Genomic DNA, 115,343 nt, shown 5'->3' with positions numbered 1-115,343 from the left:
CCGCCGTAATCTTCCAATTCTTCCGGCTGCACACCGATCAGCAACAAACGCTCGGGATATTGGCCTAGCATCTGCGCCATCGCCAAGACTTCTTGAAAGCCGGTTTGGTGCAGGCTCATTTTTTTGGCGCCTAAAAAGTTGGGCACGTCATCATTCTCGACGCGTTTCAGCGTGGCCGGCGCCAAGCCGTAATCTACAGCGTCAAACACCACCAGTACGTCGGCATTTTGCACGTGCTCGATCAAATAAACACCCTGGGTTCCGCCATCCAACACTCGAACGTTATCCGGAAAACAGTAGTGTTTTTGCAGATGCTCGATGACCCGCACGCCGAAGCCTTCGTCCGCCCACAGCAGGTTGCCGATGCCGAGCAGCAGAATGTTGACCGCTTCCTTCATACGGGTAGGCCTGCGTGGCGGTTTAGGATATAGTGGGGCGGATGCACCGAACTTATCGTCCCCGGAATTTGCCAGCCCGAGGTTGGGACGGTAAGGGAAAGCGCATCCACCGCAAACTGCTTAGTGGGCATCGTCTATCGGTTCGTCGTTGCGAAAGCTGCGCCAGCCGGTAGCAATAGTAGCCAGCATGCTTTGTCCTGATAATTTTTCTTCGCGTATCGCCACGTAGATATGGATTAACACGAAGCAAACGATGAACCACATCACCAGATGATGCCAGGTATGCACGGTCTGGCTGTCGCCGAACAGCGGTAACAGCCAGCTGCTGAACAGGGCAAATTGCCAGCTACCTTGACCTTCGCCTTCGCCGTACAGGGCAAAGCCGGTGAAAATCATGAATAGCACGCCCCAGACGAACACGAAATGCATGGCCAAAATAGCTAGCGGATTGTGGCCGATGTAATGCCGTGGTTGTTTTTCCAGAAAGCAATACCAGCGGACTTCGCACCACACGCCTTCCCAGAAGTGTGGGCTGAGCAAGGGCGGCAGGAAAATTTGTTTGGCGTGTTCGTTACCGACCGCTGCCCAGTACAAGCGCCCCACTAAACCGATTGCCAGCAGGTAACCGGCGGCGAAATGCGCAAAGCGAATGTAGCCCATCAGAAAATTGGCTGAAGCTTCGCCGGCCGGCGACGATAACGGCGACGCAATCAAGTAGCCGGAGACAGCCAGCACGACGATGGCCAGCGCATTGACCGCGTGCCACAGCCTGACCGGCAGTTCGTAAACGTAAACCGGAGCGTCCGGCGCTTTCATTGCGGTCTCCGCAGCTGCCAAGCCAACAATAAAGCGGCTAACACGGTGGGAATGATCCAGTGAGCGTCGCTCCAACCGGCCGGTTGGCTTAAGGCAAAATGTTCCAGCGCGTGGCTGAAGCTATCGATGCCAGGATGGCTGTGGGCGTGGACCGTACCGGCAGCCAGTAGCAAGCCAGTGGCGAAAAGTAATTTGTTCATAGTGACTCCGCTAGGTAGTACCGCAGGGTAGGCTGTGCCTACCCGTTGTCGAGTTTTCGGGATTAACGCACTTTAACCTGGGTCAGTTCGCTGCCGTCCGGGCTGATAACGTGGGTCGAACAGGCCAGGCAAGGGTCGAAACTGTGCAAGGTACGCAAAATCTCAACCGGTTCTTCCGGTCGTTTAACCTTAGTGTTCATCAACGAGGCTTCGAAGGCGCCGATGTTGCCTTGTTCGTCGCGCGGCGATCCGTTCCAGGTCGTGGGTACCACGCATTGATAGTTGGCGATCTTGGTGTCTTCGATTTTCAGCCAGTGGCCTAACGCGCCGCGCGGCGCTTCGGTAAAACCGACGCCTTTGACGCTGCTCGGCCAGGTATCCGGATCCCAGCGCTCGACGTTGGCGGTCGCCAAATCGCCGGCCTTGATGTTCGTCATCAATTTGTCCATGAAGTAGCGCATTTTGCCGGCGGCCCATTGCGCTTCCAGACCGCGCGCGGCGGTACGGCCCAAGGTGGAGAACAAAGCGCTGACCGGGACGTCCAGGGTTTTCAGCACGAAATTGATCTGCTCGGTGATTTCCTCGTGGCCTTGGGCATAGCCGACTACGTAGCGGGCCAGCGGGCCGACTTCCATCGCGTGGCCTTTCCAGCGTGGCGCTTTGATCCACGAGTATTTGGCCGATTCGTCCAACTCTTGAATGTGGGTGCGGTCGCCTTTGGTTTTAGCGCCTAATTTGTAATTCGGTTCGGTCACGCCGTCCCACGGATGCAAACCTGCCGATTCGTCGGCGTATTTGTACCAGGAGTGCGGAATGTACTCTTTGATCTGCTCGGGATCGCGCACGTCGACTTCGTGCACCTTGCTTAAATCGCCGTTGATGATCGCGCCTTGCGGCATCAACAGATTGGCGGCCGAATAGTCGTTGGCTTTGTCCGGAATGTCGCCGTACGCCAGCACGCTGGAACCCGATAAGCCGCCGCCGTACAGCCAGCCTTTATAAAATTGGGCGATGGCCAACAGGTCCGGAATGTAGATCTGGTCGATGAAGGTGATGGTGCGGTCGATGATGGACGACACCAGATTCAAACGCTCCATGTTGACCCCGCCGACCGCGCCGACGCCGTCGATATTGATCGCGCAAGGCACGCCGCCGACCAGCCAGTTCGGATGCGGATCCTTGCCGCCGAACACGGTACGGATTTTCATGATGTCTTTTTGAAAATCCAAGGCTTCCAGGTAGTGGGTTACCGCCAGCAAATCGGCTTCCGGCGGCAGCAAATAGGCCGGATTACTCCAATAGCCGTTTTTGAACGGACCAAGCTGGCCGGATTCGACGAATTTTTTCAGCCGGTTTTGCGTATCGCGGAAATAGCCGGGCGATGACTTGGGGTTGCTCGGCGAAATCTGTTGCTGCAATGCCGACACCGCATTCGGATCGGCTTTCAAGGCGTTGACCGGATTGACCCAATCCAAGGCGTGCAAATGATAGAAATGCACCAAGTGGTCGTGCGCCTGCAAGCTCAACTGCATGATGTTGCGGATTGAGTTGGCGTTTTCCGGGATCTTGATTTTCAGCGCGTCTTCGACCGCGCGCACCGAAGTCAAGGCGTGGGTGCCGGTGCAGACGCCGCAGATGCGTTGCACGAAGGCCCAGGCGTCGCGCGGATCGCGGCCTTTCAAAATCACTTCCAGGCCGCGCCACATGGTGCCGCTGGATACCGCGTTGCGGATCATGTTGTCGGCGTCGATGTTGACTTCGCAACGCATGTGGCCTTCGATGCGGGTAACCGGATCGACCACTACGCGGCGGCCGGCGTCGTCCAGATGAAAGCCGTTGGGGGTATTGGTGACGGTCATGGTTATTCAGCTCCGGGATGGTTGTCGGCTTGTTTGGCGTTTTTCAGGGCGGTCAGACCGGCGTGCGCGGCAATGCCCGCACCGACCAAGCCGGCCGCGCTGCCGCCGACCACGTCGGCGTTGGCTTCGATGCCGAACTGGTTGATGCCGGTCAGGCGATCGTAGAAACTGCCTTTATCCCAGAAGCCGTCTTCGGAACAGCCGATACAACCGTGGCCGGATTGAATCGGAAACGACACGCCCTCGTTCCATTTCACGGTCGAGCAAGCGTTATAGGTGGTCGGGCCTTTGCAACCCATTTTGTACAGGCATTGGCCTTGACGCGCGGCTTCGTCGTCCCATTGCTCGACAAACTGGCCGGCGTCGAAATGCGGACGGCGGTAGCACTTGTCATGGATGCGCTGGCTGTAGAACATTTGCGGCCGGCCTTGTTTATCCAGGGTCGGCAATTTGTCGAAGGTCAGAATGTAAGCCACCACCGCCGTCATCACTTCGGCAATTGGCGGGCAGCCCGGCACTTTGATGATCGGCTTGTTGGCTAAGCCCGGTACTTTGTGAACTGGCGTGGCGCGAGTCGGATTCGGCTTGGCAGCCTGTACGCAACCCCAGGAGGCGCACGAGCCCCAGGAAATGATGGCTTTGCAGCTTTCCGCCGCGTATTTCAACTGGTCGACAAAGGGTTTGCCGCCGATGATGCAGTACATGCCGTCTTCGGCCAGCGGCGGATTGCCTTCCACCGCCAGGATGTAATTGCCTTTGTATTTTTCGACGATCTCGTCGACGATGGCCTCGGCGTTATGGCCGGCCGCAGCCATGATGGTGTCGTCGTAATCCAATGACAGCATCGACAAAATCACGTCTTTGGCCAAAGGATGGCCGGAACGGATGAAAGACTCCGAACAGCAGGTGCATTCCAGACCGTGCAACCACAATACCGGAATGCGCGGTTTGGTTTCCATCGCCTCGGCTATTTTCGGGGCGAAGGCCGGGGACAAGCCCAGCGAGGCAGCGGTCAGGCTGCAGAACTTCAAGAAGCTGCGGCGGGTGATGCCCTGCCTACGCATCACGTCGTAAAAGGTTTCGATCATGTAAGCTCCTGCATGGCTTGTTTGCGCCGCTAGCCTGGCCGATACCGTTCAGCTCCCGCTGTTGTGCTGATGGCGTGCAACGCTGTCGTTATTGTTATGGATCGAGTTGCGGCCAGCCCGCAGCCCGATCAGACCGCGACAAATACCGCAACATTTGTGCCTAAATGGCGAGGCGGATAATACCATGAAATTTGTAGGATAAAAGCGGGCGAGTGGTGCTCGCCGTTGGTGATTTATCCGACATTTGTTACATGCCGTTTGTCTGTTTGAGCGATAAACGACATATCCGGAGCGGCGTTTGCTGCCTTTACTCGGTCTGATTGAAGGGCGTCTCAAACTGCTGGAGTAGGTGGGTGGCGAGAATGGGTTTCGATTCGCCATGGCCGAGAGCGTGGCAGGCGATTTTCGCTGTCGCAAATCCGCGCAGTTAAGCTACACTGCCGGCCATTGGAGTTTTAAGACGAGTGCGGCGGCAGTAAATTCGCTTCCATTTCCTATCGCTAACCGCGTCGATAGCCTAGCCTGTATTCGCCTTTTCAGACCCGGAGATTTTGTTATGAAGCAAGCATCCGCATCCCTAAGTCGCAACCGTTGCCGCGCATTTTTGACCTACTTGTTGCGCACGCTGGGGCTGGTTTGTTTAGCGAGTCCGCTCAATCCCGCTAATGCCGGCCACCGGCAACAACAAGCCTTGGAAACCCGTGTACAGGCTGTGCGGCAAAATTTGCTCGAACAGGCTGAGCCGCCGTCCGCTTGCGAATCCGCGGAAACGGATACGGCCGTAAATAAAGCCCGCTCGATGTTGGCTCAATGGGCCAACTGGCCCAACTGGCCGAACTGGAACAACTGGGGCAACTGGAATAATTGGCCGAATTGGTATAACCAGTAAATCCGTGACTGTCGCCGCCTCGATTGTAACGCTGCATAGGCCGGGTTGCTCCCGGCGAATGCCAGCCTGCGGCAGCGGTTTGTTGAAGGGTTTACTATGAAAATTTTTCAACGACCGTCCTCCCGCGAATTGGCTTTCGAATAGCCAAGGAGCGCCCTTTCACCATCGAAGCTTATCTATAACCGGCACGAGCGCGATTGATGGTAGCGCATGCCGCGCCAGATCCGATTGCCGGTATGTCGGTAGTCGTTCAAGCTCCTCCTGACTGACTACCCTAAAAGTTAAAATCGACGTATTATTTCCGTTAGAGCCAATGAGGTATTCCAACCGGCAAAATGCCTCAGGCAACTGTCACGTCGTACGTTTATAAGGAGCTTGCATGAAAACCACCGCCGAACAACGCGCACGCCTGGAGGCCCTGATCCGACGCGCCGAACAGGAAGCGCAAGAGAGGCCCGGTACTTACCGCGCCAAGGTAGGCTTACTAGCCTTGTTGGGTTATGCGGTGATATTCGGCGTATTGTTTATTCTGTTGGCCCTCAGTGCAGGCATCGGTTGGGCCGCGCTGGTCAGTACCACCTTCGTGATTTTTTTGCTGAAGAAAAAACTGATCATCGTGATCGTGGGGATGATTTACGTGTTGCTGCGAGCCTTGTGGGTGCGGTTCGAAGCGCCGGAAGGCTACCGGCTGACAGCCAAAGCGTATCCGCAACTGTTCGAACGCTTGAAAAGCTTGAGCCGCCGGCTCGACGCGCCGCGTATCCACCAGGTAATTTTGACGCCGGAAGCCAATGCGGCGATTGTGCAAACCCCGCGCCTCGGCGTATTCGGCTGGCCGAAAAACACCTTGATCCTCGGCTTGGAACTGCTGTTTAGCCTGACGCCGGCCCAGGCCGATGCGGTAATCGCGCACGAACTGGGGCATTTATCGGCCGCGCACAGCCGCTTCGGTGGCTGGATTTACCGGGTTCGGCTAGGATGGCAACGCATTATGGAAGGTTTGGCGCACCAGCAAAACATCGGTGCCTCGCTGATGCGGCGCTTTTTCGATTGGTATGCGCCAACTTTCGCCGCTTATTCGTTCGCGTTAGCGCGCAGCAACGAATTTGCCGCCGACGCCGTCTCGGCGCAGTTGACCAGCAGCGCGGACGCCGCCCAAGCATTAGTCAACAGTCACGTTGTCGCCGGTTTGGTCAACGAGCGCTATTGGACGCCGTTTTTTCAACAGGCCGAGCGCAACGAACAACCGGTGGCGCCGTTTGGTTCCCTGCGCGACTTTCTGCGGGAAACACCGTTCTCGATCGACGAATTGCGCGGAAAGGTCGTCGAAGCGTTGGCGGTGCAAACCGGTCATTACGATACCCATCCCGCTTTGTACGACCGGCTGCAGGCCCTGCAAATCGATGCGCCCCTGCCGAAAATGCCTGCCCTGTCGGCTGCCGAGGTTTGGCTGGGGCAACAATTGCCCGGAGTATTGGCCGATTTCGACCGGCTGTGGTTACAACACCACGGCGAGCGATGGCGCGAACGATTTCAGTATTGCCGGCAAGGTCGGCAGCAACTGGCCGAGCTGGCACAAATCCCCGCCGACGCTATGACGGCGGAACAGCTGTGGCGGCTGGCGACGCTGACCGAAGAATTTGAATCGGATAAAGATCCGCTCCCGCTGTACCAGCGTTACCGCGCCATGCAGGCCGACCCGGACGCCGATTTCGTGATCGGTCGGCTGTTGTTGAAGCGCAATAATCCGATAGGCGTCGCCGCCATGCAGGTCGCAATAGAAGCCAAGCCGGAACTGGCGCTGGACGGCTACCGCTGGCTGGAACATTTCCACCGCAGCCGAGGCGAGCAGGCGGAGGCCGAACAATGGCAGCACCGGGCCGACCGGCAAATGGACGTCAACCGGGCCGCCGACCTGGAGCGCCAACACTTGAGCCACAAAGATAGTTTGATAGAACCGCAAGTCGACGCCGCAACCCTGGCCGCACTGCGTCAGGCTGCCGCTGCGGTCACCGGCATTAAACGCCTGTGGTTGGCCGAAAAACCGATGCAACACTATCCGGATGCAAAAACCTACGTTTTGGTGTTTGCTAAAGATGTTTTCGCCAAAGAACAAAAACTGACTCAACAACTGTTGGCCCGGCTGTCGTTGCCGCACAGCCTGTTCATACTCGGTAAATCCGGTCCGCACAAGGCCCTCGCCAAACGTGCCCTCAAGGTAGGCAGCGAAATTTACCGGCGTTAGGCATGCTTTGAAAGTCATTAGGGAGCGCCGCCTTCGCCGCAGCGGTGTTGCAGCTCCCACTTAGCTTTGCATTTTTCGGGGCTGCGGCGGTGGATTAAGAGCGGTTAATTTCTGTTTTAAAGCATCCCGGCTAGCTTTGTATATAAAGGTTTTTTACCCGGCTATCCGAGGTGGATCTAAACTTGTAGTAGCAATTCGCTCTCCTGTTACCCTTTGTTAAAATTGTGAGAGGATGATTAAGGTAAGGGGAACTTTCCGGCAAGCACCGAAATGAATGTATCGCCGGTTAATGTCTTGTGCTTAGTTCCGTACTGTGTTTTTTAAAAAATAGTTATAACTTGATTGTAAGTGTATGAAAAAAATTGGGATTCTTTTCGTTTGTATGGGTAATATTTGCCGCTCGCCAACTGCTGAGGGGGTGTTTAGAGCCTTGCTCACGCAACGGCGCTTGTCGGATTTGTTCGAGGTTGATTCCGCCGGAACTCATGCCTATCACGTGGGCGACGCTCCGGATCTGAGGGCACGAAAAGCGGCACGCGATCGTGGAATCGAGTTAAAGCATCTAAGGGCGCGCAAGGTAGCGGCGGCGGATTTTGAAAAATTCGATGTCATTTTGGCAATGGATAGCGATAACTTCTCGATATTGCAGGATATTTGTCCGGAAACGCATAAAGATAAGATTAAATATCTGTTGGACTTCGCCCCCCAGCTCAATCAACGTGAAGTACCGGATCCGTACTACGGCGGAGCTTACGGTTTCGAACGGGTACTGGACATGGCCGAAGCGGCAGCGGAAGGATTATTAGAATTTTTAACACGCGAGGGCGTGTTATCCAAGCAAGCGGGGTAGAACTATGGCGGTCGTTGCCAATACCATCGATTATTTAGACGGCGATGCGGTGCTGGAAGGTTTTTTTGCTTACGACGATGCGTTGACCGGCATGCGACCTTTGGTGTTGATACATCACGCATGGTTGGGGCGAGATCAATTCGTGGCCGACAAAGCCCGGGCTTTGGCTGAACTCGGTTATTTAGGGTTTGCGGTCGATACTTACGGGAAAGGCGTTTTAGGCCGCTCCGCTGAGGAAAACGCCAAGTTGATGGCGCCGTTCATGCACGATAGGGCTATGTTGCAACGCCGCTTAACCGCCGGCTTAACCGCGGCAAAAATGTTGCCGTGGGCGGATAATCGCAAAATTGCCGCAATAGGCTTTTGTTTTGGCGGTTTGTGTGCACTTGACTTGGCGCGTACCGGCGCCGATCTCATGGGAGCGGTATCGTTTCACGGTTTGTTGATACCGCCGGCCAACATTCCTGAGCCGCGTGTAAAAGCTAAGGTTCTGGCTTTGCATGGGCACGACGATCCCATGGTGACTCCTGAGCAAGTACAAGCTTTCGAAGCGGAAATGACCCGGGCCGGTACCGACTGGCAAGTGCATGTTTACGGTTCGACCATGCACGCGTTTACCAATCCGCTGGCGAACGATCCCGGATTCGGAACCGTCTATCAGCCTTCAGCCGACAAGCGATCATGGCTGACGATGCGCAATTTTTTCGAAGAGATTTTTGCCTAACTAGAAGCTGTCTCCTTTGCTATAATCCCGCCCTTTTGTAGGGTACTGCGGCGAGGAATGGAGTCTTACCGGAGATGCCTGGCTCGAGCCATTGCGCTTGACTGAATTACCAACAAGGACCCATGTCAGACTTCGCCAAAGAAATCATTACTGTTAATCTCGAAGACGAGATGAAACAGTCTTACTTGGATTACGCCATGAGCGTGATCGTGGGTAGAGCGCTTCCGGATGTCCGAGATGGCTTAAAGCCTGTCCACAGACGCGTACTTTTCGCAATGAGCGAACTTGGCAACGATTGGAACAAGCCTTACAAAAAGTCGGCCCGTGTGGTCGGTGACGTGATCGGTAAATACCATCCGCACGGCGATACCGCGGTTTACGACACTATCGTTCGTATGGCACAGCCGTTTTCTTTGCGTTATATGCTGGTAGACGGTCAAGGCAATTTCGGTTCCGTAGACGGCGATTCGCCTGCGGCCATGCGTTATACCGAAGTGCGCATGTCTAAAATCGCTCACGAGTTGTTGGCGGACTTAGATAAGGAGACGGTCAATTTCGTCCCTAACTATGACGAGTCGGAATCGGAGCCGACCGTCATGCCGACTAAGGTGCCTACGCTATTGATCAACGGTTCTTCCGGGATCGCGGTAGGCATGGCTACCAATATTCCACCGCACAATCTGGGCGAAATCGTCAGCGCCTGTTTAGCGTTAATCAAGGACACTACACTGTCGATCGTGGATTTGATGCAATGGGTGCCCGGTCCGGATTTTCCGACCGCCGGCATCATCAACGGCGCAGATGGTATTCACGAAGCTTATAGCACTGGGCGCGGGCGGATTTATTTACGGGCGCGTTGTCATTTCGAAGACATAGGCGACGGTGGCAGGCAACAAATTGTGGCTACCGAATTACCGTATCAGGTCAACAAGGCCACGTTGCAGATCAAAATTGCGGATTTGGTGAAAGAAGGGAAAATCGACGGTATTTCGGCGATTAGAGACGAATCGGACAAGGACGGCATGCGTTTGGTGATCGAATTGAAGCGCGGCGAAGTGCCGGACGTCGTGTTGAACAATCTGTATAAACAAACGCAAATGCAAACGGTGTTCGGCATCAACATGGTGGCTTTGTACGACGGCCGGCCGCATTGCATGAATTTGAAAGACATTCTGCTGGCGTTCATAGACCATAGGCGTGAAATCGTCACTCGCCGAACCATATACAGCTTGCGCAAAGCCAGGGAAAAAGCGCACATCCAAGAAGGTTTGGGAGTCGCACTGGCTAATATCGACGAAATGATTGAGCTGATTAAGCATTCGCCGAACCCGCAAGAAGCGAAAGCGGGGTTATTAGCCAGAACCTGGAACGCGGGGTTGGTAGCGGCTTTATTGGATAGAGCGGATGCCGATCGCTCTCGTCCGGAAGACTTATCGGCGGAGTTCGGGTTGGTGGCCGGGCTATACCGTTTATCGGAAGCTCAGGCTCAAGCTATTTTGGATTTGCGCCTGCACCGCTTAACCGGCTTGGAACAGGAAAAAATCATCAACGAATACCAAGAATTGTTGAAACTGATCGACGAGTTTTTGCATATTTTGGGAAGCGACGAACGATTGATGGAAGTCATCACCGAAGAGCTGGAACAAATCAAAGCCGAATATGCGGACGCGCGGCGTACTGAAATTATCCAAGACTATTCGAATCTTTCCGCGGAGGATTTGATTACCGAAGAGGACATGGTGGTCACCATGTCGCACGAAGGCTACATCAAAACCCAACCGTTAACCGATTACAAAGCCCAACGCCGCGGCGGCAGGGGGAAATCGGCCGCGGCGACCAAAGATAACGATTTTATCGACAAACTGATTATCGCCAATACCCACGATACTATCTTGTGTTTTTCGTCGCGCGGCAAAGTGTATTGGCTCAAAGTTTACGAGTTGCCGGTCGCCAGCCGAGCCTCGCGCGGCAAGCCGTTCGTCAATTTATTGCCTCTGGAAGAAGGCGAAAAAATCAATGCCATGCTCCCGGTGCGCGAATATGCGGACGATAAATTCGTTTTTATGGCGACTGCCAGCGGAACGGTCAAGAAAACGCCGTTGACCGACTTCGCCTTCCAATTGGCCAAAGGCAAGATTGCCATCGATTTACGCGATAACGATACTTTGGTTGGCGTGGCTTTAACCGACGGTCAGCAAAACGTGTTGTTGTTCAGCAGCGACGGCAAAGCGGTTTGCTTTAACGAAACCGACGTGCGCTCTATGGGCCGGACGGCAGCCGGGGTGCGGGGCATCCGCCTGCAAGACGGCAGCAAAGTGATTTCGCTGATTATTTCGGCTGAAGGTACGGTGTTGAATATTACCGAAAACGGCTACGGCAAAAGAACCCGGATAGAGGAGTTCACTCAGCATAAACGCGGCGGACAAGGTTTAATCGCCATTCAAACCTCGGAGCGAAACGGTTCGGTCGTGGCCGCGGTATTGGTGAGCGATTGCGATGAAATCATGCTAATCACCGATGCCGGCACTTTGGTACGAACCAGAGTTAACGAGATTTCGATAGTCGGACGCAACACCCAGGGGGTGACCGTGATTCGTTTGGATAAAGGCGAAAAAGTCGTCGGGGTGGATAAGATCGAGGGTCTGGAAGACGAGGAGGCCGATAAGGACGGCGAAACGTTGGACTGTGCACATGGAAATGATGGGGAAGAGGAATAATGACCAGGATTTATAACTTCAGCGCGGGGCCGTCGATGCTGCCGGAGTCGGTATTGCTGAAAGCCCGGCAAGAAATGCTGGATTGGCAAGACAGTGGCATGTCGGTGATGGAAATGAGCCATCGCGGCCCGCATTTCATGGCTATTGCCGAACGAATGAAGCAAGACTTAATCGATTTGCTTGGGGTGCCGAACAACTACAAAGTGTTGTTCCTGCAAGGCGGCGCAACTGCGCAATTTGCGATGATTCCGCAAAACATTTTGCGCGGCAATAGCGTGGCTTGTTACGTCAATACCGGCGCTTGGTCGAGCGCCGCCATTAAGGAAGCCGGCAAATATTGCACGGTTAAAATCGCGGCCAGTTCGGAAGCGACCGGCTTTACCGATGTTACGCCTTTCGAGCAATGGGATGTCGATTCCGGCGCTGCGTATCTGCACTATACCTCCAACGAGACCATACACGGGGTCGAGTTTAACCAAGTGCCCGCCGTTTTCGACCTTCCTTTGATCTGCGATATGTCGTCCAATATTTTGTCCAGGCCTGTCGATGTCAGCCGATTCGGCATCATCTACGCGGGAGCGCAAAAGAATATGGGGCCGTCCGGCGTCACTGTGGTTATCGTCCGCGAAGACCTAGCCGATTTGGCGCCGGCAACGGTACCCGCAGTATTTAATTTTGCCCAACAAGCAAAAAGCGACTCCATGCTGAATACCCCGGCGACTTACAACTGGTATTTGCTGGGCTTGGTTCTGCAGTGGTTGAAAGAGCAGGGCGGAGTCGAAGAAATAGAACGGCGCAATATACGCAAAGCCGAGAAACTGTACCAAGCCATAGACGGTTCCGGCATGTACCGCAATCCGGTAGCCAAACATTGCCGCTCGCGTATGAACATTCCTTTCGTCTTAGCCGACGCCGGATTGGACAAGGAGTTTCTGGCACTGGCGGAACAAAACGGCTTGAGCACTTTAGCCGGGCATCGCTCGGTAGGCGGTATGCGGGCCAGCATTTACAACGCCATGCCGGAATCCGGTGTCGATGCTTTGATCGATTTCATGGCGGAGTTCGAGCGTACCCATTAATCGAGTATGAGCGATATTATTCCGTTAACAGAACTGCGGCAGCGCATAGATGCCATCGATCAGCAAATTTTGCAGTTGATCAACCAGCGGGCGAATTGTGCTCTGGAAGTTGCCCGTACCAAGCAAGCGCAGGGCGAAACCGTTAGCTTTTACCGGCCGGATCGCGAGTCGCAAGTACTGCGGCGCGTCAAAGAACTCAATCCAGGCCCGTTAAATCCCGATTCGGTGGCCCATTTATTTAGGGAAGTCATGTCCGCCTGTCTGGCACTGGAAAAACCCTTGGAAGTGGCTTATTTGGGGCCGGAAGGGACGTTTACCCAACAAGCGACCTTTAAACATTTCGGACACGCTGTCAGAGACATTCCGGTTTCGACCATACACGAAATTTTCCAAGTGGTCGAAACCGGACACTGCCAATTCGGCGTGGTTCCGGTGGAAAATTCTACCGAGGGTGTCATCGCGCATACCTTGGATCGCTTTATCGAAAGCCCTTTGCAAATATGCGGAGAAGTCGAAATTCGCGTGCACCAGAATCTGCTGGGCAAGTTCGATGACCTAAGCCAAGTCAAGGAAGTTTTTTCGCATCAACAATCGTTAGCTCAGTGCCGGCAGTGGTTGAACACCTATTTGCCGGGGGTAAGCTGTACCGCGGTCAGCAGCAATGCCGAAGCGGCCCGCATGGCCTCGTTGGATCCCAGCAAAGCGGCAATCGCCGGCTTACGCGCGGCGGAAATGTATGATTTGAACGTCGTCGAAAAAAATATCGAAGACGAGGCCAACAATACCACACGTTTTATCGTCATAGGCGCACTGCAACCGGTTTCGACCGGACACGATAAAACCTCGATATTGGTGTCGACCTCCAATCACGCCGGTGCTCTCTACCGAATTCTCGGACCTTTTGCCGATTACAATATCAGCATGGTTCACATCGAATCCAGGCCCTCCCGGCAAGGCCTGTGGGATTATGTGTTCTTTATCGATATTGAAGGCCATAGAGACGATCCCAACGTAGCCAAGGCGCTGCATGCCTTGCAAAGCAACGTCAATATCTTGAAAATTCTGGGCTCTTACCCCAAAGCGGTGATCTAAGCTTACATGAATCGATTTTTAGAATTTGCCTTGCCCGGCGTGCAACAATTGGTGCCCTATGTGCCGGGCAAACCGGTTGAAGAATTGCAAAGGGAGCTGGGTTTAACCGAAATCGTCAAATTAGCCTCCAATGAAAATCCGTTGGGCGTAAGCCCTAAGGTGGCCGAGGCTATCAACGCGGCCGTGCCGGAGTTGACCCGCTATCCCGACGGCAGCGGTTTTTCGCTGAAATCCGCGTTGTCGGTCAAGTTTGGCGTGCAAGCGGAGCAGATTACCTTGGGTAATGGTTCCAGCGAAATCCTGGAGCTGGCGATGCGAACCTTCGTCGGTATCGAGCATGAAGTGATTTTTTCCCAACACGCCTTTGCACTTTACCCGATTTTATCCCAAGCAGCAGGGGCCAAGGTTAGGGAAATTCCCGCCAAGAATTACGGCCACGATTTAACTGCCATGGCGGCCGCGGTTAACGACAAGACTCGGCTGGTTTTCATCGCTAACCCGAACAATCCAACCGGTACTTTGCTGTCGGTTCAGGACGTTGAGCGGTTTATTGCCGGTTTGCCAAGCACTGTCATTTGCGTGCTGGACGAAGCGTATTACGAATTCGTATTACCGACTTTGCGTTCGGACGCCTTGGCCTGGCCGCTTCGCTATCCGAACTTGATCGTGACGCGCACGTTTTCTAAAGCTTACGGTTTGGCGGGATTGAGAGTCGGTTACGGGATTTCGTCGTTGGAAGTGGCCGATTTGTTGAATCGGGTCAGGCAGCCTTTCAATAGTAATCTATTGGCTTTAGTCGCCGCAGAGGCTGCGTTGGCGGACGACGATTATTTGGCTCGCTCAGTGGATTGCAATAATCAAGGCATGTTGCAACTGATTGCTGCCTTTGAAAATTTGGGATTAACCTGGATCCCCTCGTCTGGGAATTTCGTAGCCGTCGATTTGAAAAGGGATGCCGGCCCCGTATACCAAGCCCTGCTTGGAAAAGGCGTGATCGTCAGGCCCATCGCCAATTACCAAATGCCCAATCATTTGCGTATTAGCATAGGCACCGAGCGTGAGAACCAAGTGTTCATTTCCGCTCTAGGCGAGGTCCTGCAAGGTGTTTAAGCGCTTGTGCTTAATCGGTACCGGCTTGATAGGCGGATCTTTAGCCCGAGCTGTGCGTAGTCTGGGATTGGCTCATGAAATCGTTGCATTCGGCCGCGACAGCGATGTGGCGAATTTGCAGACTGCGTTGAAATTGGGGGTCATAGATGCCTATTTCAGCCAAATTTCGCAGGCGCTAGAGCACGCCGATTTGGTTATAGTGGCCACGCCGGTCGGCGCCATGGCAAGCGTGTTTGCGGCAATTCGGCCGTATTGGCAGGCGGAAACGGTGTATAGCGACGTCGGCAGCACCAAGGGTAGCGTTATCGCCGCGTTGGAATCGGTATTCGGTGAGGTTCCGGCTAACTTTGTTCCGGCTCATCCGATAGCCGGCGCCGAACGAAGCGGTGTGGAGGCTTCCAACCGAGAGCTATTTCAAAATCGGCGCGTTATCGTGACCCCGCTGCAGAACACCGATGCCGCTGCTTTACATGCCATAAGCGAATTGTGGCGGCGGGTGGGGGCCAGCGTTTCTACCATGAGCGTGCAACACCACGATACCGTGCTGGCTGCTACCAGCCATTTGCCGCACATCCTGGCATTCGCCTTAGTGGGCCTGCTGGGTAAAAAAGATGAGCAACGCGAAATTTTTAAATATGCGGCGGGCGGTTTTAAAGATTTCAGCCGCATTGCGTCCAGCGATCCCACGATGTGGCTGGACATTTGTCTGGCCAACAAGCAAGAAATCATCCCGTTGATCCAAAATCTGAAAGGCGAACTTGATCGTATCGAACAAATGATAGAAGCCGGTCAAGAACAAGAACTTTATGCTGCTTTTAGTTACGCCAATCGCGCGCGGCAACGTTTTCTCGATACGTTTGATGAATAATCACTAAGCAATATGTCTCAATCCATTACATTTCAAGTTCAACCCGGCGGAAGTTTAAACGGCGAAATTCGCGTACCGGGCGATAAATCCATGTCGCACCGCTCGATCATGCTAGGCTCCATTGCCGAAGGCGTTACCCATGTGCGCGGATTTTTAAACGCCGAAGACGCGATGTCTACGTTAGAGGCTTTCCGCGCGATGGGGGTTAACATCGAAGGTCCGGTCAACGGCGAAGTGACTATCCACGGCGTGGGTAAACACGGGTTGAAGGCCCCCGATAAACCTTTGGACCTAGGCAACTCGGGAACTTCTATGCGCCTATTGAGCGGCTTGTTGGCCGGGCAAGCCTTCGATTGTACCTTGGTTGGCGACAAGTCTTTGCAGTCTCGGCCGATGCGCAGAGTAACGGCGCCATTGGCGCAAATGGGGGCCGTGATTGAAACCCAAGCGGACGGCACCGCGCCTTTGCACATTAAAGGTCAAGCCGGCAAACTCAAGAGCATGCATTACACGATGCCGATTGCCAGTGCACAAGTGAAATCGTGCCTGTTGTTGGCAGGCATGTATGCCCAGGGGGAAACCAGTGTCACGGAACCGGCACCTACACGGGATCATACCGAAAGAATGCTGGCCGGTTTCGGTTATCCGGTACGGCGCGAGGGCAGCACCGCCAGTATCACCAATCAAGGCAAGTTGACTGCAACCGAAATCGACGTGCCTAGCGACATTTCCTCGGCTGCGTTCTTTTTGGTAGGGGCCAGCATTGCGCCGAATTCCGACGTGACGTTAAAACACGTCGGCATCAATCCTACCCGTACCGGCGTAATTGACATTCTGCGCTTAATGGGGGCCGATATTCAGGTGATGAACCAGCGGGAAGTCGGCGGCGAACCGGTAGCCGATTTGCGGGTGCGCAGCGCACAATTGCGCGGTATAGATATTCCTGAGGAATTGGTGCCTCTGGCGATCGACGAATTTCCGGTGTTGTTTGTGGCTGCGTCTTGCGCGCAAGGAAAAACGGTTTTAACCGGGGCGAAAGAATTGCGGGTTAAGGAGTCGGACCGGATCCAAGTCATGGCGGACGGTTTGCAAATTCTCGGGGTGGATGCGCAACCGACCGAAGACGGCATGATCATCAACGGCGGAGCGATGGGCGGCGGCGAAGTGGATTCTCACGGAGACCATAGAATCGCGATGGCGTTTTCGATTGCCGGGTTGCGGGCTGGTGCCGCTATTACCATCAAGGACTGTGCGAACGTTAATACCTCGTTTAAAGAGTTTCCCGCCTTAGCCACGCAATTGGGTTTGAAGTTGAGTACGCTTTAATGGTTCAGGCGCCCGTATTGACCATAGACGGTCCCAGCGGAGCCGGTAAAGGCACTGTCAGTCGCACGGTCGCAAATCTGTTGGGTTGGCATTACCTGGATAGCGGCTCGATTTATCGTTCTTTAGCGATTGCCGCGCTGCAGTCCGGTGTAGCGTTGGAAAATGTCGACGCCGTGTTGCAAGTGGCGGATGAGATGCGCTTGGAATTTGATTGCGTAGATGAATTGAACGTTAGGCTGAACGGCAACGATATTACCGCACAGCTTGCCGGCGAAACGACCGGTAAAGCGGCCTCGGTGGTTGCGGCATATCCGCAAGTGCGCGCAGTCTTGCTACAAAAACAAAAGGATTTTCAACGACTTCCCGGGTTGGTGGCCGACGGTAGGGATATGGGCAGCGTGGTGTTCCCGGATGCGCAATTTAAGGTTTATTTAACCGCTAGCGCCGAAGAGCGCGCTGTTAGACGTTATAAGCAGTTGATTGAAAAAGGAGTTAATGCTAACCTTTCGCAAATAACTCAAGAGATTCAAGAGCGCGATCGCCGCGATAGCGATCGTGCCGTTGCGCCTTTGGTGATTCCGGAAGGCGCTACTTTTATCGATTCGTCGGATATGCCCATCCGGCAGGTGATAGAAGCGGTAATGAATTTGGTCCGACAGGACTAATATGGCGACTGCTTGTCAGAGCAGTTATTTTTTAATTTTTTATTTTGAATGAAAGCTTGTTTGGGTTTAGACAAGTTTGGGAACGTTAAAATGAGCGAAAGCTTTGCACAGTTGTTAGAAGAAAGTTTTGCCAAGACCGAAATGCGTCCTGGCGCCATGTTAATCGGTACTGTTGTCGATATCGAAAACGAATTCGTCATTGTCAGCACGCATGCGAAATCGGAAGGCGTGATTCCGAAATGGCAGTTTTTAAATGCTGACGGCGATTTGGAAGTCAACGTCGGCGACGAAATCGAAGTGGCGCTCGACATGTTCGAAGACGGCTTGGGTTCCACTCTGTTGTCCCGCGATAAAGCGAAGAAAAGCAAAGCGTGGGCGGAGCTGGAAAAGGCTTTCGAAACCCAAGAAACTGTGGTTGGCCGTATCACAGGCAAAGTTCGCGGCGGTTTCACCGTAGCCGTGGGCGCCCTGCGCGCATTCTTGCCGGGCTCTTTGGTTGACGTTCGCCCTATCCGCGATACCACATTTTTGGAAAATCGCGATTTAGAATTCAAAGTTATCAAGATCGATCAAAAACGCAACAATGTGGTGCTGTCTCGCCGCGCCGTCGTCGAAAGCGAATACAGCGCCGAGCGTGAAGAATTGGTTAAAACCCTGCAGGAAGGCGCTGTTGTTACCGGTATCGTCAAAAACCTCACCGATTACGGTGCGTTTATCGACTTGGGTGGCGTCGACGGTTTGTTGCATATCACCGATATGGCGTGGCGCCGCGTTCGTCATCCTTCCGAGTGTGTAGAGATCGGTCAGGAGGTTAACGTTAAGGTTTTGAAATTCGACAAAGACAAAACCCGCGTGTCTTTGGGCATGAAGCAAATGGAAGAAGATCCATGGCAAAACATTGCCCGCCGTTACCCGGCCGGCACTCGCGTATTCGGAAAAGTCAACAACCTGACCGATTACGGCTGCTTTGTGGAAATCGAAGAAGGTGTCGAAGGTTTGGTGCACGTTTCGGAAATGGACTGGACCAACAAAAACGTCAATCCATCCAAAGTGGTGCAATTGGGTGACGAAGTCGAAGTCATGGTACTGGAAATCGACGAAGAACGCCGCCGTATTTCGCTGGGCATGAAACAATGCCGCTCCAACCCATGGGACGAATTTGCCGCCACTCACAACAAAGGCGACAAAATCAGCGGCAAAATCAAATCGATCACCGACTTCGGTATCTTCATCGGCTTGGAAGGCGGCATAGACGGTTTGGTGCATATGTCGGATATTTCCTGGAACGAAAACGACGAAGAAGCCATTCGCGCCTATAAAAAAGGCGATGAAGTCGAAACCGTTATTTTGGCGGTCGATCCGGAGCGCGAGCGTATTTCTCTCGGCATCAAGCAATTGGAACAAGATCCCTTCCAAAACTACATCGCCCTGAATGAAAAAGGCAGTATCGTTAAAGGCGTGATCAAAGAAGTCGATGCGAAAGGCGCGCTGGTTACTTTGGCCGACAATGTAGAAGGTTATTTGAAAGCCTCTGAAATTCAGCGTGATCGGGTAGAAGATGCCCGTACTCTTTTGAAAGAAGGCGACGAAGTCGAAGCCAAATTCATCGGCGTCGATAAAAAAACCAAGTCAATTTCTTTGTCTATCAAAGCCAAAGACGTAGAAGAAGAGGCGAATGCTATAAAAGATTATTCACAGCAGCCTGCCGGTACCGCTACTTTAGGCGATATCTTCAAACAAATAGACAAATAACGTCTGTCTAGGAGCGCTACGGTTGTAACCGCGCGCTCCATTTCTCGAGTACTTAGGGTTGAATGTGACAAAATCAGAGCTGATAGAAGCGTTGGCGCGCAAACAGCCGCATCTTCCGCTTAAAGACGTCGAATTGGCTGTCAGATGCGTTGTAGATCATTTGAGCGAGACATTGGCGAGCGGAGAAAGAATAGAAATTCGAGGATTCGGAAGCTTTTCCTTACATCATAGAGCGGCTCGCTTAGGTCGTAACCCTAAAACCGGCGAATCGGTAGCGCTGACGGAAAAGCACGTGCCGCATTTTAAACCCGGTAAGGAATTGCGCGATATGGTCGATGCTTCTCGCGAAAAATTCAAAATTGTCGATTGAATCGATGAGTCGGCTCAGTAAGCGTGGCCGCCTATGCTTTAGGGGCAACGTTTGCTGTCTACGCTATTACAATCATCTTCATTAGTCGCTGTCTGTAGTCCTTTGCAACACAGTTTTAATTTCGATCCTAGTCACGGATACGATTTAAATCGCTTGTTATCCGTGGAAGCGCCGTGTCCTCCGGATGATTTCGTCGATTTCTGGAGTCGGCGTTACTGCAGAGCGTTGCAGGCAACCGTAGACTCCGAATTGGTCGCTCAAGGCGAATCCTGCGGGTTTGCTATGTTCGATATACGGTTTCGCTCAACCGATAATTTTGTCATCGGCGGATGGTTGTTGCAGCCGGTACAACAAGCCGTGAAACAATGTATTGTCGTCGGACATGGGTATGGCGGTCGCGATCGACCGGATTTTCATTTTAACATTCCGCATACCGCCTATTTATTTCCGTGTTTTCGAGGCTTGTCGCGTAGCCGATGCGATAGGGTTGCCGAGCAACCTCAGTATCACGTTTTGCACGATATAGACAACAAGGATAGCTACATTATTGGCGGTTGCGTTGACGACTTATGGTTGGCCGTTACGTTGATGCAGAAGCGTTATCCCGAAGCCGCCGAATCGATTGGTTATATGGGCATTAGCTTTGGTGGCGGAATCGGCGCCTTAGCGGCCCCATGGGATAAGCGCATCAAGCGTTTGCACTTAAACGTACCTACTTTCGGCAACCAGCCTCTGCGTCTGAATTTGCCCTGCATCGGCAGTGCTGCCTCGGTAGCGGCGTATGCTCGGCGTAACGGTCATTTTCCTGACGCTTTACGCTACTATGATGCGGCTACCGCAGCGCTGTTCGCATCCCAGCCTGTACACGTCGCTGCGGCTTTATTCGACCCTATGGTGGCGCCCGCCGGACAGTTTGCGGTCTACAATGCTTGGGCCGGGCCTAAAAGCTTGTTTGTATTGAAAGCCGGTCATTTCGAATATGCCAATCAACCGGAACAAGAAAGACTATTGTTGCAAGAGCTTCGCGAGTTTTTTGCAGGGCTGTCGCATTGATTCATGAATCGAGAATATCATCATTGGTATAGCGCCCGTTTACGGCGCGATATGGAATTTTTAGTCTTCGGCCATGCGGGGGCCAAGGTTTTGATTTTTCCTACCCGTGACGGCAGGTTTTACGAATACGAGAACCTCAGAATCGTCGATACCTTACGCGACAAAATAAATGCCGGGTATTTGCAGCTGTTTTGCATCGATAGCATTGACCATGAAACGTTTTATTGCTTTTGGTGCCGACCTGAAGATAGGATCAAGCGGCATATGCTGTTCGAAGATTATGTGATACATGAAGTCATCCCGTACATGAACGCCAAAAATCCGCACCCTTGTACTATCGCACATGGCTGTAGTCTGGGAGCTTATCATGCGGCCAACATTGCGTTTCGCCACCCGCATTTGTTTCAAAAATTGGTAGCCTTTTCCGGCCGCTTCGATTTGACCTTGAATGTCGAACACTTTAAAGATTTATTCGACGGCTATTACGACGATAACGTATATTTCCATAATCCCAGTCATTTTTTGCCTAATTTGCATTGCGAAGATCAGCTCAAATATCTGCGACAAATGGATATCACTTTGATTATCGGCAAAGAAGATCCGTTTTTACAAAATAACCGGGAATTGAGCCATATTCTGCACGGCAAAGGTATTCAGCACGCGTTTTACGAATGGAACGGCCGTGCGCATCAAGGTTATTTCTGGCGGCAAATGGCGCCGTTATATCTCTAAATCCGCGGAAAAGTAGAGAGCGGACAAGTTCCTCCGGTCTGATCAAAAAATCATCTTAATAGTGTGTATATCACCTGTTTGCCCATTGGCCGGATAGATTTTCTGTTTGATCTTCTTGCCAAGAACCGCATATTACTTGTGGGGTTTGCCAATTCAATTCGGATCAAAAATCAATAAAACCGGTTGCAAGCCGTAATTCAAGCCGCCACAATTCACTTGCGGCCGATTTTGATGACTACGGTCTCGATGATTGCGGCTATGATTTCGTGGTTGCTGGCGTTCGGGCCGAGGCAACGAGTTGTTTTGCTATTGCTAGTGGTATGAGCGCATTGTTCGCACCCTTAATCGTTCCTGCGTTTTGTCTGCTATGGCCCGCAATCATTAAATTCATTCCGCACAAAAATAATTCTTTACTTTTAGCGCATACATTTTGGGTATAACAAAAATGTCAACCATCGATACAGTAGTTGAACTATTGCAAACGGTTTTTCAAAGCCCTCTGCAAGCATCTAAAGACACGCCTTTACTCGGAGCGATCCCCGAGTTCGATTCCATGGCGGTGGTAAGCATCATTACCGCTTTGGAAGACAGGTTCGGTTTTGTGGTGGACGACGATGAAATCAATGCTTCTGTGTTCGAAACGCTGGGTACTTTGGTCGACTTTGTCGATACCAAGTTACAAGCCTGATAGGCCTTGAGAATTTTTCTTTAGGCGTATGCGAGTTTTTTTTCTGGAAAGCCGCTCCGGCCCGTTGTTCGCGACGTATCGGCCGGCGTCCAACCCTGGCAGTAGACGCGCTATTTTGCACGTGCCGGCCTTCGCGGAAGAAATGAATAAGTCCAGGCGAATGGTGGCGTTGCAAGCCGATGCGCTCGCAGGGCAAGGTTATGCAGTGTTGTCAATCGATTTATTCGGAACCGGCGATAGTGCCGGCGATTTTGTCGATGCTTCTTGGCGGATTTGGCAAGATAACCTGTTGGAGGCGTTGGACTGGTTGGTCGGGCAAGGTGCCGAGCGGATAACGCTTTGGAGTCTAAGGGCCGGAACCTTGCTCGCGCTCGATTTGATTAAGAGCGGCGGGTGCAAGGCACTCGACAGTTTAATCGCATGGCAACCCGTGTTGAACGGCGAGGTGTTTCTTACCCAGTTTTTACGTTTGCGGGTGGCGGCAGCGATGATGAATCCGGAACTGCCGCAGGAAACGACTGGCGAGCTAAAAAAGCAATTGCAACGCGGCGAAGTTATTGAAGTGGCGGGTTATTCGCTGAATCCGGAGTTGGTGCTTCCGTTGCTTGCGGCGAAGGCCGATTTGAATGGGGTTGCATCGATTCAATCGGTTGCGTTGATCGAAGTGCTTCCGTCCGGCGTAAACGAGCTCAGTGCGCAGGTGCAGCAGTTTGTTCGCAAGTTGCAGGATGTAGCGATTAATACCGCTGGGAACAGCGTCGCGGGCGACAGTTTCTGGAGCAGTCAAGATATTGTGACGGTGCCGGATCTGATTCCATTGACCATCAGCGTTTTAGTTGACCTCGGTTGATATCGCAGCATTGTGCTACGTAGAGAAATACGGAAAAATCGTTTGGAAAACTTAAATTAATAACGAGCGTCAGTAGCATGCGAGTGAATGAAATTCCGATAGTTTTCAACTGCGAACAGGCGGATTTGATTGGCATTTTGCATTGTCCGGTTTCGGTCGAATCCGACACGGTAGGGGTGTTGATTGTCGTTGGCGGGCCGCAATACCGAGTCGGCAGTCATCGGCAATTCGTGTTGTTGGCCAGGTATTTGGCTGAAAACGGCATCCCGGTCATGCGTTTCGACGTGCGCGGCATGGGCGATTCGACCGGTCTTTCGGCCGGATTCGAGCACATAGACGCCGATATTCGTAGCGGCATCGACGCTTTTTATCAACATCAGCCGGGGTTGGCGCGAGTCGTATTGTGGGGGTTGTGCGACGCGGCCTCGGCTTCGGCGTTTTACGCCTATCAGGATCATAGAGTAAGCGGTATGGTGCTTCTGAATCCTTGGGTTTACACCCAGCAAGGCGCGGCTAAGAGTTATTTGAAGCATTATTATCTAAAGCGTTTAACTAATCCGGATTTGTGGCGGAAAGTGTTTGGTTTGCGCTTCGATTATTTGCAATCTCTGCGCAGTTTGTTTGATTTTACGCGTAAGGCGTTAAACGGCGGCAATAAACTCATCGCGCAGGTTTCGGCAGGTACTGTCGATCAGCGATTACCGTTACCGGAGCGCGTCCGTGAATGTCTACGTAGAAGCAGTTGTAATATTCTGATTATTTTGAGTGGACGCGATTTGACCGCAGACGAATTTCGCGACGCAGTCAGGCAAGACTTTATTTGGCAGGAATTATTGGCCGATCCAAGGATAACGCGGCGGGATTTGCCCGAAGCCGATCATACCTTTTCTACCCGAGTCTGGCGGGATCAAGTAGCGGAGCTGACTTTGGATTGGTTAAGGAAAGTTTGAAATGCGCCTTTAGGCATTCAATTTGTCGAGCGCTGGGTGTAAAAGCTCTTTCCAAGCGTTCCGGCTGTCAATATAATAAGCGGTTTTTTGGGGATCGCTCCCCGCTTCCTTGCTTCACCGTTAATAACGGGAAGCTTATTTAACCCGTAAGGAGAAATCATGCGTCATTACGAAATCGTGTTCTTGGTGCATCCTGATCAAAGCGCTCAGGTCCCAGCCATGATAGAACGTTATAAATCCATTATCGAAGAAGCTTCCGGTAAAATCCACCGCTTGGAGGACTGGGGGCGTAGGCATTTAGCTTTCCCTATCAAAAAAATCCATAAAGCACACTACGTGTTGATGAACATTGAATGCGGTAGAGAAACGTTGGAAGAATTGGAAGCCGGCTTCCGTTTTAACGATGCTATCTTGCGTAGTCTGACCTTGTTGCAAAAAGAAGCGATAACCGAACCATCAATAATCGCAACCAGCGGTAACGATGGGCACAAATCCGCTGCGCGCGTTAAAGATGATAACGACAGCGACGCAGAGCAGGAAGAAAGTACTTCCGACGCAGGCGAAGTCGTTGCGGAATCTACCGCTGAAACCGAATAAACATTTAACTCGAGACTATCAAGATGGCACGTAACAACGTAAGACGTAGAAAAGGCTGCCGCTTTAGCGGTGAAGACGCAATCAAGATTGATTATAAAAATCTGGATTTGCTGAGTGAGTACATCACCGAAACCGGCAAAATCATACCTAGCCGGATCACCGGAACCAGTGCGAAATATCAACGCCAGTTGACCGACGCCATCAAACAAGCCCGGTTTTTGGCGTTGTTGCCGTTTTGCGACGCGCATCAGTAAGCTTACGTTGACCGGCTAGAGGAAAGTCGTGCGTTTTCTAGCGACCTACATTATGAAAGGTCGGCTGCAGGCAATGACCGTTGCAGCAGTAACCGCGTTGCTGTCTATGCCTTTCCCGGCGGTAAGTATCGTAACAAGCATTGTAAGTTCAGCCTCGGTCGCATTGGTTACTTTGCGTAGAGGGGGTAAAGAAGGTTGGTATGTACTGTTGTGTGCCTGTTTGGCTGCTGCAGTACTGAGTACGATTTTACAGATCGGTTACCAATTCGCGTTGATATACGGCATCGTACTATGGACGCCGGTTTGGTTAATTTCCATTGTGTTGCGTGAAGGTCGGCACATGGGAGTGGCCATTGAATTGGCAGTGTTGCTTGGTGTAGTTGCAGTTATCGGCTTTTATCTGATACAGCAGCACCCGGCGCAACTGTGGAGTAGCGTGTTGGCAGCAATGGCTCAGCCTATGTTGCAAGCTAGACCGGAAGTATCGATTGAAGACATTAAGAAGTCTGTACAGGTGTTCGCGCATTTTATGACCGGAGCGATAGCTGCGGGTAGCGTGTTCGGATTGTTGTTCGGTTTGTTTTTAGCACGTTGGTGGCAGGCCTTGCTTTATAACCCGGGCGGATTCAGGTCCGAGTTTTTGGGTATCAAAGGCCACGCCAAGTTAGCCCTTGCAACGGCTTTGACGATCGCTATTGCGGTTTTAGCCAACGGCAGGTTGGCGGAAATGTGCTGGAATGTCCTCTTGGTCATGTTGGTGCTTTATACCTGCATTGGAACTGCGGTTTTGCATGCCTGCTTTGCGAAGATGAAGGGTAATCGTTTTATGGTGCCGTTTTTATACCTAACGCTGACGATGATCCCGCATGTAATGATCATCGTAGCCCTGTGCGGGTTAACCGATAATTGGCTGAATTTACGAGATAAAATTTCAAATTCAACGGCCGTTTGACACGGCCATTTTTCGACACATGTCGATGAGGTAATTAACGATGGAAGTTATACTTCTGGAAAAAATCGCCAATTTGGGTAGTTTGGGCGACAAAGTCACAATCAAATCGGGTTACGGTAGAAATTATTTAATTCCGCAAGGCAAAGCTACCGTAGCGACACCGGCAAAAATCCAAGAATTCGAAGCGCGCCGCGCTGAATTGGAAAAACAAGCGGCTGAAAAATTAGCTGCAGCTACCGCAAGGGGCGAAGCTTTGAGCAAACTGGCCGTTACAATCGCGCATAAAACCGGGGACGAAGGTCGGTTGTACGGTTCGGTCGGCACCCAAGCCATAGCCGAAGCGGTTACCGCGGCGGGCGTAAAAGTGGAAAAAAGCGAGGTTCGTTTACCTAACGGCGTCATTCGTCAAATCGGCGACTACGAAATTTCGTTCCATTTACACACCGATGTCGACGTGGCCTTGACCGTCAAAATCGTTGCCGAGTAATTATTAGGCAACTATGATCATCGTAACCGGCGGTGCCGGCTTTATCGGCAGCAATTTAGTGCTTGGCTTGAATGCCCGCGGTTACGATGACATTTTGGTGGTGGACCATTTAACTAACGGGATCAAATACAAAAACTTGGTCGACTGTCGAATTGCCGACTATCTCGACCGCACCACTTTTTTGGAAAAGCTCCGGCAAGGCGAATTTCGTGCGGAGATTATACAAGCGATTTTTCATCAAGGCGCCTGTTCCACCACCACCGAGTGGGATGGTCGTTACATGATGGAAAACAATTACGAATACAGCAAAGCGCTGTTTCATTATTGCCAAAGCCATAAAATCCCCTTTATCTACGCGTCCAGCGCTGCAGTTTACGGCGCGGATTTAAGCTTTCGCGAAGAACCGGCGTTCGAAGGCCCGCTAAACGTATACGGCTATTCAAAGTTTCAGTTCGATCAATATTTACGCCGACAATCCGGTTTGACCGCGCCGGTGGTTGGGTTGCGGTATTTCAACGTTTACGGTCCGCGCGAGGCTCATAAAGGCAGCATGGCCAGCGTTGCTTTTCATTTGAACAATCAAATCAAACAATCCGATGAAGTGCGTTTGTTCCAAGGCTGCGATGGTTACGGAGACGGCGAACAGCGTAGGGACTTTGTCTATGTGGACGATGTAGTAGACATTAATTTGTGGTTTTTAGACAACCCGCAAGTTTCCGGCATTTTCAATTGCGGTACCGGCCGTAGTCAGACTTTTAATGATGTGGCTAATGCCGTGCTTAAATTTCACCGGCGCGGCCGCATTCAATACATCCCGTTTCCGGATCATCTGAAGGGCTGTTATCAGAGTTACACTCAAGCCAACCTAGACAAGCTAAGGGCGGCGGGATGCCTTCATAGCTTCAAAACGGTGGAACAAGGCGTTCAGCTGTACATGGAATGGCTAAACGCGTAGCCCTAAGTATCAGGCCGCCGATTTAGCCGGTTATTCGGATTCCAGTCGGTTGACAGAATACGGATGCTATAGCTTTCTTAGCTAACGCTAAATTTTCCAACCATGCTTTGGATACTGGCCGCATTATTGTTCGCTTGCTTGACTGTTCGAGAAATCATCGGCGCTAAAATCCCACGGCGCGGGTACAATAAGCCCAGACCCATCTATAAGCCGTATCTGGCGGTTTGCCTCGCATTAACGTTGGTTTGCGCTTGGCAGCCGTTCGAAATTTGGCGTTTCGAGCGCTTACTATCACAAGTCGCTAGTCAATTAGCGGACAACCGTCCGGCCGATGTGCATTGCAATTCGATCGCCGATACGATGCTGGACAACGAATCGTTATCGGTAGGCCATGCAAACTTGGAGTCCGGCGCTGTTGTGTTTCAGTACGGTTGGTGTCAAAGATTAATGGATTATGTTTCGCACCCGCAACGGGCTAGCCGCGAGGAGATCTTCAGCCTGCACTTGTTGGTTCACGAAAGCATGCATGTACGTGGGGAAGGAAACGAGGCGCTTGCCGAATGCCAAGCCATTCAGCGCGATTACCGAGCCGCTAAATTGTTGGGTATAGCGAATGAGTTAGCAGCCAAGCACGCGTTGGATTATTACTTGACTAGCTATATGAGTCGCCAGTATCAAGGCCCTTTTAGTGCTCGGTATTTTTCGCATCGTTGCGCGCCGGGAAATGAGATGGACGAGAAATTACCCGATTCGACTTGGTTACCGCTGTACGATGCCGAACGTTAACAATGCTGGGCGAAACAGCCGTTAAATCAAAATCGAAGCTAAGCCAAGCGGAAGCGTCGGCAGATATGGCAACGATTGAGTCGGGCTGTTAAATCGGTCGGAATTTGCACTGGAAATATCACTTTATGGCTTTGTCATTTATGCACAAGCAACCGCTCTACTTGCAAGTACTTGTCGGAGTATTTTTGGGCGCCGGTTTAGGCATTGCATTCGGTACCCAACGTTACTGCTTCGGTTGGCTGGATAATGCCAGTTTAGGCCAACTGGGTCAGTTGGTCATACGGTTGTTAAAAGCGCTGGCAACCCCGTTGATATTCTTTGCTATTCTGGAGGCGATGCTTAATACGGATATTTCCTTGCGTCACGGCCGGCGTTTATTGTCGGTGTGTGCGCTTAACCTCAGCGTTGCGATGTTGATTGGTTTAAGTTTGATGAACAGCTTAAGCCCAGGCCGCTCTTGGAACGGTCGTCTGCCGGAATTGAACGTTCGAATGACCGAACCGCTAAGTCAGGCTAGCGCGAATGGCTTGTCCTTAAGTCCTGTGAAAAACATCGCCGGTTACATACCGGAAAGCTTGCTGGATCCCTTCATTAAAAACAACGTCATCGCGATTATTTTATTCGCATTGCTGACAGGCGCTACGTTACGTCAATTAAAACGACAAGCCACCGACGAACACGTGTCCGGGATTGCGCAACTGGAAAAATTAATCGGCCTTTGTTATCAGACTTTGATTTTGATGCTGATGTGGGTCGTTAAAGCCATTCCGTTCGCGGTGTTCGGCGTCGTGGCTCAAGTGGTCGGCAAAGCCGGCTTGGCGGTATTCGAATTGGTTGCAGTATTTCTGGTCACGCTGCTGGGCGGTTTGGCCTTGCATGCCTTGGTTTATTATCCCTGCATGGCCAAATGGGGAGGTGGGATGCCGATCAGGCAGTATTTCGGCAAAGGTGCCGATGCGATCGTGACCGGACTGTCGACTAATAGCAGTTTGGCGACCATGCCGGTCACTTTACGCTGTTTAACCGAGCACATGCACATTTCTCAGCGGTCCGCGCGTTTGTCGGTCTGCATCGGCACTAATTTGAATAACGACGGCATCATTTTATACGAGGCGATGGCGGCTTTGTTTTTAGCGCAAGCCGTCGGTTTCGACCTGAATTTAGGCCAGCAATTGGTTATCGTGGCCTCGGCAATCATGGTCGGGGTTGGCATTGCCGGCATTCCGGAAGCCGGGTTGATTGCCTTGCCGTTGGTACTCGGCAGCGCCGGTTTGCCGGAAACGTTAGTGGTTACCGCGGTCCCTTTGATAACCACCATCGATTGGATCATTGCCCGTTGTCGTTCCGGCGTCAATGTGATGAACGACATGTTGATTGCGATTCTGTTGGAACGTTTGGAAAAACGCTCGCTTCAGGCCGATAAATGCGCGTAAGCCGGAAAGGTTTGCAAGCGGTTATCGACAAAAGGTTCGCCTATCGTGAAGTGATACAGACTTTGCCAAGTATTGTCTTTCAAGCCCAACACGCCGTGAACCGCGTCGTCGAAAAAACAACCGATGCCGGTTCCGCGGATGCCGGCGGCTTCGGCTTCCAGATATAAAATTTGTCCTAGTAGACCGCATTCCCAAAACAAGCGGCGATACAGCCAAGTCTGGTCGTTTACGTTGTCCGAAAACCGGGCCAACATCCCCAAACTAAATGCGCTATCGCTGGCGATGGGCTGGTGGCATGACAAGGTTTTAGCCGCCTGGCGCACGTTACCGGCAACCAACAAATACAATGCGAAAGGTGCCTCAACCGCTTGCCAGGCAAATTCGGCCGAAAATGCCGACTTGATTTCATCCAAGCAGTCTGCGGTACGCGGTAAAAAATACAGGCCCGGCTGCAAGCCGTCCACGCGGTGCACGAATATGAATAAGTGTACTTGCGGCGGCCAATTCCAAGCGCTGAACGGCGGTTTGTCGTTGGGTAGCAGCGCTAACATGATGCGCTGAAAATCCGCCAGAGCAATGGCTGCTGCCTTGCCGTTGAAATGTTGCGCGCTACGGCGTTGCCGGATTAATTGAGCGGCCGGCAGGTCGTGGCTGGGTTTAGGCATGGGCAATAGAGGGAGTGGGAAGCGTTCGGCCGACGTTTTGGGTTTGACGGCCTGTGCGGCGACTTCGTCGATGATTGGCCACTTATAGAAATGCCTGCCGCTCAGGGCGACGGCTGTACCGAACCAAATAGCAGTTTGTAATGTTTGCAACAAAGTCTGAACGTCGCCGGGTGTATCGGCACTGTGACTTACATGTAGACGGCATAACAAATCCGGCGCTTCGGATTCGTGTTCCACGAAATCGGTTGTTCTGTCGAGTCCAAGCCAGCCGGCCAGTTCGGCGTCCCCCACTTCGCTACACAATTCGATTGTCCAACCTAAGCAAGCGGCGGCGTAACTCAAGCAAGCCAACGCATGGCCGGTGTCGTGCTGGCAATAGCGAAAGGCCCGTTCGCCGTATTTCCAGGCCTCGCGCCAATGTACCGAAGACAAACCTATCCATAACGTTGGTTCTGCACCCGGATGAGCAAAGCGAGCCCGGCGTTCCAGATGGTGGTCGTGGCTGACGTAATGGTAAACTCCGGGTTCCAGTAAAGCGGCGTCGGTGCAGATTAGATAAGCCTCGGTCGGATGCAGATTGCCGCTGGAAGGGTTGCAGCGTAAGGCCCACCGGTCCGGCCCCAGTTGTTTCCAAGCCGATAAGCCGAAGGACAGTTCCAGCAACAAGCCCAGGTTATCCGCCGTTAAAAGCTGCGGAGCGATGGCGTTTGGCCGGTCTAAATCGCCGAATGAACAATTCAAATCTCTCCCCGGCGTCGGCAATCGGACGATTTCGCAGCCATGAAATCGGCGAAACGGGTTGGGTTGATCGTCCCAATCCAGGGATGCCGGACCTTTGGCGTAGGCATTGAGTTGGTGTTTGCTGCGTTGGTGGTAGGCTAGAACGGCGTCTGATTCTGTGCTCATGGCGCAATAGTGTAGGTTGGGTTACAGGGTTTATGAAATTGCTGATACATTTAAGCACGCGGCATGCCGTTTTATTTGAAGGCAACGATAAATGTAGAAAAGTGCTTCATATGCTGGTCCGTGTATTCAATGTCTGTGCTTTAGCGTTCTTCTGCGTAGCATCTCGCGTGTTTGCGGCAGGGTGACGATGCGCCGGCTTACATCCGTTCGAAATTCTCGACTTCTTCACGGAATAGGGGCGTAAAGAAAGAATTCATTATGGAAAATATTGTGATCGATTGTGATGCTAAACGCCTGATGCGGTGGTTCTCCGGCATCGCCTTGGGTTTGCTGGCGTTTGTTTACGCCGGTGCTACTTGCGCGACAGACTCCGGCCGCATACGTCTACAAGGCCATGTTCCGGCCCAAGCCGTCAAACAATCCCGGACTTTAGCGCGAAATCCGGAACAGCAAACGCTGAATCTCAGCGTTTCGTTGCCGTTAAGGAATACCGCCGAATTGCTCGACTTTATCGCCCGCGTCAATAACCCGGCCGATCCGATATACGGGCAATTTCTTACTTCGGAACAATTTGCCGAACGTTTCGGCCCGACGAAAACCGATTACGACGCAGTGGTCCGGGAATTCTCCGCCAAAGGCTTTCGAGTAAGCAATACAAACAAGCCTAGCCAATTGCTAAGCCTGCAAGCCGAAACCTGGCAGGTGGAACGCGAATTTAAGGTGAGAATGCAACGGTACAGGAGCACGACCGGCCGCGAGTTTTTTGCGCCGGATCAAGAGCCGGAATTTTCCGCCGAGTTGGCGGCTCGCGTGGTACACCTAGCCGGTTTAACTGATTGGTCGGTGCGAAAGCCGAAGTTTAAGCAGGTTCATGCGAAACCTGCAAACTTGACGGCTAAGGACATAGGCAGCGGGCCGCAAGGCGGTTTGTCGCCTAGCGATATTGCAAACGCATATGACATCGAGGTGCAAAGGACGGCGTCCGATTTTCCGCAAACCCTGGCCGTCGTGGCTTTAGCGGATTATTTCAATAGCGATATCGACTTTTATCGGAATTACTTTTCGTTAACCGATATTAGCGTCAGCCGCGTAGAAGTCGACGGCGGGGCGTTCAAGCCCGGATGGGCTGACGACGACAGTTCCGAAACTACCTTGGATATTCAACTGCAAATGGCGTTGGCACCCTACGGCAGTAAGATTTTGGTTTACGAAGGCCCCAATACCGATAGCGGATTTCTGCATCTGTTAGCTCGGATTGCTGACGACAACACGGCGAAACAGATTAGTTGTTCCTGGGGCTCTGACGAAGGCAGTAATACATCCGGTTTTTTGCAATCGGAACATCAGATTTTTCAGCAGATGGCGGCGCAAGGTCAATCGTTTTATGCGGCGTCCGGAGATTCGGGAGCCTACGATGACGGTAGTAGCCTGAGTGTTGACGATCCCGCCTCTCAACCTTATGTTACCGGCGTGGGTGGAACGCAGCTTAGCCTTTCGCTCGACGGTAGCTATGCCGGCGAAACTACCTGGAATGCCGGTTCGGCAGCCGATGGTGCGGGCGGCGGCGGGGTAAGCCGGATTTGGTCTTTGCCGACTTACCAACAAGGGATGTCCGGTTTAGCTTCCAAGCAAAAACGCAATGTGCCGGATGTCGCATTGAATTCCGATCCGGATACCGGCTATGCGATTTACTACCAGGGGTTTTGGTCTGTTTACGGTGGCACCAGCAGTGCGGCACCGTTGTGGGCGGCGTACACCGCCAACATCAATCGGCTACGGCAACAAGCAAGCCTTAGCCAAATAGGTTTTATGAACCATCGTTTGTATGCCATAGGCAAAAGTGACGCATACGGGCTTGCGTTTCACGATGTCGCGGACAACAGCGATAATCTCAAGTACAAAGCCGCCGTCGGCTACGATAATGCCACCGGTTGGGGAAGCATGAACGGCGGCAAGCTTTCCGAATTATTGGTATCGGATCAATATGCTCAGAGCGACCACCCTAGCGTGAGTTTGCTTACGCCGAATGGTGGTGAAATTGTTGCTTTCGGGAATGAGCTGGAAATTGGTTGGAGCTCGGATAACTTAACCGAAAAACAACGCTTAAAACTCTATTTTTCTAAAAATAACGGTAAGAAATGGAGTCTGTTGCGAACAAGGTTAGCTATCAACGGCAGCTTGTCCTGGAAGCCTAAAAAAAGTAAGCGTACGACGGCAGGCTTGTTGAAAATCTGTTTGCCGAAATCGAAAAAATCGGCGGCTGTTTGCGACCAGAGCGATACGATTTTCAGTATCCGCTGACATAAGGGAACGCTCCGGTTTTTTTAGTTGTAGGGCTAAACCATTATTTTTGATGTTCGGAAATTTTTGTCCGGAATTGCATCATCGGTTATCGCGTCCACACTATAAATTTGATAGCGGGTACGCTCCGGGAAACAGCGGCGCAGAGGCTATCCGGACATATTCACAGATTCTACATAAGCACACTGCTACCAAACGTTAAAGTAGAAGAATCTAGCGCTCTAACGTTAGCTATAGACGGTGCTTCCACCAATAAACAGCATAAATGCCCGAAATAAAAGCGTAAATGCTAAATTCGGTAAGAAGACTGATCGTGGGTTCGTTGTTAAAAACGTTGCCTGCTGTATTTGCTTGGTCTGACAAGACTTCATCAGCATGGCTAAGCTGGTTATAAAAGGCTGCCGCTGTAATCATTAGGCTGATTATTATTTTTTTCATGGGTGGCTCCTAACTAGGATTAAGCCTTTATAATATCGATACGATATTGCATGGGCAAGGAAATTTTTCTAACCCCTGACAACGTCGATAATTGTGTGCAAGTAAGGGGATTTTTACCGAGTGCTTTTCAAATTATGTGTTTGCGCAACGCATTTTCGTGGCAATGTTGGGTGGTAATCCGAAAACTCTCGGTATACTGGTAACGGCGTTTCGGGCATGGAAACGATATAAGTCGATGCATTGCTGTCCGATTTTACGCCTGTCTTTCGCTGGTTAGCTACATCAGCGCGCTTTACTTAAATAGATGTTGCAACTATGAGTTTCGCTGTTTCTCGATATTTCACCTTGATTTTAATGATGTTAATGCCGGCTTGCACTCCGGTAGCGCCGGTTACCGGCGCTTCCGCCATTCACGGCGGACGCTTGCTAGAGGATTTGTTCGTGACCGCCGACGGTATAGGATTGAAACTGAGTCGTTGGAAAGCAAATCATCCTAAGGCGATTGTGGTCGCGTTGCACGGATTCAACGATTACAGACGGTTTTTTAGCCCTGCGGCCGAATATCTGCAACAACAAGGTATTTATTGTTACGCCTACGATCAGCGAGGTTTCGGAGAAAGTCCTAGGACGGGAATGTGGGCGGGTAGCGAGGTCTATGCGGCGGACGTGGCTAATTTTTCCGCACTAGTGAAAGAGGAGCACCCGGGCGTACCGGTTTATTTATTGGGCGAAAGTATGGGGGGCGCCGTCATCATTGCGGCGATGACGGTCAATCCAAAGCCTAGTGTGGATGGGGTTATCCTGTCGGCGCCTGCCGTATGGGGACGAAAAACCATGCCTTGGTACCAGACCTCGTTATTATGGGCTTTGTCGCACACTTTGCCGTGGGTCACGTTGACGGGTAGAGGATTGGACATTATGCCTTCCGACAACATCGAAATGTTGCGCGCTTTGGGGAGAGATCCTCTGGTGATAAAAGAGACGCGCGTAGACGCAATTTCCGGGTTGGCCGACCTCATGGACACCGCGTTGGCATCGGCAAACAAATTGAATGTCAACACCTTGCTGCTATACGGAAAAAAAGACCAAATAGTGCCGGCCGAACCAACCGAATTATTCATCCGATCGCTGCTGTCGGCCGGGATGCAAAACAAAACGGTCAGCTATTACGAAAATGGCTATCACATGCTGTTGCGCGATTTGCAAGCCCCGGTCATCTGGCATGACATTGCCGAATGGATAGGTAAAACGCACGGCTGATCTCTAAACCAATACTTCCACGGCATCGGGTTGACTCAGGAATTTTCCCGGACTGGCAGTGTATCCGTAAGCGCCGGATTGATAGATCACCACTAGATCGCCGATTTCGGCTTTAGGCAACCACATTCTGTCGGCAAGCAAATCCAGTGGAGTACAGAGCGGCCCGACTACACTCACCGTTTCGTAATCTTGCTCAGTCATTTTGTTACCGATAGCCGCCGGGTAGTTTTTGCGGATGACTTGACCGAAATTTCCGGATGCGGCTAGGTGATGGTGTAAGCCGCCATCCACGACTAGATAGATTTGTCCGCGGGATATTTTCTTGTCGATAATTCGGCTTACGTAAATACCGGCTTCGCCTACCAAATATCGGCCTAATTCGATGATGATTTCCGCATTCGGCAGGCTGGGTTTGGCGACTTGCATTGCTTCGCCCAAGGCGTTGCCGACTTGATCGATGGCCAACGGCGTATCGCCCGGAAAATACGGAATGCCGAAGCCGCCGCCTATATTCAGTTTCTTGATGGCGGAAGGGCAGTGTTCGGCGAGTTGAGCCGCTAGATTCAGGCTTTTTTGTTGGGCTTCGATAATCGCTTCGGCCTTCAGATTTTGCGAACCGCTGTAAATGTGGAAACCTTGAAAGTCCAGGCCCATTTCTTTAATGCGTTGTAGCATTTGCGGCACTTGTTCTTCGTCTACGCCGAATTGTTTGGGGCCGCCTCCCATTTTCATGCCCGACGCCTTAAGCTCGAATGCGGGATTGATGCGCACCGCCACTTTCGCGTTAAAGCCGGTTTGCCGGCACAGCCCGCAGATGCGTTCGAGTTCCTGCGACGACTCGATATTGATGGTTACCCCGGCGGCAATGGCCTGATGTAACTCGGATTCGCGCTTTCCCGGGCCGGCAAAACTGATCTGCTCCGCCGGCATGCAGGTATCCAACGCCACTTTCATTTCCAGCGCGGAGGCCAAATCGAAACCGTCTACCAAGCCGGCCATGTGTTGCACGACGGCCGGCATGGGATTGGCTTTGAGTGCGTAATGAATTTTTAGATCGGCCGGCATGGCTTGGCGTAATTGAGCCACCCGGTTGCTGAGTGCGCCACGGTCGTAAGCGTAAAACGGAGTCTGGCCGATACGTTGGCTTAAGCGGGACAATGGCAGGTTGCCGACCGTTAGTTCGCCGTTAATGACTGGAAAAGTCGTCATCGCGGCGTGCTTAGGGGAGGTGGGAGTCATAGGCGGTTACTGTTGAAATAAGTCTGCGTATTGCTGAGTTAGGCTTTTACGATCGATTTTGCCGTTGGGATTGCGTGGAAGATTGGCTTGCATTTCGATTTTGGCCGGCACCATAAAGTTGGGTAGTTGCGCTTTGCAACATGCGGATAAGGCTTCCGAGTCGAATGCGGTTGGGTCTTGCGGGCTGACCACGACCACCACCGCTTGCCCTAATGTGGCGTGTTCGATTCCGATAGCCGCCGCTTCTTTGACCATACCGGAAGCGTAGATCACTTCTTCGATTTCGCTTGGACTGACTCGATAGCCGGAAGTTTTTATCATATCGTCTTTGCGGCCGACGAAATAAAGGTAGCCTTCTTCATCCATGGTGACCGTGTCGCCGGACCATACGGCGATTTCGGTCAACGGCAAACCGGACAACTGTCCCGGTGCTGGTTTAAACCGTTCCGCGGTTTTGTCCTTATCGTTCCAGTAACCGAGGCTGACTAAGGAGCCGCGGTGCACCAATTCGCCGGGCTCGTGAGCTGCACACGAACTGCCGTCTTCGCGCACCACCATAATCTCTGCATTCGGAATCGCTTTGCCCATGGAATCCGGGCGGATGTCGATTTGGTCGGGAGGCAGATAGGTCGAGCGAAAGGCTTCGGTTAAGCCGTACATCAGGAAAAATTGTGCGCTAGGCGCTTTGCTGCGTAACTTTTGCAATACGGCTTTAGGCATTTTGCCGCCGGAATTGGTCATGTAGCGTAAATGACTATCGATTTGTGCAGGCCATTCCAGCTCGGATAATTGCGCCCAAAGCGGCGGTACCGCAGCCAGTCCGGTGATTTGGTATTTTGCCAAGGCGGTTACCACATCGCGCGGCAACAAATAATCCATCAGGACGCAACATGCACCCTTGAGCAAACAGGTGGTAAGCTGATTTAAACCGTAATCGAAACTGAACGGCAATACCGCGAGTAATTTATCGCTAGCCTCGATTTTTAGATATTCGGCGACGCTGTACGCGCCGGCTACAATGTTTCGATGCGACAATACCACGCCTTTGGGTTTGCCCGTGCTGCCGGAGGTATACAGGATGGCCGCCATATCGGTATCGATTTGAATCTGCGGTTGTAACGAGCGATTCGCCGCGCCAGCCAAATAGCTTGCCCAGTCAAGCAGCCGATAATGGCTTTCGGAGGTTTGTTGAACGTTAGCGTCGATCAGGACGACGGTATGTAAATCCGTGCAACCGTTTAGAGCCTCTGCCAGAGATGCCAAGCGGCTTTTCGAAGTAATTAGGATTTTGACGTTACAATCGTTCAGAATATGCGCGACTTGAGATGCTTTTAATACCGGGTTCACCGGCACAAATACGCCGCCGGCCAAGGAAGTGGCAAGAAAGCCGGTAACCGTCTCCAACTGTTTAGGTAAATAAATGGCAACCCGTTGTTGGCGGGCCAAATCCAAGTTCTGTAAGGCGCCGGCTTGGACCGCCACTTGTTCCGCCAATTGTCCGAAACTAATACGGCTGTCCTTTTGCACAATGGCGTCGGCATGGGGAGAACGGGTCAAATTGTCGAAAAGTAAATGGTGAAACAAGGTAGCCATGGGCGACTTAATAATTCCGTTACTGAAAAATTGAAAATATCCTAGCAGAATATAGTGGTTTTACCGAAATGCAGCTTAATCATACTACCCATGAAACTGGAGACGGCAGAATGCTGAATGTAGCGGCGGTACCGGACTATTGGCGGTCGCCGGCACTGGCCTTGTCGGCCCTATTGTTGACTTTTGTTTGCGTATATTGGCCTAGTTGGCAGTCGGTTGTCAGTATCTGGTATCGCTCCGATACGTTCGCCCATGGTTTTTTAGTCATCCCGGCCAGCCTTTGGCTGATTTGGTCGCGCAAAGATCAATATCGACCACTCGTTCCGACACCCAATTTATCGGCTTGGCTGGCGATATCGGGTTGCGGCTTTTTATGGCTGTGTGCAAATTTGGCCAATGTGTTGGTTGTCGAACAATTTGCTTTGGTCGGTTTATTGCTATCGATGATATGGACTATTTTGGGGACGGAGTTTGTTTCGGCAAGCTTGTTTCCGCTGATGTTCTTGTTTTTTATGGTGCCGTTCGGCGAGGATTTCGTGCCGTATCTGATGGAGTTTACCGCCACATTTGTGGTGGAAATGCTGAAGTTAACCCGCATTACCGTGGTGAGAGAAGGTTTGCATTTCACGCTGGCTTCCGGGCAATGGTCGGTGGTAGAGGCTTGTAGCGGCATACGCTACCTTATCGCCTCAATGACATTAGGCATGATTTACGCTTATCTGAATTACACCAGCTATTTAAAACGTAGCGTTTTCATCGCCTTGTCCATTTTAATGCCTATTGTTGCCAATGGCTTCAGAGCTTATATGATCGTCATGATAGGCCATTTGAGCAGCATGAAACTGGCGACGGGGGTGGACCACGTGATATACGGCTGGTTGTTTTTCGGTTTGGTCATGTTGTTGCTGTTTTACGGCGGCTCGTTTTGGCACGACGAACCTAAGCCAAACCTCGCAAAAGGCCCGTCTGCAGCGGTGATCGGCAATAATTCCTCGTCTCAACGATGGGTAGCCGTTAGCGCTCTGAGCATGGCGATCGTCGGCGTTTGGCCGTTAACGGCCGTCGCCCTGAAAGATTTGCAATCGATACAGCCGTCAATTCCCGAGCAGTTGCTGCAGCGGGTTCCCGGGATAGACGTCAGTGAACCGCAATGGGGATGGTCCCCAAGTTTTCCCGGCGTCATGGCTGAAGCCAAGCGTTTCGTGGCTGTAGACGCTAGCGTTAACGGAGTGTATGTCGCGAATTTCGGCGACGAATCGGCCGGCGGAGAATTGATTAATTCGCAAAACGTATTGGTTAACCAAGAAGAATCGGGGTGGCGCATTACCCGGCAGGACATTGTTGAATGGCAGGCCGCGAATCAGAGCGTCAGTGCCCAAGCGTCGGTGATTAAACGCGGCAACCAAGATTTATTGGTATTTCGCTGGTACCGCGTAGGCGAGGTCAATACCGCAAACCGCTATTACGCAAAATGGCTACAATTGCTCAAACGGCTCAAGGCCGATTCCGCGCCGGAGCTGATGGTCGTGCTGTACACCGAAACTTCCGCCTTAAACATGCCGGCATCCCGGTCTCGCCTGGAGCGCATCGCTGCGGCTTGTTGCAGCTGACCCGGTCGGTACGGTTTTTATTTCAAGAAAGAGGGAATAGTTGCAATGATACCTGTGATACTTTCCGGAGGATCCGGAACACGCCTTTGGCCTTTGTCGCGCGGTCAATACCCCAAACAGTTTTTACCTCTGGTATCCGGCAAAACCATGATACAGGAGACCATGCTGCGTTTGCAGGGGGTGCCCGGATTGCAAGCTCCGATTGCCGTTTGCAACGAAGACCACCGTTTCATGATGGCCGAACAACTTTGGGAAATCGGCAGCAAACCCGCGGCAATCATATTGGAACCCATTGGCAAAAATACCGCGCCGGCGGTCGCCATGGCGGCATTGAGCGCGGCTTCGGCCGACGATGTGTTGCTGATTCTGCCTGCCGATCATGTTATCGCCGACCCGGCTGCCTTTCATTGGGCAATCGCACAAGCTGAAATATTGGCCAAGCAAGGCTATTTGGTGACTTTCGGCATAGTGCCAACCCATCCGGAAACCGGTTACGGTTATATCAAAACCGCCAAGCCTGTGTCCGAACATGCGTTTAACGTCGCCGCATTCGTGGAAAAACCGAATCTGGAGACCGCACAGAGCTACATCGCTAGCGGAGATTACTATTGGAACAGCGGTATGTTTGCATTTACCGCCGGTAATTTTCTGCAAGAACTGGCGAAATTTAATCCGCAAATGTTGGAGATTTGCAAGCAGGCCTTGGCCGCCGCCAAAACCGACTTGGATTTTACCCGCCTGGATAAAGAGATTTTCAGTACTTGCCCTGCCGATTCGATCGACTATGCCGTGATGGAAAAGACCGACAAAGCGGCCGTGATTCCGTTGGATGCCGGCTGGAACGATGTCGGTTCATGGTCCGCGCTATGGGACGTAACCGGCAAAGACCATGCCGGTAACGCCATCAAAGGCGACGTTTTAGCGTTGGATACCCACAATTCGTATATTCATTCCAGCGGTAAATTGGTTGCCGTGGTCGGGGTCGATGATTTAGTCGTTGTCGAAACGGACGATGCGGTCATGGTGGCGTCCAAGGACAAGGTTCAAGACGTCAAGGCTATCGTCGACCAATTGAAAGCCTTGAAGCGTAGCGAAGCCCATATGCATCGCAAAGTTTATCGGCCCTGGGGACATTATGACTTGGTAGATACCGGGGACAGGCACCAGACCAAGCGCATTGTGGTCAAGCCGGGAGCCAAATTGTCGGTGCAAAAACACCATCACCGCGCCGAACATTGGGTGGTAGTAAAAGGTACCGCTTGGGTTCATCGAGACGGCGAAGACATTATGGTGACCGAAAACGAATCGATATATATTCCGGTCGGCGCTATCCACAGTTTGGAAAATCCCGGCGTGATTCCTTTGGAGATGGTGGAAGTGCAATCCGGCAGTTATTTGGGCGAGGACGATATAGTCCGTTTTCAGGATAACTACGGTAGAGTGTAACTACCTTCTCGCAGGGACGCGTTAATGCCCATAGGCGCGGTCATTCGTACAAAAACCGCTGTTTAGCGCGTTATGGTACGAATAAATTCGGCCTACTAAACGGTTTCGCAGACTTTTCCAAGTCTTTTTTAAAAAGGCGTTCTCAAAAATATCTGTCCGGTTTCAGGACAGGACGCTTGCCTGGATTTGGTGAGCGTCAGGTTTTGATCCGCCAACGCCCATATAGCAAACGTAAAACCAAAACGACCTGCAATGCCCCGCATAAGCCGGCCCAGGCTGCCGAATTCGCCTTTAACGGCAAGAATAAAGCGGCTAATGTGACTTGACCCAGGGCGCTAAAGAGACCTGGCAATATCACGTACAACAGCACAGCCGTTAACATCGTCAAACCCAATGCGCGTTCCGGGTTGCTCCCGTAACAAAAATATAAATACAAGCCGCAGTCGCGCACCAACATAGTCAACATGGCGAACGGATAAATATGCAAATAGCTACCGAAGGTTTGCAGCGGGTGCTCGGAAATACTTAACGCCAATGCGGAGACTAGGGCGAACAGTAGGCTGATCCACCAAATAGGTACTTCTTCGAGCGCCCGTCGCCAAGCCCGTTGCACGATAAAGCCAAATAGTCTTTTGAAGCGTAATGCCTGATTGTTCTCAACGATCACTCCCAGGTAGGTCAACGCGCTGCATACGCTAAAGCTCGCTAATGCGAAGGTGTAAGCGGAACTGGGGATGAAGCCGCCTAAATAAGCGCTCATAAACAGACAGAAAACTCCCCAGATCCAAGGTATGGCGCGGAGGCCCAGCTCTTGCGCCATTAACCGGTAATTGCCGACCGCGCACCAAAACAAGGCTAACAGCAGGCTGGTTCTGTGAAAGATGTGGCTGTCTATCACTTGCCCATGCCAAATCGACACGCGGTGTTCGCTAAGCAACGAAAGATCTCCGAAGTTGTCGACGATCAGAAAAATGCCGACGATCACGCCGATGAAGACGGCACTGCTTTTTAATTGCCCGCGTCTAGCCGCCAGTATTCCCAGCAATAAACCTAAACCTTGTATCAGTAAACCGCTGGTGACGTCGAAAAATAAACGGCTCAATAGGTCGTGTGTAGCAGCAGAGCTCAATGCATACACCAGCCAGCAGACGGTGCCGACGTACCACACCATGACGGTGCTTCCCAGCCATTTCCCCCAGGTTAACTCCCAAGGGCCGAGCGCGGATAGGCGCTGCGTATCCCAGGTGCGTTCGCGAAACTCTTCAATGACGGCGTCTACGGTTTGTTTGCAGCCCCACAGCAACGTAGACAAGGTAAAGATAAACGTTGCCATACGCGCGCTGGCTTGGCCTAGTTGATGGCCGTCGACGATATAGGAGAAGGTAAATAAAACCGCTAGGACCAGAGGAATGCCGATTAAGCGCGCTTGCGAGCACTCCAAAAAAAGTTGGCGTTGAAACTCCGGATTCAGATTCATGAGGATTGCCTAATCGATGCGAGATAAGCGTCTTGCATAGTGGGTGATTCCGCGGAAAATTCGCAAACCGGCAAGCCTTGCGCCAACAACGTTTGCAGAACGAGGTGTTGCTGTTGTTTGTCATCGGGCATCAGCAACCAAGCGGTTTGGTTATTTTCGACATCGACCGCTTGTATGGCGTCAATCCGTGCAAGTTTCTCGGTTAACTCCGCTATGGCTACCGCCAACTGCAAGCGTATCGTAATCTGTTGCTTACGGGGTCTAAGTACCGTTTGCTCTACGATGCGTCCTTGACGCAAAATCAGCATGTCGCTGCAATAGCTCTCCAATTCGGCCAAAATATGCGACGAAACCAGTAAAGTCATACCTTGCCGCTGTAAGTCCAAAAACAATCCGGCCAATTCGTGGCGCGCTTCCGGATCCAAACCGGAAGCCGGCTCGTCCAGCAACACGAATTTCGGTTTATGGATGATGGCTTGGGCGATGGCAACCCGCTGGCGTAGCCCGCGCGACAATTCGCCCGGACGCATCTCCAAGCGTTCGCTTAGCGATAACCATTGACAGACTTGAGCAATGGCCGTTTCGCAATCGTTATCCGGCAGGCCTTGAGCGCGTGCGACGAAATACAAACATTGTTTGACCGTTAAACGTTGATATAAACCGTAAAAATCGGATAGGTAGCCGATGATGCGGTGGCAAGCCCTGGGCTGCTCCAAAACGTCGATACCGGCGATGTGGATCGATCCGGCGCATGGCTGCTCCAGGGCCGCTATACAACGCATCAAGGTGGTTTTACCCGCGCCGTTCGGGCCTACCAAGGCGGTCACGTTGCCTTGCGGCATGCGAAACGACACCTCGTCCAGCGCGCGCAGGCCCGGATAATCGAAACAGAGGTCTTTGACTTCAATCATAGTGGTGCCAGTGGTTGTATAGCGACATTGTAACCAAGCGGAACGGAAATACCGGAAGCGTTTATCGGTAAACGGCGAAATGACATTCGGATTATTACCTGTACCTCGCTGTGCGCCAAAGTGGATCAAAACCAACTGTTTTTGTCGTTATTGGTGCGTTAAACAGAGCGGTTGATGGCGGAGCGCGTCGATTTCGGCTTTCTCGCAAAAGGTATGTATCTTGCTTTTCCGATAAAAATCGCTTGCTGTCCAGAGTCCGGCCGTCTTTACGGCTGTGGCGCTAACGCTAAGCTGGTATGATTTCCCATTTAAAACTCAGGAGAGTATGAATGCACAACGTCACGTTGATCAAAGGTGATGGTATCGGTCCTTCGATTATGGAAGCCGCGGTTTCCGTCATTGACGCATCCGGCGCGAAAATTCATTGGCACGAGGCGGAAGCCGGAATGTCGGCTTACGAAAAAACCGGTACGCCGCTGCCGGACGCAACCATGGAATCGATAGATCAAACCCGCGTTGCATTCAAAGGTCCGTTAACGACCATGGTCGGCGAGGGGTTTCGCAGCATCAACGTCGAATTGCGAAAAAAATACGATTTGTACGCCAACGTGCGCCCCGCCAAAAATTGGGCCGGCGTTAAAACGCGCTTCGATAACGTCGATATCGTCGTCGTCAGGGAAAATACCCAAGGTTTGTATGTCGGATTGGAGCATTATCTGACCCCGCAAAAAGATATTGCGGAAAGTCTGGCCGTGGTGACTAAAGCGAGTTCCGAACGTATCGTCGAATATGCGTTCAAATACGCAATCGATAACGGCCGCAACAAAGTTACGGTATGCCACAAAGCCAACATATTGAAATTTACCCAAGGGTTGTTTTTGAATACCGCCCGCGAGGTCGCTAAAAAATATCCCGACATCCAATTCGATGAAAAGATCATCGACGCAGCTTGCATGCACATGGTCATGAAGCCGGAACAATTCGACGTGGTTGTTACTACCAATATGTTCGGCGATATTTTGTCCGATCTTACCGCCGGATTGGTCGGCGGATTAGGTTTGATACCCGGCGCCAACATCGGCGAGGATGCCGCACTGTTCGAAGCCGTGCACGGCAGCGCACCGGATATCGTCGGCAAAAACATCGCCAACCCAACCGCGGTGATGATGGCCGGCGTGATGATGTTGAACCATTTGGGCGAGCATGCCGCGGCAAACCGGATGCAAACGGCCATCGAAAAAGTGGTCAACGAAGGTGTTTACGTTACTCCGGATTTGAATCCGGCCAGCCAATACGGCACCAAGGAAATGGGCCAAGCCATCGTCGATGCGATGGGGTGATTATATCCGCGGCGGAAGCGGTTATGAGCGCGCAACCTGAATTCGGCAAACCTTGGGTGTCCATTGAGGATGATCCGGCGGTGGAATTGCTCAGCGATACCAAGCGCGAGTATGACGACGGCGAGTTGGTGGCAATGTCTGGGGCCGGCAGGAATCACGAACGCATCAAAGGCAATATCGCGGCGGCTTTGCACGTGCACTTGCGCGGTAAATCTTGCGAACCGTTTTCCTCCGATTTGAAAATCAAAATGGGTCAATATCTGTTCTATCCCGACGGGATGGTGGTTTGCCAAGATACCTCGACCCACGAGTATTACACCCAAGCGCCGCTACTGGTCGTCGAGGTATTGTCAAAATCCACCCGGCGTCGCGAGGGTTGGATATCCAATCACTATTTTCTTGGTGACGACGTGCCGTTGGAAGCGGTGGGCTTGACCTTCGGCGCCGCCGAGATTTATGCTCGGGTTGAAAACGAGGACATGCTGAGCTTTCTGTTGGAGCAGCAGATTATGGCGAATAGCAACAATGCCTTGAGCGATGGCGAGCCAACATGACCGATATTCGCTGGCAACAGCGCTTCAGCAATTTCATCAAAGCCTTGACGCTATTGATTGACGCCGCCGAACTGGCGCGGCAGCGTCCGTTGTCGAAACTGGAAAAGCAAGGCGTGATTCAGGCGTTCGAGTTTACCCATGAGCTGGCCTGGAACGTACTGAAAGACTTTTTGTACGACCAGGGCGATTTTTCGCTCAAAGGCTCCAAAGATGCTACCCGTGCGGCGTTCAAGGCGGGTTTGATCGAAGACGGCGAGGGCTGGATGGCAATGATAGGCAGTCGCAACTTGTCCTCTCACACCTACGACGAGCAAACGGCGGAATCGCTGGTAGTCGCTATCTTTGCCGATTACCTGCCACTATTCGTTGCTTTGCGGACGGATATGCAGCGCTATTGCGATGAATGAACCACTCGCCGAACGCCTGGGTTTGCCGTCGGTCACGCTACAGAAACTGGTAAGCGTATTTGCCCGCCATCCGGCGATTCGACAAGTGCTGGTGTACGGTTCTCGTGCCAAAGGTAACTATCGGCGCGGTTCCGACATCGATTTGACGTTGCAAGGCCCGCTCCTGAGTTTCGCCGAATTGATGCAGATCGAAGATCAAATCGACGATTTGCTACTGCCCTATACGGTCGATTTGAACCAATATCAACAGTTATCGAATCGGGATTTGCTCGATCACATTGATCGGGTGGGACTGGTTATTTATCAACGGCAAACCTGCTTGGCATCCGTGGCTGATGGTGTTTAAGCAATTTTGCCTTTAACCTAACGATCATGAAGGTCTGGCAATCGCCCCGGCAAATGAAAGGTAGTTTGGTAGGAGCGACGCATAGTCGCGATGATGGCCTTGCGAATCGTGGCTATGTGTCGATCCCACCATGTCTTTCATAGTAAAGAAAACATTACACGTGCATCGTTCTATCATCGCTAAACGCAGCGTCGTAACGATGAGTCAATTAATCTATCTACATAAAACCAATATATGTCCATGTTAGAACAATACCGCAAACACGTTGCCGAACGAGCCGCCGATGGCATCGTTCCCAAACCGCTGGATGCCGAGCAAGTGGCGGCGCTGGTTGAATTGTTGAAACAGCCGCCCGCCGGAGAGGAGGCGTTTCTGTTGGATTTGCTGGCTTACCGGATTCCGGCCGGGGTGGACGAAGCCGCTTACGTCAAAGCCGGCTTCCTAACCGCAGTTGCCAAAGGCGAGGCTGCGTCCCCTCTGATTACGCCGGAAAAAGCCACCGAATTGCTGGGAACCATGCTCGGCGGATACAACGTCGCCCCGTTGATCGAATTGCTGGATCGCGCCCCCTTGGCGCCGATCGCCGCCAAAGCGCTGGCGCAAATTTTGCTGATTTTCGACGCTTTCCACGACGTGCAGGAAAAGGCCCAAGCGGGCAATGTTTACGCCCAACAGGTGTTGCAATCCTGGGCCGACGCCGATTGGTTCACCAGCCGGCCGGAAGTGCCGGAGAAACTAACGGTCACCGTGTTCAAGGTCAGCGGCGAAACCAATACCGACGACCTATCGCCGGCACCGGATGCCTGGTCGCGGCCGGATATTCCGTTGCACGCCAAAGCCATGCTGAAAATGCCGCGCGACGGCATCAGCAACGCCGAACAACAGATCAACGACCTAAAAGCCAAAGGATTTCCGGTGGCCTACGTCGGCGACGTAGTCGGCACCGGCTCGTCGCGTAAATCGGCGACCAACTCGGTGCTCTGGTACATGGGCGAGGATATTCCGTACATACCCAACAAGCGGGCCGGCGGGGTGTGCATAGGCGGCAAAATCGCTCCGATCTTTTTCAATACCATGGAAGATTCCGGTGCGTTGCCGATCGAATGCGACGTGAGTGCTATGGCCATGGGCGATGTGATCGACATTTATCCTTACCAAGGCGTGGTCAAGCGCCACGCCTGCCCTGAGTCTATCGAACCGGGCAGCGACGAAATAATCTGCGAATTCCAGCTGAAAACGGAAGTGATTCTGGACGAAGTCCGCGCCGGCGGCAGAATCCCGCTGATCATCGGCCGCGGCCTGACCGACCGGGCACGCAAAGCCTTGGGGCTTGGTCCGTCCAGCGTGTTCAAGCGTTTGGCCGCCGTTGCCGACACCGGCAAAGGTTACACCTTGGCGCAAAAAATTGTCGGACAAGCCTGCGGTTTACCCGGGGTGCGGCCCGGCAGCTATTGCGAACCGCGCATGACGACGGTGGGCTCGCAAGACACCACCGGTCCCATGACCCGCGACGAATTGAAGGACCTAGCCTGCCTGGGTTTTTCCGCCGACCTGGTGTTGCAATCGTTTTGTCATACCGCCGCTTATCCGAAACCGGTAGACATCACCATGCAACATACGTTGCCGGATTTCATCATGACCCGCGGCGGAGTCTCGTTGCGGCCGGGCGACGGCATTATTCACTCGTGGTTGAACCGGATGCTGCTGCCGGATACGGTCGGTACCGGCGGCGATTCGCATACTCGCTTCCCGATCGGGATTTCGTTTCCGGCCGGTTCCGGTTTGGTTGCGTTTGCGGCCGCCACAGGCGTGATGCCGTTGGATATGCCGGAATCCGTGTTGGTGCGTTTCACCGGCAAAATGCAGCCCGGCATCACTTTGCGCGATTTGGTCAATGCGATTCCGTATGCGGCCCTCCGGCGCGGTTTGTTGACGGTTGCCAAGCAGGGCAAAAAGAACGTGTTCTCGGGGCGGATTTTGGAAATAGAAGGTCTACCCGATTTAAAAGTGGAACAAGCATTTGAGTTGTCCGACGCTTCGGCCGAACGTTCGGCCGGCGGCTGCACCATCAAACTCAACGAAGCGCCAATCCGCGAATACCTAAACTCCAACATCACGTTGTTGAAATGGATGATTGCGCAGGGTTACGGCGATACGAGAACCATTCAGCGCCGGATAAAAGCCATGCAAGCTTGGCTGGAAAATCCGCTGTTGATGTCGGCCGATCCGGATGCCGAATATGCCGAGGTCATCGAAATCGACATGAATCAAATTACCGAGCCGCTGCTGGCTTGCCCGAATGATCCCGACGACATCAAGCCGTTGTCGGAAGTCGCCGGTACCAAAATCGACGAGGTGTTCATCGGTTCTTGCATGACCAACGTCGGTCATTTCCGCGCGGCCGGGAAATTGTTGGAAAAAGCCAATGCGCTGCCGACCCGACTGTGGGTGGCTCCGCCGACCAAAATGGACCAAAATCAATTGGTGGAAGAAGGCTATTACGGAACCTTCGGCAAAGTCGGTGCCCGTACCGAAATGCCGGGTTGTTCGCTATGCATGGGCAACCAAGCCAGGGTGGCGGAGGGCGCTACGGTGGTTTCCACCTCCACCCGCAACTTCCCTAACCGCTTGGGGAACGGGGCAAACGTTTTCCTGTCCTCGGCGGAATTAGCCGCGGTTTGCTCGTTACTGGGAAAAATACCTAGCGTGGAAGAATACATGCAATACGCGGCGTTGATTGATCAAACCAGTGCCGATACATATCGCTACATGAATTTCGATCAAATCGGCAGTTATAAGTCCATAGCCGAACAAGTGGCTTAAACGTTAACGCTCTGTTCCCGAAAGGGGATAGAGCGTTTTTTTAGATTGCTGCTAGTCTTTACCGGCAGCAATTTAATCAGATCAAAGACTTTGAACGATATTACCTACGATTTACGCGTACTGCAAAGTCACCTGGACAGCATCTTACAGCGCGTAGAACACAACAGCCTGACGCTCAAACGTTTGCAATCGTTTGAAATGCATCTATTGGGTTTAAACTCGCTGGCGGAAATCTTGGAGTTCATCCTGGACGAGTGCAAATCTCTGTTCGATTTGGAAGTCGTCAGCTTATATTTGTTCGATCCCAATGGCGAAATCGCCGAGTGTCTTAGCCAAAACAATTACGAGTCGCATGCCAGAAGCGGATTGCTGCTGGTCGATAACGATGGCTTGTTTAAACGTTTCTTCGATTTCAGGCTGCAGCCGGTGCTAGGCTTGTATCATCCTGAAAAATATGCGCCGTTTTTTCACGGATTTTCCGAACCGCCGTCGTCGGTGATTTTGGTTCCCTTGGTCAGGCGTGGCAGGTATTTGGGTTCTTTGAATTTGGGCAGCCGAAAAAAAGACCGTTTCGTTAAAACCATGGCGACCGATTTTATTGCCCATTTAGGCTCCGTTATTAGTGTTTGCCTGGAAAACACGCTGAATTTCGAGACCTTGCGCCGCACCAGTTTTTTGGATCCGTTAACCGGCGTGAACAATCGCCGCTTCATGGAACAACGCTTGGTAGAAGAATTGGAACGTAGCCTGCGCAGTCAACAACCGCTGTCTTGCTTGTTTTTGGACATCGATTTCTTTAAACGCATTAACGACAGCTACGGCCACCAAACCGGCGATTACGTATTAAGTTCGGTAGCCTGTGCCATTAAAAAGCATTTGCGTAATAGCGACGTTTTATCGCGGTACGGCGGGGAAGAGTTTGTGGTTTTGCTGCCGGAGGCTGACGCTAGGATTGCCGGCGAAATCGGCGAGAGAATTCGCGATTGTATTGCCTCGTTAATGCTCGATTATGCTGAAAGCAAGATTTCGGTGACCTTGTCGGTGGGAGCCGCAACATTCGATGCTAGCCGAACTCAACAAACCTCGATTTCCGCGCTGGCCGCCCAGTTGCTGCATGCCGCCGACACCGCGCTTTACCGTGCCAAGCGCGACGGCCGCAATCGGGTGGTCAATGCCGGCGATATTCCCAGCGAGCAGGCTTGCACTGTCTGACATTCCCGGTATCGGCCGTCGCCGAGAGTTCATCTCAGTGACGGCCGCATACGATTAGCCTGCCAAGGCAAAACGCTTAGGTGTCATCAATCGGCTAATTCCAAGCAAGCCGCTCAGCATCATCCAAACCGCTCCCGGTAAGGGAACGTTGTAATTCCCGCTGATATCGTAAATATATAAAGGCGCGTCGCTGAAGCTGCCGAATAGTAAATCGTCGTAAGTTTTAGACCAATTGCCGGGTTCCGTACTTACAGTGGCATTGGGTCCGCAACAATATATTCCTTGGCCAATATCGATATAGGCAATCTCAGTGCTGCTTTTGAAGCTCATGGTAGAAAAATACTGAGATCCGTATGAGTAAGCGGACCAATTGGACCCTATACGGTCGCCATTAACATCGTAAGCTTCAATATTAAAATATTCATAGTAGTTACTTGTTTGTCCATTGCTGTAGCTGATGCCGAAATAACCGATGGGATCATCGAAACTAATGCGCCAAAAGTTAGTATTTGATTCACTTTGTTTATTAAATGCCAAAAAATTATCCCCGCTTTTGGCATTGTGACCGAAATTGGCGTTTTCGTTTAATATGGATCCCATCCCGCTATTCGCAACCTGCATTACGTTGCTTGTTTCGGTAACTTCAATACCATCTTTTATTATTACCGTAGATTGCGCCACTCGATTCAACGAACTGAAGTGTACACCTAGGTCGGCGTACAGTTCGGTCAACGAGGCGGCATTATTAAATAAATTAGGCGCGTCTATCGGGTTTCCGCCGGCATCGGTATCGAAATTGATCGTTTGAATGGCTGCTTGAGAGTTTGCAATCGTTAGCACGGAAACGGTCAGCAACAGTTTCACCAAGAGTTTTTTACTCATGTCGAATCTCCATTATTTGAGGGGGTACAAGGCAAATGTTGAATTGCGTTTCGCCTTAACGGCTAACTTAGCAACTAAGCGAATGAGCTTGGCGACTAATGTCAATTCAGCCGAAAAAAGTGTTAAGCATTCCCGGTTCATCCTACTAGGTCAGTGTGCAGACTTAAGCGGGATCACGATTGTAGAACCGACAAAAGCAGCGGTCTTAAGGCCCGGTATACAAATGATGTCGCTGCAAGGTTTGATTTTCCAGGTAACGGTCTCTTGTTCAGGTCCGGTGCAAAGGCGGGTAGCGCTTTAGCAATGAATAGGTGTGAAGCGGCCCCTGCAGTAGGAGCAACAGCAATGGTTGTCATAGGTATCAACCGATCATTACTCTGAAAATCACGCGGCTGCCGTCCAAAACACTAGCGACAGAGCAGCGTCGACTTTCATTTGCCGGGGCGATGCCGTGCTTTCATGAACGTTAGACTGAAAGTCTAAAGTTTTTATTCAGTTGCCATGATGCAATATATTGATTTCTTTGTAGGATAATAATCGCCATCGTGTTAATTAATGGATTGATATAATTTTTCAAGATCGTATATTTCTAAATTTTTCTTTTTTGCGGATATAAGGCCCTTGCGTGCGAAGCTTGATATTGTTCTGCTGATTGTCTCGGGTGCAAGGCCTAGATAGTTGGCGATTTCGTCACGGGACATTGTGAATTTTATATTGGCAGCGTTGTTGTGCGCCAAGTGTTGCCTATCGATTAATTCAAATAAAAACATTAGCAGCCGCTTGTGGGCGACATTTTGGCCTACGGATAACAGAGTTTCATGTTGATGTTTCAATTCCGACTGAAATACTGCATGAAAATCCTTGGCAATTCGATCTAGTTTATCGGGATTTGTAAAAAAAGATTGCAGCTGGAATAGACATACAATCGATCTTTCCAAGCATACGGCGGAACACGAATGGTAAGCTTCCAGCCAGCAATATATAGGGTCTATAATCTCGCCCGAGAAATAAAAGTTCACTATTTGTTGGTCGCCGTCCGGATTGGTATAAAATTTTTTTACCGAACCGGATTTCAAGTAAAAAAGATGTTTAACTCTCTCGCCTTGATGAAATAAGGGCTTGCCGTGAGGATAAATTTGCTGGGATACGTTTTCTCTGCGAAGCGAGGATTCGGAATAATAATATTGCTTCGGGCAATGTTGCTGCTTGACGCAAGCAGCACATGAATGAGCGGTAGGCGTGATGGTGTGCTCCATACTATGGTTCCCTCCAAGTCATTATTGAGTTGACCTATGATAATCGTTAGCTCGGCTGGTTTGTGCTTTGTGACGATTTTGCACGGAAGTCGGTTTATGATTTACGCTCCATGCCAGCCGGCGCTTGAATCAATAGCGATAAGCGCGGCTCAGCCAATAATAGGCTTGGGAGTGTTCATCCGTTCCGGTTATGTGCGTTGAATTACCGTTGGGTTTATCGAGGTGTTAACTATTACGCTATGTCGACCGAACATACTGCTCAGTTCCGTTTTTACGCACAACTGAACGATTTCTTGCCGCTTGCCAAGCGGCAGCGGAGTTTGGACTATCGATTCAACGGCTTTCCAGGGGTAAAAGATCCTATCGAAGTGCTGGGCGTGCCGCACACAGAAGTCGGTTTACTGGTGGTAAACGGACGGATTGCCGGCTTCGACTACCGCTTGCAACCCGGCGACAGAGTAGCGGTATATCCGGCGTTTTCCCGGTTCGCTCAGGACTTACCTTCCGTGTTGCGCCGGCCTTTGCCCGGTAGGCCGGCGTTTGTGGTGGACGTCAACTTGGGCAAATTGCCCAAGCGCCTGCGATTACTGGGCTTCGATTGCTTATACCGCAACGACTACAGCGACAGCGAAATCGCCGCCATCGCCGCTTCTCAACAGCGTATCGTGCTGACCCGGGACAGGCGTTTGCTGTTCGCTAAAATCATCGAGTACGGCTATTGGGTCAGAGCGGTAGAGCCGGAGCGGCAATTGCACGAAGTACTGAGCCGTTTCGACTTATACGCCGGCATAGACGCCTTCAGCCGTTGTTTGGCTTGTAACGGCCTGATGGAACCGGTCGAGAAAGCCGAGGTGTTGCACGACTTGCAGGCCAAAACCCAACGCTATTACCAGGTGTTTTACCGCTGTAGCGCGTGTCGGCGAATTTACTGGGAAGGTTCCCATGTCGCCAAGATGAAGCAACGCTTGCGCAACTTGATAAAATAACCGGCTTTCGGCCGGCAAGTTTGCTTTAACCGCTGTGTTGCGGCGCTTGTTCCCTCCGCTTATCTATCCCGGTATCCCTGATGACGATCTCCGCTATCGAAACCCTAGCCAAACAAAGCCGCGCGGCCGCCCGCCAATTGGCGCCCGCATCGGAAGCGCAACGCAACGCGGCCTTGGCGAAAATGGCCGAAGCCTTGGTCGCGGTCAGGGCGCAAGTGCTGGCGGTCAACGCCGAAGAAGTTGATGCGGCCCGCGCCGCCGGCGAATCGGCGGCCCTGCTGAAGCGCTTGTCCGTGGACGACAACATGTTCGACTACATGCTGTCGCGCTTGAAAAAAGTCGCGCAACTGCCCGATCCACTCAACCGCATTTTGACCGGCCACACTAACCCGGCCGGGCTGCGGGTGTATAAAAAATCGGTGCCGCTGGGCGTAATCGGCATGATTTACGAATCCCGCCCCAACGTCACCACCGATGCGGCCGGGGTGTGCATCAAAAGCGGCAACGCGGTGATTTTGCGCGGCGGCTCCGAAGCCTTGCAAACCAACGCCATCCTGACCGACGCCATGGTGCAAGGCGCCGTTGCCGCCGGCTTGCCGCAACACGCCATCCAAATCCTGCGCAGCCCCGGCCACGAGGCGGTCGGCGAGTTGCTGCAAATGGACCGCTACATCGACGTGCTGATCCCGCGCGGCGGCAAAAGCCTGATTCAGCGCATCGCTCAAGGCACTCGGATACCGGTGATCAAACACTACGACGGTATCTGCCATTTATATTTGGCCGCCGACGCCGAAGCGGACAAAGCGGTGGCGCTGGCGGTCAATTCCAAATGCCAAAGTGTACAGGTGTGCAACGCTCTGGAAACCTTGCTGGTCGATGCCGAATGCGCGGCGGCCTTATTGCCGTTGCTGCACCAGGCGTTTACCGCCCAACAGATCGAACTGCGCGGCTGCGAGCAAACCCTGCAATTGCTGCCCGGCGTCGCCGCGGCCACTGAGGATGACTGGTCCACCGAATACTTGGCGCCTATCTTGTCGGTAAAAATCGTCGCCGGCATTCAGCAGGCGATAGACCATATCAACTGTTACGGCTCCGGCCACACCGACGGCATCGTCACCCAGAGTCTCAGCTTAGCTCGTCAGTTCGAGGAGCAAGTCGATTCGGCCTCGGTGATGATCAACGCCTCCACCCGGCTTTCCGGCGGCGGCGACTACGGCCTGGGTTCGGTAGTCGGCATCAGCACCGACAAACTGCACGTACGCGGCCCGGTCGGACCGGAGGGCTTGACGACTTACAAATGGGTGGCGGTGGGGGACGGGCATTTGCGGGAGTAAATGGGTAAGAGCAGCCCCTCAGAAGCTGTCAAGCCAAATCGAACTTTTAGCCCAACACACCAGGGTTGTAAGGCTGAACGCACCGCGGTTCCGCCGTATGCTGGCATTTGGATTGCGGATCGCCTACGACCGTGCGGCGGTTTAATCTGATGTTGTAGCTGATTCGCGGCGCAAATCGGAAATCATCCTACAACGACAACCGCCTGATTAATGAATACATCACTCCGACTCCGCCGGCTAACGGCAGTCAGGGCTATACCGCTGCTTACCGCTACGACCTTCCGGCTTTATTACCGGCTACGGCAGTTTTGCCTATCGCTACGGCGCCAACCGTACCCTGATCACATTCACCCAAGCCGCTACCAGCGAGCAATACCGCTACGACAACGGCCGGCGGCGGGTGTTGAAAACCAACGGGGCCGGGCAAACCCGCTACGTCTACGACAGCGCCGGTCGCTTGATCGTAAGCAACTAGGCCATAGGTTCGATTAGCGCAGCGTAATCGGACGCATGTATTTACTCATTTCTCCGATTACGCTGCGCTAATCGGAACCGGCTGGTGATTATCGCCAGAAAATTATTACGCATCGCATGCTCGCTTTGGCAACAAGCCGATGCCCGATGCGACGTTAAGAAAATTACCTGCCTCAACCATATCGCTTGAAAAAACCATAGAATCTGAGGGCGAATGATTATGCCTTAACTGCATGGCAATGAGTAACCCGCGGCGTATGGCTCGAAGTAGCGTAACGCCAACAAATAATCTGGCAACAAAAACCGGTTCAGGCAAGTTAACGAATACCAATTTCCACGCAATGTCTGCTGCATATCAATAAAACTTATGATTGGTAGTAAAAACCGTTTCTATTCATTTGTGTGGATGAGTTGTTTCGGCGAACTCAACCAGGATTGGGTTTAATCGCTTGTAATTATTCCTACATAATTACTCGGTTGAAATTATTTTTTTATGGGCGTATACCGATAACAAAGGGTGGTTGAAGTTTTATATAAACTCGTGATGGATGTTGGCTGGGTTTTGTTATGCGTTTACAAAATTTAATCAATAATATTTTATTATTTCCGGTATTGTTGCTTATCTGTATGGCATGTTCAAATGTCAGTGTAAAGTTACCGGGCCAGCTGATTAGCGAAGCTGACAATAGCGCATCTGTAATTTTGATTCGGCTAACGGCGAAAGATGAGACCGGTAAACTTGTCGATATTTCCGAAAACCTCATTTCGGGCGGATACGGCGCAACGATGACGGTTAAAATTTCGAATTTGTCAGAAGATGGCTTGCCGGAGAAAATTTATCCCGCTACCGATAAAATAGCCTCATTTTCCGAGAAAACTAAACAGCAAGGTTGGGTTTATTTTTATGCCAATCCTGGGGTATATGATATAAATGTTATTTCATATGCTTTTAAGGATAATAGTATAGCGGTAGAATTGGAAAAGCATTTTCTACTAAACGTCGGTGCGGATAGAAAAATACTGTATGCCGGGTCATTGCTGGCAAATTGTATGGATTCCGGATTTTGGGTGCCTCCGTCTTGTGAAAAAGTGAACGATCCGATAGACGAGTCCGAGGTAGCAAAGAATATAGCGGCTAGCTATTTCGCTAATACCATCCCTTTTTCGACGGAGTTGCTAGAGCCCACAGATACCGTTCTAACGGAAAAAAACCTGATGCCGATTGGGATTCTCGTTCAATATCAAAATAATTTTGTATCCCCTCCATGGGAGTTGCGCGGGATGAGTCGTTTCACCGGTATTGGCAATCCCGGGCAATATAGTTATCCCGCGGCTGGACAAGATATTGCCAGGGCATGTTTAGGTGCCGGACAGGTCTGCGCCTTGCCGTTGATGCTTTATTTGATGTATTTGCCGATAGGAGTATTGGCCGGGGAAATCTATGGTGAATATACCGAAGCAAAATGGCAACCATGTATGAATTATTTCCAAAGCGAGCTTTCATGCTTCGACTTTGTTTCTTACTTTGGTACGGCGATTAAGGTGGCGTTTAGTAGCAATAACCTAACGGAACCATTTATTTTTGGCGATTTTTCACAGTTATTAGCTCAATCCGAACAGTTGGGATTGAAGTCGTTAGTGACGGTTCGCATTAATAGGGTTCAATTTCGAGAATGTACTATAAACGGTAGATTTTGCGTAGAAAGCAGCGTTAATTTGTCTGTCATTGACTTGGCTTCCATGAAACTGTTGTATTTTAAGAATTTCCTTTATAGCGAATCCGGTGCCAGTCAGCAAGAGCGGCCCTATGAGATATGGACAGTGAAAAATCCCAATTGCTACAGTTTGGAAGCGTTTTGTACTCAGGACAACAAGCTATTTTTCGAGCAACTTAAGGCGACGCTAAATGATGTTTCAGTTAAGGTATTGGACTTGATAAAAGCGAATAAATAATATTGATGGACTAGCATCTTGCAATTATCCGAAATATATTGAATATCCCTTATCAGCAAGTTAAATTCGCTGTTTCGGACTGTCCTGTTTACGCCATTCCTAAAATAACCCCGCGTATTGCCTCCACTCCATGAGGTCTCTTAACGAGAAGGGTCTTATCGAAAATTGATAAATGCACATCGATATTTAACGTTTTGCACATCCGGGCGTTTTGCATAACATTGCGCCGCAATAGCGGCTAGAGTCCATCACTAATGCAGGAGGCCTTATGAATAAACCCGTCGATTTCGATTTTTCGGATTCCGGCCAGCAACAATTGGCGCAAAGTATCGTGGCGATGTTGCGCGGTATGCGGTTTGGGTCGGTTGAAATCGTGGTGCACGACGGCCGCATCGTGCAGATAGAAAAACACGAAAAGTTTAGGGTCAAGAGCGTTACGGCGGAATGATCATAAGTTCTCGGTCTGTTGCGCTGTCGCCGGTGTGACGTAGTGTGCGTGCAAGGCAAGAGTAGCCGTTGTGCCAAGGGTTACGGCTGTGCTAGCGGTAAGGTCAATTCCACTTGAAGCCGAATCGGCAGCCGGTAAAAACATGCTGCGGGTCTTCCCAACGATCAGAGGCCGGTTTTCCCAAAGTGATTGTATTTATTTGATTTTCATGTTCAGGCATTGATTGTTAATATGGGGCGGTCGGTCAGCGAGCCTCGATGCGCCGCCGACGCAAGCAGATATTGACTTTAACCCATGTTACCGCGTCTAGTCGGCGCAAGGACAACCCCATGTCGTTTTGGTACCCGGACAATTCCCAGTCCATAGGCAATACCCCGCTAGTCAGACTCAACCGCATCACAGGCGGCGCGCCGGTCACGTTGCTCGCCAAAATCGAAGGGCGGAATCCCGGTTATTCGGTGAAATGCCGTATCGGCGCGGCGATGATCAACGACGCCCAACAGCGCGGCTTGTTGGGACCCGGCAAAGAAATCGTCGAACCGACCAGTGGCAATACCGGCATCGCGCTGGCCTTCGTCGCTGCCGCCCGCGGCATTCCGCTGACTTTGACCATGCCGGAGACGATGAGCATAGAGCGGCGCAAATTGTTGGTCGCTTACGGCGCCAAATTGGTTTTGACCGAAGGCGCCAAGGGGATGAAAGGCGCAATCGCCAAAGCCGAAGAAATCGCCGCTTCAGAACCGGACCGGTACGTGCTGTTGCAGCAATTTAAAAACCCGGCGAATCCTGCCATCCACGAGCAAACCACAGGACCGGAAATCTGGCGCGATACCGACGGCGCAATCGATATTTTCGTGGCTGGCGTCGGCACCGGCGGCACCATAACCGGCGTGTCGCGCTATATCAAACGAACCAAGGGTAAGCCGATTGTTTCGGTGGCGGTGGAGCCAGAAGCCAGCCCGATTTTGACCCAAGCGCGTAGCGGCCAGGAACTGCAACCGGCGCCGCATAAGATTCAGGGGATAGGCGCTGGTTTTGTGCCGGATATTCTGGATATGTCGCTGGTCGACGCGATCGAGCAGGTTAGCAACGACGAAGCCATCGAATACGCGAGGCGGCTAGCCCGCGACGAGGGTATATTGTCCGGGATCTCTTGCGGCGCAGCCGTCGCAGCGGCGGTGCGTGTCGCCAAACGCGATGAAAACATCGGTAAAACCATCGTAGTGATCCTGCCCGACTCCGGTGAACGCTATTTGAGTTCGGCCTTATTCGAAGGCTTGTTCGACGCGCAAGGCGTGGCGGTATGAGTCGAGTCGGAGCTGCGTTGAGCTTACCGATTGACGCACTGGTGGCGCAATTGCGTAGCGTGCGCGTCAATTCGTTGCAAAATCGTAGGCGTTTGGATCACCCGCCTAAACTACCGTCGCGCAAGGTGCTGGGTCCGTTGGTCGACAGTCTGGGTGCGGCTTTGTTTCCCAATCGCCTGGGACAGGTCGATTTGAACGAGGACGGCATCGATTATTTCGTAGGCCATACTTTGGATAGCGCCCTGCGTCAGTTATACGGGCAGGTGGCCTTGGAATTGCGTTTCACCGCCGAACAGCGTGGCGAGGCGATCGAGGTTTCGCCGGCGGCGGCGGCAATTGTTTGCGGGTTTGCCGAACAGTTGCCGAAAATCCGCTTGTTGATCGATAGCGATATCCAAGCCGCTTACCAGGGAGATCCGGCGGCTGGCAGTTCCGACGAAGTCCTGATTTGCTACCCGGGGATCACTGCCTCGCTGCACCATCGGGTAGCCCACGCGTTGTACCGTTTGGGAGCGCCGCTAGTGGCCAGAGTAATTGCCGAAGTGGCGCATGCCGACACGGGCATCGATATTCATCCGGGTGCGCAAATTGCCGACAGTTTTTTCATCGACCATGGCACAGGGGTGGTGATAGGGGAAACCGCGGTGATAGGCAGTCGGGTCCGCTTGTACCAGGCGGTTACTCTCGGCGCCAAACGCTTCGACAAGGACGGCAGTGGCATGTTGGTAAAAGGCCATGCCCGGCATCCGATTGTCGAAGACGACGTCGTTATATATGCCGGCGCGACCGTTTTGGGCCGCATCACCATCGGTCGGGGTTCGGTGATCGGCGGTAACGTCTGGCTAACCCACGACGTCCCTCCGGGCAGCCGGGTGAGCCAAGGGCAAGTTCGTACCGAGGTATGCGCTGTCGCTTGACGGATAGCCGGATGCCTGGGTTCGGTAAATTTTTATGTTATAGCGCGAATTGCAATTATTCGCTCTGCTTATATAAATATGAGATAAGAGATTGATTTATATTGCATTACTGCTTGACAGGCCTGGATTGCTGGCAGTATTGTAAAACCATCATCCGCTGACCGGACGACCGGAAGCCCATGAACTGTTATCGTTTTAACGACGATAACAGTTCATGGGCTTTTTTTTGGCCAAAACAAAGCCGAATCACGGTTGGATCTGGCGGATGAAGCGCTTGTAGCGCGATTTTTTTCGTTCATCATCGATAATCAGGGAGTTGTTATGTCAGATATTCATCAAGCTCACACCGCATTAGGCGACGTTGCGGCGCGAACGCTGTCGAACGCCACCAAAACCGTGCCTATGATGGGTACCATCACGCCACGCTGGCTGGTGCATCTATTGCCGTGGGTACCGGTCGAAGCGGGTATATACCGAGTCAACAAAGTCAAGAGCGAAACCAGCATTGCCGTGGATTGTTCTAGTCTGGACGAAAAAGTGCTGCCGCAAACCTTCGTCGATTACGAGGAATGGGGACGCGAATACCGTTTAAATGCGGTAAACACGGTATTGGATGTGCACACCCGGGTGGCCGATCTGTACAGCAGCCCGCATAACCAGATTCACGAGCAGTTGCGTCTGACCATAGAAACCATCAAAGAACGGCAGGAAAGCGAATTGATCAACAATGCCGAATACGGTCTGTTGAATAACATCGCGCCCGAGCAAAAAGTGCAAACCCGTAAAGGCTCGCCGACGCCGGACGACCTGGACGAGTTGATTGCCAGGGTCTGGAAGGAACCGGCATTTTTTCTGGCACATCCCAGAGCGATAGCGGCGTTCGGCCGGGAAGCCACCCGCCGTGGGACGCCGCCGCCGACTGTGGCTTTGTTCGGCTCGCAATTCTTAACCTGGCGCGGATTGCCGTTGATTCCCACCGACAAATTGAAAATCATCGACGGCAAAACCAGCATCTTGTTGTTGCGCACCGGCGAAAGCCGGCAAGGCGTGGTCGGGCTGTACCAGCCGAATCTGACCGACGAATTGAGCATGGGGTTATCGGTGCGGTTTATGGGCGTCAATCACAAGGCGATTGCTTCCTACTTGGTATCGCTGTATTGCTCGCTCGCCGTCCTGACCGACGATGCGATAGGGGTGCTGGAAAACGTCGAAGTGGAAAATTACTATGATTACAGCTAATTCCGCGTTGGAAGCGTTGGCGAATCAGGCAGTGAATGCCGCTCAGCCGCCGCAATGCCTGCCGGACCCGGAACGACTGGCGCAGCTGGCTAACCGGTATTTCCAGGTCTGGCCGAACCCTGCTCAGTCTCACGTCGGACCGGTCTCGGCCGCAGTGCCGGCGTTAACGGCGTTGCAATCCGTTCCGCCCGGTTTCGGCCGTCGGCCGGGAATCGATTCCGAAGTATTGCCTGATTCGGTGCAAATCCACGCGGCGGTGACGCCGCCGTTACCGAACGTATTCCCGATTTCCGCCGTGACCGCGCCGGCCGGCGGCGATGCGTGCAAACCAACCGATGTCGACGCCTTGGAATTGGCCGCTTTTGCTGCCAAAGGTTTGGCGTGTGCAAGCGTGTTTGAGGCTGCACTCAAATCCGACTCGACTCGGTCAAGACAGGCTGGCGGGTATTACTTTCTGGCCGAAACCGGCATCGGCCAAATCAACTCGCCGGGGCCGGCCGGCGTATACCCATCGTTCGATGTTCAGGCGGTACGCCGGGATTTTCCTATCCTCGCCGAACGCGTTAACGGTTATCCCCTGGTCTGGCTGGATAATGCCGCGACCACGCAAAAACCGCAGGCCGTGATCGATCGGCTGGCGACGTTTTACCGCCGGGAAAATTCCAATATTCATCGCGCCGCGCACGAGCTGGCGGCCCGCGCCACCGATGCCTACGAACAGGCCCGCACCGGGGTCGCGCGCTTTTTGCATGCCGCCTCGGCGGACGAAGTAGTGTTTGTGCGCGGCTCTACCGAAGCGATCAATTTGGTGGCGCAAACTTGGGGCCGAGAGCAGGTGCAGGCCGGCGACGAGATCGTCGTCAGTTGGCTGGAACATCATGCCAACATCGTGCCGTGGCAGCTGCTTTGTGCCCAAACCGGCGCGCAACTGCGAGTTATTCCGGTCGACGACGACGGTCAGATTCTCTTGTCCGATTATCAAAAGCTTTTGAACAGCCGGACGAAATTGGTCTCGTTTACTCATGTGTCGAATGCCTTGGGAACGATCACGCCGGCGGCGGAAATGATAGCGCTGGCGCATCGGGTTGGGGCCAGAGTACTGCTGGATGCGGCGCAGTCGGTGTCGCATTTGCCGGTGGACGTGCAAAGTCTGGATTGCGATTGGCTGGTATTTTCCGGCCATAAGATCTTCGGTCCGACCGGTATCGGCGTGTTGTACGGTAAAGCCGAGCTGCTGGAAGGCATGCCGCCCTGGCAAGGCGGCGGAAACATGATTGCCGACGTCACTTTCGAGCAGACGCGCTATCAGTCTGCGCCGGCCCGCTTCGAGGCCGGTACCGGCAATATCGCCGACGCCGTAGGCTTGGCCGCGGCGCTGGACTATGTCAGTCAATTGGGATTGGCCAATATCGCCCGTTACGAGCACCAGCTGCTGGATTATGCCTTGCACGCTTTGCGAACCGTGCCCGGCTTGCGTTTGATCGGTACAGCCGCGGAAAAAACCAGCGTACTGTCCTTCGTTCTGCCCGGTCACGATCCGCTCGAGGTCGGCAAAGCCCTAAACCGGGTCGGTATCGCCGTGCGGGCCGGACACCATTGCGCCCAGCCGATTCTGCGCCGTTTCGGTCTGGAAGCGACGGTGCGGCCGTCGTTGGCTTTTTACAATACCTACGACGAAATTGACCGACTGGTTGCGCAGGTCAAGGCGCTGCAATGCGGTTCCAGGCGGGTTTGATCAGGGTCGATGTCCTTGCGCACGCTGGCGAGCAGGATTCGTGACCGTAGCCCGCAGCCGCAATGCTCGTTATTTCGAATCAGCCGACTACAAAGGAAAACACATATGGTTCAACGGCCGGTCCCTGTCATTGGCATTGTGGGCGGCGGATTCAGCGGGACGATGTTGGCCGTTCAGTTGATCCGGCAAGCGCGCGAACCGATGCGGATAAAACTGATAGAGCGCAAACCTCGGCAGATGTTTCGCGGCGTGGCTTACAGTACCGACAACCCCTGTCATTATTTGAACGTGCCGGCCGGTAAAATCAGCGCGTTTGCCGAGCAGCCTGAGCATTTCTTGGAATGGGCGCGAAGCCGCACACGAACCGGCCGCAAGCCCGGTACCTATTCGGCTTTAGAGGCCGATAGTTTTGTTGCCAGACGCTTGTACGGCGACTATCTCACGGACATCGTGCAGGTGAGTGCGGCGCAAAATTCCGGTAAGGCAGGCTTGGAGACTATCGCCGGTAACGTGGTCGCCGTCGACCTTGGCAACGGGACGATAACCTTGCATTTAGCCGAAGGCGATAAGTTGCAGGTAGACCGCTTGGTGCTAGCGGTGGGCAATTTTCCGCCGGCGGTGCCGGTCGAGGCAAACGCTGTCGATCCGGCGGCGATTGTCGCTAATCCCTGGAACGATGCCGACCAATTGTCCTGGCGGGGCATCGATTCGTGTTTGATCGTCGGGGCTGGTTTGACCATGGTCGATTGGGTGCTGAGCTTGCAGCAAACGGGATTTGCCGGACGAATTCATGTGCTTTCCAGACGCGGATTGCGGCCGACCAGTCATGCCGATTGCCAATCTCTCCCATATTGGTTAGAGCCGGCGCCCGCATCGCTGGGTGTATGGCTACGCCGCTTCAGGCAGTTGTTAAACGCCGATGGACCGTATCGAAACAACTGGCGCGGCCTGATCGACGCATTAAGGCCGCATAGCGCCATGCTCTGGCAAAGCCTGTCGGACGTCGAGCAAAAGCGCTTTATACGGCATTTACGCCCTTATTGGGATAATCACAGACACAGGCTTGCACCGCAGTCTTTTGCCGCTTTGCAAGACATGGAGCGTAACGGTGGACTGCAGTTTCACAAAGGGCGTATCGAATCGATAGTCGAGCATGCGGGGAGGTTATGCGTGCGGATTCGTAGTCGCGCGCAACCGGACGGTTACAGTCTATCTGTCGATCGCATCATGAATTGTACGGGCAGCGAGTGCGACTATCGGAACTTGCAAGAACCATTGATTACTCAGTTGGTCGAGAAGGGCCTGGGTGTTGTCGATAACCTGGGATTCGGCCTGGCGGTTGCGGCGGACGGCGCGTTGATAGACCGGCAAGGACGGCAGTCTGAACTTGTTTATACCCTAGGTCCTCCGAAAAAAGGTAGTTTGTGGGAAACCACTGCAGTGCCGGAAATTCGTTTACAGGCACAACAATTGGCTACTGTGCTGTTGGCGTCGTTCAAATGAGTAGCCGTAGCCGCTAGGAGCCGGTGGTCGCTTGTACCAGCGGGCCCGGAGGTAAGGTGGTCTGCTGGCGACGCAGTCATAGGTTGTCGGCCGCTCACCTAACCTGCGGGCGGAACGCCGTAGCTGTTGCGACCTGAGGCCGATGACGCCGACCGGTTGCGCCCCATTGTTTCCATCGCCGCTATGCCGGTATCCCGGCATTCCTGAGTCTCTACGAGTCCGGGCCGAGCGAGCCGCCTTCGATCTAAGCCGCACCATGGCTTTGGCCCGCCGGCAACATCAGGCCGTTACAGATGCCGAAGACCCGCCATTTGCAGATATGGTTTGCAACTTGATGGTTGTCTATTCCACGAGGAATGCCGGATAACACACCGGTATCGTCACGCCGTTTACGGCAACCGCCCGCCGAATTCTCGCTATAAAATTACGGTTACAATAATCGATTAATCGAATGGTCGCAGGCTAAGGCCTATATCTTGGGAGCTGGATTGAACAACTTTTTCACCTTGGCCGAGCAGTGTTTGTTCGATGCCGACATCGAGCGAAAAATCGCCCTGACTATAGAGGCACAACGACTGGCGCAGCAGGGCGGTCTGGCGTTTGCAGACCCGCCGTGCCCGCGGCCCATCGCCGAAACGTGTTTCCCACAACGTCCGTTGCTACTGATGCCGCGCGACATGCCGCGCCGGCGGCTGGATACCAGCGAGGGCAGGGCGGCGTTCTTTCACGCCCTGGCGCACATCGAATTCATGGCGATTTATCTGGCTTGGGACATTGCTTACCGGTTTCGCGGTTTGCCGGTTGAGTTTTGTTTGGATTGGCTGAAAATCGCCGCTGAAGAAGCCGAGCATTTCGCCTTGCTGCGCAAGCATTTACAAAGTTTGGGCTACGATTACGGCGATTTGCCGGCACATAAAGGCCTATGGTCGCACGCCGAACAAACCGCCGAGGATATTCTGGCCCGCTTGGCCGTGGTGCCGCGCTGTCTGGAGGCACGCGGCCTCGACGTGACACCGGCGATGATCGATAAATTGCGGGATTTGGGCGACCATGACGGCGTGGCGATTTTGAGCCGGATTTATCACGACGAAATCGGCCACGTGGAGCGCGGTTCCTATTGGTTGACCGCGTTGGCACGCCGGCAGGGGCTGGCGCCGGAACAGGTGTTCAAGGAAAAATTGTTGGCTTATTTTCCCGGCAAACCCAAGGGGCCGTTTAACCGAGATGTGCGTATAATCGCCGGATTCTCGCAACATGAAATCGATTGGCTGGAGGAAGGCACGCATGAGTGACAAACCGGTGTTCAACTACCCTTGGTTCGCAATGGGCTTTCGGGCGTTTTTTGCCTTGGCGGGTTTGTCGGCTTTGGCGTTGATTGCGTTGTGGAATGCCATGGCCAGCGGCTCTGCACACTTCGGCAATTATTATCCGCATAGCTTGTGGCACGCCCACGAAATGATGTTGGGCTATACCAGTGCGGTGATCGCCGGGTTTCTATTGACTGCGGTCAGCAATTGGACCGGCCGGCAAACGGTGTCGCCTGACCAGTTAGCCGGGTTGTTTTTGCTGTGGATTTACGGTCGGGTGACCCCGTTTTATGCCGAGATGCTGCCGGATGTGTTGATCGCCGCGCTGGATTTCGCGTTTTTGCCGAGCTTGGGGTATTTCGTGATTAAACCTTTGCTGGCCACCGCTAACCATAGAAATTTGGTGTTCGTGGCGATGTTGGGTTTGATGGCATTGGGAAATGCGCTGATGCACGCGCAATTATTAGGACTGGCCGAGTCCGGTGTGGATTTGGGCTTGAATGTGCTGGTGACGGTCGTGGTGATGATGATTTTGCTGATCGCCGGCCGGGTGTTTCCGTTTTTTACCGAGCGCGGTCTGTCGGGCGTGATCTGCATACGCAACCCGGTATGGGATGCAGCGGCGTTGGCATCCGGGCTAGCAGCGTTCGGCTTGGTGATGTTAGGCGTGACCGGCTGGGTTTTGGCCTTGGCGGCCCTCACTGCCGCCGTGGTCAACGTATTGCGGGTGGCAGACTGGTACGACCGGCGGATTTGGTATGTACCGCTGCTGTGGGTTCTATACATTGGATATGCCTGGGTGATTGTCGGTTTCGGCTTGATGGCTTTATCGGCATTTTCCTGGGTGCCGTCGGTGTTGGCCTTGCATGCTTTTACCGTGGGCGGCATCGGTATCCTGACCTTAGGCATGATGGCGCGGGTGGCCTTAGGCCATACCGGTAGGGCTTTGAAAGCGTCTAACGTGATTGCGCTGGCTTTCGTGGTGATTAATCTGGCGGCGCTGTTCAGGGTGTTGTTACCGGCTCTGTTTCCGGCATGGTATCCGGGATTTTTGGTTGCCTCGGCTTACTGCTGGCTGGCGGCGTTCTCGCTGTTTGCGGTGCATTACGGGCCTATCTTGTCGGCGCCGCGGGTGGACGGCCGGCCGGGATAGGGTCGACCGGTTCTCGCGATTAGTCGCCCATCCGGATTAGCCATGAAAAAGCACAAGAAAAACAAAAATCTCTGGTTAAAACAAGCCGACATTGTAGTAGGTGCTCTTTATTTCACCGTCGCTCGCCAATACCGTGCGGTATTGGCGATGCAAGGGGATTTTCTGATTTATGTACCTAGCTCGGAAGGGCTGGAGCCCTTGGCACCCGACGCTAAATTGCCGTTTAAGAATTCGCCGTTTAAAAAATGCCAAATTGCGACTTTCGCCCAAAAAGAATACCAACCATTCAATTGGTGCGGAACTCAATCGATCCAGCACAAACTCACTGAGGCACAGCTTGCCGAAACTATTGCCCAGTGCAACGCGCAGGCTGCAATAGCGACTTTGTTGACGGAATAACGACGCGTCGATGACCTCGTCGACCAATACTTCAAGCGATTTGCAGTACTTTGGCGCCGCGTAGGTCGCCTTTTTTCAGCGCCTGTAGCGCCGGATTGGCGTCTTGCAAGGGGTAGGTCTGCAACGTCGGCCGTAGCGGGATGTCGGCAGCTAACTGCAAAAATTCCTGCACGTCGCGGCGGGTGATGTTGGCGACGCTCTTGATTTCCTTCTCCTGCCATAAATGTTTGGCGTAATCCAGCTGCAACCAAGCGCCGGCGTTGCCTTCCTTGCGGATCGCGTTGATCACCAAGCGGCCGCCGGCGGCCAAATTAGCCAGTGCTTCCACCACCGGCGTCCAGACCGGGGTGGTATCGATGATGCTGTCTAATCTGTGCGGCGCCGGTTCGCGCGTATCGCCGGCCCAGACCGCCCCTAGCTCGAGCGCGAAGCGGCGCTCTTCGGCGCTACGGGCGAATACGTAGATTTCGCTGTCCGGATACAAATGTCTGGCCATTGACAGTACCTGATGCCCGGATGCGCCGAAGCCGGTCAAGCCTAAACGTTGGCCGTTCGCGATGCCGCTTAAGCGCAAAGAGCGGTAGCCTATGGCGCCGGCGCATAGCAGCGGGGCGGCGTGTAAATCGGAGATACCGGCCGGGATGGGATGACAGAATTCGGCGGGGACCGTCATATACTCGGCATAACCGCCGTTGGCGTCTCGGCCGGTGGCGACGAACTCGGCGCACAGGTTCTCGTTACCGGCCAAGCAATACCGGCAGCGGCCGCAGGCGGAAAATATCCAGGCTACGCCGACTCGGTCGCCTTCCCGGACTGCGCGCGCGTTTGCGCCCAGTTCCGCCACCCGGCCGACCACTTGGTGGCCGGGAATGACCGGCAAGTGCGGCGGCGGGGTGCGGCCTTCGATTTCGTCCAATTCGGTATGGCAAATTCCGCAAACCGAAATTTTCAGCAAAACCTCGCCGGGTCCGGGGGATGGTTGCGGCCAATCCATCGCTGCTAATGGTTCCGGGGTATCTGCTAATCGGCATAGCCGGGTTAATAGCATGGCGCGCATGTCGGCCTCCGGGTTGGATTGTGGTGGTAAGCGTATCCGAAATTTGCAAACTTCGGCGGCAGGGCTGCGAAATTTCCCGATAAACCCTTTTAACCGACAAAGCGCAGCTGGCGTGTGTTTTAGGCTGTTCGTACTGAGCATAGTCGAAGTACCGACGGTCTAGCAGGCACTCACCCTTCGATAAACTCTGGGCGAGCGCGATTTTTCTAGACCCGACTGCTCGTAGGTTTTAAATCTAAAACTCGCGGAACAATAGCTCGGACGATTGACATTGAAAATATGGCGACTTTCAGGACTCAGAGTCAATCATAGCTTCCTGAACATGACTATCAAATTTCTTGCAGGCGTAATGGTTTTGTCGCGACCAGGGGTGTTGTTTCCAACTGATTATCTTTCACTCGCCGGGGCGATGCAGCAGGTTTCGGACCTTCAGTTGTTCAACGTCGGTTTGGGAGCCACAGTGCTGGCTTGAATGTCGAAGTTTTCTTTAATGCGCTTGCTGGCGCGCTTGGCCGCTTGTTTGGATTTGAAAGGACCGGCCACCACTTGGTAGCTGCCGTCTATAAACACTTTGCGGGCCGGAATCGGCGGGCCTTGATGGTTTAACATCGCGGCGAACTTTTGTGCTTCGGTTTCGGTTTCGAAACCGGAGGCTTTCAGAGCCCAGTCGTTGTCGCCGATGTCGTTGATTTCCGGTTGGGCGAAAAAACGTTCCGGGTGATTAAGGTGAGTGGCGTCGGTCAGCAATGCCGCGGCGTCCGGACTGCCGACCGTAACCGGGGTCGGTACCCCGTCGCTGCGCTGCAATACTTGTTCGACTTTATCCCAATCCACTAGCGTTTGATAAACCAGGGCTTGCCCGCGGAGTTTTTCCTTGACGTCCTGTTGCAGATTTGCGGTCGATTTGGCCCACTTCTCCAGCGGCGGATGGGCTTCCAAATACAACGCGCCGTCTTTCCAGGCGATTAAATACGGTTGATGGACGATGCGCACCGGCGTGCCGATCTTGACTTGCTCAAATAAGGCCGCGATGTCTTCCGGATACAGTTGTACGCAGCCGTGGCTGACTTGCATGCCTATGCCGTAAGGTTTGTTGGTGCCATGGATCAAATAGCCGTTAATCCCCAAGGGCAGGGCGTAGGCGCCCAAGGGATTGTCCGGACCGGCTTTGACCACTTTGGGCAAGGGATCCCCCAACGCCTCGTGTTCGCGCTGTATGGATTCCGGTACGCTCCAAACCGGGTCTTTACGCTTGGAGATGATTTCGGTCAAGCCTACCGGGGTATTCCAGCCGTCCCGGCCGATGCCCACCGGATAGGTTTCCACCCGGTTGTGGTGTTTTAACGGGTAGTAAAACAGCCGCATATTGGCCAGGTTCAGCACGATGCCTTTGCGCGGCGCTTCCGGCACAATGAAGCTCATGGGCAGCAACACCGTGTCGCCGTCTTGCAGATTCCAGGCGTCGAGTTGCGGATTGGCCAGGCTGATTTCGGTATAGCCCAGGCCGTAGTGCCGGGCGATGTCGGAGAGGGTGTCGTGGTGGCGGCTTTGCAGGCTGGCTAAGCCGCCGATCAGGTTCTGATCGGCCGGTAGCGGAAACCGATGGATAGCGACCGCGTCGGTTGCCGGCGCGGTTGGCGCGGGTGCCTGTTCGATCGAAACGGGTTGTAGGCTTTGGCAGCCGCTTAACAGCAGAACAGCGGATAGTAGCGGGAATAGGTAGCGGCGCTTGGGGTTGGTGCGTAACTCGGGCAGCATCGGTATAGAGAGCAGTTGTTAACCATGTTGCAATCGTAAGCTGTGGGAATTAAAAATCGATGAGGCGCAGATTAGGACCGGATGAGGGCCGTTTTGTGAATGCGGCGGCGGAAGCGACGCCATGGTCGCGATCGGCGGGGCCGCTCTCACTATCCGGTTACCTTTCATGTGCCGGGGCGATGCAGCGGTTTCATGATCGTTAGATAAATGGCCTTGGCTCGACCGTAGCGCCATCGATTCAGGCGTCGTTGCATATAACAAAGTTTCGCAGTGTCTTAACCGGCCAACCTTTATTTCGGGGTAAGTCAGTCTCGGCCGTTAAGCGGAAAATGCGATATTCAACGGTTCGGCTGCCGCCTTTTCAAGTCGTAACATGGGCGCTCCCCATTAGCTTGACAAGGCTACAGAATCTTCCAAGGCTATTTCCAACTCGGCCAATTTGATATCGCTCAGACCTAGCCGCGAGGCCTCTTCGCTGGCGGAAACCATCAGTTCAGTTTGCGGGCGGATTGAAATACCCAATTTGTACGCCACAGTGTCGGCGGTTCTGACAATTAATTCGATGGTTCCGGTAGTTTCAGTGATGGGTTGATGATGGCTGCCTGCTACCTGAGCGTAAGCGTCGGGCAGGTTCCAGGCGTTGAGCAACCAGGCTCCTTTGGTTTCGTGTTGGCTACGGATGATTTCCAGAATCAGATCGTTCGGTAAATGCAGGTTTGGATTCTGAGCGCGGATTTCGTCCAGACATTTCAACAATAAAAGTTCGCCAATGTCATGGAATAAACCGGCGAAAAAGGCTTCTTCCTCGATCGCAGCAAATCCCAAATGTCTAGCCAGCCAGGCGCTACCTAAGGCTACTGCGGCGCTGTGCTGCCATAATTTGGTCATTGCGGCGGAGAAGCCTGGATCTTTGGAGGAGAACTGGCCTTTTTGTATCATCAGCGTGGCGATTTGCACGACTCGGGATAGTCCTAGCCTGACAATGGCTTCCTTGACGGTGCTGATTTTATTTAAGCCGCCGTAAAACGACGAATTGGCGACGCGCAATACTTGGCCGGCCAAACTGGTATCCATTGCAATTTGTTTGGCGATTTCGTCCAAGGTCTTGTTTTCGTTTTTTAACGCCGCGCGCAGTTCGGCGATGGCGCGCGGAAACACCGGCAATGCGGAAGCGCCGGAAGCAATGGAAGCGTCGATCAGTTCGGTTAGCGATTTTTCGTTCATTGGGTTTTGGTGATTAGCGGGTGCCGAGTAAACGGCGTAATTCGTGTAATGGGCGCGGTTTACCAAAGCGGGGCAGATTTTGCAGCACTTCTTGCAATGTGGTTACCCCGGCGGCGGCTTTGACGAGTCCGTCTTCGATCAAGGTGACTAGTCCGGCGGTTTCCAGACTAATCCGGCGGATTTCGTAGGACGTTTGCCGGCGCAGAATCGCGTCTTTGACCATTTCGTTCAGCGTCAACAGTTCGAATACGCAAACCCGGCCGGAATAGCCGGTGTAGCGGCAGTGTTCGCAACCCTTCCCTTGCATGAATTTAGCCCCGCTCATGTCGCTTAAGCTGAGGCCTAGGCGGTGCAACAAGGTCTGATCGGGGGCGACGGTTTCGCCGCAGTGGCGACAAACCCGACGCACCAAACGTTGGCAGACGATAGAGACAATGGTGGAGGAGATCAAGAACGCTTCGATTTCCATGTTGAGCAGCCGAAGCAAGCCGCCTATGCTGTCCTCTGTGTGAAAAGTGGTCAACACCTTGTGACCGGTTAGTGCCGCTTGAATCGCGGTGTCGGCCGAAAATCGATCGCGGATCTCGCCCAACACGATGATGTCGGGGTCTTGTCTGACGATATGTCGCAAGGTTTCTTCGTAAGTTAAATTGATTTTCGGATTGATCGAACATTGCGCCACGCCGTCGACTACATATTCCACCGGATCTTCCGCGGTTACTATGCTGACTTCCGAGGTATTCAGGTAGTCCAAGGCGCTGTACAGTGTGGTGGTTTTGCCTGAGCCGGTCGGGCCGGTAATGATGATGACGCCGGTGGGTACGTCCAGAGAATCTTGGATAAACCGTTCCAGCATCAAGGGGGCCATGCCGATTTCGCGAATGTCCAGTAATTCGGTTTTACGGTTAAGTAAGCGCAATACCGCTTTTTCGCCGTTGATCGTGCTAAAAAACGACGCCCGCATGTCCACCGTTTGATTGGTGGCCGTTTGTTCGTAGAGTATCCGACCGTCCTGATGTCGCCGTTTTTCGGCAATATCGGCGCCTGCCAAAATTTTCAGCCGACTCATCAGGGGTTGAGCCAATTCGGACGGAAAGTCGCGATGGTGCATCATTAACCCGTCGACCCGGAATCGGATGCGTAACTTGAGTTCCAGCGGTTCGATGTGAATGTCGCTGGCGCCTTGCCTTAGTGCATCGTCGAAGATTTGGTTGACGATGGTGATGGCCGATTGCTCCGACAACGCGTGCTTTTCCTGATTGAGGTTGCGTTCGTATTGCAGCAAAAACCGGCGAATTTGCGATTGTTTGGCTACAGCAGGGATCACGTCGGTGGCAAACAGAATTTCGGCCGTTCGGATAGCCTCCCTGTCCATCGGATCGGCGAAGGCCACCATGACGCCCTCCTTGGATTTTTCGATCGGCACAAAGCAGTGTTTGATGGCCGATTTGAGCATCGGTTTGGACAGCAGTGCCGGGTCTACTCTGGATACACTGAGATCGATCGAGGGTATGCCTTGCAGGACAGCCAATATTTCCAGCATTTTGGTTTCGGAAATCAGGTTTCTTTCGACCAGAATTTCGCCCAGGCGTTTTCGATTCGCTTCCTGTTGTTGCGCTGCCAGTGCCAGTTGTAGGTCTGCGCGGTCAATAAAGCCGAATTCGATCAAAAAAGTGCCTAATTTGACCTTGATCCGGTGATTTTGAAAAACATGGATTAACTGGCTATGGCTGGTGTAACCCAGTTCGCATAGCACCGCCAAAATCACTTTGGGGGATTCGAGTTTGCTTTGTACCCGTCGTGCATATTTCAGTTTGTCGGCATCGATGATGCCCTTTGCCAGTAGTAAGTCGAGAAACGTATCGATGAATGGTGTTTTATCGGTCGGGAGGCCGGACTTTTCCGTTGTCATAGTAGAGCTACGCTAGGCAGCGAGTGAATAGTGTGTTGGGTGATCAATTGCGGATCCGACGAGGTGCTAATTCTAGTTTGAAAAGCCGCCGGCGCAAGCAGGTTTCGAGAATGTAGGCCTTGCGATACCGGCAGTTGGTCTTTTCCTTAGCGCGTGGTTTGTGGTTGGATGCCGCCGAGGTTAGGCGATTCCTGCGTTTCAGGCTGCACAGCGCGTAGGCCGGACAACCGGTTTGGTTGCCAATGAACGATTGCCCATTCCAATTGATCGGCGAGCGTGGCTTCGTTTAAGCCGGACGGTGGATCTTGCCGCAATAATTGCAGCAGCAAAAATAGCGTTTGCCGGGGATTGCGCTCGTCTACCGGCGTCGCCAAGGTTTGTTTGCTGAGCTTTTGCCCTTGGGCGTCGACGATGACCGGTAAGTGGCGGTAATGCGGTTGCGGATAGCCGAGTAGAGTTTGCAGATAACGTTGTTTGATGGTGGATTCCAACAAATCGGCACCGCGCACCACGTGGCTTATCCCTTGCAGGTAGTCGTCGACGACCACCGCGCATTGGTAGGCGACGATGTCGTCCTTGCGGCGAACCACAAAGTCGCCGTGCTCCAAGCCGACGTTTTGCTCGAAATGACCTTGTATGGCGTCTTCGAAGGCGATGAGTCGGTCTCGTGTTTTCAGGCGCCAGGTTGTGCCGGGTTCCAGCGGTAGCCCCAAGTCTCGGCAATAACCGGGATAGACGGCGTGTTCGGCCAGATCCTTGCGGCTGCAGCGGCAAGCGTAGAGTAAGCCGTGCCGGGCCAAGCCGGTTAATTCCCGCTGGTAAGCGTCCACGTGCCGGCTCTGGTAGTAGACCTCGCCGTCCCACTGCAAGCCGAAACGCTGCAAACAACGCAGTATGTCGTCGGCGGCGCCGGAGATGTTACGGGGCGTATCGAGGTCGTCGATGCGCAGCAACCACTGGCCGCCGTGATGGCGAGCGTCCAGAAAGCCGGCGAGAGCGGTGTACAGCGAGCCTAGATGGAGTGGGCCGGTAGGAGAAGGGGCGAACCGGCCGATGTAGGGATTAGTGGGGTGCGGCAGGTTTAACCCATTTGCTTTTCGCGAATTTCATCCAAGGTTTTGCAATCGATGCACAAAGTGGCGGTCGGACGGGCTTCCAGGCGGCGGATGCCGATTTCGACTCCGCAGGTTTCGCAGTAGCCGTAGTCGCCGGATTCGATGTTTTTCAGCGATTCTTCGATTTTCTTGATCAGTTTGCGCTCGCGGTCGCGGGTGCGCAATTCCAAGCTGAATTCGGATTCTTGGGTGGCCCTGTCGTTAGGGTCCGGAAAGTTGGCGGCATCGTCTTGCATGTGGTGCACCGTGCGGTCGACTTCTTCCATCAATTCGGCTTTCCATTTGTTCAGGATGTTGGCGAAGTGCTGCAATTGCGCTTCGTTCATGTATTCTTCGCCTTCCTTTTCTTCGTATGGCTTGATGCTGAAATCCGACGGGGAACTATTCATCCATTGACTCCTGAAATGTCTTTAAAAAAATCGGGGCTTTTTATCAGAATGCAGGGGCGCAAGCAAGAAGTTTGTTATCATTCCGCGGCTGATTTACTTGGACCAAGGCCATGAATTTACCGCTTGCCGATAGAATGCAAGGAATCTCTTCATTTTACGTAATGGAGTTGTTGCAGCGCGCCAAGCAATTGGAGGCCGAAGGACGAGATGTCGTGCATATGGAAATCGGCGAACCGGATTTTCCGACCCCGCCGGCGGTGCTGGAAGCAGGTTGCCGAATGTTGGCCGACGGTCAAGTCAAATATACTCCGGCGGCCGGACTGCCGGCATTGCGGGCGGCAATCGCCGAGTTTTACCGCTCACGCTACGGCGTCGAGTTGGATCCGGCGCGGGTCTTCGTTACGCCGGGGGCGTCCGGTGCGTTGTTGTTGGCCTTGGGAATTAGTTTGAATCCCGGCCAGGAACTGATCATGGCCGACCCGTGCTACCCTTGCAACGCCAATTTCTTACGTTTATTGGGCGCGACCGCTTGTCATGTTCCGGTCGACGCCGCTAGCGGATACCATTTATATGAAGCGGCGATACGCGAACATTGGCGGCCGCAAACGCTAGGGGTGTTGGTGGCTTCGCCGTCCAACCCGACGGGTACCGTCATGAGCGGGCAAGCGTTGCAATCCGTGCTGGATACCACGCTGGCATTGGGCGGGGCGTTTTATTCGGACGAGATTTATCATGGCTTGGTATACGGCGAGAACGCGGTCACTGCCTTGCAGTTCAGCGATGAAGCGTTCGTGATCAACAGTTTTTCCAAATATTTCGGCATGACCGGCTGGCGGGTGGGCTGGCTGGTGGTGCCGGAAAGATTTATCCAAGCGGCCGACCGCTTGGCGCAGAACATCTTTATCTCCGCGCCTAGCCATTCGCAATATGCGGCTTTAGCCTCGTTTGGGCCGGACAATTTGGCGCAATTGGAACGTAGGCGTAGCGAATTTGAGGCGCGGCGCGACTTTTTACATGCAAAACTGACGCAACTGGGTTTCGGCATGGCGGTTAAACCGCAAGGTGCTTTCTACATTTACGCCGACTGCAGCCGTTTTACCGACGACAGTTTCCGCTTCGCCCGCGAGTTATTGGAACAGGAAGGTGTGGCGGTAACGCCCGGGAAGGATTTCGGTCGCTATGCCGCTGAGCGCTATATCCGGTTTGCATACACGGCATCTATCGATAGAATGTCCGTTGCGATTAACCGACTGGAACGATTCCTATGCCGATAACCCAATACAGTGCCCAACAAGTCCAACAACGCTTACAACAAGGCGACGAGCTGATCTTGCTCGACGTGCGCGAACCGAACGAATTCGCCTTTGCCCGTATCGACGGTAGCATGTTGATACCGCTGAGATCCCTGCCGGAGCGCTTGCAGGAATTGGATCCCGCCAAGGACATCGTGGTGATCTGTCATCACGGCATGCGCAGCCAGCAGGCTTGCCAGTTTTTGCAACAAAACGGTTTCGATCGTTTATACAATCTGAAAGGCGGTATCGACGCCTGGTCGATGGCTTGCGATTCTACAATCCCCCGGTATTAAAACAATAACAACAATATGTTTTTAAAAGCCTATTACGACAAGCAAGACACTAGCATCCGCATCTCGGCGCAACAGGCCAGTAATTTTGCCAAGGAAGTCGCGCACGACTTCAACCCCTTGCACGATGTCGACGCCAAGCGCTTCTGCGTGCCGGGCGATTTGCTGTTTTCACTGGTGTTGGAAAAATACGGCCTCAGTGAAAACATGCATTTCGTTTTTTCCGGCATGGTCGGCGACGGAGTATTGCTGGATTTTCCCGATACCAACGCCGAACAATTCGACGTTACCGACAAGCAAGGCAAGACCTATTTACAAATTCACCGTTCCGGCAAAATCAACCGGGATCAGGCGATGTTGGAAGCCTTGATCCGCGATTACGTGGCTTTTTCCGGACAAAATTTTCCCTATGTGTTGGTGCCGTTGCTGGCCAAGGAAAAGGTCATGTTCAACATCGACCGGCCCTTGGTGATCTACGAAAGCATGACCCTGAACATGCGCCGGATCGACATGCAAAACCCGAGTCTGGAAACCCTGGAGCCGGAAATGGAAGTCAACGGCAAACGGGCAACCGCTTATTTGCACTTTCAAATCGTTGCCCAAGGCGAAGTGGTCGGTACCGGCTTCAAAAAGCTGGCGGTCAGCGGTTTGCGCGAATACGAGGCGGAACCGCTGCAGGCTTTCGTCGACAATTATCTGGCGCGGAAAAACGGTTTTCTTGCCAATATGGATTCGGAACTGGCGGCGGGTTAATCGGCCCGCCGTCTGCGGAAAATTAATCCGGGTAGGCCAGGGCGCTTAAAAACGGCTGCAGCTCCGGCAGGATGGACTCGTATTCGCGGCTAAATTGCCGCCAGCGGCCTAGCGAAGAGGAATATAAAGGTTGGGCGACTTGACTGAAACTGGGGCTGGCCACGGCCTTGCCGGCAACCGGTTTGTAAAACTCGCTGACTTTGGCGTTCCATTCCAGACCGATGAACTCAAACATGCCGCGGAAGGTGGCTTCAAAATCCGTTACCACGTCTTCGTAGCGCAATTCCCGGAAGTTCATGGTGAGCTGCGGCTTCAGATACAACCAATTGCCGGTGACTTGCGCATAAAAACGGGCTATATCCTGCCAGTTCAATAAGTGCACCGTTGACGGCGTAGGGATCATGGTCTGCATGAAACAGCTCAAACAGACGTCGCGCGGATCGCGCAACAAATAAATCAATTTGGCCTCCGGAAACAGGCAATTGATCAGGCCGACGTCGATGCTGTTCATCGTGGTCTTGTCTACCAGTAGTTTACGGTCCGCCTCGGTGCCGAACATCGCCCGTGCGCGTTGCCAGTAGCTCTTGCGCAGGCGCTTGGCGGCATCGAGATCCAGCCGTTTCAAGCGTTCGACTACGCCCGGACTATCCGGATACAGGCGGTTTAATTCTTTTACTACCGACTGCAGCAAGTCGGTTTCGTCGGCGACCACCACGTCCGGGTGGGCATCCAATACTTCTTGAGTCAGCGTGGTGCCACTGCGCATAAAGCCCACAACAAATACCGGTGCGGGCAACGAGTCGGCAAAATCGGCTTCCGACCAGCGGCTTAACAGTTTGCTATCTAAACCGGCACGGTATTCCGCCAGCAAACGGGGCACGAAATGCCGGTCTACCCGCTTGACTTCCGGCAAAACGGGGGCGATTTCGCCGGCAGCGTAAAGATGCGGGAAAACGTGTTGATAAAGGCCACGCTTGTCCAACACGCGTGCGGCTTCCTTATGCGCGCGAAATTTTTCCTCCGGTTTCAGCAACGGATTCTGCAACACTTTTTGTAAGCGTGCGTTGGCGCTGTCGTATTGCTTGTCTTCGATTTCCACGGTGGCCAACAAGATGGCCAACATCGGATTGTCCGGCACCAGGCGCAGTGCTTGTTTAGCGGCCGCTACCGCCGGTTTGCGCTGATTTAACCGCGAATGCGACAAGGCCAGCAGCTGAAAACCGCGTACTTGCTGCGGGTTGATTTGCACGGCTTGCTTGCACAGTTCGGCGGCACCGGCGTAATCGTTCCAATGTTGCAGTTGGTCGGCCAAGTCCAACAGCAAACCCACCTCGCGCGATTTGCGCGCTTTTTTGCCCAGCAGCTGCCCGGATTGGCGTAAATAACCCAAGCCTTGTTCTTTTTCGCCTTGCCAGCATAAGGCTTGGCCGAGGCAAGCCAGGGTTTGCGGATCTTTAGGATTTTGTTTGGCGGCTTGGCTAAACCAATTCACCGCTTCGGGCAGATTCTTGTTTTGGATGGCGGTTTGGCCAAGGCGCAAATAGTCGCTCATGCTTTAGGATAAGTTTACGGTCAAACATATTAATGGACGGGCAGACCGAATGCAGATTGCCCGGTTTTCGTCTAGGCGCGGCATTTAAGCCCTTTGTCAACCGACGATCATGACAGGCTGCTATGGCATTCGCGTTCCGGCACACATCGAGCCGATGCGACTCGCACTTGCAGAAAATCGCTGCAAGGCGAACCGCGTTCAGATTGTGAGGGTTGCTTAAGCCTGGCGGCGTCTTAAGCCGATCAAGCCGGCCAGCGCAGAGCCGAACAACCATATTGCGCCCGGTACCGGCACTTGCGAAACGGTCAGGGCGTAGCCGTCGTTAGTGTCGCCCCACTCACCGTTGCGGTAGCCGCCGATGAAGATGGTGTAGGTATGGCCGGCCAGGGCGTTGAATGTGATGGTATTCAGGTTGCTGGGGTTAGCACCGCCGACGCTGTAAGCCACGATGTCGGCAACATCCAACCCTGTTCCCGCAAAGATCGCATTAGGGTAGGGTGACGAACTGGCGGTAATGCCGCCGGCGTTGTTGCCGCTATTCCAGCCGCCGTGATGGTTGTAGTTGGTCACCGTATCCACCCCGTCGAAAATGGTGAAACCGAAAGCGGTTCCTGCTTGCTGAATGCCGACCGCGCTCAGTGTGACCAAGCCGGTGGTATCGGATTTGAACAAGCCCATGTCCAGATCGTGCCGCCAGCCGGACGCGCCGCTCTCGGCCGCATCGCTCCAGGCGCCTTTGGCCACGTCGATGTCGGCGTACACGCCGTAACGGGCGTAAGAATCGGCAGCGGAAATCTCGCCGCTACCGCCGTTGCCGCCGCTGATTTCGACCGCCCAGTTCAAATGCGCGCCGGTATAACCGAAGGCGACGTTGTTGGCGCCGGAAGTACCGGCCCATTTTGACGCACCGGTACCGTCGCCGACCGCTGCGCCGGTACCGGCGTTGGTCCAGCCGTCGGTGCCGCCGCCGTAGTTAAACGGGTCGCTGTTGTTGCCGCTGTTGTCTGCGCCGTAGCTGCTGGACAAATTGTACATGGTAGTCACGTTAGCCGAAGCGCCGGAGGTGCTGAGCGCTAAGCCGGCAACGGCGTAAGCTATGGCTTTCGCCAGTTTGGTTGGTTCGATCATCGAAAATTCTCGCTAAATGTTTGGATTAACCCGACCAGCCGATACGCCCCCGCCGCATCGGATCTGATCATTGACCTATTGCCGCGTCAAACGCCGTACGGAGGCCACACCGCTAGCTATTGCAAGCGCAGCCCGGCGTACGCCCTAATTGAATTGATGCGGATTCAGGTTCGGAGAAGCTGGAAAGATATTCCGCTGCGCCGACGTCCGTTAAAAGCAAAATCGGCGCCACAAGTCGGAAGCCGCGCTTAATGGTTGATCGCTTGGTGTGTGAAATCGGCTTAACTGCAAACTATGTTATTTCGCCTATTTCAATAAGTGATTTCACCGGTTGACTGCTTTATGGACGCAGGGATCGAACGATGAATCTTGCGTCAAAAACGGCTGGTTAAGGCTGATCTAAGAAATGTTCGACGTAAAAGTTACGTATAAGTAGGCGTTAATAAACAACTTTCTTCAAACGGTCGGCGGCTCATTTAATCCGTTAATCTGATTTTCAGATAACAGGCATGGTTAATGCAATTTCCAGTGCGGACCAGGGACGGGCAAATAGACCCGAATTTTAACGCGCGGCGGCGCTGGAATTGTCCGCCGTGTTCTTTCAACGTTATGGAGATTTCAATGAAAAAATTACTATTAGCGGCCGCCGTGCTGGGCGCGTCGGCATCCGGAGCGCAAGCGGCGACTTTGACTTATGAAGGTACCCACCAAGCTCCGAATGCTGTCGAATATTACTGGTTTCATGCTGACGGCGGCGACGTAACCATTGTTATGGATACGTTGTCCGACGGTTTCGACGCTACCCTGACCATTTGGCAAAAGGTTGATGGTTCATACGTTGCCGGGCAACCGGATGATTCGGATTGGGCTTTCGTCAATTACAGCGTTGGCGCGGACACCCATGCGTATTTTGATGAGAGCACGCAAACCTTTAAAAATTTGGACATAGGTTATAACGTTTTCGGTGTAGCCCTGAAAGACGGCTGGCTAGGCTCGGCGTCCCTGTTTCCGACGGGAAACTCCGATCCTGGCGCGGTTTTTAGCGGTTTGTCCGGAGACTATTTGATTACCGTAAACGGTACGCTGAACGATCCGATCGCATTTTTGCCGGGAGAGCTAATGTCTGCCGGTTGGTTGGGTTACGAAGATTATGCGCCTTACAACACGTATCCGCATGATTATAAATTCACCATCGACGGCAATGTGTCCGAAGTTTCTCAAGTACCGCTTCCAGCGGCTGTCTGGTTGTTCGGTACCGCTTTAGCCGGCTTGGGTACCTTGTCTCGTAAGAGAACCTTGGCGGCTTAATCAGCCTGATGTTCCCCCGTTATAGAAGCGGTTGTACCGTGCGTGGATTTTCCCTAGTCGTCCTATCGCTGTGGTCTATGGCGGTCGGCGCTGTCGACGTTCCGAACGGCAGCGTCGAGTTTCGCCAACAAGACGGTCAATACTTTTTTCGGGCAAGCAACGCCGATCTCAAGTCGGCTTTGGAAAGCATCGAGTCGCAAACAGACTTGCGGATTCATTATTCCGTTTTGCCGGTTGCCATCATCTCAGCGACCTGCGTGGCTGATTCCATTCAACAACTATTGCATTGCTTGCTGGACGGCAAGGTCGACATGGCGGTTCGCGAAACTCAGGGACGGAATTCAACGAGCGCACTGGAGGTATGGCTATTGGGCAGCGCCATAACCGGGGTCGATACGAGCTGCACTTCTGGTGAACCTCATCATCCGGCGTCGGGCCCGAGTGCGTCGGCGTACTCCAAAGAAGGCGACGAACCTAGCGACGAGCAAAAATTAGAATTTAGAAAACAGATGGCTGTATCCGGCACGCCGGACCAACGCACTCAAGCGTTTTCCTATCTGGCTTCCAATGCCGATTCGGAGGATCGGGACGTCAGACAAATATTCGAGGCGGCGATTGCGGAGGATAACGTCGAAGTCAAAAGCCAAGCTTTGGCCGCCTTAATACGTTGGGAAGGCGAGCAACAAGCGTCTGCCCAATTGCAACAGGCGCTGCACGATCCGGAGGTGTCGGTTCGTTTGATGGCGCTGCAACATATCGACGAAAGTACTGCGTTGATACGGCAAATGCTGCGAGACGAAGACGAAACAGTCAGACAGTTTGCGGCAATGAAATTACAAAATCGTTAATCGATGTTTTAAATTAAATTTGGGTAAACAATATGAGAGAAAAAATTGTCAACAGGTTAATTCAATCAGCTGCCATTCTATGTTCCTTGGTTTTCGTGAATACGGCTCAGGCACATATTTACTCGGGTATTATCGTTAATAAAACCACACAGGTATTGAAATTAACTTGTCCGACCGGTACAACCTACGTTAAGGCTCAAGTAGCTGATTTAGCGATCAACACCGGCATGATGGGCTTGACTGTTTTCAAAGACGGTAATGCCCAACACATAACCGATACCGTTCAAACCGATGCTGTTTATAGTGCATTTGCCACTTTATCCGCCGGCTCCGGTAATTATTACTTAATAGCCACTCAAACCGCAGCGGCAACGGGTTCGTATAGGATTCAATACCATTGCTACAATGCCAGCAATACTGAAACCACTACGACTAACGCCACGCTGACTCAGCCGTAAATATTTTAAGGCGCGGCTATTTTTCGATTACTGGGAGAGTACATAAGTACTATGTATTCTCTCGTTATTATTAAAATTAATTAGCAACTTTAAAATGGGATATTTTCGAATGGCCGTAACGAACCTGAAGGCGCAAATTGTCACGTGAAATATTTATTTTTTTTAACTTATTTCCTATCTGTAGGGTTCGCCTATGCAGGTAAGCAATCGGCTCCGGATTGTACGTTGGGCATGGATGACGTATCCGTGAGCAAGAAACTAAATAGTTACCGCGGTCAAGTGCTATACGTCGATTTCTGGGCTTCATGGTGCCCGCCGTGCGGCAAGTCGTTTCCGTTCATGAGCCGCTTGCAGCAGCAATACCGGAGCCAAGGGTTGCAGGTCATCGCGGTCAATTTGGACGAGCAGCGCGAGGACGCCGAGCGGTTTCTGGCGGAAAACCCGCATGCATTTCAAATCGCCTACGACACTGCCGCGCGTGATTGCGCGCAAGCGTTTGACGTGAAAGCCATGCCGTCTTCGTATCTGATCGACCGGGCCGGCACAATCCACCGGGTGGAACTAGGGTTTAAAGCCGAAGAAACCCAAGCTTTGCAACTAGAGCTAGAGAAGCTGCTGAGCGAGCCAATCGCGGAAACCGGAGGAGTTGCGACGGAAAAAAACCGGTAAGGATTTGCGCAGCAATCGCTTCGTTATATCGATTCATATGAATGTTCTCCCCCATCCTTCGACAGGTTTAGGGCAAACGGGGAAATCAAACCACCAAGCGCCCAGTCGCTGGTACTTTGACATGACTGAGGCCCCCCCAAGGGGAGCGAACGGCCTGGGCGAGTAACGATGATACTGGGAAGTTTTGCCGCCGAAATCTCTGTGCGGACCGGCCTAACAGTGGGAGGCGAACCCCCAGATCATACGGTTCGCACGGACAGGACAGTGATACACCGAGATTACACATGATTTTTAGACTATTGATCATCGTTTTATGTACGTTGGGCGCAGGTTGCGCGGATATACAGCCTTGGGAGCGCGGCAATTTAGCCAAAGAACAAATGGCGTTCGAACCTTCGCCGGCCCAAGCCGCTTTCCGTAACCACGGCTACAGCGCGCGGGAAGCTGCTTACACTAGCGGCAGCAGCGCGACCGGAGGCGGTTGTGGCTGTTATTAAAAAAGCGGACAAAATCAACGAAGCCGGCGCGCTACAAGCGTTAACCGCCGCGGCCTTACTGTTGCCGGGCTTGTTGCCGGCACCGGTGCACGCGGTCGAAGACGCTGAATTTACCGTTCAATACGGCCGTTATCAGGAGGGCGATAGGCAGGTTTATTCGGTGGAAGCCGAAACCAATAATCTAGCCCCGCGTAAAGTGTTCGTGCCGCAGCATTTTCGGCCGATAGAAGCGGATAGTTTGTCCGGCAGCATCAAATCGGCGTTGACCGATAGAATCCGATTTAACGCCAATTTCAGCCAGGATACTTGGGCCGGGGCAACGCCGGTAGCTACAGCGCCGGCAATCTTCGGTTTTAATAATGTTAATGGTGGCGGGCCGGACTCTAACCACAATTTTGAAAACGGGGTAGTCAGTGGCGCATCTCCCTATTTAGCCAATACCAACACATTATTATTGTTCAATAAACAGCTCGACCCCCTAGGTTACGCCTTCGATCTGAATACCTTTATCGGAAAATCCTATATCGATCGGCAACTCACGCATACCATGGCTCAGGCTTCGCCGGAAACCCGCCGCCAAGGGGATTTTTCCTTAGGTTACGATTTCGACGACGCGTCTATCAATGTCGGTGGCGGGATTTCTTATGAGCCCGATTACGAATCGCGCTTTTTTAATCTCGGCGGACGCTTCGACTTCAATCGCAAGCTGACCAGTTTGGGTTACGGTGTGAGTTACACCAACAGCACGACCAACGCTTTGGTCGATCATCATGCGAATGGCTATATTTCCGTCGCTCCGGAAGGCGCTGATTCTTACGACATGGATATCAAGACGGTTCAACAGTACGGAACTCGCTTGATTACCGGCCGGCGCCAGGATTGGGGCTTCAATTTAAATCTGACACAGGTGTTGACTAAAAATGCTTGGGTGGAGTTGAGCGGCAACTACACTCACGCTACCGGCTACATGAGTAATCCATATAAAGCGGTGATGGCGTTTACCCAGGATGCTGGTCAACAATCGGTTGTTGATTCGTTATTCGGTGCCGATTCCGGACTCTATGCTTACGCGGTTACCTCGTATTTCGAACGACGACCGCAAGAACGTAACCAATTCAACTGGAATGCCCGCTTCGTGCAATACGTGGAGCCCTTGGACGCGTCCTTGCACGTGGGATACCGGTTTTTTCACGACAATTGGGGGATTCAAGCCCATACCTTCGACGCCGATTGGGTGCAGTCGCTGGGCAGCGGTTGGAGTGTCACCCCCAGAATCCGCTATTACTCGCAAGAGCAGGCCGATTTTTATACGCCTTATCTGGTGTTGGCTAACGGCAAATTGCCGGGGTATTTTTCCAGCGACCACCGCTTGTCGGGATTCGGCGCCTTGGGCGGTGGTGTTAGCGTTAAAAAAGAATTCGTTAAAGGCATCAGTCTGGAAGCCGGTTTCGATTATTACAGTCACCAAGGTTCGCTGAAATTGGGCGGCGGCGGGGAAGGTGCGTACGCGGATTTCGATTATTATACGGTCAACGGCGTGTTGAACGTCAACATGGCTGCCGCCGGCCGCGGCTTGTTCGGCGCCGGCGGTCATGCGCAACACGCGATGCACGGTGCGCCGCTGCCGTCCGGGGTGATGTTCGGCCATACCTTGGCTAAAGACCAGTTCATGGTCGGCTATCGCTATCAGTACAGCCGCGAAGCCGGCGATTTGTTGCGGGAAACCCGCCCGGTCGGCGATGCCGAGGTGGTGGCCCAGGGCTGCGGTAACAATCCCTGTTACGTGGCGCCGGCCGAAATGAGCATGCACATGCACATGCTGGATTTGATGTACGCACCAACCGATTGGCTGACCTTGATGCTGATGCCCCAATTTATGGACATGCACATGAATATGCGCGATTTGGCCGGGGCGCCGAGTGCGGGTGGGCTGGATAACTATCTTGGGATAGCCGTAAGTCACGCCAAACACGAACACATCACCGGCGAAATCGGCGACACCGGCATTTACGCTTTGTTCAAGCTATTCGAAAATCAAGGCCAGCACGTGCACGCCACCGCCGGCTTTACCGCGCCTACCGGTAAATCGGATACCCAATTACGCGGCGCGCACGGTTTCGATATCGGCTACATCCATTACGGCATGCAAATCGGCAGCGGCACCTGGGATTTCAAACCCAGCCTGACCTATACCGGCCAGTGGGAACGCTTGTCGTGGGGGGCGCAATTCAGTGCCACCGTGCGTACCGGTCAAAACAACTCCGGCTACACTTTGGGCGATCAGTTGCAAGGCACGGCCTGGGGTGGCTACCGGATGATGGATTGGCTGCACGCCACGCTGCGCGGCATTTATACCGACATAGGCAGCATACGCGGCGGTTATCCCAAGGGTTCGCACGTGCCGATTGGACCCATGGATTATTCCGGCAGCTACGGCGGTCGTTATTGGGACGTCGGTTTCGGCCTCAACGCGTCGGTACCCGGCGGCGACTTCGTCGGCAATACTTTCAGCGTGGAATGGCGGCAGCCGGTCATGGACGACGTTAACGGTTATCAGCTGGAGCGCGACGGTGCGCTGTCCGCCAACTGGAGTTACATGTTCTAAGCCGCGGCGTTCACTGTAGGTTCATCGTCGTTCCGGCAGGGATTCGCTTACGCGCTCTACGGGTGCCGGAATCCAGACTGCAAGCAAAGCGTTGAGTCTGAACAATCGATACCTGGTGGATGCGGGTGTCCTGCGACATGGCCAATGAGTGCGGCTCCTGAGCGTCGTAAAATTTGTTCGCAACCATCGCTTAAGAGTATGCCTGCCAAGGCTTAGTCGCTTCAACCGATGACAAACGATTATTTTCAACGTGGCATCGCCGCGGTCAACGCCGGCGACCTCGAGCACGGGGTGCGCTGTTTCGAACTGGCCGTTAAACAGCAAGCGGGCGAGGCCGAACCCTTGGCTTATCTTGGGCAAACTCTGTTTTGGCTGGACAGGCAGCAACAAGGGCTAGCCTGTTTGCGTCAAGCCGGTCAATGTTTGCTGAAACGGGCGAAGAAAACCAAAAATTTTGCCGAAATTAACGCCTTAGCCGCTCAGCTGCAGGATTGTCACGACTACGAGGGCTCCATTCATCTGCTGCAGCAAGCGGCAGCACTACGAAAACCCGATGCGTTGAGTTTGCAATTGCTGGCGCAAGCTTACGAGCGAACCAACCGCATCGCCATGGCCTTGGCCGCGGCGCGCTTGGGTGTAAGCTTGGCGCCAAACCAACCGGCTTTACATGTGCTGCTGGCCGGTTTGGAAGCGAAACATGGCGACTTGTCGGCGGCGCGGCAGCGTTTGCATCGGCTATTGGCAGACGAGCAAGCCTTGCCCGGCGAAATTGTCTACCGGGCGCATAAGGAATTAGCCTTGGTATTGGATAAGCAGGGTGAATATGCCGCCGCTTTCGACCAGTTGCAGACCGCCGCCGCCATCGGCCGGCAATTGCCCGAGTGGCAAGCCTTCGACAAACGGCAAATTCCCCAGATGCTGGCCGATTATCGAGACCGTCTGCAACGAGGGGCGTCGCCGGCTAACCCAGTGGAGGAGATCGCGCCGGACGAACCGGCGCCAGTGTTTATCGTCGGCTTTTTACGTTCCGGCACGACCTTGGTGCAAGAAGTAGTGGCGGCGCACAGCGGCGTATTCGTGGCCGACGAAACCGAACTGGCGGCCGCTTTACGCCTGGAACTGAACCGCATGGCCGGCCCGCAAGGCACGGTGTTCGATCAACTGGAACGGGTAGGCGCCGACGGCATCCGCCGATTGCGCCGTTGCTATTGGCACAAGGCCGAGCAACGTTATGGCGCTGTCGTCAAGCAAAAGCTGTTCGTCGATAAAACCACGCTGAATACGCTGGAACTGGGTTTGCTCGACGCGGTGTTTCCCGACGCCAAGTTGATATTCGTGCAGCGCGATCCGCGCGACGTCTGTTTGAGCTGTTTCATGCAGACCTTGCAGGCCAGCGCGGTCAGCGTGCATCTGCTGGATTGGCGGGACACGCAACGTTTGTATCTGGAAGTGATGCGCTGGTGGCTGTTCGTCAAACCGCGTTTGCGAATGGCTTGTTGCGAACTGCGCTACGAAGCGGCGGTTACGGAGTTTGCCGTCACCTTTCAGGCCTTGTTTGCTTTTCTTGGCTTGATTTGGCAACAGGACGTGACCGAGTTTCACCGTCAGACCGCTAAACGGGTGATTGCCAGTCCCAGTTATCATCAAGTATCCCAGCCTTTGTATCGTTCCGCGCTCGGCCGCTGGCACCGCTACCCCGAAGCTTTCGCCGCTTGCGATGAGGATTTTTCGACCTTAATTGCCGAGCTTGGTTACCGGTAGCCTGCCGGCTAAATTTAAATGTTTGTTCTGAACCGTTCGAAACAACATGACTGTGAAAGTCATACAAGGGGCGACGCCCTCGCCGCGAAAAGCGTTTCGGATCACGGCGGAGCGTAGTTCCCACCGGCAATGCTTTCAGTGCCCGGGGTGAGTTGTCATACTTTCATGCGCGTTAGGGTGGCGCTTGTCTGCGTTTTAGCAAATGCAAAATGTCGACTTCGATAAAGCCGAACGCAATGATCCATAAGATTGCGTCGTAAGCGTCCAACCAGGCTTGCCGCCACAACCAAATGCCGCCCATGGCTAATAAGCCGGAAAAGACGGCGAGGGTTACTAGCCAATACAAGTTTGAGTGCTGTACAACCCAATGGGGTTTGCGTACCTCTAATTCCATTAAGGCTATTAGCGCAAACCATAATAAGGAATTGCTAACGTCCAGCCATTCGCTGTCATGCCAGTAACTGAAAAATACCCAGACGATGACGGCAATTAACGCATCGCGCAGGTATTTAGCCCGACTAAAAGTAATGCCGTTAGTCTCCAATTCGTACAGTACTAACAAAACCAGCCAGGTTACTGCATCCACTGTACTGGTTAAGCTGTCGAACACCGCGTAAAACACGGCGTTCAACGTCAGCAGGCCGACAATCAGCAATTTGACTTTCGGATACTGCAATTCGCTGGGGATAAAGGACATTGCACGGGGCACGAGCGTCGACAATTGTTGCGTGTACGGGCGTTATTTGACGAAACAGGCCTGTTCCGCCGCAGCCTCGGCCTCTTTCAGTCGTGTGCGCAAATCCTTGGATTGCTTAGGGTCTCTGAATGCGGAGCCGGCCTCGCCCGGGGTTTTTTGCATCTGCGAGAACGTTCTAGCGCCTTCAAACTCGGCAAACGTCAACTGCTCGGCGATTTTGTCGATTTTGCAGCCGCAGGCATATTGATTGATGTAACTCAATCCGCCGTGTTTAGCGACGCATTCCAACACGTAATCGACCCGGTCTCGGGTTGGGTAATCGTTTAGTCTTGGAGCCTCTTGTGCCGCTACGCTGTCTTCGGACGGCGGTGTGTCCGGCGAGCCGGCGCAGCCGCTTAGAACGATGGCAAGTATGACGGTCAGGTGTTTTCGGTTAATCATATCGGGCGAAGTAATGGAATGGTGTTAAACAACAATATTACTGTTGAGCGGCAAAATCGACGATGTGTTTTAATTCCGGGTTCATGGTTGCCGCAAAACGATTGAATGCGGGATTATCGGTATCTTCCGGCAATAAATGCGTTCTTATGACGGTTTTACCTGCAATTTGGTAGGTCACGACATTGCAGGGCATATAGCCGATTGCCTTGGGGGTAATTTCCAGTATTGTTTTGGCTAAGCTCAGGTTGCAAAATTGCACGGTATCGTATTCCGGGAAATTGTCGGCACCGCGTTCTCTGATCACTTTGCCGACCCGGCTGTGGCCGGTGATGCGAAAGTTATGTTCGGCAATGGCTACTTCCAATTCGGCCAAAACTTCGTCGTAAGGTTTTAAAGTTTCCAGTTCGTAGTAATCGACTCGCTCGCTGTATACATGTGCGAGTCCAGCCGTGTCGGTGCAACTGGCGAGTATTGGTAAGCCGACAATGATCGCGAGCATATTCCACATCTCATTTAGCTTACATCATGCAAGAGCAAAAGAAAATCAGTGCGGTGGTATTGGCCGGCGGGCAATCTAAAAGGATGCAGACCAACGACAAAGGACTGCAGTTGTTGCTAGGAAAGCCGTTGGTGTGTTTTTCGCTGAAAAGCGTGACGGAAATTACCGACGATATTTTCCTGAGTGCCAACCGCAATCAAGCGCAGTATCAGCAATTCGGTTTTCCGGTCGTTGCGGATGAAAATGATCGGTTCGACGGACCTCTCGCGGGCGTGTTAGCGGTGATGAAGCGCAGTGTACGGGAAGTGTTACTGGTAATCCCATGCGACCTGCCATTGTTGACCGCCGAGCATTTACGGCGCTTGCTGCACGGCGTGACGGCAGAAACCGAGATTGCGGTGGCGTACGACGGAAATCGGCTGCATCCTACGGTGATGGCGGTACGCATTTCGTTGGCTGCCGATTTGGACGCTTATCTGCACGGCGGGGCGCGTAAACTGCAAGACTGGATAGTCAGGCATCGTTGGCGCAAGGTCGATTTTGCCGATTGTGCTGCATCGTTTAGGAATATCAACAGCTTGGAAGAGCTCGCGCAGCTGGAGATAGAGCTGTCCGAATCCGGCAAGGTGCCGGGTTAAGCGTTGAACATTTTTGATGACTATCCGGTTAAGCCTTCCTCTGTGTCCCGTTTTAACTGGGAGGCTTTTTCAATTCTATCCGGACTATGCGCGAGTTGCCGTTTGTTGGCGGCAGCAGGTTTTCGGTTTTCACTCGGCTGATCGAGGTTGAAATTCAGCGTGCCTTTTTCCCCGCTAGCTGCAAAATCCCGCAAAAGTGCTTGTGCAATCTCCGTAGCGGGTATTTGCATAGTCATGGCCATGACCTGGTAAACCCATTCGAATAAACGTTTTAGGCTGAAGCCGTGCGTTTGTTGGCTCGATTGGTATAGTGCATCGCTGAATGCCAAGAAGCGTTCAAAGGCATGATGGCCCAATATCAAGGGTAGGGTGTAGACGAACCTTCCGGAGTTGCCGAGCAAATCCCAATACCTGGCAAAGCGTTTGAGTCGTTGCATATCGTGGAAGGAAATCTCCCGGGTATTCAAGATTGAATACGGCGGATTCGGGTCGAACCGCATCTGAAATGCTTCGATATGCCGATTCAACGGGGCACCGCGCAAGCGTTTGAGTATCCCTACCTGGATTTCTTGGGGGGCGGCGTCGATGAGCTGATCGAAACTGAGGCCGAATTCGGCTAAGGACTCGCCGGGCAAACCTACGATTAAATCGGCGTGAATATAAACTCCCGTGTGACGACGCAACCAGCGCAGATTGCCTAGCGTTTGCTGGTTGTCTTGTTTACGGCTGATACGCTGCTGCACGTTGGGATCCAAGGTTTGCACGCCTACCTCGAACTGCAGGCAACCGGGGGGAAATTGTTGAATCGTACGTTTCAACGCTTCCGGGAGATTGTCCGGCACTACTTCGAAATGCAAGAATAATTCGGCTGGGTTTTTAGTTAAAAAAAACTCCAAGATGGCGATACTTACGGCAATTTTTAGATTGAACGTGCGGTCGATAAATTTGAAATGGCGGGCGCCGCGCTGGTATAGCGAGTCCAGTTGCCCTAAAAATTCTTCCAAGGGAAACGCTTTGGCGGTCAGGTCTAAGGATGACAAGCAAAATTCGCATTTGTACGGGCAGCCGCGCGATGCTTCGACATAAATGATGCGATGGAGAATATCCGGATCACTGTAGTAGGGGTATGGAGAAGGCAATTTAGCTAATACGGGCGGCTCTCCAATGAGGATTTTGCCGTTAGGTCTCGAATTCGCCTCTATATGTTCGCAGAGTTTAGGAAAGCTGATTTCGCCGGGACCGGTAATGATGTAGTCCGCCCAAGTCGCGCAATCGGGAAGGTCGGGTGGATAACTCACTTCCGGTCCGCCGAGTACGATAACTAGATTCGGGGCTACTTGTTTGAGTATCGCTATTACGGCTTGAGTTTCCGCCACATTCCAGATGTAAACGCCGAAACCGACGATAGCGGGGCGTTTGGACAAGAGGGTTTCGGCAATGTCGATGGCTGCTTGCTTGATGCCGAATTCCATCAACTCGGTTTTAGGCTGCAGCGCACCCATGTTGGCAAAAAGGTAGCGCAGCCCGAATGCACTGTGGATGTAACGGGCGTTAAGCGTGGTTAACAGGATGTCCGGCATTATTTAAGTCGTTTGAAGTCGAAATCGTAGCGACTTAAATGGTACAGCCCACCCAAGCGGGTGGGCAAACCGAATATAGGCTATGGCTGAGTTCTGAAGGGGCTAAGTTCGGAAACTTCCAACCGCCATACTCAATTGATTGGCTAATTCCAAAAGCTCGTGGCAAGCATCGGCAGTGTTTTTGGCGCCTAACGACGTTTCTTCCGAGACATGGCTAATGTTGCCGATATTGCGGTTGATTTCTTCGGCTACCGCGGTTTGTTCCTCGGCCGCGCTGGCGATTTGAGTATTCATGTCGTTGATTGTGTCTATCCTCCGGCTAATGGAGGCGATGGATTCGCCGGCCGATGCCGCTTGATCCACACTGGAGGCGGCGCGTTTACGGCCGTTGTCCATAACCGATACCGCTTGTTTTGCGCGGCCTTGCAAACGCTCTATGGTTTGCTGGATTTCCAAGGTCGAATTTTGCGTGCGGCTGGCAAGCGTACGGACTTCATCTGCGACTACTGCGAAACCGCGGCCTTGCTCGCCGGCTCTAGCGGCCTCGATAGCGGCGTTTAAGGCGAGTAGATTGGTTTGTTCGGCGATGCCTTGAATAACACTTAATACCTCTCCTATGCTATTACTGTCGTTTTCCAGTTCATGGATCACATTGGCCGCGTTTTCGACCTCAGAGGCTAAGCTGTTGATTCCATTAACAGCTTCCGTGACGATGTTTTTGCCGGTAGAGGCTTCTTTGTCGGCAACCTCCGCTGCCTCGGATGCCCTGACGGCATTTCTCGCCACTTCTTGCACGGTAGAGGTCATTTGCTTCATCGCGTTGGCGACCAAATTGGTCTCCTGCAATTGCCGCTCCACACCTTTTTGCGTCGTTTGAGTGATGGTGGCCAGTTTATGCGAAGCATTGGCCAGTTTTTCGCTGGTGATACTGATTTCGTCAACGGTCTTGGCGATTTTTTTAACAAAAGAATTAAAGCTGGAGGCTACCCAGGCGAATTCCGATTTGCCGTTGGATTTTAATCGGGCACGTAAATTGCCTTCGCCGCTGCAGATTTGTTGCAGATTCAGCGCGAGATCGGTCAACGGGCTGATGATAATTTTGCTCATTACGAAATAGCCGGTACCGCCTATGACGAACAAGCCCAAGAATAAAAAACCGATAGCGTAAGCCATTTCCTTTTTATACCCGGCTAACGCGACGTCGAATGGCGTGATGATTTCAAAAGCGCCATGAAGGTCTCCGGCTTTGTAGTTTTCCATCGAATATCCCAATAGATCTTTCCCTTGGTCGTTGTTCCACAGGGTTGCCGATTCTTTAGGATCGCCGTGGCAGACCTCGCATTGCTTAACCAGTTTGACCGGGCGCAAATAGCGAATTTCTTGTTTCTCTTCGTCAACAAAGGTGAATTCGCTAGCGGACGGGTTGTTGCTGAAATAACTTATGGCGCGTTTTTCTATGTCGTCGGGCATGTTGCGAGGATTTCGCGGATTCATGGCCGGCGCTTTAAAGCGGTAGCCGCCCTCTTTAGCTTTGTTTTCGATCGCATCCCAAGCGTTTGCCGTCGGGATGGTCGCCATGATTAATTGCTTGGTTTCCGCATTGCTTTTGCCTTGAATTTGCTGCATAAGCAATTCGGGGGTGTACAGTCCGATAGCCCATTTTTGAATGGCGTTGTCGCGAACCGATTCGGATACTAATAGCAATTGGCGAGAGGACTCGATTTTTCTGTCGATCAGATTTTGCTTTTGGGCGTTGGAAAAGATGATTAGAACCCCGATTCCGACCACAGTGAGCACTGACATGGTTATGGCAACGACTTTAACCCCAACCGAGTGCCAATTCATCATAATCATCCTAAACTCCGAATAAACGCGTGTATTAATTGTTGTAGTTAACGCCAACTGTCTCGTTTTAAAAAGGAAAAACTTAACAAGCACCACACTGCCGGGAAACGTTAAGCGACCGGAAACGTCCGGTGCTCAACCATCAGCAGTGTCATTCAGGTCTAGCTCTTCCGAGGCAGGCAGCCGAAGTATAGCTTACAATTTAGCGGCGGCTAATTAGGATTATTAACTTCTACTTTAACGAAATCGGTTAATTATGAGAAAACCCTCACTAAATCTTAAGTGTCGGTAGCGCGTTGGCAAATTAAAAGCAGCGCTTTAAAGAGGGGGCTTGCAATACTCGGTAAAGCGGGCCGGAACGGCCAAAAAGAATAATGTACCTGTCCAAACGTTATAAAGCTGAGCCGTCAAAAACTTAAAAATAATTATAAAATTAATAGGTTACATGGCTTTATTACAAGTTAGGCTGAACGTTCAAAGTGCATTATTTCCCTGGTTGGCGGAAGAGTAGGGGCTGTTGTTGGCTTGCCAAAGATACAGCGATGCTATTGTCCGATACGGCCGCCATGCTTCGCCAAGTTCCGCGGCTTGTTTGGGCGTGGGAATTTGCGGCAATGCCAAAGCGGCCGCCATACTTTTACGCAATGCGTAATCGTCTACCGGCAGCACATCCGGGCGGCCCAAATGAAAAATCAACAGCATTTCCACGGTCCAGCGGCCTACGCCGTGGATCGCGGTCAGGCGGCGAATAATCGCTTCGTCGCCGAGTAAGGCGATTTCGTCAAGCGACGGTATGACGCCGTCCAGGGCTTTGGCGGCAATGTCTTTCAAGGCTCGGGTTTTGGAGAGGGAGAGCCCGGCCGCGCTTAATTGGCTATCCGGGGTGTCAAGCAAACGGGCTGGGGCCGGCAAAACATGCTCGGGATACAGCGCGGCGATGCGGTCTAAGATACTTTTAGCGGCCCTGGGGGTTAGTTGTTGGTGCACGACGGCAGTCAACAACGTCAGGTATGGCGATTCTTGCGTCAGTACGTTGAATTGGAGAGGACGCGATAACAGCTCGGCCAGGCGCGGATCTTGTTTCGCCAGTTGGCGAGCGGCACGCTTGAGGGCGTTCGGCGTGGTTATCGGCTGGCGGCGCACCAAGCTTACGCCTTCCAACGCCAGCATTTTCGCCTTGGTATCCAGTCCGCCGTGGGCGGAAAATCCGCATAGTTTGTTGCCGCTTCCTATCACCCGGTGGCAGGGAATCAACAGCGGGATCGGATTTTTGCTCATGGCGGACCCGACCGCCCGCGCCGCGCCGGGTTTGCCGGCAGCCTCGGCCAGCTGCCCGTAGGTCAGGGTGCGGCCTGCAGGAATGGCGCGGGCGGCAGCGTATATCCGTTGGGTAAAGGGGCTGGCTCCGGCCACTTCCAGCACGATGTCGGCGAATGTTTGCGGTTGACCGCTCAAATGCAATTTCACCTGTTTGACTAGGTTTTTAATTGCTGTCGGTAAACGGTTAGCCTCGACTGCGGGCCATTTGCCGAGCATGTGCGTTAGCGTCTGCTGCGGGCTTGCTTCCGGCAATTGAAAACCGACAACCGCGACGGAGTCGGCTTGCACCGTTTTCCAGACCACGGCGCAGGAGCCGAAAGCCGTATCGAACAGGGTATAGCGGATGATATTCACAACGTTAACCTCTAAGACGAAGTGAGCGGGCACGTAAACGATCGGCGTATCGAACGCTACACAGCCAAGGCCGGCGCTTGCGCATAGCCTTAGTAATCCGTCCAGACCGCGTTTTGTTTGAGCAAATTCTTGCCGCCGCGTTCGACTGTGAGTGCCGGCGGCGTTTCTCGGACTTTATAGATGAAATCGCCATTTTTGAACTGCCAGCCTAAATGTCCGCAAGGGGTTATGCCGTCGGCGCACATGCGAACCCAAGCCTCGCCTTTAAGAGCAATCGCTTCGCCCGTCTTGCGGTTGACGCCTGTGTAGCCGACGTCGGTGCAGCTGACCTCGCCTTCAGGGCAATGTTCGGCAATGACGATCACGAACTGCTCCGTGACCAGAACCGCGCCATTCGCCGAACAGAAGGCCGGCAAGGCCGTTAGGCTGCCGAGGAGAAGAGTTGTTAATTTCATAAGTGAGGGGCGCGCGATAATTATGTTGAAATTCGATAGGCAACAATGCCGGCATAGATATGGGGCTAACGGCGGTTAGGTGGTGTCTAGTCGCCGTTGCGGTTTCGTCATGCATAGATCGGGGTGCCGTTATTATGCCGGGTACGCAACTCGCTCAGCATTTGCTTTTCGGTTAGCGTGCCGGCCCATGCCGGGCGTAATTGATAGTGAGGTTGGTCGACGATGGTTTTCCAGTTTCCGCCCCATTCAAGTCCCAGTTCCACGCCCAAGACGCCCACGGCTTTGTACTTTGGCGAGTCCGGTAAATATTTATTGCCTTCGAACACGCCGATATCGAAGGCGATGCCGAAATTGTGGTTGGAAAATCCGCCGCGCGCGTTGGTAACGATGTTGCCGGGTGCGGTCCGGCCCTGAGCGTAAAGGCCGTCCTGCTCTGCGTAAGTGCGCAGGCCGCTGATGATCTTGATGGTAATTCCGGAGGCTGCCGCCTTCTGGACCAAGGCGCGAGCGATGGGCCGCACCTCCGGCAGCAGGCCGGCTATGGTCTTTTCGCTACGGCTGTCTACCGGTGCTATCGCGGCCGAGGGTTTTTGTCCGTCTATCTGCTTGTCCACTAACCGCTCGTATATCGCGCCCCAGGTTTCCGTACCGGCTTTGCCGTCGACGTCGACACCCAATTCTTTTTGTATCGCTTTGATCATTTCTTCGATGCGCATACCGTTCTCCCGGTGTTGGTTAGGACTGCGGATCTAGCGGTTGAACCGCCCGTCCGCGGTTTAATTCGGACATAAGCAACAGGTGATGTGATAAAACCTATTTATAACGCCCTTTTTAACTCTCGCCAATATGTACGAAAATACGCATACCGAAATGCCAACGGACGACATTTTTTCTTCCACTTTTTTGCTCGGTAATTTGGGAGCACCGTTTGTTTTGGGAATGGCTGTCGGCTATTTCGCCAAGAAGATGCTGAAGCTTGCCTTGTTCGTGGGCGGCGGCCTTGTCGTCTCCCTGTTTGCCGCCGAATACTACGGCGTAATCACCATAAACGGTTTGGCTTTGGAACAAGCCGCCGATTACGCTGCGGGGGCGGCCAAGGCATCCGGCAACTTCCTGCTGGACAGGCTTTCTCATTTCGTCAGTCGCGGTGTTGGTGGTGCGGCCGGATTTTACGTCGGCTTCAAATTGGGCTGACGCCGGTTTTTTATTTCGCTTATTTGCCGTTCGACGGTCGGTTGTCGGTGAAATGCAGAATTAACGAATTATCGTTACCCATTTCAGCAGATCAGGGTTTATCGCGACGGCGGATCGGCTAAACCGACGCATTCGCGCTGGGCTGGATCGTTGCTCCGGTTTTCTTCCAAATCTCATCCAGATGCTCGGCCAGCTCGATGTCGAGTTTGGAAGGGGAATGTCCGATATCCCAGGTAGTGAGCCAGACCGTCACGGTTTTGAACACGTTTTCCCAGCGCGGATGATGATTGGTTTGATCGATAAACGGTGCCGCCAACCGCATAAACTCCAGCGCTTCATAAAACGTCGCGAATTTGAATGCCCGTGTCAGCTCGGTCCGCGTTTTCGGGTATTCGCCGGGTAGCGGGCTGGTAACGATTTTCCAGAAAGAATGCGCCGCCAGCCACTCCTGAATTTCGGCGGGCGATAGTGCACGCGGCAGTCTATCCGGCAGTCGGCCGGGGCGCCATTGCGGAACCGGAACCGGCTCGCCCACTCGTTTTAACGACAGCGGTTGTCCGGAAAGCCGCTCGATGAGCGGCATCAGATCTCGGTGCCAATGGGCTTCGCGTAGCTCGATGTATTGCTGGCTGGCTAAATCCGCGATTGATTCCGGCAAGGCTTCCCTGGGAGGCATGGTTGCCCTGCCCACCAGCACGGGAATGACGGGAATTTCTCGCGCTAAAGACGTTTCGATTTCGGTGCGCACCCAATCGTCGGTTTGATCGATGCGCCTACGCCCGTAGGCGTCGGCAATCTTGAGCCAAGTGGGCCCGATGACGACCAGCAGCACTTTAGCGGATTGCAGCGCATTGCCCAACTCCGCCGGCCAAGCGTCGCCGACTCGTATTTCGTCGACGTCCATGAACACCTCGTCGCCGAATGCCTGAATAAGGTTTTCTCTGAGGCTGCGCGCGGCTGGCGAACTGTCGTCTCTTCTGTAATTGATAAATATCAAGTTTGCCATTGGCTGTGCTAGGGGCCTAAAGTTAAACAAAAATGGGGAGGGGACATGAAAAGCGGTGAACAGTGCGAGCGGGGCTAGGTCTCGTATAACTTAGAGAATTGTGACTCCAAAGCACAATGGCATTAGAAGAGTCACCGGAACCCGTTGAGGTAAGGGTTAGAGTTCACGGCTATATTACCATCGCGAAGTTAAACCTCGCGTTCTTGCTTGCTGCTGCCCTTGCGAATTCAATAGCTTCGCCAAGCTCGGTTACCACTTCCTCGTGACTATCCGACAACAAGCCGAAGCGAGTCTTCCTGGTTTTAATTTCCGCAAGCAAAGTCTCCAGAAGTTGGACCGCAGCCTGTGCATCGATCCATACGCCGTCCCGGGCCATCAACTCATCGGTGGATGCCATGCCAGCCGGCAATTCGATTTCGTCGAGATTGTATTTCGCGTCGGTTGAATCGCAGATCTCCGACAACGGGCGTAAGCCGGCCGACCGGCACAGCTTGTCCAGCTTGTCCAAGTGTTTGAACAGCGCGTATTTGTCCGCTTGGTCGGATTCAACATTGCCTTCGATCAGGCTATTTGCCCACAGTACTGTGCTCATTGGTTTTTTTCCTGTTTTATGTGCGGATGGTTAACAGACCTAGCGAAAAAATAATCCGACGGGGTTTTGGCAGGTCGGGTTGATTGTAGAGTACCCCTGCTAGCAAAGCGCCCCTCTCGATCGCAATGTTAGAGCGCGAGTTACACCTCAACCTTGAAACCCAGTTCAACATCACAGCCAGCCTGGCCACCACGAATTCCCCAATTCTCCTTTGGGATCTCCCGGAGAAGAATTTTTACGTGATCTTTAGGGATGCCAAGTGGTTCTAGGTTATTGACTATTGCCTTGTAAAGATTGCGCTTCGCATCGAGAGAGCGTCCGGCGAATGCGTCGATACTGATGTGGGTGTAAAAGTCCGGGTTCTCTTTGGCCGGAGGATAGGCAAACCGGTGAGGCTCGTGAACAATGAGCCGAACGTTTTTATCGCCGGGCACGATTTTGAAAGCGTCACGGAGAGCCATGTGAACAACTTCCATGAGCGCCACCTCTTGCTGTTGGGTGTACTGTCTCCTTACTTCAATTAACACACTTGGCACTACAGATCCCCTTTGCGCTATTGCGCACCAACAAAAAATTAAACGATTAACCAGGCAGCATTCCGTCGCCGCAATTGAATCAGATCGGACTGTAGGCTGCAAGGGACGGCCATTGCCGCATCCGTGCCGGCCGGGCTTTTACCCGCACCGCCGACTACGCCCGGCAACCGATTTTCACGGCTAATCGCCATTTCCTTTCCCACCAATATTCACGGCCGCCACGGTAGTTGGTGGCGGCGGGCCGGGTAATTACCGGTGGATTTTGATGTGGATGGTTATTAACTATTTGATATTAATTAATAAATTATCCTTCTCCAAGGCTGGCACGCCGATTGCCATACAGGAAATGTCGCGGAAAGTTTCGCATGGCGAGGCCGCAGACAATGACTAAACAACAATCAATTATTTGGAGAACTCTCATGAAAAACGTTAACAGCATCGTATCGTCCGCTTTGGCTTCCGTCATCGCCTTGGGCGCTTTGGGGATGCAGGGGCAGGCTGTAGCCGGCGATAAGCCGGACATGGAAAAGTGCTACGGCGTGGTCAAAGCCGGCATGAACGACTGCAAAACCCTGTCCAACGCCTGCGCCGGCCATTCGATGAGCGACGGCCAGCAAGATGCGTTCGTCGCCTTGCCGAAAGGCACTTGCGAGCGCATCGTCGGCGGCACCACCACCGCGCCGGAAAGCAAATAAGTGACGGCCATGACGCATATCAACTCAACCCCGCGTCATGGCGTGGCGATCCCGGCGCGGGCCGGGATCGGGCTACGCTCCGCTCATATCGCCGAGGTGCTGGCAACCCGGCCCGCTATTGGCTGGTTCGAAGTGCATAGCGAAAACTACTTCGGCAAGGGCGGGGCGCCGCTGCGCCAATTGGAACGCGTTCGCGCCGATTACCCCATCAGTTTGCACGGGGTCGGCTTGTCGCTGGGCTCGGTCGATCCCTTAAACACACGGCATCTGCAACAGTTGCGGGAATTGGCCGCACGGATTGAACCCGGTCTGATTTCCGAGCATTTGTGCTGGAGTTCGTTCGGCGGGGTGTATCTGAACGATTTACTGCCTTTGCCCTATACCGAAGCGACTTTGCAGCACGTCACCGAGAGGGTGCTACGAACCCAGGATGTACTGGGCCGGCAAATTCTGATCGAAAATCCCTCCAGTTATCTGCAATTCGATTTTTCCGACTACGGCGAAGCGCAGTTTTTGAACGAATTGGCGCGGCGCAGCGGCTGCGCGATTTTGCTGGACGTCAACAACGTGTACGTGTCGTGCGTCAACCACGGCTGGGATGCGCAGGTGTATTTGCGCGAGTTGGAGGCGGCGCCGATAGCGGAAATTCATCTGGCCGGACACAGCGTAAACCGGGTGGACGGTCAAGCGATTTTGATCGACACCCACGACGCCCCGGTTTGCGAGGCGGTGTGGGCTTTGTATAGCAGCGCCTGCCGCCTTTTCGGTCTCAAGCCGAGCTTGATCGAATGGGATGCGAATTTGCCGCCGTTACCAACCTTGTTGGCCGAAGCCGGTCGGGTGGACGCTGTGAGGGAGTGCGAGTATGAACAGGCTGCTTGAATTGCAACGCGAGGTCAGCCGGCAATTGTTGACGGGCATATCCGGCGCGGCGGACGGCATCGTGGCGGCCGGGTTTACTCCGCAGCAGCGCTTGTCCATCTATCGCAACAACACGCTGACCGGCTTGACCGAGAGTTTGCGAGCCGTGTACCCGGTGGTAGATAAGCTGGTCGGCAAGGCATTTTTCGACCGGGCGGCCCGGGAGTTCATTCAAAGCCGGCCGCCGCGCGCCGCCAGTCTCATCGATTACGGCAGGCAGTTTTCCGACTGGTTGGCGGTATTTCCGGGCTTGGAACAGCTGCCTTATCTGCCGGACACCGCCAGATTGGAATGGGCCTGGCACCAGGCTTGCCACGCCGCCGACGCCGGCGTTATGGACTTGACTGTTTTGTTGGCTGCGGAAGCGCAGAGTTTGGGGCGGGCCGCGTTCAAGTTGCATCCCAGTGCGCGATTTTTGTCGTCGCCCTACCCGATCGATCAGATCTGGCAATGCAATCAACCCGGTGCGCCGCTGCAGACCGTCGATTGGCGGCAAGGGGCTTGTCACTTGTTGCTGTTCCGGCAGGGCGAGCAAGTGTTGATATGCCCGCTTGCGGCCGCGGAGTATCAGTTCTTGCTGGCTTTGTCCCTGGGCTGGACCTTGGTGCAGGCCACGACTTTTGCCTTGGGCTGCGCGGCCGATTTCGACGTGCATGCCGCGTTGCAGCGTTGGATGCCGGCCGGCTTATGGGTGGAATGCCTTATTCACTAAGGCGCGAACGCCGCCGGTTAATCGTGCGGCCGCTATATACCGCTTGCGGGTTGCGTCGGCGCCGTAGCGCACGAGTCAATCATTTTGGAGACCACAGTATGAATAGTCGCAGTATGGCCGGGATAGTCCGGCCGGCCCCGCGCCCCGGCGCGTTTGTGTTTCGGCTGGGCAAGGGCCTGGACGGTTTGGCCCCTTTGGGTAATTTATTGTTGCGTGCTTGGGTCGCGTACGCCTTTTGGGTGTCGGGCCTCACCAAAATTCGAAATTGGGACAGTACCCTGTATTTATTCGAATACGAATACAAGGTGCCGCTTTTGCCGCCGGATGTTGCGGCTGTGTTGGGTACGGCGGTGGAGTTGCTAGGGCCTTTGCTGTTGAGTTTTGGCGTTTGCGGCAGAGCTGCCGCGTTATTGTTGTTTTTTTTCAATGTGGCCGCGGTGATTTCCTATCCGGACTTGGGGCCGGCAGGCATAGAGCAACACAAGATTTGGGGCCTGATGTTGCTGGTTTGCGTACTGCAGGGGCCGGGAGCCTGGTCGCTGGATGCCTGGGTGTGCAAGCGCTTCTTGCCGGAGCGTTAGATGGCGGTAGGGAGTTCGGCAAGCGGTGTAACTATGCCGACTTGCCTGCGGGAATCGGCGCCATCACGCGCAGCCGGTTTGCCGATCAGCTACTCATTCGGAGCCAAGCGATGCAGACAATGACATTTTTCGGAGCGAACTTTATGAGCACCCATCCTATTTTTCGCCCGCTGCAAGGGCAGCGGGCTTTAGTAACCGGCGGCAACACCGGCATCGGCGAGGCGGTGGCCCAAGCCATGGCCGATGCCGGCGCCAAAGTGATGATCAATTACCTGGACGGCCGCGACAAGGCCGACCGGCTGGCCGATCGCATCCGTGCCAACGACGGCGAGGCAATGATCTTCAAAGCCGACGTGGGCGATGAAAATCAAGTGAAGAGCATGTTCGACGTGATGATAGGTCATTGGGGCAGCGTGGACATACTGGTCAACAACGCCGGTCTGCAACAGGATGCAATGCTGGTCAACATGAGTTTGGCGCAGTGGAACAAAGTCATCCAGGTCAATTTGACCGGGCAATTTTTATGCGCCAGAGAAGCCGCGCGCGAATTCATGCGGCGCGGGCCGCAGCCGGAACTGTCCAGCTCGGTCGGCAAAATCATCTGCATGTCGTCGGTGCACGACTTGATTCCCTGGGCCGGGCACGTGAACTATGCCGCCTCCAAAGGCGGGGTCAGCATGTTGATGAAAACCATGGCCCAGGAATTGGCGCGCTACAAAATCCGGGTCAACGGCATTTCTCCGGGGGCGATTAAAACCCCGATCAATTGGGAAGCGCGCGATACCCCGGAAGAGGTGGACGACCTGTTGAAGTTGATTCCCTACAACCGCATCGGCGAACCGGACGATATTGCCAAGGCCGCGGTGTGGCTGGCGTCGGACAACGCCGACTACGTGACCGGCACGACGTTGTACGTGGACGGCGGCATGACCTTGTATCCGGGTTTCGACCATGGCGGCTGAAACCGGCGCCAAGTACGATGCGAGAGCCGAACGGGCCGGTTCCCGCTCGGCATCAGGGGGCATTATGCAGTACGACTATTTAGTGATCGGTTCCGGTGCCGGCGGTTGTGCGGCGGCTTATCGCTTGGGCTTGGCAGGCAAGCGGGTGCTGGTGCTGGAGAAAGGTCCGGCCTTGCCGCGCGACGGTTCCACCCTGGATTGCGACAAAGTGATCCGGCAAGGGCTATTCAAAAACAAACAAACCTGGCGCGACCGGCGCGGCAAACGGCTGGTGCCGGACGAATACTTCAATGCCGGCGGCAAGACCAAATGGTACGGGGCCGCGCTACTGCGTTTTGCCGAGCACGAATTTCGCGCCGAACCCCGGTTTCAGTGTTTGGGCTGGCCGTTGAGTTACGCCGATCTGGAACCTTACTACCGGCAAGCCGAAGCCTTGCTCGACGTGCGTCAATTCGAGGTCGAGGCCGATTTGGTCGAATTCGACCGCCGCATCGAGGCGTCCGCTAGCGGTTGGCGTAGCGCAGCGTTACCTCTGGCATTGCACGAGTGCATCTTGCAGCATCCGCAAGAGGCCGCTCATTTCGACGGTTTTGCCTCGGTGCTGGGCTTGAAAGCCGACGGGCCAAGCCTGTTGCAACAGTTGCCGGCCGAAGCGGCGGTTGAAGTGCGGGTCGGTCATCCGGTCCGTCGCTTGCTCGGCGAGCCCGGCCGCCCGCAACGCGTCGCCGGGGTGGAGCTGGAAGACGGTAGCCGGTTTGCAGCCGCACAGGTGGTGCTGGCGGCCGGCGCGATGCATTCGCCGCGTTTGCTGCAAGCCTATTTGCAATGCAGCGGGCTGGATGAAGAATTACCGTCGGCCCGTTTGGTCGGGCGGTTTTTCAAGCGCCACCTGTTGACGGCGGTGTTGGCGTTTTCGCCGGTGGGTAAAACCGACCGCTTGCGCAAGACCTTGCTATGGCTGAACGACGACTTCCCGCATAGCAGCGTACAACCTTTGGGATTCGGCCCCGATGCGTTGGCCGCGTTGCTGCCGCGCTGCGTGCCGAAGGTTTTGGCCCGTTTTTTATGCAGGTTCGCTTACGGTTTTTTTCTACAGACCGAGGACGGTTCCCATTTAGACAATCGAATAGACGCACAGAGCGAGCAGCCCTTGCCGACCTTGGACTACGACCCGGCCAGGCTGCCCGCTGCGCAACGCGAACATAAGGGCATGGTCAAACATTTTTGTGCAGTGCTGAGGCGGGCCGGGTACCTCAGCGTTAGCCAAGCTATTCCGCTCACCGGTACCGCGCACGCCTGCGGCACCTTGATCTGCGGGTGCGACCCGCGTGGCTCGGTGGTAGACGGTTATGGCCGGGTACACGGTTTCGACAATCTGAGCGTGGTGGACGGTAGCGTGTTGCCGCGCAGCAGCCGGGTGAATCCGGCGTTGACGATATACGCGTTTGCGTTGCGCGCGGCCGAACATTGGATAGGCACGGAGATCGGCCGCGATTAGGCCGCAAATCATATGCTTGGACTGGCCGGTCTGCCGGGAGCGGCGAAACTGGATCGATGAAACGATGAAGCCACCGGAATCCGGCCGGCGATGGTTAGCTAGAACAGGGGAGATTGCAAAATGTATAGAAATTTACTGGGTATGTTATTGACTGTAACGCTGGTACAGCCGACTGCGGTTATCGCGGAAGATTTGTCGGCGCTTACTTTCGGGAGTTACGTCGGCAGGGACGGCGAAATCCGTCTACCGCCCGACGTGCGCGGTCAATGGACGCATTTAGGTTCTTGGCTGGTGGCGGACCTCAATGCGCCCGGCCACGGTTTTCACGACGTATATGCGCAGCCGCAAGCGGTAAGGCACTACCGCCGCACCGGACGGTTTCCGGACGGTACCGTGCTGGTCAAGGAAATTCGGGCGGTCGAAAGCGGCGAACTGACGACCGGCCGCGCGGTTTGGGCGGGCCGCGCTAGGGTTTGGTTCGTGATGGTTAAAGACGGCCGGCAGCGGTTTACCGGCAACCGGCATTGGGGCGAAGGTTGGGGGTGGGCGTTGTTTAACGCCGACCAGCCGCAAACCAATGTTTCCAAAGGCTTCAAGGACAGTTGTTCGGCTTGTCATAGGCCGGCCAAATCTAACGATTGGGTGTTCGTGGCGGGTTATCCCGGCTTGGATGCGGATCGTATGCCGGAGAAAAGTCATGGTGAATAACGCAGAGCAACATCGCCTGGAACAACAACGGCAGGGCCGGGAAAATTGGCGGTTGTGGGGGCCGTATCTGGCCGAGCGGGCCTGGGGCACGGTGCGCGAGGATTACAGTGCCGACGGCAATGCCTGGCAGTATTTCTCGCACGATCAAGCCCGTTCCCGGGCTTACCGCTGGAACGAGGACGGGCTGGGCGGCATTTGCGATCAAAACCAGCACTTGTGTTTCGGGCTGGCGTTATGGAACGGCCGCGACCCGATCTTGAAGGAAAGAGCATTCGGCTTGACCGGCAACGAAGGCAACCGCGGCGAGGACGTCAAGGAATACTATTTCTACAAGGATGCGGTTCCGAGTCATAGCTATCTGCACTATTTGTACAAATATCCGCAAGCGGCCTATCCCTACGCGCGTTTGATCGAAGAAAACGCCAGACGCGGCCGCGAGCAAGCCCCTTTTAGCCTATTGGATAGCGGCGTGTTCGCCGACGATTGTTACTGGGACGTGCAAGTCGAATACGCCAAACTCAGTCCGGACGATCTGCTGATTCGGATTACCGTCGCCAACCGGGGGGCGCAGCAAGCGACCTTGCAAGTGTTGCCGACTTTATGGTTCCGCAATACCTGGAGCTGGGGCGAGGCCGATTCCGCCAAGCCCTTGTTGCAACTGGAATCGGCCGGCGATAGCGCTTGGTCGGTGAAAGCCGAGCACGCGCGCTTGGGCGCTTATCGTTTGTACGGTGAGTCGGCCGACGAGTGGCTGTTCAGCGAAAACGACAGCAACCACCAGCGGCTGTGGGGCGGGACGAACGCAAGCCCTTACGTCAAAGATGCGTTCCACCGCTATTTGATCGAAGGCGATGGCGCGGCGGTTAATCCGGCGGCGACCGGCACCAAGTTTGCCGCCCGTTACAGCGTGACGCTGGCCGGGCGCAGCGAGACCTGTATCGTTTTGCGCTTGAGCGCGCAGGCGCAGGAAAAGCCGTTGAACGACGCGGCGGCTGTGTTCGGTTTGCGCCGGCGCGAAGCCGACCTGTTTTACGCAGGCTTGTTGGCGGACGCCGAGGCCGACGACCGGCGTATTTTTCGGCAGGCGATGGCCGGCATGATCTGGTCGAAACAGTATTTTCATTTCGACGTGTTGCGCTGGTTGCGCGGCGACGGCAATACTCAGCCGCCACACAGCCGCAAATCCGGGCGCAACGCGCGCTGGCTGCATCTGCGGGCCGGCGACGTGATCTCGATGCCGGATAAATGGGAATACCCGTGGTTTGCGGCTTGGGATTTGGCCTTTCATTGCATCGCTTTTAGCGCGATAGACGTCGATTTCGCCAAAGACCAGTTGGAGCTGTTGCTGAAAGAGAATTATCTACACCCCAACGGCCAGATTCCGGCCTACGAATGGGCGTTCGGCGACGTCAATCCGCCGGTGCAGGCCTTGGCGGCCTTGCAGGTCTTTCGGGCCGAACGCAGGCAGCGCGGGCAGGGCGACCGTAATTTTCTGCAGCGGGTGTTTCACAAATTGCTGATGAACTACGTCTGGTGGATCAACAGCAAGGACGGCGACGGTTTGAACGTGTTCGAAGGCGGCTTTCTGGGCTTGGACAATATCTCGGTATTCGACCGCTCCATGAGTTTGCCGCCAGGTTTCCGCTTGAAACAAGCGGACGCCACCGGCTGGATGGCCATGTTCGCCTTGAACATGACCTTGATTGCACTGGAATTGGCGATAGACGATCCGGATTACGAAGATTCAGCCATACAGACTTACGAGCAGTTTTTGCACATCGCCGACAGTATCGCCGGCAACGCTTGCAGCGGGGTGTCGCTGTGGGATGCGGCGGACGGTTTCTTCAAGGATTTGCTGGTCGAACCGAATGGCTGCTACCACCGGGTCGACGTATTTTCCTGGGTAGGGCTGATCCCGCTGTTTGCCTGCGAAATCGTCGACCAGCGTCTTTTAGCCAACGTGCCACGTTTTCGTCAATTACTGGATGATCACGAAGGCGGCGAATTTCACGGTAACTTCATCTGCGCCTGTCCGGCACACGAAAACGCTGCCGGCGAACGCTTGCTGGCGCTGGTGGACCACACCATGTTGCCGGCCATCGTCCGCCGCTTGTTCGACCCGGCCGAATTTTTGTCGCCCTACGGCATCCGCAGCCTCAGCCGCCGCCACGCCGAGCGCCGGGATTTGGGCGTGTTGCCGGGCGTCGGCCGGGCGTTGATCGACTATGTGCCGGGCGAATCGAATTCCGGCTTGTTCGGCGGCAATTCGAATTGGCGCGGGCCGGTATGGTTGCCGACCAATTACGCCCTGATTTTGGCCTTGGAAAAATTCAACCGCTTCCTGGGCGAAGAATACAAAGTCGCCGCGCCCGGGTTGGCCGACGCCGATTTGAGTTTAAGGCAAGTGATAGACGGTTTGGCGCGTTGCATGACTAATTTGTACCGTCCGGATGCCGACGGCCGCCTGCCGGCGTTTCCGGCCGACAGTCCGTGGCAATTCGATCCGCTGTGGCGCGAGCATCTATTGTTTTTCGAATATTTTCACGGCGACAACGGCTTGGGTTTGGGGGCGGCTCATCAAACCGGCTGGACCGGACTGTTGGCAAATTTATTGATGCGCTGCCACGACGCCGACATCGCCGGGTTCGAGGTGGGCCGCGAATTGCAATTAGGAGCGTGTCAGGGGAGGCAATATGCGCAATCAGTCGACACCGCAGCTTGATACCGAAGCCAATCGGGCTGCCAGCATTAAGTGTCCGGCGTGCGGCGGCGAGAATCCGGCCGACGTGGTGTTTTGCCTAAACCACGCCTGCCATAAAGCGTTGGGCGAATTCAGATATGCATTGGAAGAATTGGCGGCGGACAAAACCTGGCTGGAACGGCTGGCCGACCGGGTGGCCGCGTTCGTCAGCCGGCCGTTATTCATCGTGCTGCATTTGCTGTGGTTTTCGCTGTGGATAGGCCTGAACGAAAGCGATAGCCCGTTGCTGGGCCGTTTCGACAGCTTTCCCTATGATTTGCTGAGCATTGTTTTGGCGATAGAGGCGGTGCTGATTACCGGTTTTTTGCTGATCAGCCAAAACCACCAATTCAACTACTCGGAAAAGCGGGCCGAGTTGGATTACGAGGTTAGCGTGCGCTGTTACAGAAAACTGCTGGAATTGGAGCGGCGCCTGCAAAACCTGTCGGTGGTTGGCGAAAACGAGCAGGGCTGAAGACGGTGAACGAACCGGCCGGACTCGGCTTATGAGAGTCCGGCCGTAGCGCAAAGGATTATTTCAACTCGGAACGATAGTAGTCCAGCGCTGCACCGACGCCGCTGCCGGCTTTGATGTCGAAGCCGTGGTCCAACAGCGCCATTTCCACCCCGGCTATCGCGCCCAGCATGGATACGTCGTTCATGTCGCCGATGTGGCCGATGCGGAACACCTTGCCGGCGACTTCGCTCAGGCCGGCGCCCAGCGAAATGTTGTATTTTCGGTAAGCCGTAGCGATGACCTCGCGGGCGTCTTTATCGGCCGGTACTACCACCGCGGTCACGGTGTCGGATTCGAAACCGGGTTGGGCGCAAATGCTCAAGCCCCACGCGGCCACAGCGCGGCGGGTGCCTTCGCCTAAGCGGTGGTGGCGGGCGTAAATGTTGTCCATGCCTTCGGCCAGCAGTAATTCCAGAGACTTTTTCAAGCCGTGCAGCATCGGCGTGGACGGGGTGTACGGGGTGTAACCGTCTTTGTTGGACGCGGCCATGTCTTTCAGCGAAAAGAAGGAACGCGGGAAGTTGCTGGTTTCGACGGCGGCCAGGGCTTTTGGGCTGAAGCACAAAATCGCCAAGCCGGCCGGCAGCATAAAGCCTTTTTGCGAGCCGCTGATCGCGCCGTCCACGCCCCATTCGTCCATCCGAAAGTCGATACTGGCGATGGAGCTGACGCCGTCCACGAACAGCAAGGCCGGATGGCCGGCGGCGTCCATGGCTTTACGGACGCCGGGAATATTGCTGGTCACGCCGGTGGAGGTTTCGTTGTGAGTGGCCAACACCGCTTTGATGCTGTGGCCGCTATCTTCTTTCAGGCGGGCTTCCAAGTGGTCCAGCGGGATGCCTTTGCCCCATTCGATTTCGTGCATTTCCACGTCGAAACCCAAATTTCTAGCGGCGTTGGCCCACAAATGGCCGAATTGGCCGAAGCGATAAATCAGCACCTTATCGCCTTGGTTCAAGCAGTTGGTCAGCGCCACTTCCCAGCCGGCGGTGCCGGTGGCCGGGTAAACGAAGCATTGGCCGGCTTCGGTGCGGAATACGTGTTTCAGGTCGGCCAGAATCGGTTTCAGCAGGTTGGGAAAAATCGGCGAGCGATGGTCTTCCATGGGCACGTGCATCGCGCTCAAAACTTCGTGCGGGGTATTGGTAGGACCGGGGACAAATAAGTGGTTGCGACCTGCCATCTGGCTTCTCCTAGTTAGTGGGTTGATAGCGCTGAAACCGCGGGATGTTGGCATATTTGCCGCTTTTGGGCAAGTCTAGGTCTCAGTCTCCGCTTTGATGCCAACGATAAAAAAGCTTTTCAAACCGAATGATTCGGAACGATTTGAAGTATTATTTTTTGAATAAAGTCTCTCGTTCGATGAATGCAAAGCCTTACCTACAATTTGCTTGCACTTGGCCCTGAAACTCGTTAATTCGCGGGATATTCAAGTGATTATCGCGTAGCGCGAACCGAGCCGATTCAATAACGACGAGAGGAACATTGCCTAACCCGCCGGAGCTCGCTTTTCGCCGGAGTATCGATTCGCCGTCGGGCGGTCAACGGCGTTGAAGCGTTGGCTGCCGCGGTAGTTTTTGCATAATGTTTACCAGTCCAGTCAGCCGATTGATCACACGAGGGTTTGCCATGCTTGTCGTTCGTCGCTTCTTGCTGTTGCTCGTTTCGGTTTTCGCCGTTGTGCCGTATGCGTCGGCGTTCGACCAGCAGCGAGTGCCGGATATTTTAAAGCCTTGGATTCCCTGGGTTTTGTCCGATCAAGTCGATTTGGCATGTCCGTTCGGCTATCAGGATTTTCAGCAAAAACTGTGTGTCTGGCCCAGCCGGTTGCAGCTCGATTTAACGCGGACCGGCGGACATTTTCACGGCGAATGGCAGTTGCACCGTGCCGGCTGGATCACTCTTCCGGGGGATAGCGAACATTGGCCGCAACGGGTATCGCTGGAAAGAACGCCAGCGGTTGTGTTGCAACGCGACGGTAGGCCGGTCGTTTGGTCGGCGGCGGCGCGGGTCTCGGTGAGCGGCGAATTTGTCTGGAACGCACTGCCGGAGCGTTTGTCCTTGCCGGAAGCTACGGCCTTGATCGGGGTTGCGGTCGACGGCCGGCCTTTGTCTTACCCGCATATCGAAGCCGAAACCCTTTGGTTGGCCGCCGGGGCGGTTGCCGAGGCCGCGACTGCGGATAGCTTGGACTTACAGGTTTTCAGGCGGATAAGCGACGACAATCCCTTACAGGTTTCGACCCGTTTGGAATTGAACGTCTCCGGCAAGGTAAGAGACGTCGATCTTGCCTATGCCTTGTTGCCCGGTTTCGTTCCGGTCAGCATACATAGTCCTTTGCCGGCACGGATAGAACCCAACGGACATCTGCGGGTGCAAATACGTGCCGGTCGATGGCAGCTGGACCTCAACGCGCGTTATCCGAACCAACCGAGCGCCTTAACCTTGCCGCCTGCCGAGGCGTCGGTTTGGCCGTCGGTGGAACTTTGGTCGTTTCAGGCCGAACCGAAGTTGCGGGTTGTGGAGATAGCCGGGGTTACCCAAGTCGACCCCAGTCAAACTAACGTTCCGGCGGAATGGCAGGCCTTGCCGACTTACAGGGTGCAAGCCGGTCAGAGCATGCACTTTCAACCGGTCAGCCGCGGGGATCCCGATTCGGCACCCAATCAGCTGTCGCTCACGCGCAATATCTGGTTGGATTTCGCCGGAACGGGTTACACGGTACGCGACCGGATTAGCGGCACCATGAATAGGGAATGGCGGCTGAACGCGATGCCGGCCATGCAACTGGGGCAAGTATTGCTGGACGGCAAAAATCAATTGATTACCACGCTTGCCGACGGCGAGCGCGGTGTGGAAATCAGGCGAGGTTCTCTGGAAATGCTGGCCGATAGCCGCTTGGAACAGGGCATAGGGCGCATCGATGCGACCGGGTGGCGGCACGTCTTTCAGCAAGCCGAGGCGGAATTGAATATTCCTCCGGGCTGGCGTTTGCTGGCGGTCAGCGGTGTCGATAATCGGCCGGCCTGTTGGTTGTTCGATTGGCGTTTATCGGACTTATTCCTGATAGTCTTGATCGTGTTTGCCGCAGCCAAGCTGTGGACGTGGCGTTGGGGGGCCGTGTTGGCCATCGCGCTGTTATTGATTTGGCAGGAGCCCGATGCGCCGCGCTGGATTTGGTTGCATTTATTCGTCGCACTCCATTTGCTGCGCAAATTTCCTCAGCAGCGTTGGGTCTTGTGGCTTAAGGGATACCGCAACGTATGCTATCTAGCGCTGTTACTGTTGCTGCTGCCGTTTGCGCTAGGACAGCTGCGCCTGAGTTTGTATCCGCAAGGGGATAGTCCGGCCCGGCCGCCTGTCCCGGTGGCCATGGCCGAGCAAGCCTCTATCCCCGCGCCTATGGCGGACGCCATGGAAGCAGGGCCACCCGTAAGCTTGTTTGCCCAAAAAGCTCATCTCAAGCGGGCGATGCCGGCGGGCCCGGCCATTAGTGGAGATGCGGACACATTCGAGCGGGTAGATCCCGATGCCAATCTGCAAACCGGTCCCGGTATTCCGCAATGGCATTGGCACACGGTGCATTTAAGCTGGAACGGCAGCGTGGACGGCGCACACCAGCTCGGCTTGTGGTATTTGCCGCCGTTGGCCCTGCAGTTGTTACGCATTGTGCAGACCGGTTTGACGCTGATGTTGGCCGTCAAATTATTCGGTTGGCCTCGCGATTGGCGCAAATTTCTGCCTAATCCGGCTTGCGTTGGTCTGGCGCTGGTACTTTTCTTGGCGAATGCCGATTTGTATGCGCAGATTCCGGATGCCAACTTGTTGCAGGAATTGAAAACCCGTTTGCTGGAGGCGCCGGACTGTTTGCCCGAATGCGCGCAAATTTCCGACTTGGTTGTTGGGCTGGATTCCGAGCAATTGCGCTTGGAGCTGGAAGTCCATGCTCAAACCGAGCTAGCGGTACCGATTCCGGGCGACAGGCAGCAATGGTATCCGAACGACGTGCTCTTGAACGGAATGCCGGCAAGCGGTTTGATCCGGCAGCAACAGCAGCTTTGGCTAAAGGTGCCGGCGGGGGTCAATCGCGTGGTCATGCACGGCGCCTATCCGCTACAAGATAGATTCGTGTTGGTTTTGCCGTTAGTGCCGCAAAAGGGGCGGAGTATAGGCGATGGCTGGACGGTAAGCGGATTTCAAGACAACGGTCGGGTCGGTCCGCAATTGGAATTCAATCGGAATGCCCCGCGCGATCCGGGCACTAAACGCGATATGGAGACGATGCGACCGTTTTTACGCGTGGAGCGGGAGCTGCATTTGGATTTGGATTGGCGGGTGACTACGCGCGTTTTGCACCAGGGGGAGGAACTGCGGCCGGTGTTGATTGAAGTACCGCTGCTGGCCGGGGAGTCGGTGCTCAGCGCTAACGTGCGGGTGCAGGACGGGAAGGCGGTGGTCACTATGCCGGCCGGGCAATCCGGCATGGAATGGCAGTCCAGCCTGGATAAGCGTGACACTATCGAACTAACCGCGGCCGATGCCGCCGATTGGAGCGAAGTATGGCGAGCGGACATCGCCCCGCTCTGGCATGTGCAAAGCGCGGGAATTCCGGTACTAAGCCGTGAGCAGGGCGCCGACTATTTGCCGGAATGGCGGCCTTGGCCGGGCGAAAAAGTGATTTTACAGATCAGTAGGCCCAAGCCGGCACCGGGTGTTACCTTAACCATAGAGCGTAGCGACCTGACGCTTACTCAAAGCGACCGCGATCAGTCAGCCGTGCTGGATGTGCACTTGCGCAGTTCCAAAGGCGGTCTGCACAGCATAAAACTTCCGCCCGGAGCCCAACTGCAACAGGTCAGTATCGACGGCGTTGTGCAAGCCATACGCTTAAGCGGCGATCACATTCGCTTTCCGCTGCGGCCAGGGCAACAGCAAATCGGTTTGGAATGGCGGACGGTTGAAGCGCAAAGTCTGTTGCTGCGCTCGCCGGCAGTCGATCTCGGTATGCCGAGTGTGAACCATCATATTCGTATCGTGCCGGCCGACGGGCGCTGGCTGTTGTTTGCCGCGGGGCCCGGATTAGGGCCGGCCAACGCGTTTTGGGGTATTGTAGCCTTGGCCGCACTATTGGCATGGGGGTTGGGTAAGGCTTCCGCTACGCCGTTAAAAGCCGGGCATTGGTTGATTTTACTGCTGGGACTGAGCCAGCTACCGACCAAAGCGGCCCTGCTTCCGGTGGTCTGGCTGCTTGCCGTCGGTTTGCGGGAGCGCTGCATCCCGCAAGTGCGCTGGCAATACCATGTGCTGCAAATCGGTTTGCTCGTGCTGTCGCTCGCGGGTCTGTTGTTGCTGGCGGCAAGTCTGCGGCAAGCGCTGCTCGGCGAAGCCACTATGTTTATCGCCGGAAACCATTCGGCGACCGGCGAGTTGAATTGGTATCAGGACCGAGTGGATTCCGCACCGGCCGGCGCGTTCGTGTTGTCCGTGCCTATGGTTTGCTACCGGCTGGTCATGTTGCTGTGGTCGTTTTGGTTGGTCGTGAGTTTGTTGAACTGGCTGCCTTGGGTTTGGCGTTGCTTGACAGCCGGCGGCTTGTGGAAGCCAAAGCCGCCGACGTCTTTAAGCGTTTAATTGTTCGGGATTGAAGCGTTTCTTTTCCTCTATCATCTCGTCGATGAATTTCATGACTTGCGCGCTGGCTTGCTCGGAAAGTTGCATTTGTTTGATGATTTCATCCAGCTTTTTCGGATCGTCCTCCCAATTGCCGCGGGAGGTCTGATAGGCGAATTGCGTGGTCAAATGCACCTGCTGATGCGGGTAATCCAGATTGCTGTAAGCGCGGGTGGCGCGGAATTTCTCGTAACCTATGCCTTGGTAATACCATTTGCCTAAGCGGCAGTTGTGATTGTCGACCATAATCGCCTTGTACTCGGGGCATTCCGTCTCGGTGGCAATCGCAATGTAGCCGTTTTGTTTGTAAATGATGTGATCTAATTTGGTCAGCAGGCCGAAGGACTTATCGCCGGCATAACTGATGTAGCGGGTCGATTCTTTGGCTGAATGGGATAAATCCGAAAATTGTTTTCGAAACGAACTGACCTGTTCCATGATTTGCTGAGACAACGCCGCGGAGCTTTCCGCTTCCGTATGCATTTGCGCGACGCGCTTGTTGAAGGCATTGATAGTGCGGGATACCTCCATGGCCGCAGTCTTGGTATGCTCCGACAAGTTTTTTACTTCGTCGGCTACAACGGCGAAGCCGCGGCCGTGTTCGCCGGCGCGGGCCGCTTCGATAGAGGCGTTAAGCGCCAGCAAATTGGTTTGGTCGGCGATACCGGTAATCATGGACAGGGATTCGGTGATTTGTTTGCTGTCGTTGATCAAGGCCGTGATCACGCCGGAAACCGAATGCACATTGCTGTTGATGTCGTGCAAAGACGCGCTGATCAAATCCACCGTGCCTAAGCTGGCGTCGGCGTTGCGTCCGGTTTGAGAGGCAATTTTCTCCACTTTTTGCAGCTGTTCGGTGATGTTGGCCAAATCGTTTTGACAAGCTTTCAGATTGTCGGACAAATTATTGGTGTTCAAGGCATGCAAGCCGGAAGCCAATCGGCGTTTGATCATCAATCTGTCGTTCTCGTGCATGTGTTCCAGCGCGCGGTTGATGTGGATGGCCGACTGTTTCAACAAGCCGGGAAAGCCGTCGGCCAGCGAGTAACGGTAGCGGTTGCCTTTGGCGGCTTCTTTGAAGCAGGTGTTTACCTCCTTGAAATAGGACTCCATGATGTCCAGGGTATCGTTCAATTCCCATGCCACTTTGCCGATCTCACCCATGCCGCGGGTTTCGGTGATGCGATGATAGAGTTCGCCCTTATTGGTCGCCACCAGGACCTGTTCGATGCGCGCCAATACCTCCAGTTGTTGCTTGCTGTTGCGCCAAGCGTCGAATGCGATCAAAGGTAACGGCAGGACCAGTAGGCTATAAAGCCAGGAAAAGCCCGCGCTAAACAATTGATGGCCGTAAATG

Annotated in this window: 105 protein-coding genes (2 of these 105 cut by a window edge); 69 read left to right on the top strand and 36 right to left on the bottom strand. The window is 53.6% G+C overall.

Features of this window, described 5'->3' with window-relative positions; translation table 11 throughout:
* The 5 genes from F1E05_RS12345 to F1E05_RS12325 all read right to left on the bottom strand — a co-directional run.
* Positions 1-398: the 5' portion of a HyaD/HybD family hydrogenase maturation endopeptidase gene (locus tag F1E05_RS12345; RefSeq protein ID WP_150048884.1), read on the bottom strand. Its footprint begins 283 nt before the window's first position; only the first 398 of its 681 coding nucleotides appear in the window; the start codon lies at positions 396-398; its stop codon lies beyond the left edge, outside the window.
* 120 nt (positions 399-518) lie between these two features.
* Entirely contained in the window at positions 519-1,214 is a 696-nt protein-coding gene (cybH, locus tag F1E05_RS12340; protein ID WP_150048882.1) for a Ni/Fe-hydrogenase, b-type cytochrome subunit, read from the bottom strand.
* Positions 1,211-1,414 (bottom strand): hypothetical protein, encoded by a 204-nt coding sequence (locus F1E05_RS12335; protein ID WP_150048880.1) that lies wholly within the window; start codon positions 1,412-1,414, stop codon positions 1,211-1,213. The genes cybH and F1E05_RS12335 overlap by 4 nt, the downstream gene beginning before the upstream one ends.
* A gap of 62 nt (positions 1,415-1,476) precedes the next feature.
* Positions 1,477-3,273 (bottom strand): nickel-dependent hydrogenase large subunit, encoded by a 1,797-nt coding sequence (locus F1E05_RS12330; RefSeq protein ID WP_150048878.1) that lies wholly within the window; start codon positions 3,271-3,273, stop codon positions 1,477-1,479.
* A 2-nt stretch (positions 3,274-3,275) separates the two neighbouring features.
* Positions 3,276-4,361 carry a hydrogenase small subunit gene (locus F1E05_RS12325; protein WP_190303126.1) on the bottom strand — a complete coding sequence of 362 codons (1,086 nt, stop codon included), beginning with the start codon at positions 4,359-4,361 and terminating at the stop codon, positions 3,276-3,278.
* Between the two features lie 556 nt (positions 4,362-4,917).
* On the opposite strand from F1E05_RS12325, the gene F1E05_RS12320 reads away from it, so the two are divergent.
* From F1E05_RS12320 to F1E05_RS12205, 25 genes are all read left to right on the top strand, one after another.
* Positions 4,918-5,250 carry a hypothetical protein gene (locus F1E05_RS12320; RefSeq protein WP_150048876.1) on the top strand — a complete coding sequence of 111 codons (333 nt, stop codon included), beginning with the start codon at positions 4,918-4,920 and terminating at the stop codon, positions 5,248-5,250.
* 379 nt (positions 5,251-5,629) lie between these two features.
* On the top strand, positions 5,630-7,495 hold the full coding sequence (locus F1E05_RS12315; RefSeq protein ID WP_150048874.1) for a M48 family metallopeptidase: 1,866 nt from the start codon (positions 5,630-5,632) through the stop codon (positions 7,493-7,495).
* A gap of 352 nt (positions 7,496-7,847) precedes the next feature.
* On the top strand, positions 7,848-8,345 hold the full coding sequence (locus F1E05_RS12310; protein WP_150048872.1) for a low molecular weight protein-tyrosine-phosphatase: 498 nt from the start codon (positions 7,848-7,850) through the stop codon (positions 8,343-8,345).
* Positions 8,346-8,349: 4 nt separating this feature from the next.
* On the top strand, positions 8,350-9,069 hold the full coding sequence (locus tag F1E05_RS12305) for a dienelactone hydrolase family protein (RefSeq protein ID WP_150048870.1): 720 nt from the start codon (positions 8,350-8,352) through the stop codon (positions 9,067-9,069).
* 122 nt (positions 9,070-9,191) lie between these two features.
* Positions 9,192-11,786 (top strand): DNA gyrase subunit A, encoded by a 2,595-nt coding sequence (gene gyrA, locus F1E05_RS12300; protein WP_150048868.1) that lies wholly within the window; start codon positions 9,192-9,194, stop codon positions 11,784-11,786.
* A complete protein-coding gene (gene serC, locus F1E05_RS12295) occupies positions 11,786-12,865 on the top strand; it encodes a 3-phosphoserine/phosphohydroxythreonine transaminase (protein WP_150048866.1) in 1,080 nt (359 codons plus the stop codon). The genes gyrA and serC overlap by 1 nt, the downstream gene beginning before the upstream one ends.
* 6 nt (positions 12,866-12,871) lie before the next feature.
* Entirely contained in the window at positions 12,872-13,957 is a 1,086-nt protein-coding gene (gene pheA / locus F1E05_RS12290) for a prephenate dehydratase (RefSeq protein WP_150048864.1), read from the top strand.
* A gap of 6 nt (positions 13,958-13,963) precedes the next feature.
* Positions 13,964-15,067, top strand: a complete 1,104-nt coding sequence (gene hisC / locus F1E05_RS12285) for a histidinol-phosphate transaminase (protein WP_150048862.1) — start codon at positions 13,964-13,966, stop codon at positions 15,065-15,067.
* Entirely contained in the window at positions 15,060-15,935 is an 876-nt protein-coding gene (locus F1E05_RS20420) for a prephenate dehydrogenase (protein WP_197737359.1), read from the top strand. Before hisC ends, F1E05_RS20420 begins: the two co-directional genes overlap by 8 nt.
* A gap of 12 nt (positions 15,936-15,947) precedes the next feature.
* Positions 15,948-17,261, top strand: a complete 1,314-nt coding sequence (aroA, locus tag F1E05_RS20415; protein ID WP_197737358.1) for a 3-phosphoshikimate 1-carboxyvinyltransferase — start codon at positions 15,948-15,950, stop codon at positions 17,259-17,261.
* Entirely contained in the window at positions 17,261-17,926 is a 666-nt protein-coding gene (gene cmk / locus F1E05_RS12275; protein ID WP_150048860.1) for a (d)CMP kinase, read from the top strand. The genes aroA and cmk overlap by 1 nt, the downstream gene beginning before the upstream one ends.
* Positions 17,927-18,016: 90 nt before the next feature.
* Complete coding sequence (rpsA, locus tag F1E05_RS12270; protein WP_150048858.1) at positions 18,017-19,678, top strand: 30S ribosomal protein S1; 1,662 nt, start codon at positions 18,017-18,019, stop codon at positions 19,676-19,678.
* Positions 19,679-19,742: 64 nt separating this feature from the next.
* Positions 19,743-20,048, top strand: coding sequence for an integration host factor subunit beta (locus F1E05_RS12265; protein ID WP_150048856.1), 306 nt, complete (start codon positions 19,743-19,745; stop codon positions 20,046-20,048).
* Between the two features lie 102 nt (positions 20,049-20,150).
* A complete protein-coding gene (locus F1E05_RS12260) occupies positions 20,151-21,101 on the top strand; it encodes an acetylxylan esterase (protein ID WP_150048854.1) in 951 nt (316 codons plus the stop codon).
* 3 nt (positions 21,102-21,104) lie between these two features.
* Positions 21,105-21,833 carry an esterase family protein gene (locus F1E05_RS12255; RefSeq protein ID WP_150048852.1) on the top strand — a complete coding sequence of 243 codons (729 nt, stop codon included), beginning with the start codon at positions 21,105-21,107 and terminating at the stop codon, positions 21,831-21,833.
* 445 nt (positions 21,834-22,278) lie between these two features.
* A complete protein-coding gene (locus F1E05_RS12250) occupies positions 22,279-22,521 on the top strand; it encodes an acyl carrier protein (protein ID WP_150048850.1) in 243 nt (80 codons plus the stop codon).
* Positions 22,522-22,549: 28 nt separating this feature from the next.
* The gene (locus F1E05_RS12245; RefSeq protein WP_150048848.1) at positions 22,550-23,371 is read left to right on the top strand and encodes a hydrolase 2, exosortase A system-associated; all 822 of its coding nucleotides are present in this window, start codon (positions 22,550-22,552) and stop codon (positions 23,369-23,371) included.
* A 77-nt stretch (positions 23,372-23,448) separates the two neighbouring features.
* Positions 23,449-24,321, top strand: coding sequence for a hydrolase 1, exosortase A system-associated (locus F1E05_RS12240; RefSeq protein WP_150048846.1), 873 nt, complete (start codon positions 23,449-23,451; stop codon positions 24,319-24,321).
* Between the two features lie 159 nt (positions 24,322-24,480).
* Positions 24,481-24,918: a 30S ribosomal protein S6 gene (rpsF, locus tag F1E05_RS12235; protein WP_150048844.1), complete on the top strand. Its 438-nt coding sequence runs from the start codon at positions 24,481-24,483 to the stop codon at positions 24,916-24,918.
* 23 nt (positions 24,919-24,941) lie between these two features.
* On the top strand, positions 24,942-25,172 hold the full coding sequence (gene rpsR, locus F1E05_RS12230; protein ID WP_150048842.1) for a 30S ribosomal protein S18: 231 nt from the start codon (positions 24,942-24,944) through the stop codon (positions 25,170-25,172).
* A 28-nt stretch (positions 25,173-25,200) separates the two neighbouring features.
* Positions 25,201-26,124, top strand: a complete 924-nt coding sequence (locus tag F1E05_RS12225) for a hypothetical protein (protein ID WP_150048840.1) — start codon at positions 25,201-25,203, stop codon at positions 26,122-26,124.
* 40 nt (positions 26,125-26,164) lie between these two features.
* A complete protein-coding gene (gene rplI, locus F1E05_RS12220; RefSeq protein ID WP_150048838.1) occupies positions 26,165-26,611 on the top strand; it encodes a 50S ribosomal protein L9 in 447 nt (148 codons plus the stop codon).
* A 13-nt stretch (positions 26,612-26,624) separates the two neighbouring features.
* The gene (gene rfaD, locus F1E05_RS12215) at positions 26,625-27,566 is read left to right on the top strand and encodes an ADP-glyceromanno-heptose 6-epimerase (protein WP_150048836.1); all 942 of its coding nucleotides are present in this window, start codon (positions 26,625-26,627) and stop codon (positions 27,564-27,566) included.
* A gap of 102 nt (positions 27,567-27,668) precedes the next feature.
* On the top strand, positions 27,669-28,352 hold the full coding sequence (locus tag F1E05_RS12210; protein ID WP_150048834.1) for a hypothetical protein: 684 nt from the start codon (positions 27,669-27,671) through the stop codon (positions 28,350-28,352).
* Positions 28,353-28,477: 125 nt separating this feature from the next.
* On the top strand, positions 28,478-29,785 hold the full coding sequence (locus F1E05_RS12205) for a dicarboxylate/amino acid:cation symporter (RefSeq protein WP_150048832.1): 1,308 nt from the start codon (positions 28,478-28,480) through the stop codon (positions 29,783-29,785).
* Here F1E05_RS12205 and F1E05_RS12200 read toward each other — a convergent pair.
* Complete coding sequence (locus F1E05_RS12200; RefSeq protein ID WP_150048831.1) at positions 29,764-31,356, bottom strand: SagB/ThcOx family dehydrogenase; 1,593 nt, start codon at positions 31,354-31,356, stop codon at positions 29,764-29,766. The two genes, F1E05_RS12205 and F1E05_RS12200, sit on opposite strands and share 22 nt — an antisense overlap.
* 270 nt (positions 31,357-31,626) lie before the next feature.
* Here F1E05_RS12200 and F1E05_RS12195 point away from each other — a divergent pair, with 270 nt between their 5' ends.
* Positions 31,627-33,657, top strand: coding sequence for a S53 family peptidase (locus F1E05_RS12195; RefSeq protein ID WP_190303125.1), 2,031 nt, complete (start codon positions 31,627-31,629; stop codon positions 33,655-33,657).
* A gap of 231 nt (positions 33,658-33,888) precedes the next feature.
* Here F1E05_RS12195 and F1E05_RS12190 read toward each other — a convergent pair whose 3' ends face one another.
* Positions 33,889-34,095: a hypothetical protein gene (locus tag F1E05_RS12190; protein ID WP_150048828.1), complete on the bottom strand. Its 207-nt coding sequence runs from the start codon at positions 34,093-34,095 to the stop codon at positions 33,889-33,891.
* A gap of 315 nt (positions 34,096-34,410) precedes the next feature.
* On the opposite strand from F1E05_RS12190, the gene F1E05_RS12185 reads away from it, so the two are divergent.
* Positions 34,411-35,355 carry an alpha/beta hydrolase gene (locus tag F1E05_RS12185; RefSeq protein ID WP_150048826.1) on the top strand — a complete coding sequence of 315 codons (945 nt, stop codon included), beginning with the start codon at positions 34,411-34,413 and terminating at the stop codon, positions 35,353-35,355.
* 3 nt (positions 35,356-35,358) lie between these two features.
* On the opposite strand, the gene F1E05_RS12180 is transcribed toward F1E05_RS12185, so the two are convergent.
* Both F1E05_RS12180 and F1E05_RS12175 read right to left on the bottom strand, forming a co-directional pair.
* Entirely contained in the window at positions 35,359-36,594 is a 1,236-nt protein-coding gene (locus F1E05_RS12180; RefSeq protein WP_150048824.1) for a pyridoxal-dependent decarboxylase, exosortase A system-associated, read from the bottom strand.
* A gap of 6 nt (positions 36,595-36,600) precedes the next feature.
* A complete protein-coding gene (locus F1E05_RS12175) occupies positions 36,601-38,187 on the bottom strand; it encodes an acyl-CoA ligase (AMP-forming), exosortase A system-associated (RefSeq protein WP_150048822.1) in 1,587 nt (528 codons plus the stop codon).
* Between the two features lie 110 nt (positions 38,188-38,297).
* Between F1E05_RS12175 and xrtA the strand changes: the two genes are divergently transcribed.
* Positions 38,298-39,797 (top strand): exosortase A, encoded by a 1,500-nt coding sequence (xrtA, locus tag F1E05_RS12170; RefSeq protein WP_150048820.1) that lies wholly within the window; start codon positions 38,298-38,300, stop codon positions 39,795-39,797.
* Between the two features lie 45 nt (positions 39,798-39,842).
* A complete protein-coding gene (locus F1E05_RS12165) occupies positions 39,843-41,243 on the top strand; it encodes a mannose-1-phosphate guanylyltransferase/mannose-6-phosphate isomerase (protein WP_150048818.1) in 1,401 nt (466 codons plus the stop codon).
* A 196-nt stretch (positions 41,244-41,439) separates the two neighbouring features.
* Here the strand turns inward: F1E05_RS12165 and F1E05_RS12160 are convergent, their stop codons facing one another.
* The gene (locus F1E05_RS12160; RefSeq protein ID WP_150048816.1) at positions 41,440-42,720 is read right to left on the bottom strand and encodes a hypothetical protein; all 1,281 of its coding nucleotides are present in this window, start codon (positions 42,718-42,720) and stop codon (positions 41,440-41,442) included.
* Complete coding sequence (locus F1E05_RS12155; RefSeq protein WP_150048814.1) at positions 42,717-43,631, bottom strand: ABC transporter ATP-binding protein; 915 nt, start codon at positions 43,629-43,631, stop codon at positions 42,717-42,719. Before F1E05_RS12155 ends, F1E05_RS12160 begins: the two co-directional genes overlap by 4 nt.
* A gap of 329 nt (positions 43,632-43,960) precedes the next feature.
* On the opposite strand from F1E05_RS12155, the gene F1E05_RS12150 reads away from it, so the two are divergent.
* The 6 genes from F1E05_RS12150 to F1E05_RS12125 all read left to right on the top strand — a co-directional run bounded on the left by F1E05_RS12150 (position 43,961) and on the right by F1E05_RS12125 (position 50,313).
* A complete protein-coding gene (locus tag F1E05_RS12150) occupies positions 43,961-44,971 on the top strand; it encodes an isocitrate/isopropylmalate dehydrogenase family protein (protein WP_150048812.1) in 1,011 nt (336 codons plus the stop codon).
* Between the two features lie 23 nt (positions 44,972-44,994).
* Complete coding sequence (locus F1E05_RS12145) at positions 44,995-45,525, top strand: Uma2 family endonuclease (protein WP_190303124.1); 531 nt, start codon at positions 44,995-44,997, stop codon at positions 45,523-45,525.
* Positions 45,522-45,932, top strand: a complete 411-nt coding sequence (locus F1E05_RS12140; protein WP_150048810.1) for a nucleotidyltransferase substrate binding protein — start codon at positions 45,522-45,524, stop codon at positions 45,930-45,932. Before F1E05_RS12145 ends, F1E05_RS12140 begins: the two co-directional genes overlap by 4 nt.
* Positions 45,925-46,278, top strand: coding sequence for a nucleotidyltransferase domain-containing protein (locus F1E05_RS12135; RefSeq protein ID WP_150048808.1), 354 nt, complete (start codon positions 45,925-45,927; stop codon positions 46,276-46,278). Before F1E05_RS12140 ends, F1E05_RS12135 begins: the two co-directional genes overlap by 8 nt.
* Positions 46,279-46,518: 240 nt before the next feature.
* Positions 46,519-49,101, top strand: coding sequence for a bifunctional aconitate hydratase 2/2-methylisocitrate dehydratase (gene acnB / locus F1E05_RS12130; protein ID WP_150051966.1), 2,583 nt, complete (start codon positions 46,519-46,521; stop codon positions 49,099-49,101).
* 90 nt (positions 49,102-49,191) lie between these two features.
* The gene (locus tag F1E05_RS12125) at positions 49,192-50,313 is read left to right on the top strand and encodes a sensor domain-containing diguanylate cyclase (RefSeq protein ID WP_150048806.1); all 1,122 of its coding nucleotides are present in this window, start codon (positions 49,192-49,194) and stop codon (positions 50,311-50,313) included.
* A 54-nt stretch (positions 50,314-50,367) separates the two neighbouring features.
* Here F1E05_RS12125 and F1E05_RS12120 read toward each other — a convergent pair whose 3' ends face one another.
* Together F1E05_RS12120 and F1E05_RS12115 are read right to left on the bottom strand one after the other, a co-directional pair.
* Entirely contained in the window at positions 50,368-51,195 is an 828-nt protein-coding gene (locus tag F1E05_RS12120) for a hypothetical protein (RefSeq protein ID WP_150048804.1), read from the bottom strand.
* Positions 51,196-51,743: 548 nt separating this feature from the next.
* Positions 51,744-52,451, bottom strand: coding sequence for a Crp/Fnr family transcriptional regulator (locus F1E05_RS12115; RefSeq protein ID WP_150048802.1), 708 nt, complete (start codon positions 52,449-52,451; stop codon positions 51,744-51,746).
* Between the two features lie 239 nt (positions 52,452-52,690).
* On the opposite strand from F1E05_RS12115, the gene F1E05_RS12110 reads away from it, so the two are divergent.
* The 12 genes from F1E05_RS12110 to F1E05_RS12050 all read left to right on the top strand — a co-directional run bounded on the left by F1E05_RS12110 (position 52,691) and on the right by F1E05_RS12050 (position 67,206).
* Entirely contained in the window at positions 52,691-53,437 is a 747-nt protein-coding gene (locus F1E05_RS12110; protein WP_150048800.1) for a Mut7-C RNAse domain-containing protein, read from the top strand.
* A gap of 80 nt (positions 53,438-53,517) precedes the next feature.
* Entirely contained in the window at positions 53,518-54,771 is a 1,254-nt protein-coding gene (locus F1E05_RS12105; RefSeq protein ID WP_150048798.1) for a glutamate-5-semialdehyde dehydrogenase, read from the top strand.
* 1,041 nt (positions 54,772-55,812) lie between these two features.
* Complete coding sequence (locus F1E05_RS12095; RefSeq protein ID WP_150048796.1) at positions 55,813-57,198, top strand: hypothetical protein; 1,386 nt, start codon at positions 55,813-55,815, stop codon at positions 57,196-57,198.
* Between the two features lie 268 nt (positions 57,199-57,466).
* On the top strand, positions 57,467-57,646 hold the full coding sequence (locus F1E05_RS12090; protein ID WP_150048794.1) for a YezD family protein: 180 nt from the start codon (positions 57,467-57,469) through the stop codon (positions 57,644-57,646).
* Between the two features lie 329 nt (positions 57,647-57,975).
* Positions 57,976-58,953 carry a cysteine synthase A gene (gene cysK, locus F1E05_RS12085; RefSeq protein WP_150048792.1) on the top strand — a complete coding sequence of 326 codons (978 nt, stop codon included), beginning with the start codon at positions 57,976-57,978 and terminating at the stop codon, positions 58,951-58,953.
* Positions 58,950-59,870: a serine O-acetyltransferase EpsC gene (gene epsC, locus F1E05_RS12080; protein WP_150048790.1), complete on the top strand. Its 921-nt coding sequence runs from the start codon at positions 58,950-58,952 to the stop codon at positions 59,868-59,870. The genes cysK and epsC overlap by 4 nt, the downstream gene beginning before the upstream one ends.
* Positions 59,871-60,191: 321 nt before the next feature.
* Positions 60,192-61,109 carry a family 2A encapsulin nanocompartment shell protein gene (locus F1E05_RS12075; protein ID WP_150048788.1) on the top strand — a complete coding sequence of 306 codons (918 nt, stop codon included), beginning with the start codon at positions 60,192-60,194 and terminating at the stop codon, positions 61,107-61,109.
* Positions 61,096-62,844 carry a family 2A encapsulin nanocompartment cargo protein cysteine desulfurase gene (locus tag F1E05_RS12070; RefSeq protein ID WP_150048786.1) on the top strand — a complete coding sequence of 583 codons (1,749 nt, stop codon included), beginning with the start codon at positions 61,096-61,098 and terminating at the stop codon, positions 62,842-62,844. The genes F1E05_RS12075 and F1E05_RS12070 overlap by 14 nt, the downstream gene beginning before the upstream one ends.
* A 105-nt stretch (positions 62,845-62,949) precedes the next feature.
* The gene (locus tag F1E05_RS12065) at positions 62,950-64,347 is read left to right on the top strand and encodes an FAD/NAD(P)-binding protein (RefSeq protein WP_190303123.1); all 1,398 of its coding nucleotides are present in this window, start codon (positions 62,950-62,952) and stop codon (positions 64,345-64,347) included.
* A 488-nt stretch (positions 64,348-64,835) separates the two neighbouring features.
* Positions 64,836-65,639, top strand: coding sequence for a ferritin-like domain-containing protein (locus tag F1E05_RS12060; protein ID WP_150048782.1), 804 nt, complete (start codon positions 64,836-64,838; stop codon positions 65,637-65,639).
* Positions 65,632-66,807 (top strand): NnrS family protein, encoded by a 1,176-nt coding sequence (locus F1E05_RS12055; RefSeq protein WP_150048780.1) that lies wholly within the window; start codon positions 65,632-65,634, stop codon positions 66,805-66,807. Before F1E05_RS12060 ends, F1E05_RS12055 begins: the two co-directional genes overlap by 8 nt.
* A 42-nt stretch (positions 66,808-66,849) precedes the next feature.
* Complete coding sequence (locus F1E05_RS12050; RefSeq protein WP_150048778.1) at positions 66,850-67,206, top strand: hypothetical protein; 357 nt, start codon at positions 66,850-66,852, stop codon at positions 67,204-67,206.
* A gap of 31 nt (positions 67,207-67,237) precedes the next feature.
* Here the strand turns inward: F1E05_RS12050 and F1E05_RS12045 are convergent, their stop codons facing one another.
* From F1E05_RS12045 to dksA, 6 genes are all read right to left on the bottom strand, one after another.
* Positions 67,238-68,263 carry a zinc-dependent alcohol dehydrogenase family protein gene (locus F1E05_RS12045; protein WP_150048776.1) on the bottom strand — a complete coding sequence of 342 codons (1,026 nt, stop codon included), beginning with the start codon at positions 68,261-68,263 and terminating at the stop codon, positions 67,238-67,240.
* A gap of 429 nt (positions 68,264-68,692) precedes the next feature.
* Positions 68,693-70,021, bottom strand: a complete 1,329-nt coding sequence (locus tag F1E05_RS12040; RefSeq protein ID WP_150048774.1) for a L,D-transpeptidase family protein — start codon at positions 70,019-70,021, stop codon at positions 68,693-68,695.
* A gap of 387 nt (positions 70,022-70,408) precedes the next feature.
* The gene (locus F1E05_RS12035) at positions 70,409-71,245 is read right to left on the bottom strand and encodes an HDOD domain-containing protein (protein ID WP_150048772.1); all 837 of its coding nucleotides are present in this window, start codon (positions 71,243-71,245) and stop codon (positions 70,409-70,411) included.
* A gap of 13 nt (positions 71,246-71,258) precedes the next feature.
* Positions 71,259-73,157 (bottom strand): GspE/PulE family protein, encoded by a 1,899-nt coding sequence (locus tag F1E05_RS12030; RefSeq protein WP_150048770.1) that lies wholly within the window; start codon positions 73,155-73,157, stop codon positions 71,259-71,261.
* A gap of 146 nt (positions 73,158-73,303) precedes the next feature.
* Entirely contained in the window at positions 73,304-74,212 is a 909-nt protein-coding gene (gluQRS, locus tag F1E05_RS12025) for a tRNA glutamyl-Q(34) synthetase GluQRS (RefSeq protein WP_332095599.1), read from the bottom strand.
* Positions 74,213-74,238: 26 nt separating this feature from the next.
* Positions 74,239-74,661 carry an RNA polymerase-binding protein DksA gene (dksA, locus tag F1E05_RS12020; protein ID WP_150048766.1) on the bottom strand — a complete coding sequence of 141 codons (423 nt, stop codon included), beginning with the start codon at positions 74,659-74,661 and terminating at the stop codon, positions 74,239-74,241.
* Between the two features lie 110 nt (positions 74,662-74,771).
* Here dksA and F1E05_RS12015 point away from each other — a divergent pair, with 110 nt between their 5' ends.
* Genes F1E05_RS12015 through F1E05_RS12005 form a run of 3 tightly spaced genes read left to right on the top strand, consistent with a single transcriptional unit; the run spans position 74,772 to position 76,999 of the window.
* Complete coding sequence (locus tag F1E05_RS12015) at positions 74,772-75,935, top strand: pyridoxal phosphate-dependent aminotransferase (RefSeq protein ID WP_150048764.1); 1,164 nt, start codon at positions 74,772-74,774, stop codon at positions 75,933-75,935.
* Complete coding sequence (locus F1E05_RS12010; RefSeq protein WP_150048762.1) at positions 75,926-76,249, top strand: rhodanese-like domain-containing protein; 324 nt, start codon at positions 75,926-75,928, stop codon at positions 76,247-76,249. The genes F1E05_RS12015 and F1E05_RS12010 overlap by 10 nt, the downstream gene beginning before the upstream one ends.
* 15 nt (positions 76,250-76,264) lie before the next feature.
* The gene (locus F1E05_RS12005) at positions 76,265-76,999 is read left to right on the top strand and encodes a DUF3581 domain-containing protein (protein ID WP_150048760.1); all 735 of its coding nucleotides are present in this window, start codon (positions 76,265-76,267) and stop codon (positions 76,997-76,999) included.
* Between the two features lie 22 nt (positions 77,000-77,021).
* Here F1E05_RS12005 and F1E05_RS12000 read toward each other — a convergent pair whose 3' ends face one another.
* Positions 77,022-78,551, bottom strand: coding sequence for a tetratricopeptide repeat-containing sulfotransferase family protein (locus tag F1E05_RS12000; protein ID WP_232056642.1), 1,530 nt, complete (start codon positions 78,549-78,551; stop codon positions 77,022-77,024).
* Positions 78,552-78,767: 216 nt separating this feature from the next.
* Complete coding sequence (locus F1E05_RS20615) at positions 78,768-79,679, bottom strand: VPLPA-CTERM sorting domain-containing protein (RefSeq protein WP_232056641.1); 912 nt, start codon at positions 79,677-79,679, stop codon at positions 78,768-78,770.
* 621 nt (positions 79,680-80,300) lie between these two features.
* Here F1E05_RS20615 and F1E05_RS11990 point away from each other — a divergent pair.
* The 6 genes from F1E05_RS11990 to F1E05_RS11965 all read left to right on the top strand — a co-directional run bounded on the left by F1E05_RS11990 (position 80,301) and on the right by F1E05_RS11965 (position 86,064).
* On the top strand, positions 80,301-80,987 hold the full coding sequence (locus F1E05_RS11990; protein WP_190303122.1) for a VPLPA-CTERM sorting domain-containing protein: 687 nt from the start codon (positions 80,301-80,303) through the stop codon (positions 80,985-80,987).
* A gap of 8 nt (positions 80,988-80,995) precedes the next feature.
* Positions 80,996-81,835, top strand: coding sequence for a HEAT repeat domain-containing protein (locus tag F1E05_RS11985; RefSeq protein ID WP_150048756.1), 840 nt, complete (start codon positions 80,996-80,998; stop codon positions 81,833-81,835).
* Positions 81,836-81,867: 32 nt separating this feature from the next.
* Entirely contained in the window at positions 81,868-82,293 is a 426-nt protein-coding gene (locus F1E05_RS11980) for a hypothetical protein (protein ID WP_150048754.1), read from the top strand.
* Positions 82,294-82,437: 144 nt separating this feature from the next.
* Positions 82,438-82,962, top strand: a complete 525-nt coding sequence (locus tag F1E05_RS11975) for a TlpA family protein disulfide reductase (protein ID WP_269473482.1) — start codon at positions 82,438-82,440, stop codon at positions 82,960-82,962.
* Positions 82,963-83,246: 284 nt separating this feature from the next.
* The gene (locus tag F1E05_RS11970; RefSeq protein ID WP_150048750.1) at positions 83,247-83,459 is read left to right on the top strand and encodes a DUF4266 domain-containing protein; all 213 of its coding nucleotides are present in this window, start codon (positions 83,247-83,249) and stop codon (positions 83,457-83,459) included.
* Positions 83,446-86,064 carry a DUF3570 domain-containing protein gene (locus F1E05_RS11965; RefSeq protein WP_150048748.1) on the top strand — a complete coding sequence of 873 codons (2,619 nt, stop codon included), beginning with the start codon at positions 83,446-83,448 and terminating at the stop codon, positions 86,062-86,064. Before F1E05_RS11970 ends, F1E05_RS11965 begins: the two co-directional genes overlap by 14 nt.
* Before the next feature lie 10 nt (positions 86,065-86,074).
* Here F1E05_RS11965 and F1E05_RS20270 read toward each other — a convergent pair whose 3' ends face one another.
* The gene (locus F1E05_RS20270; RefSeq protein ID WP_190303121.1) at positions 86,075-86,251 is read right to left on the bottom strand and encodes a hypothetical protein; all 177 of its coding nucleotides are present in this window, start codon (positions 86,249-86,251) and stop codon (positions 86,075-86,077) included.
* A gap of 41 nt (positions 86,252-86,292) precedes the next feature.
* Between F1E05_RS20270 and F1E05_RS11960 the strand changes: the two genes are divergently transcribed.
* Positions 86,293-87,825, top strand: a complete 1,533-nt coding sequence (locus F1E05_RS11960; RefSeq protein WP_150048746.1) for a tetratricopeptide repeat-containing sulfotransferase family protein — start codon at positions 86,293-86,295, stop codon at positions 87,823-87,825.
* A 172-nt stretch (positions 87,826-87,997) separates the two neighbouring features.
* Here F1E05_RS11960 and F1E05_RS11955 read toward each other — a convergent pair whose 3' ends face one another.
* The 3 genes from F1E05_RS11955 to F1E05_RS11945 are packed head-to-tail and all read right to left on the bottom strand — an operon-like array spanning position 87,998 to position 89,462.
* Positions 87,998-88,522, bottom strand: a complete 525-nt coding sequence (locus tag F1E05_RS11955; protein ID WP_150048744.1) for a hypothetical protein — start codon at positions 88,520-88,522, stop codon at positions 87,998-88,000.
* Between the two features lie 42 nt (positions 88,523-88,564).
* Positions 88,565-88,963 (bottom strand): hypothetical protein, encoded by a 399-nt coding sequence (locus F1E05_RS11950; protein WP_150048742.1) that lies wholly within the window; start codon positions 88,961-88,963, stop codon positions 88,565-88,567.
* 37 nt (positions 88,964-89,000) lie between these two features.
* Positions 89,001-89,462 carry a DUF302 domain-containing protein gene (locus F1E05_RS11945; protein ID WP_232056640.1) on the bottom strand — a complete coding sequence of 154 codons (462 nt, stop codon included), beginning with the start codon at positions 89,460-89,462 and terminating at the stop codon, positions 89,001-89,003.
* A gap of 26 nt (positions 89,463-89,488) precedes the next feature.
* On the opposite strand from F1E05_RS11945, the gene mobA reads away from it, so the two are divergent.
* Positions 89,489-90,100 (top strand): molybdenum cofactor guanylyltransferase MobA, encoded by a 612-nt coding sequence (gene mobA, locus F1E05_RS11940; RefSeq protein WP_150048738.1) that lies wholly within the window; start codon positions 89,489-89,491, stop codon positions 90,098-90,100.
* A 20-nt stretch (positions 90,101-90,120) separates the two neighbouring features.
* On the opposite strand, the gene F1E05_RS11935 is transcribed toward mobA, so the two are convergent.
* From F1E05_RS11935 to F1E05_RS11915, 5 genes are all read right to left on the bottom strand, one after another.
* Positions 90,121-91,680, bottom strand: a complete 1,560-nt coding sequence (locus F1E05_RS11935) for a B12-binding domain-containing radical SAM protein (RefSeq protein ID WP_150048736.1) — start codon at positions 91,678-91,680, stop codon at positions 90,121-90,123.
* Positions 91,681-91,782: 102 nt separating this feature from the next.
* Positions 91,783-93,534, bottom strand: coding sequence for a methyl-accepting chemotaxis protein (locus F1E05_RS11930; protein WP_150048734.1), 1,752 nt, complete (start codon positions 93,532-93,534; stop codon positions 91,783-91,785).
* A 465-nt stretch (positions 93,535-93,999) separates the two neighbouring features.
* Positions 94,000-95,199, bottom strand: a complete 1,200-nt coding sequence (locus F1E05_RS11925) for a methylated-DNA--[protein]-cysteine S-methyltransferase (protein ID WP_150048732.1) — start codon at positions 95,197-95,199, stop codon at positions 94,000-94,002.
* 89 nt (positions 95,200-95,288) lie between these two features.
* Complete coding sequence (locus tag F1E05_RS11920) at positions 95,289-95,654, bottom strand: hypothetical protein (protein ID WP_150048730.1); 366 nt, start codon at positions 95,652-95,654, stop codon at positions 95,289-95,291.
* A 107-nt stretch (positions 95,655-95,761) separates the two neighbouring features.
* Positions 95,762-96,370, bottom strand: a complete 609-nt coding sequence (locus F1E05_RS11915; RefSeq protein ID WP_150048728.1) for a M15 family metallopeptidase — start codon at positions 96,368-96,370, stop codon at positions 95,762-95,764.
* A 130-nt stretch (positions 96,371-96,500) separates the two neighbouring features.
* Here F1E05_RS11915 and F1E05_RS11910 point away from each other — a divergent pair, with 130 nt between their 5' ends.
* Positions 96,501-96,848 carry an FUN14 domain-containing protein gene (locus tag F1E05_RS11910; RefSeq protein WP_150048726.1) on the top strand — a complete coding sequence of 116 codons (348 nt, stop codon included), beginning with the start codon at positions 96,501-96,503 and terminating at the stop codon, positions 96,846-96,848.
* Positions 96,849-96,966: 118 nt separating this feature from the next.
* Here the strand turns inward: F1E05_RS11910 and F1E05_RS11905 are convergent, their stop codons facing one another.
* From F1E05_RS11905 to F1E05_RS20265, 4 genes are all read right to left on the bottom strand, one after another.
* Entirely contained in the window at positions 96,967-97,854 is an 888-nt protein-coding gene (locus tag F1E05_RS11905) for a 4a-hydroxytetrahydrobiopterin dehydratase (RefSeq protein WP_150048724.1), read from the bottom strand.
* Positions 97,855-98,023: 169 nt separating this feature from the next.
* A complete protein-coding gene (locus F1E05_RS11900; protein WP_150048722.1) occupies positions 98,024-98,446 on the bottom strand; it encodes a hypothetical protein in 423 nt (140 codons plus the stop codon).
* 140 nt (positions 98,447-98,586) lie between these two features.
* Complete coding sequence (locus tag F1E05_RS11895) at positions 98,587-98,922, bottom strand: tautomerase family protein (RefSeq protein ID WP_232056639.1); 336 nt, start codon at positions 98,920-98,922, stop codon at positions 98,587-98,589.
* 98 nt (positions 98,923-99,020) lie between these two features.
* Entirely contained in the window at positions 99,021-99,173 is a 153-nt protein-coding gene (locus F1E05_RS20265) for a hypothetical protein (RefSeq protein ID WP_190303120.1), read from the bottom strand.
* Between the two features lie 228 nt (positions 99,174-99,401).
* On the opposite strand from F1E05_RS20265, the gene F1E05_RS11890 reads away from it, so the two are divergent.
* From F1E05_RS11890 to F1E05_RS11850, 9 genes are all read left to right on the top strand, one after another.
* Positions 99,402-99,677 carry a BufA1 family periplasmic bufferin-type metallophore gene (locus F1E05_RS11890; RefSeq protein WP_150048718.1) on the top strand — a complete coding sequence of 92 codons (276 nt, stop codon included), beginning with the start codon at positions 99,402-99,404 and terminating at the stop codon, positions 99,675-99,677.
* 9 nt (positions 99,678-99,686) lie between these two features.
* Complete coding sequence (gene bufB / locus F1E05_RS11885) at positions 99,687-100,559, top strand: MNIO family bufferin maturase (RefSeq protein WP_150048716.1); 873 nt, start codon at positions 99,687-99,689, stop codon at positions 100,557-100,559.
* A complete protein-coding gene (locus F1E05_RS11880; protein WP_150048714.1) occupies positions 100,543-101,310 on the top strand; it encodes an HvfC/BufC N-terminal domain-containing protein in 768 nt (255 codons plus the stop codon). Before bufB ends, F1E05_RS11880 begins: the two co-directional genes overlap by 17 nt.
* Positions 101,311-101,408: 98 nt before the next feature.
* Positions 101,409-101,891, top strand: coding sequence for a DoxX family protein (locus F1E05_RS11875; protein WP_232056638.1), 483 nt, complete (start codon positions 101,409-101,411; stop codon positions 101,889-101,891).
* Positions 101,892-102,034: 143 nt separating this feature from the next.
* Positions 102,035-102,853, top strand: coding sequence for an SDR family oxidoreductase (locus tag F1E05_RS11870; protein ID WP_150048712.1), 819 nt, complete (start codon positions 102,035-102,037; stop codon positions 102,851-102,853).
* Positions 102,843-104,351: an FAD-dependent oxidoreductase gene (locus F1E05_RS11865; RefSeq protein WP_150048710.1), complete on the top strand. Its 1,509-nt coding sequence runs from the start codon at positions 102,843-102,845 to the stop codon at positions 104,349-104,351. Before F1E05_RS11870 ends, F1E05_RS11865 begins: the two co-directional genes overlap by 11 nt.
* 120 nt (positions 104,352-104,471) lie before the next feature.
* Positions 104,472-105,059 carry a cytochrome P460 family protein gene (locus F1E05_RS11860; protein WP_150048708.1) on the top strand — a complete coding sequence of 196 codons (588 nt, stop codon included), beginning with the start codon at positions 104,472-104,474 and terminating at the stop codon, positions 105,057-105,059.
* On the top strand, positions 105,049-107,781 hold the full coding sequence (locus F1E05_RS11855; RefSeq protein WP_190303119.1) for an MGH1-like glycoside hydrolase domain-containing protein: 2,733 nt from the start codon (positions 105,049-105,051) through the stop codon (positions 107,779-107,781). Before F1E05_RS11860 ends, F1E05_RS11855 begins: the two co-directional genes overlap by 11 nt.
* Positions 107,753-108,274 carry a DUF1003 domain-containing protein gene (locus F1E05_RS11850; RefSeq protein ID WP_150048704.1) on the top strand — a complete coding sequence of 174 codons (522 nt, stop codon included), beginning with the start codon at positions 107,753-107,755 and terminating at the stop codon, positions 108,272-108,274. The genes F1E05_RS11855 and F1E05_RS11850 overlap by 29 nt, the downstream gene beginning before the upstream one ends.
* Before the next feature lie 58 nt (positions 108,275-108,332).
* Here F1E05_RS11850 and F1E05_RS11845 read toward each other — a convergent pair whose 3' ends face one another.
* Entirely contained in the window at positions 108,333-109,499 is a 1,167-nt protein-coding gene (locus tag F1E05_RS11845; protein ID WP_150048702.1) for an aminotransferase class V-fold PLP-dependent enzyme, read from the bottom strand.
* 446 nt (positions 109,500-109,945) lie between these two features.
* On the opposite strand from F1E05_RS11845, the gene F1E05_RS11840 reads away from it, so the two are divergent.
* Positions 109,946-113,947 carry a hypothetical protein gene (locus tag F1E05_RS11840; RefSeq protein WP_150048700.1) on the top strand — a complete coding sequence of 1,334 codons (4,002 nt, stop codon included), beginning with the start codon at positions 109,946-109,948 and terminating at the stop codon, positions 113,945-113,947.
* On the opposite strand, the gene F1E05_RS11835 is transcribed toward F1E05_RS11840, so the two are convergent.
* Positions 113,936-115,343: the 3' portion of a methyl-accepting chemotaxis protein gene (locus F1E05_RS11835; protein ID WP_150048698.1), read on the bottom strand. Its footprint extends 83 nt past the window's final position; the window shows 1,408 of its 1,491 coding nt (coding positions 84-1,491); the start codon falls outside the window, past its right edge — the gene reads right to left on this strand; it ends in the stop codon at positions 113,936-113,938. The two genes, F1E05_RS11840 and F1E05_RS11835, sit on opposite strands and share 12 nt — an antisense overlap.

The sequence above is a fragment of the Methylomonas rhizoryzae genome, from assembly GCF_008632455.1.
GTDB lineage: Bacteria > Pseudomonadota > Gammaproteobacteria > Methylococcales > Methylomonadaceae > Methylomonas > Methylomonas rhizoryzae.
The sequence above is the reverse complement of the archived record's forward strand: the minus strand, read 5'-3'. Positions and strand labels throughout refer to the sequence as shown.

What these genes read in the sequence shown, in the direction of transcription:
- cybH (WP_150048882.1), bottom strand. Translation starts at nt 1,214, where the DNA reads ATGAAAGCGCCGGACGCTCCGGTTTACGTTTACGAACTGCCGGTCAGG.
- F1E05_RS12335 (WP_150048880.1), bottom strand. Translation starts at nt 1,414, where the DNA reads ATGAACAAATTACTTTTCGCCACTGGCTTGCTACTGGCTGCCGGTACG.
- F1E05_RS12330 (WP_150048878.1), bottom strand. Translation starts at nt 3,273, where the DNA reads ATGACCGTCACCAATACCCCCAACGGCTTTCATCTGGACGACGCCGGC.
- F1E05_RS12325 (WP_190303126.1), bottom strand. Translation starts at nt 4,361, where the DNA reads ATGATCGAAACCTTTTACGACGTGATGCGTAGGCAGGGCATCACCCGC.
- F1E05_RS12320 (WP_150048876.1), top strand. Translation starts at nt 4,918, where the DNA reads ATGAAGCAAGCATCCGCATCCCTAAGTCGCAACCGTTGCCGCGCATTT.
- F1E05_RS12315 (WP_150048874.1), top strand. Translation starts at nt 5,630, where the DNA reads ATGAAAACCACCGCCGAACAACGCGCACGCCTGGAGGCCCTGATCCGA.
- F1E05_RS12310 (WP_150048872.1), top strand. Translation starts at nt 7,848, where the DNA reads ATGAAAAAAATTGGGATTCTTTTCGTTTGTATGGGTAATATTTGCCGC.
- F1E05_RS12305 (WP_150048870.1), top strand. Translation starts at nt 8,350, where the DNA reads ATGGCGGTCGTTGCCAATACCATCGATTATTTAGACGGCGATGCGGTG.
- gyrA (WP_150048868.1), top strand. Translation starts at nt 9,192, where the DNA reads ATGTCAGACTTCGCCAAAGAAATCATTACTGTTAATCTCGAAGACGAG.
- serC (WP_150048866.1), top strand. Translation starts at nt 11,786, where the DNA reads ATGACCAGGATTTATAACTTCAGCGCGGGGCCGTCGATGCTGCCGGAG.
- pheA (WP_150048864.1), top strand. Translation starts at nt 12,872, where the DNA reads ATGAGCGATATTATTCCGTTAACAGAACTGCGGCAGCGCATAGATGCC.
- hisC (WP_150048862.1), top strand. Translation starts at nt 13,964, where the DNA reads ATGAATCGATTTTTAGAATTTGCCTTGCCCGGCGTGCAACAATTGGTG.
- aroA (WP_197737358.1), top strand. Translation starts at nt 15,948, where the DNA reads ATGTCTCAATCCATTACATTTCAAGTTCAACCCGGCGGAAGTTTAAAC.
- cmk (WP_150048860.1), top strand. Translation starts at nt 17,261, where the DNA reads ATGGTTCAGGCGCCCGTATTGACCATAGACGGTCCCAGCGGAGCCGGT.
- rpsA (WP_150048858.1), top strand. Translation starts at nt 18,017, where the DNA reads ATGAGCGAAAGCTTTGCACAGTTGTTAGAAGAAAGTTTTGCCAAGACC.
- F1E05_RS12255 (WP_150048852.1), top strand. Translation starts at nt 21,105, where the DNA reads ATGAATCGAGAATATCATCATTGGTATAGCGCCCGTTTACGGCGCGAT.
- F1E05_RS12250 (WP_150048850.1), top strand. Translation starts at nt 22,279, where the DNA reads ATGTCAACCATCGATACAGTAGTTGAACTATTGCAAACGGTTTTTCAA.
- F1E05_RS12245 (WP_150048848.1), top strand. Translation starts at nt 22,550, where the DNA reads ATGCGAGTTTTTTTTCTGGAAAGCCGCTCCGGCCCGTTGTTCGCGACG.
- F1E05_RS12240 (WP_150048846.1), top strand. Translation starts at nt 23,449, where the DNA reads ATGCGAGTGAATGAAATTCCGATAGTTTTCAACTGCGAACAGGCGGAT.
- rpsF (WP_150048844.1), top strand. Translation starts at nt 24,481, where the DNA reads ATGCGTCATTACGAAATCGTGTTCTTGGTGCATCCTGATCAAAGCGCT.
- rpsR (WP_150048842.1), top strand. Translation starts at nt 24,942, where the DNA reads ATGGCACGTAACAACGTAAGACGTAGAAAAGGCTGCCGCTTTAGCGGT.
- rplI (WP_150048838.1), top strand. Translation starts at nt 26,165, where the DNA reads ATGGAAGTTATACTTCTGGAAAAAATCGCCAATTTGGGTAGTTTGGGC.
- rfaD (WP_150048836.1), top strand. Translation starts at nt 26,625, where the DNA reads ATGATCATCGTAACCGGCGGTGCCGGCTTTATCGGCAGCAATTTAGTG.
- F1E05_RS12210 (WP_150048834.1), top strand. Translation starts at nt 27,669, where the DNA reads ATGCTTTGGATACTGGCCGCATTATTGTTCGCTTGCTTGACTGTTCGA.
- F1E05_RS12205 (WP_150048832.1), top strand. Translation starts at nt 28,478, where the DNA reads ATGGCTTTGTCATTTATGCACAAGCAACCGCTCTACTTGCAAGTACTT.
- F1E05_RS12200 (WP_150048831.1), bottom strand. Translation starts at nt 31,356, where the DNA reads ATGAGCACAGAATCAGACGCCGTTCTAGCCTACCACCAACGCAGCAAA.
- F1E05_RS12190 (WP_150048828.1), bottom strand. Translation starts at nt 34,095, where the DNA reads ATGAAAAAAATAATAATCAGCCTAATGATTACAGCGGCAGCCTTTTAT.
- F1E05_RS12185 (WP_150048826.1), top strand. Translation starts at nt 34,411, where the DNA reads ATGAGTTTCGCTGTTTCTCGATATTTCACCTTGATTTTAATGATGTTA.
- F1E05_RS12180 (WP_150048824.1), bottom strand. Translation starts at nt 36,594, where the DNA reads ATGACTCCCACCTCCCCTAAGCACGCCGCGATGACGACTTTTCCAGTC.
- F1E05_RS12175 (WP_150048822.1), bottom strand. Translation starts at nt 38,187, where the DNA reads ATGGCTACCTTGTTTCACCATTTACTTTTCGACAATTTGACCCGTTCT.
- xrtA (WP_150048820.1), top strand. Translation starts at nt 38,298, where the DNA reads ATGCTGAATGTAGCGGCGGTACCGGACTATTGGCGGTCGCCGGCACTG.
- F1E05_RS12165 (WP_150048818.1), top strand. Translation starts at nt 39,843, where the DNA reads ATGATACCTGTGATACTTTCCGGAGGATCCGGAACACGCCTTTGGCCT.
- F1E05_RS12160 (WP_150048816.1), bottom strand. Translation starts at nt 42,720, where the DNA reads ATGAATCTGAATCCGGAGTTTCAACGCCAACTTTTTTTGGAGTGCTCG.
- F1E05_RS12155 (WP_150048814.1), bottom strand. Translation starts at nt 43,631, where the DNA reads ATGATTGAAGTCAAAGACCTCTGTTTCGATTATCCGGGCCTGCGCGCG.
- F1E05_RS12150 (WP_150048812.1), top strand. Translation starts at nt 43,961, where the DNA reads ATGCACAACGTCACGTTGATCAAAGGTGATGGTATCGGTCCTTCGATT.
- F1E05_RS12145 (WP_190303124.1), top strand. Translation starts at nt 44,995, where the DNA reads ATGAGCGCGCAACCTGAATTCGGCAAACCTTGGGTGTCCATTGAGGAT.
- F1E05_RS12140 (WP_150048810.1), top strand. Translation starts at nt 45,522, where the DNA reads ATGACCGATATTCGCTGGCAACAGCGCTTCAGCAATTTCATCAAAGCC.
- F1E05_RS12135 (WP_150048808.1), top strand. Translation starts at nt 45,925, where the DNA reads ATGAATGAACCACTCGCCGAACGCCTGGGTTTGCCGTCGGTCACGCTA.
- acnB (WP_150051966.1), top strand. Translation starts at nt 46,519, where the DNA reads ATGTTAGAACAATACCGCAAACACGTTGCCGAACGAGCCGCCGATGGC.
- F1E05_RS12120 (WP_150048804.1), bottom strand. Translation starts at nt 51,195, where the DNA reads ATGAGTAAAAAACTCTTGGTGAAACTGTTGCTGACCGTTTCCGTGCTA.
- F1E05_RS12115 (WP_150048802.1), bottom strand. Translation starts at nt 52,451, where the DNA reads ATGGAGCACACCATCACGCCTACCGCTCATTCATGTGCTGCTTGCGTC.
- F1E05_RS12110 (WP_150048800.1), top strand. Translation starts at nt 52,691, where the DNA reads ATGTCGACCGAACATACTGCTCAGTTCCGTTTTTACGCACAACTGAAC.
- F1E05_RS12105 (WP_150048798.1), top strand. Translation starts at nt 53,518, where the DNA reads ATGACGATCTCCGCTATCGAAACCCTAGCCAAACAAAGCCGCGCGGCC.
- F1E05_RS12095 (WP_150048796.1), top strand. Translation starts at nt 55,813, where the DNA reads ATGCGTTTACAAAATTTAATCAATAATATTTTATTATTTCCGGTATTG.
- F1E05_RS12090 (WP_150048794.1), top strand. Translation starts at nt 57,467, where the DNA reads ATGAATAAACCCGTCGATTTCGATTTTTCGGATTCCGGCCAGCAACAA.
- cysK (WP_150048792.1), top strand. Translation starts at nt 57,976, where the DNA reads ATGTCGTTTTGGTACCCGGACAATTCCCAGTCCATAGGCAATACCCCG.
- epsC (WP_150048790.1), top strand. Translation starts at nt 58,950, where the DNA reads ATGAGTCGAGTCGGAGCTGCGTTGAGCTTACCGATTGACGCACTGGTG.
- F1E05_RS12075 (WP_150048788.1), top strand. Translation starts at nt 60,192, where the DNA reads ATGTCAGATATTCATCAAGCTCACACCGCATTAGGCGACGTTGCGGCG.
- F1E05_RS12070 (WP_150048786.1), top strand. Translation starts at nt 61,096, where the DNA reads ATGATTACAGCTAATTCCGCGTTGGAAGCGTTGGCGAATCAGGCAGTG.
- F1E05_RS12065 (WP_190303123.1), top strand. Translation starts at nt 62,950, where the DNA reads ATGGTTCAACGGCCGGTCCCTGTCATTGGCATTGTGGGCGGCGGATTC.
- F1E05_RS12055 (WP_150048780.1), top strand. Translation starts at nt 65,632, where the DNA reads ATGAGTGACAAACCGGTGTTCAACTACCCTTGGTTCGCAATGGGCTTT.
- F1E05_RS12050 (WP_150048778.1), top strand. Translation starts at nt 66,850, where the DNA reads ATGAAAAAGCACAAGAAAAACAAAAATCTCTGGTTAAAACAAGCCGAC.
- F1E05_RS12045 (WP_150048776.1), bottom strand. Translation starts at nt 68,263, where the DNA reads ATGCGCGCCATGCTATTAACCCGGCTATGCCGATTAGCAGATACCCCG.
- F1E05_RS12040 (WP_150048774.1), bottom strand. Translation starts at nt 70,021, where the DNA reads ATGCTGCCCGAGTTACGCACCAACCCCAAGCGCCGCTACCTATTCCCG.
- F1E05_RS12035 (WP_150048772.1), bottom strand. Translation starts at nt 71,245, where the DNA reads ATGAACGAAAAATCGCTAACCGAACTGATCGACGCTTCCATTGCTTCC.
- F1E05_RS12030 (WP_150048770.1), bottom strand. Translation starts at nt 73,157, where the DNA reads ATGACAACGGAAAAGTCCGGCCTCCCGACCGATAAAACACCATTCATC.
- dksA (WP_150048766.1), bottom strand. Translation starts at nt 74,661, where the DNA reads ATGAATAGTTCCCCGTCGGATTTCAGCATCAAGCCATACGAAGAAAAG.
- F1E05_RS12015 (WP_150048764.1), top strand. Translation starts at nt 74,772, where the DNA reads ATGAATTTACCGCTTGCCGATAGAATGCAAGGAATCTCTTCATTTTAC.
- F1E05_RS12010 (WP_150048762.1), top strand. Translation starts at nt 75,926, where the DNA reads ATGCCGATAACCCAATACAGTGCCCAACAAGTCCAACAACGCTTACAA.
- F1E05_RS12005 (WP_150048760.1), top strand. Translation starts at nt 76,265, where the DNA reads ATGTTTTTAAAAGCCTATTACGACAAGCAAGACACTAGCATCCGCATC.
- F1E05_RS12000 (WP_232056642.1), bottom strand. Translation starts at nt 78,551, where the DNA reads ATGAGCGACTATTTGCGCCTTGGCCAAACCGCCATCCAAAACAAGAAT.
- F1E05_RS20615 (WP_232056641.1), bottom strand. Translation starts at nt 79,679, where the DNA reads ATGATCGAACCAACCAAACTGGCGAAAGCCATAGCTTACGCCGTTGCC.
- F1E05_RS11990 (WP_190303122.1), top strand. Translation starts at nt 80,301, where the DNA reads ATGAAAAAATTACTATTAGCGGCCGCCGTGCTGGGCGCGTCGGCATCC.
- F1E05_RS11985 (WP_150048756.1), top strand. Translation starts at nt 80,996, where the DNA reads ATGTTCCCCCGTTATAGAAGCGGTTGTACCGTGCGTGGATTTTCCCTA.
- F1E05_RS11980 (WP_150048754.1), top strand. Translation starts at nt 81,868, where the DNA reads ATGAGAGAAAAAATTGTCAACAGGTTAATTCAATCAGCTGCCATTCTA.
- F1E05_RS11970 (WP_150048750.1), top strand. Translation starts at nt 83,247, where the DNA reads ATGATTTTTAGACTATTGATCATCGTTTTATGTACGTTGGGCGCAGGT.
- F1E05_RS20270 (WP_190303121.1), bottom strand. Translation starts at nt 86,251, where the DNA reads ATGGTTGCGAACAAATTTTACGACGCTCAGGAGCCGCACTCATTGGCC.
- F1E05_RS11960 (WP_150048746.1), top strand. Translation starts at nt 86,293, where the DNA reads ATGACAAACGATTATTTTCAACGTGGCATCGCCGCGGTCAACGCCGGC.
- F1E05_RS11955 (WP_150048744.1), bottom strand. Translation starts at nt 88,522, where the DNA reads ATGTCCTTTATCCCCAGCGAATTGCAGTATCCGAAAGTCAAATTGCTG.
- F1E05_RS11950 (WP_150048742.1), bottom strand. Translation starts at nt 88,963, where the DNA reads ATGATTAACCGAAAACACCTGACCGTCATACTTGCCATCGTTCTAAGC.
- F1E05_RS11945 (WP_232056640.1), bottom strand. Translation starts at nt 89,462, where the DNA reads ATGCTCGCGATCATTGTCGGCTTACCAATACTCGCCAGTTGCACCGAC.
- mobA (WP_150048738.1), top strand. Translation starts at nt 89,489, where the DNA reads ATGCAAGAGCAAAAGAAAATCAGTGCGGTGGTATTGGCCGGCGGGCAA.
- F1E05_RS11935 (WP_150048736.1), bottom strand. Translation starts at nt 91,680, where the DNA reads ATGCCGGACATCCTGTTAACCACGCTTAACGCCCGTTACATCCACAGT.
- F1E05_RS11930 (WP_150048734.1), bottom strand. Translation starts at nt 93,534, where the DNA reads ATGATTATGATGAATTGGCACTCGGTTGGGGTTAAAGTCGTTGCCATA.
- F1E05_RS11920 (WP_150048730.1), bottom strand. Translation starts at nt 95,654, where the DNA reads ATGAAATTAACAACTCTTCTCCTCGGCAGCCTAACGGCCTTGCCGGCC.
- F1E05_RS11915 (WP_150048728.1), bottom strand. Translation starts at nt 96,370, where the DNA reads ATGCGCATCGAAGAAATGATCAAAGCGATACAAAAAGAATTGGGTGTC.
- F1E05_RS11910 (WP_150048726.1), top strand. Translation starts at nt 96,501, where the DNA reads ATGTACGAAAATACGCATACCGAAATGCCAACGGACGACATTTTTTCT.
- F1E05_RS11905 (WP_150048724.1), bottom strand. Translation starts at nt 97,854, where the DNA reads ATGGCAAACTTGATATTTATCAATTACAGAAGAGACGACAGTTCGCCA.
- F1E05_RS11900 (WP_150048722.1), bottom strand. Translation starts at nt 98,446, where the DNA reads ATGAGCACAGTACTGTGGGCAAATAGCCTGATCGAAGGCAATGTTGAA.
- F1E05_RS11895 (WP_232056639.1), bottom strand. Translation starts at nt 98,922, where the DNA reads ATGGAAGTTGTTCACATGGCTCTCCGTGACGCTTTCAAAATCGTGCCC.
- F1E05_RS20265 (WP_190303120.1), bottom strand. Translation starts at nt 99,173, where the DNA reads ATGGCGATTAGCCGTGAAAATCGGTTGCCGGGCGTAGTCGGCGGTGCG.
- F1E05_RS11890 (WP_150048718.1), top strand. Translation starts at nt 99,402, where the DNA reads ATGAAAAACGTTAACAGCATCGTATCGTCCGCTTTGGCTTCCGTCATC.
- bufB (WP_150048716.1), top strand. Translation starts at nt 99,687, where the DNA reads ATGACGCATATCAACTCAACCCCGCGTCATGGCGTGGCGATCCCGGCG.
- F1E05_RS11880 (WP_150048714.1), top strand. Translation starts at nt 100,543, where the DNA reads ATGAACAGGCTGCTTGAATTGCAACGCGAGGTCAGCCGGCAATTGTTG.
- F1E05_RS11875 (WP_232056638.1), top strand. Translation starts at nt 101,409, where the DNA reads ATGAATAGTCGCAGTATGGCCGGGATAGTCCGGCCGGCCCCGCGCCCC.
- F1E05_RS11870 (WP_150048712.1), top strand. Translation starts at nt 102,035, where the DNA reads ATGAGCACCCATCCTATTTTTCGCCCGCTGCAAGGGCAGCGGGCTTTA.
- F1E05_RS11865 (WP_150048710.1), top strand. Translation starts at nt 102,843, where the DNA reads ATGGCGGCTGAAACCGGCGCCAAGTACGATGCGAGAGCCGAACGGGCC.
- F1E05_RS11860 (WP_150048708.1), top strand. Translation starts at nt 104,472, where the DNA reads ATGTATAGAAATTTACTGGGTATGTTATTGACTGTAACGCTGGTACAG.
- F1E05_RS11855 (WP_190303119.1), top strand. Translation starts at nt 105,049, where the DNA reads ATGGTGAATAACGCAGAGCAACATCGCCTGGAACAACAACGGCAGGGC.
- F1E05_RS11850 (WP_150048704.1), top strand. Translation starts at nt 107,753, where the DNA reads ATGCGCAATCAGTCGACACCGCAGCTTGATACCGAAGCCAATCGGGCT.
- F1E05_RS11845 (WP_150048702.1), bottom strand. Translation starts at nt 109,499, where the DNA reads ATGGCAGGTCGCAACCACTTATTTGTCCCCGGTCCTACCAATACCCCG.
- F1E05_RS11840 (WP_150048700.1), top strand. Translation starts at nt 109,946, where the DNA reads ATGCTTGTCGTTCGTCGCTTCTTGCTGTTGCTCGTTTCGGTTTTCGCC.